At 67.6% G+C, this 115,064-nt stretch carries 103 protein-coding genes (1 of these 103 running past the window's edge); 34 read left to right on the top strand and 69 right to left on the bottom strand.

What is annotated here, in order from left to right:
- The 7 genes from DKG74_RS15340 to DKG74_RS15310 all read left to right on the top strand — a co-directional run.
- Positions 1–1,380, top strand: the 3' portion of a protein-coding gene (locus DKG74_RS15340; protein ID WP_165837715.1) for a circularly permuted type 2 ATP-grasp protein. Its footprint begins 1,209 nt before the window's first position; only the last 1,380 of its 2,589 coding nucleotides appear in the window; its start codon lies beyond the left edge, outside the window; it ends in the stop codon at positions 1,378–1,380.
- A complete protein-coding gene (locus DKG74_RS15335; RefSeq protein WP_109907053.1) occupies positions 1,377–2,273 on the top strand; it encodes a transglutaminase family protein in 897 nt (298 codons plus the stop codon). The genes DKG74_RS15340 and DKG74_RS15335 overlap by 4 nt, the downstream gene beginning before the upstream one ends.
- Before the next feature lie 77 nt (positions 2,274–2,350).
- Positions 2,351–3,790 carry a circularly permuted type 2 ATP-grasp protein gene (locus DKG74_RS15330; RefSeq protein ID WP_109907052.1) on the top strand — a complete coding sequence of 480 codons (1,440 nt, stop codon included), beginning with the start codon at positions 2,351–2,353 and terminating at the stop codon, positions 3,788–3,790.
- Positions 3,783–4,757, top strand: a complete 975-nt coding sequence (locus DKG74_RS15325; protein WP_109907051.1) for an alpha-E domain-containing protein — start codon at positions 3,783–3,785, stop codon at positions 4,755–4,757. The genes DKG74_RS15330 and DKG74_RS15325 overlap by 8 nt, the downstream gene beginning before the upstream one ends.
- Positions 4,758–4,973: 216 nt before the next feature.
- Entirely contained in the window at positions 4,974–6,848 is a 1,875-nt protein-coding gene (locus DKG74_RS15320; RefSeq protein ID WP_109907050.1) for a calcium-binding protein, read from the top strand.
- Positions 6,849–6,919: 71 nt separating this feature from the next.
- Positions 6,920–7,429, top strand: coding sequence for an invasion associated locus B family protein (locus DKG74_RS15315; RefSeq protein ID WP_109907049.1), 510 nt, complete (start codon positions 6,920–6,922; stop codon positions 7,427–7,429).
- 179 nt (positions 7,430–7,608) lie between these two features.
- Positions 7,609–9,666, top strand: a complete 2,058-nt coding sequence (locus DKG74_RS15310) for a calcium-binding protein (protein WP_109907048.1) — start codon at positions 7,609–7,611, stop codon at positions 9,664–9,666.
- Between the two features lie 15 nt (positions 9,667–9,681).
- On the opposite strand, the gene DKG74_RS15305 is transcribed toward DKG74_RS15310, so the two are convergent.
- Both DKG74_RS15305 and DKG74_RS15300 read right to left on the bottom strand, forming a co-directional pair.
- Complete coding sequence (locus DKG74_RS15305; protein WP_109907047.1) at positions 9,682–13,818, bottom strand: translocation/assembly module TamB domain-containing protein; 4,137 nt, start codon at positions 13,816–13,818, stop codon at positions 9,682–9,684.
- Between the two features lie 19 nt (positions 13,819–13,837).
- On the bottom strand, positions 13,838–15,640 hold the full coding sequence (locus DKG74_RS15300; protein ID WP_165837714.1) for an autotransporter assembly complex protein TamA: 1,803 nt from the start codon (positions 15,638–15,640) through the stop codon (positions 13,838–13,840).
- 20 nt (positions 15,641–15,660) lie between these two features.
- On the opposite strand from DKG74_RS15300, the gene DKG74_RS15295 reads away from it, so the two are divergent.
- Both DKG74_RS15295 and DKG74_RS15290 read left to right on the top strand, forming a co-directional pair.
- Complete coding sequence (locus tag DKG74_RS15295) at positions 15,661–16,740, top strand: quinone-dependent dihydroorotate dehydrogenase (RefSeq protein WP_109907045.1); 1,080 nt, start codon at positions 15,661–15,663, stop codon at positions 16,738–16,740.
- Between the two features lie 223 nt (positions 16,741–16,963).
- Positions 16,964–17,488, top strand: a complete 525-nt coding sequence (locus DKG74_RS15290) for a hypothetical protein (RefSeq protein WP_133251607.1) — start codon at positions 16,964–16,966, stop codon at positions 17,486–17,488.
- 4 nt (positions 17,489–17,492) lie between these two features.
- Here DKG74_RS15290 and DKG74_RS15285 read toward each other — a convergent pair whose 3' ends face one another.
- From DKG74_RS15285 to ffh, 15 genes are all read right to left on the bottom strand, one after another.
- Positions 17,493–18,671, bottom strand: a complete 1,179-nt coding sequence (locus DKG74_RS15285) for a branched-chain amino acid ABC transporter substrate-binding protein (protein WP_109907043.1) — start codon at positions 18,669–18,671, stop codon at positions 17,493–17,495.
- A gap of 146 nt (positions 18,672–18,817) precedes the next feature.
- The gene (locus DKG74_RS15280; protein WP_109907042.1) at positions 18,818–19,936 is read right to left on the bottom strand and encodes a branched-chain amino acid ABC transporter substrate-binding protein; all 1,119 of its coding nucleotides are present in this window, start codon (positions 19,934–19,936) and stop codon (positions 18,818–18,820) included.
- 121 nt (positions 19,937–20,057) lie between these two features.
- The gene (locus DKG74_RS15275; protein WP_109907041.1) at positions 20,058–20,405 is read right to left on the bottom strand and encodes a DUF6867 family protein; all 348 of its coding nucleotides are present in this window, start codon (positions 20,403–20,405) and stop codon (positions 20,058–20,060) included.
- A gap of 5 nt (positions 20,406–20,410) precedes the next feature.
- A complete protein-coding gene (locus DKG74_RS15270; RefSeq protein WP_165837718.1) occupies positions 20,411–21,121 on the bottom strand; it encodes an ABC transporter ATP-binding protein in 711 nt (236 codons plus the stop codon).
- A 139-nt stretch (positions 21,122–21,260) separates the two neighbouring features.
- Positions 21,261–22,082, bottom strand: coding sequence for an ABC transporter ATP-binding protein (locus DKG74_RS15265; protein WP_109907039.1), 822 nt, complete (start codon positions 22,080–22,082; stop codon positions 21,261–21,263).
- Positions 22,079–23,545, bottom strand: a complete 1,467-nt coding sequence (livM, locus tag DKG74_RS15260) for a high-affinity branched-chain amino acid ABC transporter permease LivM (protein ID WP_109907038.1) — start codon at positions 23,543–23,545, stop codon at positions 22,079–22,081. Before livM ends, DKG74_RS15265 begins: the two co-directional genes overlap by 4 nt.
- A 2-nt stretch (positions 23,546–23,547) precedes the next feature.
- Positions 23,548–24,471, bottom strand: a complete 924-nt coding sequence (locus DKG74_RS15255) for an ABC transporter permease subunit (protein WP_109907037.1) — start codon at positions 24,469–24,471, stop codon at positions 23,548–23,550.
- 285 nt (positions 24,472–24,756) lie between these two features.
- Positions 24,757–25,869, bottom strand: a complete 1,113-nt coding sequence (leuB, locus tag DKG74_RS15250; RefSeq protein WP_109907123.1) for a 3-isopropylmalate dehydrogenase — start codon at positions 25,867–25,869, stop codon at positions 24,757–24,759.
- A gap of 87 nt (positions 25,870–25,956) precedes the next feature.
- A complete protein-coding gene (leuD, locus tag DKG74_RS15245) occupies positions 25,957–26,562 on the bottom strand; it encodes a 3-isopropylmalate dehydratase small subunit (protein ID WP_109907036.1) in 606 nt (201 codons plus the stop codon).
- Between the two features lie 18 nt (positions 26,563–26,580).
- Positions 26,581–27,984: a 3-isopropylmalate dehydratase large subunit gene (gene leuC / locus DKG74_RS15240; protein WP_109907035.1), complete on the bottom strand. Its 1,404-nt coding sequence runs from the start codon at positions 27,982–27,984 to the stop codon at positions 26,581–26,583.
- A 140-nt stretch (positions 27,985–28,124) separates the two neighbouring features.
- Positions 28,125–28,511, bottom strand: a complete 387-nt coding sequence (gene rplS / locus DKG74_RS15235) for a 50S ribosomal protein L19 (RefSeq protein ID WP_109907034.1) — start codon at positions 28,509–28,511, stop codon at positions 28,125–28,127.
- A 5-nt stretch (positions 28,512–28,516) separates the two neighbouring features.
- On the bottom strand, positions 28,517–29,278 hold the full coding sequence (trmD, locus tag DKG74_RS15230) for a tRNA (guanosine(37)-N1)-methyltransferase TrmD (protein WP_109907033.1): 762 nt from the start codon (positions 29,276–29,278) through the stop codon (positions 28,517–28,519).
- On the bottom strand, positions 29,275–29,892 hold the full coding sequence (rimM, locus tag DKG74_RS15225) for a ribosome maturation factor RimM (protein WP_109907032.1): 618 nt from the start codon (positions 29,890–29,892) through the stop codon (positions 29,275–29,277). Before rimM ends, trmD begins: the two co-directional genes overlap by 4 nt.
- A 29-nt stretch (positions 29,893–29,921) precedes the next feature.
- Positions 29,922–30,278: a 30S ribosomal protein S16 gene (rpsP, locus tag DKG74_RS15220; RefSeq protein WP_109907031.1), complete on the bottom strand. Its 357-nt coding sequence runs from the start codon at positions 30,276–30,278 to the stop codon at positions 29,922–29,924.
- Between the two features lie 45 nt (positions 30,279–30,323).
- Entirely contained in the window at positions 30,324–31,745 is a 1,422-nt protein-coding gene (gene ffh / locus DKG74_RS15215) for a signal recognition particle protein (protein ID WP_109907030.1), read from the bottom strand.
- Positions 31,746–32,235: 490 nt separating this feature from the next.
- Between ffh and DKG74_RS15210 the strand changes: the two genes are divergently transcribed.
- Together DKG74_RS15210 and DKG74_RS15205 are read left to right on the top strand one after the other, a co-directional pair.
- Complete coding sequence (locus DKG74_RS15210) at positions 32,236–32,667, top strand: PRC-barrel domain-containing protein (protein WP_133251606.1); 432 nt, start codon at positions 32,236–32,238, stop codon at positions 32,665–32,667.
- Positions 32,668–32,708: 41 nt separating this feature from the next.
- Positions 32,709–32,909 (top strand): CsbD family protein, encoded by a 201-nt coding sequence (locus tag DKG74_RS15205; RefSeq protein WP_109907028.1) that lies wholly within the window; start codon positions 32,709–32,711, stop codon positions 32,907–32,909.
- A gap of 69 nt (positions 32,910–32,978) precedes the next feature.
- On the opposite strand, the gene DKG74_RS15200 is transcribed toward DKG74_RS15205, so the two are convergent.
- Positions 32,979–34,229 carry an oxygenase MpaB family protein gene (locus tag DKG74_RS15200; RefSeq protein WP_109907027.1) on the bottom strand — a complete coding sequence of 417 codons (1,251 nt, stop codon included), beginning with the start codon at positions 34,227–34,229 and terminating at the stop codon, positions 32,979–32,981.
- Between the two features lie 115 nt (positions 34,230–34,344).
- Here DKG74_RS15200 and DKG74_RS22075 point away from each other — a divergent pair, with 115 nt between their 5' ends.
- A complete protein-coding gene (locus tag DKG74_RS22075) occupies positions 34,345–34,920 on the top strand; it encodes a TetR/AcrR family transcriptional regulator (RefSeq protein WP_109907026.1) in 576 nt (191 codons plus the stop codon).
- On the opposite strand, the gene DKG74_RS15190 is transcribed toward DKG74_RS22075, so the two are convergent.
- Positions 34,921–36,018 carry an alpha/beta hydrolase gene (locus DKG74_RS15190; RefSeq protein ID WP_133251605.1) on the bottom strand — a complete coding sequence of 366 codons (1,098 nt, stop codon included), beginning with the start codon at positions 36,016–36,018 and terminating at the stop codon, positions 34,921–34,923. It abuts the gene before it with no gap.
- Positions 36,019–36,205: 187 nt separating this feature from the next.
- The gene (locus DKG74_RS15185; protein WP_109907122.1) at positions 36,206–36,970 is read right to left on the bottom strand and encodes an SDR family oxidoreductase; all 765 of its coding nucleotides are present in this window, start codon (positions 36,968–36,970) and stop codon (positions 36,206–36,208) included.
- Positions 36,971–37,093: 123 nt separating this feature from the next.
- Between DKG74_RS15185 and DKG74_RS15180 the strand changes: the two genes are divergently transcribed.
- Positions 37,094–38,023, top strand: coding sequence for a LysR family transcriptional regulator (locus DKG74_RS15180; protein WP_109907024.1), 930 nt, complete (start codon positions 37,094–37,096; stop codon positions 38,021–38,023).
- 52 nt (positions 38,024–38,075) lie between these two features.
- On the opposite strand, the gene DKG74_RS15175 is transcribed toward DKG74_RS15180, so the two are convergent.
- From DKG74_RS15175 to DKG74_RS15140, 8 genes are all read right to left on the bottom strand, one after another.
- On the bottom strand, positions 38,076–39,104 hold the full coding sequence (locus tag DKG74_RS15175) for an aspartate-semialdehyde dehydrogenase (protein WP_109907023.1): 1,029 nt from the start codon (positions 39,102–39,104) through the stop codon (positions 38,076–38,078).
- A 142-nt stretch (positions 39,105–39,246) separates the two neighbouring features.
- Positions 39,247–39,753: a diguanylate cyclase domain-containing protein gene (locus DKG74_RS15170; protein WP_109907022.1), complete on the bottom strand. Its 507-nt coding sequence runs from the start codon at positions 39,751–39,753 to the stop codon at positions 39,247–39,249.
- Positions 39,754–39,864: 111 nt separating this feature from the next.
- On the bottom strand, positions 39,865–41,616 hold the full coding sequence (locus tag DKG74_RS15165) for a heparinase II/III family protein (protein ID WP_165837713.1): 1,752 nt from the start codon (positions 41,614–41,616) through the stop codon (positions 39,865–39,867).
- A gap of 30 nt (positions 41,617–41,646) precedes the next feature.
- Positions 41,647–42,312 (bottom strand): ribulose-phosphate 3-epimerase, encoded by a 666-nt coding sequence (gene rpe / locus DKG74_RS15160; protein WP_109907020.1) that lies wholly within the window; start codon positions 42,310–42,312, stop codon positions 41,647–41,649.
- Between the two features lie 39 nt (positions 42,313–42,351).
- Positions 42,352–43,704, bottom strand: a complete 1,353-nt coding sequence (locus DKG74_RS15155; RefSeq protein WP_109907019.1) for an RsmB/NOP family class I SAM-dependent RNA methyltransferase — start codon at positions 43,702–43,704, stop codon at positions 42,352–42,354.
- A complete protein-coding gene (htpX, locus tag DKG74_RS15150) occupies positions 43,701–44,576 on the bottom strand; it encodes a zinc metalloprotease HtpX (RefSeq protein WP_109907018.1) in 876 nt (291 codons plus the stop codon). Before htpX ends, DKG74_RS15155 begins: the two co-directional genes overlap by 4 nt.
- An 83-nt stretch (positions 44,577–44,659) precedes the next feature.
- A complete protein-coding gene (locus DKG74_RS15145) occupies positions 44,660–45,529 on the bottom strand; it encodes a prephenate dehydratase (RefSeq protein WP_109907017.1) in 870 nt (289 codons plus the stop codon).
- The gene (locus tag DKG74_RS15140) at positions 45,530–46,270 is read right to left on the bottom strand and encodes a 3-deoxy-manno-octulosonate cytidylyltransferase (RefSeq protein ID WP_109907016.1); all 741 of its coding nucleotides are present in this window, start codon (positions 46,268–46,270) and stop codon (positions 45,530–45,532) included.
- Between the two features lie 208 nt (positions 46,271–46,478).
- On the opposite strand from DKG74_RS15140, the gene DKG74_RS15135 reads away from it, so the two are divergent.
- From DKG74_RS15135 to otnI, 7 genes are read left to right on the top strand one after another with little or no spacing between them, the layout of a single operon-like run.
- Positions 46,479–47,030, top strand: coding sequence for a c-type cytochrome (locus DKG74_RS15135; protein WP_109907015.1), 552 nt, complete (start codon positions 46,479–46,481; stop codon positions 47,028–47,030).
- A 28-nt stretch (positions 47,031–47,058) separates the two neighbouring features.
- Positions 47,059–48,885 carry an extracellular solute-binding protein gene (locus DKG74_RS15130; protein WP_109907014.1) on the top strand — a complete coding sequence of 609 codons (1,827 nt, stop codon included), beginning with the start codon at positions 47,059–47,061 and terminating at the stop codon, positions 48,883–48,885.
- Positions 48,886–48,924: 39 nt separating this feature from the next.
- Positions 48,925–50,748, top strand: coding sequence for an extracellular solute-binding protein (locus DKG74_RS15125; RefSeq protein ID WP_109907013.1), 1,824 nt, complete (start codon positions 48,925–48,927; stop codon positions 50,746–50,748).
- Complete coding sequence (locus DKG74_RS15120; protein ID WP_109907012.1) at positions 50,748–51,845, top strand: microcin C ABC transporter permease YejB; 1,098 nt, start codon at positions 50,748–50,750, stop codon at positions 51,843–51,845. Before DKG74_RS15125 ends, DKG74_RS15120 begins: the two co-directional genes overlap by 1 nt.
- 1 nt (position 51,846) lies before the next feature.
- Entirely contained in the window at positions 51,847–52,881 is a 1,035-nt protein-coding gene (locus DKG74_RS15115; RefSeq protein ID WP_109907011.1) for an ABC transporter permease, read from the top strand.
- Complete coding sequence (locus DKG74_RS15110; protein ID WP_109907010.1) at positions 52,878–54,479, top strand: ABC transporter ATP-binding protein; 1,602 nt, start codon at positions 52,878–52,880, stop codon at positions 54,477–54,479. The genes DKG74_RS15115 and DKG74_RS15110 overlap by 4 nt, the downstream gene beginning before the upstream one ends.
- Positions 54,480–54,484: 5 nt before the next feature.
- The gene (gene otnI / locus DKG74_RS15105) at positions 54,485–55,294 is read left to right on the top strand and encodes a 2-oxo-tetronate isomerase (RefSeq protein WP_109907009.1); all 810 of its coding nucleotides are present in this window, start codon (positions 54,485–54,487) and stop codon (positions 55,292–55,294) included.
- A 60-nt stretch (positions 55,295–55,354) separates the two neighbouring features.
- Here otnI and DKG74_RS15100 read toward each other — a convergent pair whose 3' ends face one another.
- The 3 genes from DKG74_RS15100 to DKG74_RS15090 form a co-directional block, all read right to left on the bottom strand.
- Entirely contained in the window at positions 55,355–55,891 is a 537-nt protein-coding gene (locus tag DKG74_RS15100; RefSeq protein ID WP_279340884.1) for a DUF3833 domain-containing protein, read from the bottom strand.
- A gap of 65 nt (positions 55,892–55,956) precedes the next feature.
- Positions 55,957–56,826 (bottom strand): C40 family peptidase, encoded by an 870-nt coding sequence (locus DKG74_RS15095; protein WP_109907007.1) that lies wholly within the window; start codon positions 56,824–56,826, stop codon positions 55,957–55,959.
- Entirely contained in the window at positions 56,823–58,238 is a 1,416-nt protein-coding gene (locus tag DKG74_RS15090) for a leucyl aminopeptidase family protein (RefSeq protein ID WP_109907006.1), read from the bottom strand. The genes DKG74_RS15095 and DKG74_RS15090 overlap by 4 nt, the downstream gene beginning before the upstream one ends.
- A gap of 86 nt (positions 58,239–58,324) precedes the next feature.
- On the opposite strand from DKG74_RS15090, the gene DKG74_RS15085 reads away from it, so the two are divergent.
- Complete coding sequence (locus DKG74_RS15085) at positions 58,325–58,975, top strand: glutathione S-transferase family protein (RefSeq protein ID WP_109907005.1); 651 nt, start codon at positions 58,325–58,327, stop codon at positions 58,973–58,975.
- Positions 58,976–58,981: 6 nt separating this feature from the next.
- On the opposite strand, the gene DKG74_RS15080 is transcribed toward DKG74_RS15085, so the two are convergent.
- Complete coding sequence (locus DKG74_RS15080) at positions 58,982–59,602, bottom strand: class I SAM-dependent methyltransferase (RefSeq protein ID WP_109907004.1); 621 nt, start codon at positions 59,600–59,602, stop codon at positions 58,982–58,984.
- A 7-nt stretch (positions 59,603–59,609) separates the two neighbouring features.
- Positions 59,610–59,996, bottom strand: coding sequence for a DUF2794 domain-containing protein (locus tag DKG74_RS15075; protein ID WP_109907003.1), 387 nt, complete (start codon positions 59,994–59,996; stop codon positions 59,610–59,612).
- A 178-nt stretch (positions 59,997–60,174) separates the two neighbouring features.
- On the opposite strand from DKG74_RS15075, the gene DKG74_RS15070 reads away from it, so the two are divergent.
- Together DKG74_RS15070 and serA are read left to right on the top strand one after the other, a co-directional pair.
- Positions 60,175–61,338 (top strand): phosphoserine transaminase, encoded by a 1,164-nt coding sequence (locus DKG74_RS15070; protein WP_109907002.1) that lies wholly within the window; start codon positions 60,175–60,177, stop codon positions 61,336–61,338.
- A gap of 120 nt (positions 61,339–61,458) precedes the next feature.
- On the top strand, positions 61,459–63,039 hold the full coding sequence (serA, locus tag DKG74_RS15065) for a phosphoglycerate dehydrogenase (protein ID WP_109907001.1): 1,581 nt from the start codon (positions 61,459–61,461) through the stop codon (positions 63,037–63,039).
- A gap of 356 nt (positions 63,040–63,395) precedes the next feature.
- On the opposite strand, the gene zapA is transcribed toward serA, so the two are convergent.
- Positions 63,396–63,770 (bottom strand): cell division protein ZapA, encoded by a 375-nt coding sequence (gene zapA, locus DKG74_RS15060; RefSeq protein ID WP_165837712.1) that lies wholly within the window; start codon positions 63,768–63,770, stop codon positions 63,396–63,398.
- A gap of 8 nt (positions 63,771–63,778) precedes the next feature.
- Positions 63,779–64,288 carry a hypothetical protein gene (locus tag DKG74_RS15055; RefSeq protein ID WP_109906999.1) on the bottom strand — a complete coding sequence of 170 codons (510 nt, stop codon included), beginning with the start codon at positions 64,286–64,288 and terminating at the stop codon, positions 63,779–63,781.
- A gap of 295 nt (positions 64,289–64,583) precedes the next feature.
- Between DKG74_RS15055 and tkt the strand changes: the two genes are divergently transcribed.
- The 5 genes from tkt (at position 64,584) to thiE (ending at position 70,570) form a co-directional block, all read left to right on the top strand.
- Positions 64,584–66,548, top strand: a complete 1,965-nt coding sequence (gene tkt / locus DKG74_RS15050) for a transketolase (protein ID WP_341475862.1) — start codon at positions 64,584–64,586, stop codon at positions 66,546–66,548.
- A gap of 20 nt (positions 66,549–66,568) precedes the next feature.
- The gene (gene gap, locus DKG74_RS15045) at positions 66,569–67,576 is read left to right on the top strand and encodes a type I glyceraldehyde-3-phosphate dehydrogenase (RefSeq protein WP_109906997.1); all 1,008 of its coding nucleotides are present in this window, start codon (positions 66,569–66,571) and stop codon (positions 67,574–67,576) included.
- A gap of 11 nt (positions 67,577–67,587) precedes the next feature.
- Positions 67,588–68,826 (top strand): phosphoglycerate kinase, encoded by a 1,239-nt coding sequence (locus DKG74_RS15040; protein WP_109906996.1) that lies wholly within the window; start codon positions 67,588–67,590, stop codon positions 68,824–68,826.
- Between the two features lie 138 nt (positions 68,827–68,964).
- Entirely contained in the window at positions 68,965–69,897 is a 933-nt protein-coding gene (locus DKG74_RS15035) for a class I fructose-bisphosphate aldolase (RefSeq protein ID WP_109906995.1), read from the top strand.
- Position 69,898: 1 nt separating this feature from the next.
- Positions 69,899–70,570 carry a thiamine phosphate synthase gene (thiE, locus tag DKG74_RS15030; protein WP_109906994.1) on the top strand — a complete coding sequence of 224 codons (672 nt, stop codon included), beginning with the start codon at positions 69,899–69,901 and terminating at the stop codon, positions 70,568–70,570.
- Here the strand turns inward: thiE and DKG74_RS15025 are convergent.
- The 12 genes from DKG74_RS15025 to DKG74_RS14970 form a co-directional block, all read right to left on the bottom strand.
- Positions 70,564–71,106 carry an NUDIX hydrolase gene (locus tag DKG74_RS15025; protein ID WP_109906993.1) on the bottom strand — a complete coding sequence of 181 codons (543 nt, stop codon included), beginning with the start codon at positions 71,104–71,106 and terminating at the stop codon, positions 70,564–70,566. The genes thiE and DKG74_RS15025 overlap by 7 nt on opposite strands.
- Before the next feature lie 41 nt (positions 71,107–71,147).
- Positions 71,148–71,408, bottom strand: coding sequence for a hypothetical protein (locus DKG74_RS15020; protein ID WP_109906992.1), 261 nt, complete (start codon positions 71,406–71,408; stop codon positions 71,148–71,150).
- 31 nt (positions 71,409–71,439) lie between these two features.
- Entirely contained in the window at positions 71,440–72,543 is a 1,104-nt protein-coding gene (gene ccmI / locus DKG74_RS15015; protein ID WP_109906991.1) for a c-type cytochrome biogenesis protein CcmI, read from the bottom strand.
- Positions 72,540–73,115 (bottom strand): cytochrome c-type biogenesis protein, encoded by a 576-nt coding sequence (locus DKG74_RS15010; RefSeq protein ID WP_109906990.1) that lies wholly within the window; start codon positions 73,113–73,115, stop codon positions 72,540–72,542. Before DKG74_RS15010 ends, ccmI begins: the two co-directional genes overlap by 4 nt.
- Positions 73,112–73,657: a DsbE family thiol:disulfide interchange protein gene (locus tag DKG74_RS15005; protein ID WP_109906989.1), complete on the bottom strand. Its 546-nt coding sequence runs from the start codon at positions 73,655–73,657 to the stop codon at positions 73,112–73,114. Before DKG74_RS15005 ends, DKG74_RS15010 begins: the two co-directional genes overlap by 4 nt.
- A 9-nt stretch (positions 73,658–73,666) precedes the next feature.
- A complete protein-coding gene (locus DKG74_RS15000) occupies positions 73,667–75,631 on the bottom strand; it encodes a heme lyase CcmF/NrfE family subunit (protein ID WP_109906988.1) in 1,965 nt (654 codons plus the stop codon).
- The gene (gene ccmE, locus DKG74_RS14995) at positions 75,628–76,119 is read right to left on the bottom strand and encodes a cytochrome c maturation protein CcmE (RefSeq protein WP_109906987.1); all 492 of its coding nucleotides are present in this window, start codon (positions 76,117–76,119) and stop codon (positions 75,628–75,630) included. Before ccmE ends, DKG74_RS15000 begins: the two co-directional genes overlap by 4 nt.
- Positions 76,116–76,310 carry a heme exporter protein CcmD gene (gene ccmD, locus DKG74_RS14990; protein ID WP_109906986.1) on the bottom strand — a complete coding sequence of 65 codons (195 nt, stop codon included), beginning with the start codon at positions 76,308–76,310 and terminating at the stop codon, positions 76,116–76,118. Before ccmD ends, ccmE begins: the two co-directional genes overlap by 4 nt.
- Before the next feature lie 5 nt (positions 76,311–76,315).
- Positions 76,316–77,041: a heme ABC transporter permease gene (locus DKG74_RS14985; protein WP_109907121.1), complete on the bottom strand. Its 726-nt coding sequence runs from the start codon at positions 77,039–77,041 to the stop codon at positions 76,316–76,318.
- Between the two features lie 54 nt (positions 77,042–77,095).
- Positions 77,096–77,761, bottom strand: a complete 666-nt coding sequence (gene ccmB, locus DKG74_RS14980) for a heme exporter protein CcmB (RefSeq protein WP_109906985.1) — start codon at positions 77,759–77,761, stop codon at positions 77,096–77,098.
- Between the two features lie 91 nt (positions 77,762–77,852).
- Entirely contained in the window at positions 77,853–78,464 is a 612-nt protein-coding gene (gene ccmA, locus DKG74_RS14975; protein WP_109906984.1) for a heme ABC exporter ATP-binding protein CcmA, read from the bottom strand.
- Positions 78,465–78,470: 6 nt separating this feature from the next.
- A complete protein-coding gene (locus tag DKG74_RS14970; protein WP_109906983.1) occupies positions 78,471–79,235 on the bottom strand; it encodes a crotonase/enoyl-CoA hydratase family protein in 765 nt (254 codons plus the stop codon).
- A gap of 219 nt (positions 79,236–79,454) precedes the next feature.
- Between DKG74_RS14970 and acnA the strand changes: the two genes are divergently transcribed.
- Positions 79,455–82,166 (top strand): aconitate hydratase AcnA, encoded by a 2,712-nt coding sequence (gene acnA / locus DKG74_RS14965; protein WP_109906982.1) that lies wholly within the window; start codon positions 79,455–79,457, stop codon positions 82,164–82,166.
- Between the two features lie 94 nt (positions 82,167–82,260).
- Here the strand turns inward: acnA and DKG74_RS14960 are convergent, their stop codons facing one another.
- The 12 genes from DKG74_RS14960 to DKG74_RS14905 form a co-directional block, all read right to left on the bottom strand.
- Positions 82,261–83,637, bottom strand: coding sequence for a DUF1329 domain-containing protein (locus tag DKG74_RS14960; RefSeq protein WP_109906981.1), 1,377 nt, complete (start codon positions 83,635–83,637; stop codon positions 82,261–82,263).
- Between the two features lie 5 nt (positions 83,638–83,642).
- Positions 83,643–84,908 (bottom strand): hypothetical protein, encoded by a 1,266-nt coding sequence (locus DKG74_RS14955; RefSeq protein WP_109906980.1) that lies wholly within the window; start codon positions 84,906–84,908, stop codon positions 83,643–83,645.
- 105 nt (positions 84,909–85,013) lie between these two features.
- Positions 85,014–86,912: a DUF1302 family protein gene (locus DKG74_RS14950; RefSeq protein ID WP_109906979.1), complete on the bottom strand. Its 1,899-nt coding sequence runs from the start codon at positions 86,910–86,912 to the stop codon at positions 85,014–85,016.
- A gap of 40 nt (positions 86,913–86,952) precedes the next feature.
- Positions 86,953–87,909: a sialidase family protein gene (locus DKG74_RS14945; RefSeq protein WP_109906978.1), complete on the bottom strand. Its 957-nt coding sequence runs from the start codon at positions 87,907–87,909 to the stop codon at positions 86,953–86,955.
- A gap of 12 nt (positions 87,910–87,921) precedes the next feature.
- Positions 87,922–89,307, bottom strand: coding sequence for a DUF1329 domain-containing protein (locus tag DKG74_RS14940; RefSeq protein ID WP_109906977.1), 1,386 nt, complete (start codon positions 89,305–89,307; stop codon positions 87,922–87,924).
- Positions 89,308–89,349: 42 nt separating this feature from the next.
- Positions 89,350–91,749, bottom strand: coding sequence for an efflux RND transporter permease subunit (locus DKG74_RS14935; RefSeq protein WP_207779374.1), 2,400 nt, complete (start codon positions 91,747–91,749; stop codon positions 89,350–89,352).
- Between the two features lie 76 nt (positions 91,750–91,825).
- On the bottom strand, positions 91,826–92,245 hold the full coding sequence (locus DKG74_RS14930) for a hypothetical protein (RefSeq protein ID WP_109906975.1): 420 nt from the start codon (positions 92,243–92,245) through the stop codon (positions 91,826–91,828).
- A gap of 3 nt (positions 92,246–92,248) precedes the next feature.
- Complete coding sequence (locus DKG74_RS14925; protein ID WP_207779373.1) at positions 92,249–92,659, bottom strand: nuclear transport factor 2 family protein; 411 nt, start codon at positions 92,657–92,659, stop codon at positions 92,249–92,251.
- Positions 92,660–92,682: 23 nt separating this feature from the next.
- Complete coding sequence (locus DKG74_RS14920; RefSeq protein WP_109906974.1) at positions 92,683–93,573, bottom strand: enoyl-CoA hydratase-related protein; 891 nt, start codon at positions 93,571–93,573, stop codon at positions 92,683–92,685.
- Positions 93,570–95,021 (bottom strand): aldehyde dehydrogenase family protein, encoded by a 1,452-nt coding sequence (locus tag DKG74_RS14915; RefSeq protein ID WP_109906973.1) that lies wholly within the window; start codon positions 95,019–95,021, stop codon positions 93,570–93,572. The genes DKG74_RS14920 and DKG74_RS14915 overlap by 4 nt, the downstream gene beginning before the upstream one ends.
- A gap of 249 nt (positions 95,022–95,270) precedes the next feature.
- Complete coding sequence (locus DKG74_RS14910) at positions 95,271–95,594, bottom strand: 2Fe-2S iron-sulfur cluster-binding protein (protein WP_109906972.1); 324 nt, start codon at positions 95,592–95,594, stop codon at positions 95,271–95,273.
- A gap of 95 nt (positions 95,595–95,689) precedes the next feature.
- Positions 95,690–96,949, bottom strand: coding sequence for a cytochrome P450 (locus DKG74_RS14905; protein WP_165837710.1), 1,260 nt, complete (start codon positions 96,947–96,949; stop codon positions 95,690–95,692).
- A 122-nt stretch (positions 96,950–97,071) separates the two neighbouring features.
- On the opposite strand from DKG74_RS14905, the gene DKG74_RS14900 reads away from it, so the two are divergent.
- Both DKG74_RS14900 and DKG74_RS14895 read left to right on the top strand, forming a co-directional pair.
- Positions 97,072–98,664 carry a long-chain-fatty-acid--CoA ligase gene (locus DKG74_RS14900; RefSeq protein ID WP_109906971.1) on the top strand — a complete coding sequence of 531 codons (1,593 nt, stop codon included), beginning with the start codon at positions 97,072–97,074 and terminating at the stop codon, positions 98,662–98,664.
- 165 nt (positions 98,665–98,829) lie between these two features.
- On the top strand, positions 98,830–99,342 hold the full coding sequence (locus tag DKG74_RS14895) for a winged helix DNA-binding protein (RefSeq protein ID WP_109906970.1): 513 nt from the start codon (positions 98,830–98,832) through the stop codon (positions 99,340–99,342).
- A gap of 70 nt (positions 99,343–99,412) precedes the next feature.
- Here DKG74_RS14895 and DKG74_RS14890 read toward each other — a convergent pair whose 3' ends face one another.
- The gene (locus DKG74_RS14890; protein WP_109907119.1) at positions 99,413–100,402 is read right to left on the bottom strand and encodes an aldo/keto reductase; all 990 of its coding nucleotides are present in this window, start codon (positions 100,400–100,402) and stop codon (positions 99,413–99,415) included.
- Positions 100,403–100,478: 76 nt separating this feature from the next.
- On the opposite strand from DKG74_RS14890, the gene DKG74_RS14885 reads away from it, so the two are divergent.
- Together DKG74_RS14885 and DKG74_RS14880 are read left to right on the top strand one after the other, a co-directional pair.
- Entirely contained in the window at positions 100,479–101,420 is a 942-nt protein-coding gene (locus DKG74_RS14885; RefSeq protein ID WP_243404144.1) for a LysR family transcriptional regulator, read from the top strand.
- A gap of 88 nt (positions 101,421–101,508) precedes the next feature.
- Positions 101,509–102,888, top strand: a complete 1,380-nt coding sequence (locus DKG74_RS14880) for a tetratricopeptide repeat protein (RefSeq protein WP_109906968.1) — start codon at positions 101,509–101,511, stop codon at positions 102,886–102,888.
- 142 nt (positions 102,889–103,030) lie between these two features.
- Here DKG74_RS14880 and DKG74_RS14875 read toward each other — a convergent pair whose 3' ends face one another.
- From DKG74_RS14875 to DKG74_RS14840, 8 genes are all read right to left on the bottom strand, one after another.
- Positions 103,031–104,404 carry an efflux transporter outer membrane subunit gene (locus DKG74_RS14875; protein WP_109906967.1) on the bottom strand — a complete coding sequence of 458 codons (1,374 nt, stop codon included), beginning with the start codon at positions 104,402–104,404 and terminating at the stop codon, positions 103,031–103,033.
- Between the two features lie 10 nt (positions 104,405–104,414).
- A complete protein-coding gene (locus tag DKG74_RS14870; protein ID WP_109906966.1) occupies positions 104,415–106,367 on the bottom strand; it encodes a MacB family efflux pump subunit in 1,953 nt (650 codons plus the stop codon).
- Entirely contained in the window at positions 106,364–107,641 is a 1,278-nt protein-coding gene (locus DKG74_RS14865; RefSeq protein ID WP_109906965.1) for an efflux RND transporter periplasmic adaptor subunit, read from the bottom strand. The genes DKG74_RS14870 and DKG74_RS14865 overlap by 4 nt, the downstream gene beginning before the upstream one ends.
- Before the next feature lie 89 nt (positions 107,642–107,730).
- Positions 107,731–108,537: an energy transducer TonB gene (locus DKG74_RS14860; RefSeq protein WP_109906964.1), complete on the bottom strand. Its 807-nt coding sequence runs from the start codon at positions 108,535–108,537 to the stop codon at positions 107,731–107,733.
- Between the two features lies 1 nt (position 108,538).
- Positions 108,539–108,985 (bottom strand): ExbD/TolR family protein, encoded by a 447-nt coding sequence (locus tag DKG74_RS14855; RefSeq protein ID WP_109906963.1) that lies wholly within the window; start codon positions 108,983–108,985, stop codon positions 108,539–108,541.
- 24 nt (positions 108,986–109,009) lie between these two features.
- On the bottom strand, positions 109,010–109,783 hold the full coding sequence (locus DKG74_RS14850; RefSeq protein ID WP_109906962.1) for a MotA/TolQ/ExbB proton channel family protein: 774 nt from the start codon (positions 109,781–109,783) through the stop codon (positions 109,010–109,012).
- A 124-nt stretch (positions 109,784–109,907) separates the two neighbouring features.
- A complete protein-coding gene (locus DKG74_RS14845; RefSeq protein WP_109906961.1) occupies positions 109,908–110,591 on the bottom strand; it encodes a Fe2+-dependent dioxygenase in 684 nt (227 codons plus the stop codon).
- A gap of 71 nt (positions 110,592–110,662) precedes the next feature.
- Positions 110,663–112,936 (bottom strand): TonB-dependent receptor, encoded by a 2,274-nt coding sequence (locus tag DKG74_RS14840; protein WP_109906960.1) that lies wholly within the window; start codon positions 112,934–112,936, stop codon positions 110,663–110,665.
- Positions 112,937–113,229: 293 nt separating this feature from the next.
- On the opposite strand from DKG74_RS14840, the gene DKG74_RS14835 reads away from it, so the two are divergent.
- Positions 113,230–114,396 carry a PepSY-associated TM helix domain-containing protein gene (locus DKG74_RS14835; protein ID WP_165837709.1) on the top strand — a complete coding sequence of 389 codons (1,167 nt, stop codon included), beginning with the start codon at positions 113,230–113,232 and terminating at the stop codon, positions 114,394–114,396.
- 40 nt (positions 114,397–114,436) lie between these two features.
- Here the strand turns inward: DKG74_RS14835 and DKG74_RS21825 are convergent.
- Positions 114,437–115,064 (bottom strand): hypothetical protein (locus DKG74_RS21825; protein WP_207779372.1); only part of this gene is annotated, 628 nt, incomplete at its 5' end.

The raw sequence follows: 115,064 nt of genomic DNA, 5'->3' as shown, positions 1-115,064 counted from the left end.
TTCCCCAAGATCGGCGTGACGCCGCCGGCCGATACCGACGGCTGGGCCGGTCACCTCGACGACCATCCTTACGATGCCATCGGTCAGGCCCCGGTGCGCCTGTCGACCGCGCCCTGTTTCACGGCCGAGGGGGCAAGACCGCAGCCAGTCGCCATGCGCGCCTTCCTGACGGCGACGGAGCGGGGCTTTTCGGTCATGCCGGGCGCGCTCGTGCGCATCGCGCCGACGCCGGACCGGCCGATCCTGCGCCTGCAACAGGGCGGCCTGTCCAAGGACGCCTGGGTGCTGTCCTCCGCCCCGGTCGAGCAGTTCAGCCTGCTGCGCCCGCCCGATACCACGGTCGAGGTGCGGCGCCAGGGCAATAATCTGCCCAGCCGTGTCGCCGACGATCTCTACTGGGTCGGCCGCTATGCCGAGCGGGCCGAATTCGGCGTCCGCGCGCTCCGCGCGCTCGTGCAGCGCCTGACCGACGGCGGCGGGCAGGCGGCGCAGGAAGAAATCGGCCCCGGCGCCACCTTCCTCGCCAAATTCGGCGAGATCACGCCGAAACTGGCCGAGCTGGCGGTGACCGACCGGGCGCGTTTCGATGCCGGCCTGCTGCCGCATCTGACCGACGAAACCCGCTCCAGCGGCTTCGCCGCCATGGTCCGCCGGCTGAACATGAACACCGGCATGGTGCGCGACCGCCTGTCGGTCGACATGACCCGGGTGCTCTTGAACCTGCACGGCCAGATCACCGATATCGGCAGGGCAACACCGGGCGACTATGTCGGCCTGCTCGACTGTTTCGATTCGATCGTCGCCTCGATGGCCGCGCTGTCGGGCCTTGGCATGGAAAACATGACGCGGGGTCAGGCCTGGCGCTTCATGGACCTCGGCCGTCGGGTGGAGCGGGCGCTGTGCTCGGTCGAGCTGGCGCGGGAGCTGATTGTCGGCGGGCCTGGCGGCGCCGGCCGCGCGCTCGACCTCGCGCTCGAGATCGCCGACAGTTTCATGACCTATCGCGCCCGCTATTTCACCGCGGCGCAATTCGCCCCCGTGCTCGACCTCCTGCTGCTCGACGAGGCCAATCCGCGCTCGCTCGCGCGGCAGATGTGGGCGCTCGCCGACCATGTCGAGAATCTGCCGCGCGAACGGGGTGCCTTCGGCTCCGGCGCGGCGCGCCTGCTGGCGCAGACCGCCCTCGCGGAGCTGCGCGCCGCCGAGATCATGCGCCTCGCCGGGACCGGCGCGGGCGGACGCCACGTCGAGCTGGAAGCCCTGCTCGATGCCGTGAACGTGACCCTGCCCGAGTTGTCGGACATCATCTCGCAGACCTATTTCAGCCATGCGCTGGCGGTGCGCCCGGGCGGGCCGATCCGCACGGTGACCAAGCCATGATCCGCTACGAGGCGCGCCACAACACGGTCTACGACTACGGCGAGCCGGTCACCCTCGCCCATCACCTCGCCCATCTGAAGCCGCGCGACAGCAGCCGTCAGCGCGTGCTGCGCCACGAGCTGCGCGTCATTCCCGAACCCTCGACCTGGAACGAACGGCAGGACGCCTTCGAGAATCCGATCGTGCAATTCGCCGTCGAGGAACCGCACACCAAGCTGATCGTCGAATCCCTGATCGAGATCGAGATCGAAGGCGAGGCCGCGCCCGATCCCGCCTCCGCCCCGGCCTGGGATGCCCTGCGCGCCCGGCTCGACGCCGCCGCGCCGGACACGCTTTCCGCCTATGCCTTCCGGCAGGATTCGACCCTGATCGAGGTCGACCGCGAGTTCGCCGAATTCGCCGCCCCCGACTTCCCGCCCGGTCGTCCCGCGATCGAGGCGTTGCTGGCCTTCAATGCCCGCATCCACCGCGATTTCGCCTTCGATCCGCAGGCGACGACGGTGACCACGCCGCCGTCCGAGGTCCTGCGCGTGAAACGGGGCGTGTGTCAGGACTTCGCCCATCTGATGATCGCCTGCCTGCGCTCCATCGGCCTGCCCGCGCGATACGTCAGCGGTTACCTGCGCACCACGCCGCCGCCCGGCCGGCCCCGCCTCGTCGGCTCGGACCAGTCGCACGCCTGGGTTGCCGTCTGGATCGGCCCCGACCGCTGGCTGGAACTGGACCCGACCAACGACTGCATCCCCGGCCTCGACCACATCATCCTCGCCTGCGGCCGGGATTATGACGATGTCGCCCCCTTGCGCGGCATCATCATCGGGGGCGGCCCGCACCGGCTTCAGGTCGGGGTCGACGTGGTTCCGCTTAAAAACAGTGCACCTCCCAAGGTCTGATACGCTGCTGCCGATTTTTGATGCGGCGCATCGAATTAGTTTGCTAGGCTCGACTCACCGTTGAAGCGAGGACTTGGATGAGCGGCGTTCTGTCCCGATACGATCAAGGTCCATTCTATTGCGAGATCATGGGGCAGTCCGGCACGCCCCCGGTGGACCACACCACAGCCATCCGTGAGCGTCTGGCCCAGCTCGATCTCGATGCCCTGCAGCGACGGGCCGAAGACGCCGAGCGGGAGCTTTACAACCTCGGCATCACCTTCACCGTCTATTCCGACAAGGATGCCATCGACCGCATCCTGCCCTTCGACGTCATTCCGCGCATCCTGAGCCGCGACGACTGGGCCCATCTGGAAGCCGGCGTCATCCAGCGCGTCACCGCGATCAACCTGTTCCTGGCCGACGTCTACGGCCCGCAACATGCCCTGAAGGATGGCATCATCCCGGCCGAGCTGGTGCTGAACAACAGCAACTACCGGCCGGAGATGATCGGGGTGAAGATCCCCCACGGCGCCTATGCCAATATCTGCGGCATCGACGTGGTACGCGACGACAAGGGCAAGTTCATGGTCCTCGAGGACAATGCCCGTACCCCGTCGGGCGTGTCCTATGTGCTCGAGAACCGCAACATGATGTTGCGCGCCTTCCCGGATCTGACCACCGACATCTCGATCCTGCCCGTCGACAATTACGGCCCCAAGCTGCAGGAAGCGATGGTCGAGATCGCCCCGCCCGAGGCGGTCGACCCGCAGGTCGTGCTGCTCTCGCCCGGTGCCTATAATTCCGCCTATTTCGAGCATATCTTCCTTGCCCGCGAGATGGGCGTGCCCCTGGTCGAGGGCCGCGATCTCGTGGTCGAGAACGACCGGGTCTACATGAAGACCACCGGCGGCCTTGAGCGGGTGCACACGATCTACCGCCGCCTGAACGATGACTTCCTCGATCCCGAGGTGTTCCGCCCGGAATCGACGCTGGGTGTCGCCGGGCTGATGCGGGCGGTTCGGGCCGGCAATGTCGCCCTGGCGAATTCCGTCGGCACCGGCGTCGCCGACGACAAGGCGGTCTATGCCTATATGCCGCGGCTGATCAAATACTACCTGCAGCAGGAACCGATCCTCGACAATGTGCTGACCCACATCTGCCGGGAACCGGATGCCCTCGCCTATACGCTCGACAATCTCGACAAGCTTGTCGTGAAGCCGGTCGCCGAATCCGGCGGCTATGGCATCACCGTCGGGCCCAAGGCGTCGAAGGAAGAGCTGGAGGCCTGCCGCGCCAATCTGCTGGCGGACCCCGCCAATTACATCAGCCAGCCGACGATCCAGCTCTCGGTCTGTCCGACCCTGGTCGAAGGCGAGGTCGAGCCGCGCCACGTCGACCTGCGGCCCTTCGCCATCACCGGAAAATCCACCTGGGTTCTGCCCGGCGGTCTCACCCGGGTCGCGCTGCGTCGCGGCTCGCTTGTCGTCAACTCCAGCCAGGGAGGCGGGTCGAAAGACACGTGGGTGCTTGGCTAGACTTCTTGCCCGTTTCGCCGAAGACATGTTCTGGCTTGCCCGCTCCATGGAGCGGGCCGAGAACCTGGCGCGTATTCTCGACGTCAACGAGACTTTCAGCCGCGACGCCCGCGGATCGCAAAACTGGCTGTCGATCGTCAATCTTCATGCCGATGCCGAACCCTTCTTCAAGAAGTATCAGGCCGCGACCGCGAACAACGTCATTCACTATTACCTTCTCGATCCCGAGAACCACAGTTCGATCTCGTCCTGCATCAAGGCCGCGCGCGACAATGCCCGCACCCTGCGGCCATTGATCTCGACCGAACTCTGGACCCAGCTGAACATGTTCCACAGCTGGATCAGGACGCTGACGCCGGCCGATGTCGGCCGCGCCGACCTGTCGCGCGTCTGCTCGAAGATCAAGGAAGGCTGCCAGACTCACACCGGCATCCTCGAAGGCACGCTCTATCGCGACGAGGGCTGGTATTTCTACCAGCTCGGCAAGCTGATCGAACGCGCCGACCAGGGCACCCGCCTGCTCGACATCAAGTACCACCTGCTGCTGCCCGGCGCGACGGAGGTGGGCTCGCCCCTCGATGTCTCGCAGTGGAACGCCCTGCTGCGCTCGGCCGCCGGCTATCACGCCTATCGCCGGGTTCAGCCGCGCGGCATGAGCCCGGGCTCGGTCGCCGGCTTCCTGATCTTCAACAATGCCTTCCCACGCTCGACCGCGGTCTGCATCGCCTCGATCGACGAGATCGTGGTGCGCCTGCGCCAGCGTTACGGCCTGCGCGCCGGCAACCGCACGCTGGAAATCCTCGATGGTATCCGGGGCACCCTCGCCAACCGCTCGATCGAGATGGTGCTGGGCGGTGGCCTGCACGAATTCCTCGACTGGGTGCAGCTGCAGCTGATCGCCATCACCGACGACCTCGGCCGGTCCTTCTTCGGACATGCCGTGGCCGAACAGAGCCAGGTCGCCTGACCGGCCCCCGCTGCGCCGCCGCCCAGGCGGCGCAGCAAGCCCCCCCGACACAGCAGCGTTGCCCCTGTTCAGCGGGCAGTGTGACGGCCGTCATTTCATGAAGGGCACGAACGTGCCATCTTCCCCTTGCTGGTGCCATCCGGATCAGGGGATCGGATCGAAGGCGAATGGCCAGCTGTCCGGCCGCCGCGACGAACGACCGGCCGAGGAGGGGTTATGACCGTGTTTCGGGGCACCACGGGTGCCGATGTGCTTGTGGGCAACAACGGTGTCAACGACGCCTTTCGCTTCAAGATCGCTGAATTGCAGGCCGGGGATGTCGCCACGGGCGGCGACGGCGGCACGGACAGGCTGGATCTGCTGGACGGCGGCGCCGTGGACTTCAACGTCGTGGGCGCCGGCATCTCCGGGATCGAGGCGCTCACCCTCGCCAGCGCCGGCAACCAGATCACCCTGGTCGAAGACATCACCAACACGGGCGTGCTGACCGTCACCGGCCGCAATGGCCACGATGTCATCGACGCGTCGGGCTTCAGCGCGGCCACCCGCCTCGACGCCACGCTCGGCGCCGGCAACGATGTCGCCCGCGGCGGCGCCGGCGACGATATCTTCCGGATCGACCCGGCGCAGCTCACCGGCGCTGACGCGATCTATGGCGGCACCGGCACCGATACCCTGGCCTTCACCAGCGCGGCGCATTTCGGCGCGCCCGGCGGGCTTGATGCGCTGCAGGGTATCGAGCGCATACAGCTCTACAGCGCGGTCGGGGCCGCCAACGAATTGACCCTGACCGACGACGACATCATGACCTCCGACACCGGAATCATCACGGTCGTCGGCGGCGCGGGCAACGACACCGTGACCGCCCAGTCCGCCCTGCCCGTGATCTTCGAGGCCGGCAAGGGCACCGACAGTTTCTTCGGCAGCGAAGGCGACGATATCGTCCGCATCGTCGAGAGCATCGCCACCGATGGCTCGGAACAGTTCAGCGGCAACGGCGGCACGGACACCCTGGCGCTGGTCAAGGCCGGCCACTACCAGATCCTGCTGGACGACACCGCGCATGAGGCAGGCGAGGACCCGGCGATCGCCATCGAAGGCTTCGAGGTGATCCATCTCGCCACCGGGGGCATCACGCTGGAACTCGATTCCCTGTTCGGCGTCGATACCGTGAGCATCATTGGCTCCGACGGCAACGATACCATCGACCTGCGTGTGGAATCGCCGAACTGGGACGACAGCGCCTCCTTCGACATCGAGATCGGGGCCGGTGTCGATCGCGTCGACACGGGTTATTACGATGGCTTCCAGGGCTTAGGCGGTCCGGCCCCCCGGCCCGTGCCGGAAATCGTCGTCAAGGCGCAGGCCGCCTATCTGACCGACGCCGATCAGGTCGTCCACCACGGCTACCTCGATTTCCAGAACTACTGGAACGTGACCGCGGTACAGATCACAACGGGCGGCACCATCGGCGGCATCGCCGGCCTGAGCGATGTCGAGACCCTTTACTTCAGCGACCTCGGCAACACGCTGACGGTGAACGACGCCGATATCGACGGCGTGAAACACATCGTCGGCGGCGACGGCAAGGACCGGCTCGAGGGCGGATCCGTGACCGCCGCCCAGTCGATCGTGGCCGATCTTGGCGCGGGCGACGACGTTGCCCGGGGCGGCGCGGGCAGCGACACGTTGCGCGGCGGCGACGGCGTCGACACCCTGCGGGGCGGCGGCGGCGCCGATCTTGTCTTCGGCGACGCCGGCAACGACACGCTGGTCGGCGAAGCGGGCGACGACATCCTGACCGGCGGGCTCGGCAATGACCGCTTGCTCGGTGGGGCCGGGGCCGATGTCTTCGTCGCCACCGTAGGCGGCGGCAGGGACACCGCGGATTTCGAAGATGGCCTCGACCGTATCGACGTCCGCGATTTCGGTTACCACAACCTGGCCGAATTCCAGGCCGACGGCAGCTCCATCGTCGCCGTCAGCGGCGGCGCATCGACCGAAGTCCGCTTCGGTGGCGGGGAGGTCATGGTTCTGTCCAACACCGCATCCCCGCTCGTGACCGGCGCCGACTTCATCTTCGTCGCCTGAACCGCGCATCGCTTTCTCCGGCGGCCATTGCTACCATGGCTGCCGGGGAACAACGGGGGGGACAAGACGTCATGCGCTTCATTTCCATCATCGCCGCACTCGTCCTGGCGGCCTCGCCGGCTTTCGCGGGCAAGCGGATCGACGAATATGTCTCCGGTTACTGGACGACCTACGCCTATCAGAACGACAATGGCAGCTTCGGCCATTGCGGCATGGAAACCTCATTCGACGACGGCATGGTGCTGTCGATCCTGCTGGCCGACCAGGGCGTGATCGTCGCCTTCTGGCACCCGAAATGGCAGCTGAAGGTCGGCACCACCACGGCGATGCAGATGCAGATCGACCGCCGCTACGACAATTTCGCCGGTGTCACCATGGACGATCCGCAGGGCATGGTCTCCGCCCTGGGCTACGACGCCCAGTTCTGGACGGCCTTCAAGGCCGGCAGCACCATGTATCTCTCGATGGCCGACGGCCGCTCCTGGACCGTGAACCTGAAGGGCTCCAGCAAGGCGACCAAGGCGCTGACCGTCTGTTTCGACCTTTACGCGCCGAACGGCCGCAAGGGCATGTTCAAGTAGATTCCGTCGTCAGCAACCTTCTGCACTCGCACTGAAAATTTCTGGCGATGCCGCCAAGGCGGTTTCAATTCACTCTACGTCCGGCCAATGGCCGGGCATAGAGTACCCCCGTGGGGTTGACGCAAATCTGCTGAATTTTGCGCATTCCGGTGGCCGTGCCGCCGGATGAGGGGGGAACCATGGCCACTTTCCGCGGCACCACCGGCGTCGACTCCTTTCTGGGCAAGGCGGGAGTCGCCGATATCTTCCAGTTCAAGGTCGCCGAGCTGCAGGCGGGCGACAATGCCGCCGGTGGCAACGGTGCCGGCAGCGACCGTTTGAGCCTGCTCGACGGCGGCCTTGTCGACCTGACCGCCGTCGGCGCCGGATTGTCCGGCATCGAGACGATCGCTCTTTCAGCCTCCGGCAACCATCTGATCCTGATCGAGGACATGCTGGTGGGCGGCGTCGTCTCGATAACCAGCGGCGTCGGCGACGACACCGTCGACGCCTCGGCCTTTTCCAAGGCAGGCCGCATCAGCGTGACCTTCGGACAGGGCAACGACACGATGCTGGGCGGCGCGGGCAGCGACCTCTTCCGCGTCGACCCCGGCAACCTGACCGCGGCCGACACGATCAGCGGCGGCCTCGGCACCGACAATCTCAGCTTCACGAGCGCCGCCAATATCGCTGACAGTGGCGTTTTCGTCGGCGTCACAGGCATCGACAAGTTACAACTCGCGGCTGGCGCCGCTATAACGAATGTCGTTACCATTTCTCAGGCTCTGGTGGACAATTCCGATGCCGGTAGCCTGCTCATCCTCGGCGGGGCCGGGAACGACACGGTCCACGCCGAAGACGTGCTGGGCATCACCTTCGATCCGGGAACCGGCAGCGATACGCTGATCGCCGACTGGGCCGTTCTCAGACTGGCGGCCAACTCGCTTTCCAACGACGATCATTTCAAGGTCGGTGGCGGTTACATCGAACTGACGGCAGCCGACAACTACTCGATCCAGCTGGACAGTTCGGGCGACCCCGATGCGGACCAGATTTCGGGTTTCGGCGAAGTCCATATGCTGACAGGGGGAACCCGGCTGTCCCTGAGTTCCTTCCTCGGGTCGACCATGGCCATTGTCGGTAGCAAGGGCAACGACATCATCGACACCACGATCCAGTCGCTGGCCTTCGAGTTCACCTCCTCCTATTCCATCACGCTCGGCGCGGGCGACGACACGGTGGATACGGGCTATACACCGCAAGGCGCCGTCTTCGGCAATCCGCCGGGCACGCCGAGCTACGCGATCGTCATCACGGTCGGGGCATCCCAGCTGACCGATGCCGATCACATCACCCATCATTCGCTGGCCGGCATCGGCTGGGATTACGGCGTGGTCCAGATCAATACCGGCGGCAAGATCGGCGGCGTCGCCGGGTTGAGTGGCATCACCGACCTGCGCTTCAGCGGCATCGGCAACTCCCTGACGTTGACCGACACTTCCGCCGCCGGCTTCGACTGGGTCAAGGGCGGCAGCGGCGACGACAAGCTGGACGGGCGCGCCGTCACCGCGGCCCACGACCTTGCGGCCGATCTTGGCGGTGGCGACGACAGCGCCTGGGGCGGGGCCGGCAACGATGTCCTGATCGGCGGCAATGGCGACGATGCGCTGCGCGGCCTCGCCGGGGACGACAGCCTGACCGGCGGGAACGGTGCCGACCTGATGGTCGGCGGCATCGGAAACGACACCTATACGATCGACGCGGCGGACGATGTCATCGAGCGCGACGGGGAAGGCACGGATACGATCCTGGCCGTCTTCACCTATACACTCGCCATCCATTTCGAGAACCTGACCCTGACCGGCAATACAGCGATCAACGGCACCGGCAACGCCGCCGGCAACCTCATCGTGGGCAATGGCGCGGCAAACGTGCTCTACGGCCTCGACGGCAACGACACCCTGAAAGGCGGTGCCGGCGATGACCAGCTGTTCAGCGGCAACGGCTTCGACAAGTTCGCCTTCGCTCCCGGTGGCGGCCACGATACCGCCGACTATGACGACGCCTACGATTACATGGATGTCTCGGCCTACGGTTACCATAATTTCGCCGAGTTTCAGGCGGGCGGCGGCACGATCAGTGCCGTCAACGGCAATGCCGACACCAAGGTGCAGTTCAACACGGCCGGCGACTCTGCGATCCTGATCGGAACCACATCGGATCACATCAACACGAGCGATTTCATCTTCGCGGCCTGAGCGGGACGGTCGGCCTCAATAGTCGAATTTGTAATTGAGGCCGACCGCCGAATTATTGTCCTGGCCGACATTGCCCTCGACCGTCACGCGGGGGTAAACCTCGACCTCGATATTGACCGAGCCGGAGTTGGGCGCGAGGCCCTGCTCGAAGCCGAGATAGACACCTTCGGCGATGTAACGCCCGGCCGACAGGCTGCTGCCGGCGAGGGCCCCGCCCGACGTGGTGTCTGCATTGTCGTCCGAGCCGATCTCCAGCCGGTCGAGGCCGAGGCTGTCCCTGATCTTGCCGACGAAATCGCCGCCGCCCTGTCCCGACAGCTCGAGCGCGGTCTGGCCAAGACGCACCGCCTGACTGGCGGTCAGGTTGGAGACGGAACGGCCGAACAGCACCCGGCTCAGCACTTCGTCGTTGGGCAGCGCCGGTTCGGACGAGAGCTGGATCTTCAGCGCGGTGGCCGGCCCGGTCACCGAAACCTTGGCCGTCACATCATCGGCCGGCGCGGTCGCCACGATATTCAGCTGCGGCGCGGCGCCGAGGCCCGACGGGAAGGTGAGCGAGCCTTCAGAAATCGCGAAGGGCCGACCGGCGAGCGTGAAGGTACCGCGCACCACCTCGAAACCGCCCGACAGGTCGGGCGCGCTCAGCGCCCCCGTGACCTTCAATGTGCCACGCCATTCGGAATCGAGGCCGCGGCCGCGCACGAAGAATTGCCCCGGCGCGTTGATCGCGAGATCGAGGCTGCCGACCCGGGGCGGCGGCGCATCCTTGTCCGGCGGCGGGGCGAGCGGTGTCGGTGGGGCACCAGGCGCCGACGGATCGCGCACCTCGACCACGGCGACCGAAGGCGGCACCTTGGCCGAGATTTCGACATTGCCCTGGCGGATGGTCACCGTGCCCTTCACCTCGGGCGCGGTCGCGGTGCCGGCGAGCGCGATATCGACATCGCCCTGCGTCGTCGCGAGATCGAGGCGGGTGAAGCGCAGGGAGCGCGCCGTCACCTGACCGTCGATGGCGAAATCGCCATCCGCCAGCTGGCGGGCGCTGCCGCTGCCGGCGAGGGTGCCGCCCTCGCCATCCGAGCCCTTCAGCGATTCAATGGTCGCGCTCGTCCCCGTGAAGGCGACGGCAAGAGCAAGGTCGCGCAGCTCGAACCCTGACAGGCCATTGGTCACCCGGCCCTTTTCCAGGGTCAGGCGGCCGACGGGCTCCGGCGCGGCAGGCGTGCCCTTCACCGTGGCATCGACCGCGAGCCGGCCGGCGATGCGATTGTCGCCCAGCGGCAGCAGGGGCGCGAGCCGTCGCAGGTTCGCCTCGATCCGCACCGCGAGGTCGAGCGCCCCCTTCTGATCCGGCAGCGGAATGCCGCCGTCGATCCGCACCGGCACTGTGCCGCTGGCCTTGATCGTCGCCTCGCGGATGCCGGTCACGGCAAGATCGACATCGGCGCGCCGCCCCTGCCAGGCGATGCTGGCGTCGACATCGGGGCGTGGCATATCCGCCGCGGCGACATCGACAAGACCGGCCGGGGGCGTCAGCCCCTTCGCCGACAGGCTGAGACGTCCCCGGTTGCCGGAAATATCCAGCGCGGCATCGAGCGTGCCGCCGGGCAGGCTGCCCTCGGGCAGGAGGGCGGCGATATCGGCGAAATCGAAACCGGTCAGCTTCAGCTTGCCCGAAGGGGTGGCGCCAATGGCAACATCGCCCGACAAACGCGCCTTGCCAAAGGCGAGATCGAGCCCCTTGGCCGAGGTCTCGGCGCCGAGGGAGACCAGCAGGGGCTTCTGCAGGCGGAATTCGGTCTCGGCCAGCGAGCCGGCCAGGCGGCGGGCCGTGATGCGCGGCGTATCGCCATTCTCGAAGCGGCCTTCGAGGTCGAGCGAGAGAGGCGCCGGCACCCCGCCCCGCGCCGTCGCGGTAAAGGCGACATCGGCGAAGGAGGCAAGCTCGGCCTTGGCGCTGAAGCGTTCGATGGTGGCGGTGCCGCTGGCAAGGCCCGTGGCCTCGACCGTGGCGCGGCCCTTGCCGGCGCCGAGGACATCGTCGAGCGCGGCCTTGAGGTCGAGACGGGCGAGCGCCGCGCCCGCGGCCTTCACGTCGCGCAATTCCGCCGTCACCTCCGCGCCCTGCCCGGCGCCGCGCGGTGCCAGTGCCAGGTCGATCCGCGCGCTGCCGGCCAGCGGCATCCCGGCCAGCGCCGAGAGGCTGGCGAGTTTCGGCACGACGGCCTTCACATGCCCACTGGCGAGGCCATTGTCGCTGGCATAGGCGACGTCACCGGCCAGATCGACGCCCAGCACCTGCCCGGTCAGGGCGGAGACCCTGGCGGTCACGCCGTCGAAGGACAGATCGGCGCCGATCCGCGCCGGATAGCTGCCGCCGGTCTCGACCTCCAGCCGGCCGGCGGAGGTGCCGGCGGCATCGGGCACTGCCTTGAGGGCAAGGTGGGGATCGCCGAAGGCGACACCCCCGGCCGACACCTCCGTGCCCTTCAGGGCGATGTCGAGCAGCGGCTTCATCACCGGCCCTTCGGCCGTGCCGGCGAGATCGACACTGCCCGCAAGCCCCGGAACGCCCAGCCGGCCGAGGTCTTCGGCCTTGCCCGTGATCGCGGCCGACAGGGTCTCCGCCGCCGGATCGAAACTGCCCTTCGCTTGCAGGCTGGCCGCCGCCGCCTCGGCCGTGAAACGCTCCAGCGTGATGGGTCCACCGCCCGTGTAGCGCCCGGCCAGCGAGATCTTGGGCGCCGGGCCGAGCAGACGGGGCAACTCGGCCTCGCCCGCGATGGCCTCGCCCGCGACGTCGGCGGTAAAGCCCATGTCGAGCGGGTCGAGCCGCCCTTCCGCCGTGACCGACAGCGTACCGGCGCCGGCAAGGCCTGCTTCGGGCAGTTGCGCGAGGTCCGCCAGGCGAGCGGATGCCGCCGCCTTCAGGGCGGCGAAACCGTCGCTTAAACTCGCCTTGCCGTCCACTTCGGCGCCCGGCGCGACGACATGCAGGCGGCTGACATCGGCGCTGCCGACCGAGAGATCGGCGACGCCTTCAAGCTCGACCACGGCTGGTCGAAGCGCGGGCGGGACCGAGGCGAGTTCGGGCAGCGGAACATCCGGGGCGACGTCGATCCGCGCAGACAGCGTGGCATCGCTGCCACCGGCCAGCCGGCCCTTGGCCTCCAGTCCGAGCCCCCGCAGCGCGAGCGCGAGACGCGAGACGTCCACCGTCTCCCCCGAAACCGCCAGGGCGAGGTCGATGCCGATGCCGCCTTCGGTCAGGCCGGCATAAGCGGCGGGCACCAGCGGCCCGGGCAGGGCCTTGCCCTTGAGGTCGGCGACGATGGCCGCGCCATCGCGGGCGAGATGCAGGCGCCCGTCCAGCCGGGCGCCAAGGGCGGCCAGCCGCAGATCGGCCTCGAAACCGGTCAGCGGCCCCTGCCCGGTCAGGGCGAATTTCAGCGGCTCGTCCCCCGGCAGACCGGCGATCCGCGCGATGGGGCCATGGGCCGGTTCATCCAGCCGGACGTCGAGAGCGAGGTGATCGCCCTGCGGCTCGTGGCGGAGATCAAGGGTGAGGCGCGTCGAGTCCGCGCCTTCGACCGGCAGCAACGACAGGCTGGCCCCGGCGACGCCGTCGCCATCGACCCCCAGCCGCCCGGCGAGGGCGAAGCGCGCCTCCGCCCCGGCGAGGGCGGCACCGAGCACGATCTCCGGCACCGACAGGCGGTCGAGGGCAAGGCCGGCCGGCAGGCGCGGCAGCGAGAAGTCGGTCGTCGGCTCGGCGGGCGCGGGCGGCTCGGCCCCGGCGGCGGGCAGGCGCTCGAGCACGAGGCGGCTCGCGGAAACGGTCTCGACATGGATGCGGCCGCCGATCAGGGCGAAGGGGTCGATGGCAACACGGGCATCCTCGACCGTGAGCCACGTCCCCGCGGGATCGGAGAGTTCGATCCGCGCCAGCCGCGGCCCGAAGGGCAGCCCGCCCGACAGGCCCTCCAGCCGGATCGTCATATCCGGGGTCGAGACCTGTTCGGAGATGAAGGCGGCCAGCCGGCTCTGCACCGCCGGCACCTGCAGCGCGGCAACGCCAAGGCCGATCAGCGCCAGCGGCGTGCCAAGGCCGATGCCGGTCCATTTCAGGGTCCGGGACAGTGAAGGTTTCATGGTGTTCCTCCCTCCCGGCTCAGAAGGCCTGCCCGATGGAAATATAGATCTGGATGATATCGTCGCTGTTGCGCTTGCCCATGATCGGCGTCGCGACGTCGAGGCGCAGCGGCCCGATGGGCGAGCGGTAGCGCAGGCCAAGCCCGGCGCCCATGAAGAGATCGGCGCCGAAATCGGGAATACTGTCCTCGAACACGCTGCCGAAATCGACAAAGGGCACGATGCCGATGGTCTCGGTCACCCGCCAGCGCATCTCGACCGCGCCGGTCAGCAGGGATTTGCCACCGAGGGGACTGCTGTGATCGTCGAGCGGGCCGGCCGCCTGATAGGCGAAGCCGCGCACGGAATCGCCGCCGCCGGCATAAAACCGCTTGTTCGCCGGCAGGGAATAGGTCGAGCCGCCGATGGTCGCGCCGATGCCGCCGCGCAAGGCAAGGACGTAATCCTCGGCATCATCGAGCGGCAGATAGGTCGCGGCGCTGGCCTGGCCGATCAGGAAGGTGCCGGCCGTTCCGGCCAGATCGTAATAGGGCGTCAGCGAGAAGGTCAGGCGATGCCCTCGCGTCGGGTCGAGCACATCGTTCGACGTGTCCCGCCGCGCGACCACGGGAAAGCCGACCAGAGTGTAATCCTCGGTGGTGAGGCCGTCGTCGATATGGCTCTGCTCGAACAGGGCACCGCCGGAGAAGAACCATTGCGGCGAATAGCGCCATTCGAGACCGCCGCCGACCGAGAAGGCGTCGAGATCATAGGCGTCCAGTTCCTCGCGGTCGGCCTTGGCCTCGAACACGAGATCGACATCGCGCCATTCAAAGTCCGGCTTCTTCGCCTTGGCGTCGAGACTGTAACCAGACTGGGCGACATCGGCGGTAATGCGCAGGGTCTCGCGCCCGCCCAGCAGATTGCGATGTTCCCAGAACGCCCGCGCGCCCGGGCCATCGCTGGTCGAATAGCGCAGACCGCCGCCGATGGTGCGCGGCTTCGATTCGGTCACGCGGATCAGCATGGGCGCCGCCCCGTCCGGGCCCGGCTGGCCCGTGGTGATGCCGACCGTGCCGAACAGGCCGGTGGCGACGAAGGCACGGCGCGTTTCCTCGATCTGGTCGATATTCACCTCATCGCCTTCGCGCCAGCGCAGCAGGGCGCGCGCGGCCTTGTCCTTCAGCCGTTCCAATCCCTCGAAGCTCGTGGCGCCGAAACTGGCGCGGGGACCATAGTCGATGCTCCAGGCGATATTCACCTGCCGCCCAGCGCGGTCGAGCACGGCATCCCGGTGCACGACCTTGGCAAAGGGCCGACCCCGGCGCCCGAGATTGGCGATGATCGCCGCCTCGGCATCGAGCACGGCCTGCGCCTCATAGGGCTGCCCCGCCTTGAGGGCGAGGCTGCCCGGCGGGGGGGCCAGCGCGGCGCCCAGCGGCACGCCGCCCGGATCGACGATGGAGAGGGCACCAACGGCATAACGCTGCCCCGGCGTTACGCGGATGGCGACGGGAACCGGCTTCTGCTCCTCGTTGACGCTGGTGTCGAGGGTGGCATCGAACCAGCCATAGGCGTTGAGCACGAGGCGGATGCGGTCGAGATCGCCCCGAATGCGGTTGCGCAGCGCGGTCAGGCTGGGCGGCGGCTTGTCCTTCAGGGTGGTGAGTTCGCTCGTCTCCTCGACGAGGCCACGGGTGGTATCGTCGGGCAGGCCGCTCAGCTCGACGCGATAGTCGGTCGCGGCACGCGCGACACCGGCGCCGAGCGCCAGCATCACCGCCAGCCCCAGCCCCAGCGCAAGACGCGCCCGCGCAGACCCCGCTTCAAAGCCGCGCCGCATTCCGTTAGCGTCCATCCACCATGACCCGTACCTCCACCACGACGCCCGTCGGCTGGTATCGCCTAGTATGGCCGATCATTCGCCGATTCGACCCTGAAACCGCCCATGGCATCGCCCTGCGCTTGCTGGCCTGCGGAATCATGCCGCCCGTTGGTGGCGAGAATCCGGCAAGCCTCGCCATCCGGGCGATGGGTCTTGCCTTCGCCAATCCGGTCGGCCTCGCCGCCGGCTTCGACAAGAACGCGGTGGCGGCGCGGCACCTGCCCCGGCTCGGCTTCGGTTTCGGCGAGGTCGGCGGCGTCACGCCCCGACCGCAGGTCGGCAATCCCCGGCCCCGCCTGTTCCGGCTGGACGGCGATTTCGGCGCGATCAACCGCATGGGCTTCAACAACGAGGGGGAAGCGGCGGTTGCCCTGCGCGTGCGCACCGCCCGGCAGCCGGGCTTTCCGCTCGGCGTCAACCTCGCCAGCAACAGCGATTCTGAAGCCCCGGCGGAGGATTTCGTCCGTCTGGTGCAAGGTTTCGCCCCCATTGCCGATTATCTGACCGTCGACGTCTCCTGTCCCAACACCAAGAACGGACGCATGTTCCAGGATCCGGTGCGGTTGGACGACCTGCTGCAGCGCCTGCTGGCCGCGCGCGGCGGTCACAGGACACCGATGCTGGTCAAGCTCGCCTCCGACCTGTCGGAAGCGGAAGCCCTCGCCATCGCCGAGGTCACGATGCGCCACGGCCTCGCTGGCCTCGTCGTCGCCAATACGAGCGCGCTGCGCCCCGAATCGCTGACCTCACCCCATAAGGGCGAGCGCGGCGGCCTGTCCGGCCGGCCGATCTACGGCGCCTCCACCGCCCTGCTCGCCGCCATTCGCCGCGCCGTCGGCAAGGATGCGACGCTGGTCGGCGTCGGCGGTATTTTCTCGGGCGAGGATGCCTACGGCAAGATCAGGGCCGGCGCCAACCTGCTGCAGCTCTATACCGCCATGGTGTTCCGCGGCCCCGCCGTCGTCGGCGCCATCAAGCGCGAACTGACCGCCCTGCTCGCCCGCGACGGCTTTGCCAGCGTCGCCGATGCCGTCGGGGACGGCAGCGCATTGACCTGAACCCATCCGTCGGACACCCTCAACGCGAGATTGTGGTTGGGGGTGTTCCATGCGGTTCGGATCGTTGGCGCCATGCGTTGCCCTCCTCATGGGCCTCGTGGCCTGTCAGACGGCACCGGTCCCGCCGGATGTCGCCGTTGCGCCCTCGGCGGAAGTTGCACCGCCGACGGAACGGGCCAAGCGGCCGGCGCCCGCCCCCGCAGACGCCGCGCTGCTGCAATCCATGATCGACGCGGCCGAAGATGGCGACAGGGCCTTCCTGGTCGAGGCTGGCCGCTACGTCAGGCATATCCAGAGCGGGATGCTGTGTACCCTCGACAGGGCTTCACTTTTCACCCTCACCCGTCTCCTCGTGTTCCCGACGGAATCTGTCGGCGATGACGTCGGCTGCGACCACACGCTGCCCGACGGCAAGCTGACGGTCTTCGCAACCCGAAAGCACGGTCTGTCGCTCGATGACTATGTCGCCGGCACGGTGAACTCCATGCTCCGCATGTTCCCGCAGGCCAAGCCTCGCGATACCATCGCCCTTCGGCACAAGGACCTTAACCCGCCACGGGCCGCAAGCTTCGACGTCACATTGGACGGAAGGCCCTATGTGACGACCGCGTGGATCGCCGAAGAAGGGGATTGGTTCGTCACCGTCCGCTCCACCTATCCCGCCGAAGCGGGAAATCTGATGGAAATGCAGTCCGCAGCGGCGATCATGCCCGCCAGCCTGTCCATTCGGGCGGCGGAAGGGCGCTGATCCCTCACATCGCCTTGAGTTCGCCGCCCTTCCAGACGTAGTAGACGACGCCCGGCTTGGCGATATCGCCCTTGGCATCGAACGCGAGTTCGCCAAGAACCGTGGTGAAGCGGTTCACGCGGATCGTGGCGGCGAGGCGCTTGCCGTCGATGGCGGCGGTCGGATCGGGCTTCACCACCGGGCCGAGGGCGGCGGTCAGCACCTCGGTCGCGGCGAAGGCATTGAGGACATAGCCCGACGGGTCCTTGCCCTGGTCGAGCAGTTTCTCCACCGCCTTGGCGGCGGCGGGATTGTCCAGCGGATTGCGGGCGAAGGTGACGATGGCGCCATCCGCCGCCTTGGCCCCCGCCGCCTTGACGAATTCGGGGCTGGCCAGCGCATCGGCGCCGATGATCGAGGCGGTGATGCCGGCATCGCGCAGGGCCTTGACGAGGCCACCCGCCCGCCCGGGCGCCGCCGCGATGAAGACGACGCCGACACCGGCCGATTTCAGCTTGGCCGCGGCCTGTTTCGCCGAAAGCTCGGGCCCGACGACGAGATCGGCCGCCGCCTCCGGCAGCTCGAGCCTGGCGATGGCGGCCTTGAACACCGAGACGACCTGCTGGCCATAGAGCGTGCCGTCGCGCACGACGCCGAGCTTCTTCTTGGCCATGGTCTGCTTGACGAGGGCTGCGGCGATCAGGCCCTGATAATCGTCGCGCCAGACGGTGCGGAACACGGTGCCGCCGGCATTGTCGGTCAGGCGCGGATCGGTCGAGGCCGGGGTGACCATCACCACCTGGGCGGGGCCATAGACGGCGGCCGCCGCTTCGCTGGCGCCGGAGCAGAAATGGCCGATCACCGCGACGACGCCGCTGCCCACGAAATCGGCGGCGACGCTGGCCGCCTGGGCGGGATCGCAGGCGTCGTCCTTCACGTCGAGCACGATCTTGCGGCCGGCGATGCCGCCATTGGCGTTGACCATCTGCACCGCGAATTCGACGCCGGTCTTCAGCTGCTCGCCAAAGGCGGCCTGATCGCCGGACAGCGGCGCGGCGAGGCCGATGCGGATGTCGGGCAGGCTGACGGCGGCGACCGGCGGCGGGGCGGCGGCCTCGTCGCGCCGGGCATTGTGCATCCAGAACCAGGCCACGGCGGCGCCAAAGGCGATGACCGCCACCAAACCCAGTACCAGCTTGCGCATGACCGCCCCCTTGCCTGTCCCTCGTCCGGCGACGCTAAGGTTCGCGTCGATTCGGTGCAACCGTCACTGCACCCGAAGCCGGCCCGAGGCAAGGAAAAAGGGCCCGGCCGTCGCCGGCCGGGCCCCTTCGATCGCTGCCGGAAGAGTTACTTCTTCTCGGCGTACTGGCCCTTCGACCATTCGTACATGACGTATTCCGGGTTCTTCACGTCGCCCTTGGCATCGAAGCCGAGGGTGCCGAGAACCGTCGGGAACGAGCCGGCGCGGATCGCCGCGGCGACCTTCGCCGTGTCGGTGCCGCCCGCCGCCTTCACCGCCTCGGCCCAGACCTGGATCGCGGCATAGGTGTAGAGGGTGTAACCCTCGGGGTCGTAGCCGATCTTCTTGAACTCGTCGACGACCTTGGCCGCCTCGGGCTTCAGGCGCGGGTCGGGCGCGAAGGTGAAGAGGAAGCCTTCGCCGGCATCGCCGGTGATCGACCACAGTTCATTGGTGTTCTGCGCATCGCCCGAGATGAAGGTGGCCTTCAGGCCCTGTTCGGCCGCCTGACGGATGATCAGGCCGCTCTCGGTGTGGTAGCCGCCGATATAGACGACTTCGATGCCTTCGGCCTTCAGCTTGGAGACGAGGGCCGAGAAGTCCTTGTCGCCCTGGGTATAGGCTTCGTAGACGGCCGGCGGGGTGCCGAGGCCTTCAAGACCCTTCTTGGTCTCGTCGGCCAGGCCCTTGCCGTAGGCCGACTTGTCGTGCAGGACGGCGACCTTCTTGCCCTTGAAATGGGTGTCGATGTATTTCGCCGCGGTCGCGCCCTGGTAGTCGTCACGGCCGCAGGTGCGGAACACATTGGTCCAGCCCTTGGTCGCCGCTTCGTCGGTGAAGACCGGGTTGGTCGAGGCCGGCGACATCTGCAGCACGTTGTTCTCGTTGTAGACCGCCGAAGCCGGGATCGACGACGAGGAGCAGAAGTGACCGGCGACGAAGACGACGCCCTTGTTCACGAGATCGTTGGCAACCGCCACCGCCTGCTTCGGGTCGCAGGCATCGTCGCCGACTTCGAGCTTCAGCTTTTCGCCGTTGATGCCGCCCGCGGCGTTGATGTCGGCGATCGCCTGTTCGGCACCGCGCTTCATCTGCTCGCCGAAAGCCGCGTACTGGCCGGTCATCGGACCCGCGGTCGCGATGGTGATATCGGCGTGGGCAACGCCCGCGAAGCCGAGACCGGCCAGCAGGGCGACGGCGGCAAGCCCGGATTTGAGCTGCTTCATGCGATCCTCCGAAAAGTCCCCCGACGTGCTTCGGTCCGACATGGCGCCGAGTGGCACGCCGCGAGGCAAGAGCCTAGACACAACGGCAGGGCCCGCGCAACGGGCCGATGCCGCCCAACACTCATTCCGGCGCCTTGGCGCGCCAGCCGAAAGGTCCCGCCTGTTCGTAGAGCCAGGGGTACTGCCGCACCATCTTGGCCACGAGGGTCAGCCGATGCCCGAGAAGGGCATAGGCCGCCAGGATGAGACCATCCAGGACATAGCCCTGCAGGGACCAGAGGTGACCCGAGAACAGGCCCCAGTGCAGGAAGCGATCGAAAATGGCGACGCCGAAACCGGCCAGCGCCGCCATCCAGGCGGGGCGCCAGCCTTCGGCGATACCCTGCCCGGCGAGGAAGCTGCACAGGCCGAACAGGCAGAGCGTGAGGCCGATGAAGGGGCCGAGGGTGGTATCGAAGATGGCTTCCATGGCGCTCAATGCCCCCCTTCGAGATAGGCCGCGCGCACTTCCTCGTTGCCCAGCAATTCGGCCGAGGTGCCGCTCATCTGCACCCGCCCGCCCGCGAGGACATAGGCGCGGTGTGCCAGCTTCAGGGCGTGGAAGGCGTTCTGCTCGACAAGGAAGACGGTCATGCCCTGTTCGGCGTTGATCTCGCGGATCACCTGGAAGATCTGGCGCACGATGATCGGCGCGAGGCCGAGCGACGGCTCGTCGAGGAGAAGGAGGCGCGGCCGGCTCATCAGCGCGCGGGCGATCGCCAGCATCTGCTGCTCCCCGCCCGAGAGCGTGCCGCCGCGCTGGCCCTGCCGCTCCTTGAGGCGCGGGAACATGCGGAAGGCGCGGTCGAGGTCCTCGTCGAAGAAGGCGGGATCGGTGACGACCGCGCCCATCTTCAGGTTCTCCATCACCGTCATGCGCGGGAAGATGCGCCGCCCCTCCGGGCTCTGCGCGATGCCGAGGCGCATGATCTGATGGGTGGCCAGGCCGGTGATGTCCCGCCCCTCGAAGGTGATGCGGCCGGCCGTGGGCCGGGGCTTGCCGCACATCGACATGAGCAGCGTCGACTTGCCGGCGCCATTGGCCCCGATCAGGGTGACGATCTCGCCCTCGTTGATCTCGACGTCGACACCGCGCAGGGCCTCGATCGCGCCGTAAGCGGCGTGCAGGCCCTCGATCTTCAGCAGGGGGGCGCTCATGCGGCACCTCCGAAAAACCTGGCGTCATCCCGGCGCAGGCCGGGATCTTGCGACTGGGGGGCACCGATGCCAACGCCCGCGAGGTCCCGGCCTGCGCCGGGACGACGAATGAGGGGGGTGGGGGCGCTCATGCCACGGCCCCTTCCGCTTCGTCGTCCTCGCCGAGATAGGCGCGGATGACGTCCGGGTTGGCCTTGATCTGGGCCGGCGTGCCCTCGGCGATCTTGCGGCCGTAGTCGAGCACAACGATGTGATCCGAGATTTCCATGACGACGCTCATGTCGTGCTCGATGAGAAGAAGGCCGACGCCGTAATCGTTGCGGATCATCAGCAGGAGCGCGTTGAGTTCCGCCGATTCGCGCGGGTTGAGGCCCGCCGCCGGCTCGTCGAGGCAAAGCAGCGCGGGGTCGGTGCACATGGCGCGGGCGATTTCCAGCCGGCGCTGGTCGCCGTAGGGCAGCGAGCCGGCGGGTTCGTCCGCCCGGGCGATGAGACCGGTGCGGTTCAGCCAGAAGCGCGCCTTCTCCACCGCCTCGGCCTCGGCCTTGCGGAAGCTGGGCCAGCCGGCGAGGCCGAGCAGGCTGTAACCGCTGGCGCGCATCAGGCGGTTGTGCTGCGCGACCATCAGGTTCTCGAGCACCGACATGCCGGTGAAGAGGCGGATATTCTGGAAGGTGCGCGCGACGCCCGCGGTCTTGGTGATGCGGAAATCGTCCAGCCGTTCCAGCAGGAAAGACTGGTCGCTGCCCGGCCGGGTCAGGGTCAGGCGGCCCACCGTCGGCTTGTAGAAGCCGGTCAGGCAGTTGAAGACCGTGGTCTTGCCCGCGCCATTCGGCCCGATGACCGCGGTGATATGACCGGCCTGGGCCTCGAAGGAGACATCGTTGATGGCGGTCAGGCCGCCGAAGCGCATGGTCAGATGCTCGACCGTCAGCAGGGGGCGGCTCATGGGCGAACTCCCTTGCCGCTGTTGATGAGAATGGTCGGGTCGCGATGCGACAGGAGCCCGCGCGGCCGCCAGATCATGATCAGCACCATGCCGAGGCCGAACACCAGCATCCGGTATTCGGCAAGGCCGCGAAACGCTTCGGTCAGGCCGATGACCAGGATCGCGGCGAGGGCGACGCCGAGCTGGCTGCCCATGCCGCCGAGGACGACGATGGCGAGGATCATCGCGGATTCGAGGAAGGTGAAACTCTCGGGCGAGACGAAGCTCTGGGTCGTCGCGAAGAAGGAGCCGGCGAAACCCGCGAACATGGCGCCGATGGCGAAGGCCGTCAGCTTGGTGTTGGTCGGATTGATGCCAAGGGCCCGACAGGCGATTTCATCCTCGCGCAGGGCTTCCCAGGCGCGGCCGACCGGCAGGCGCCGGATGCGGATGGTGAAGACATTGACGACGAGGGCGAGCACCAGGATCAGGTAGAAGAAGAAGATCGAGCGGTGCAGCGGCGAGAAGTCGAGGCCGAAGAGCTGGTGGAACGGCACCACGCCCTCGGGCGCGTTGCGGACGAAGGGATGGCCGAAGAAGGTCAGGCGCGGGATGGAGCCGATGCCGTTCGGCCCGCCGGAAAAATTGGTCCAGTTGAGGAGGACGATGCGGATGATCTCGCCGAAGCCCAGGGTGACGATGGCGAGGTAATCGCCGCGCAGGCGCAGGACCGGAAAGCCCAGCAGCACGCCGAAGGAGGCGGCGAACAGGCCCGAAAGCGGCAGCGCGCCCCAGAAGCCGAAGCCATGATCCTTGGACAGCAGGGCATAGGTATAGGCGCCGACGGCGTAGAAGGCGACATAGCCAAGGTCGAGCAGCCCGGCGAGACCGATCACGATGTTCAGGCCCCAGGCCAGCATCATGTAGGTGAGGACGCGGATCGCCGTATCGAGAATATAGGAATTGGCGAAGGGCATCATCGGCAGCAGCACCGCCGCGGCCAGCAGCAGGAAGCCGAGCCCCCGGGTGAACAGCCGGCGCAGACGGTCGGCCTTTTCCTCGTCGGTCTCGGTCGCGAGGGCCGCCTTGCTCTGGCGATGGGCGCCATACTGGCCGGCGAGCCCACGGATGACCAGGGCGGCCCCGGCGGCGATGGCGAGCACGCCGAGCAGGTCGGTCGGCCAGGGCAGCAGGAAGCCGGCGGCGGCCAGACCGGCGGCGATGCCATAGGACGGCAGGCGCAGGCCCCGGTCCGACAGGGCGAGGCCCAGCCGTCCGAAGAAGACGATGACGATGCCGACCGCGACTTCGGCGAAACGGGCATCGACGGTCAGCGAGCCGCCCCGGTCGACGGTCTGCAGGCCGACGATGGGGCCCGCCAGCGCCATGGCGACGAGGGCGACGAGGGCGGCATCCTTCAGCGCCGCCTGGAACGGCGTCGCGGGGGCGGGGCGGGTGGCGGCGTTCAGGTCGGCGACGGCCATGTTCACACCTTCTCGATCTCGGGCCGGCCAAGGAGGCCGGAGGGACGGAAGATCAGAACGAGGACGAGGATGGCGAAGACCGCGACATCCTTGTATTCGACCGAGAAATAGGCCGACCACAGCGCCTCGATCAGGCCGATCAGCAAGCCGCCGAGCACCGCGCCCGGCAGCGAGCCGATGCCGCCCAGCACCGCCGCGGTGAAGGCTTTAACCCCGGCGAGGAAGCCGATGTAGAAGTCGATCACGCCGTAATAGAGCGTGACCATCATGCCGGCGACGGCGGCGAGCGCGGCGCCCATGACGAAGGTCATGGCGATGGTGCGGTCGACGTCGACCCCGATCAGCGAGGCCATGGTGCGATCCTGCTCGCAGGCGCGCTGGGCCCGGCCGAGGGGCGTCTGGGTGATCAGATAGGTGAAGCCGATCATGAGCGCGATGGTCAGCACCACGATGAAGATCTGCAGGTAGGACAGGGTGACGGCAAAGCCGCCTTCGCTCGTCAGCAGCTCGAAGCCGCCGCGGATCACCGGGGCGATCGGCTTCGGCCGGGCGCCCTGCGCCAGCTGGACGTAGTTCTGCAGGAAGATGGAAACGCCGATGGCCGAGATCAGCGGCGCGAGGCGGAACGAGCCGCGCAAGGGACGATAGGCGATCCGCTCGATCGCCCAGCCGTAGAGCGCGGTGATCGCCATGGCGAGGATGAGCACGATCAGGAGGGCGAGCGGCACCCAGGTCACCCCGATCAGCCCCATGACGATGATGCCGATCAGCGACAGGAAGGCGCCGACCATATAGACCTCGCCATGGGCGAAGTTGATCATGCCGATGATGCCGTAGACCATCGTGTAGCCGATGGCGACGAGAGCGTAGACCGCGCCGAGCGTGAGGCCGTTGATCAGCTGCTGAATGAGATAGGCCGTGTCCATGCTCAGCCTCCCGTCTTCAGGCTATGTCGCATACGCGAACAGGAATGACGGAAGAGACGACGGGCCCCGCCCGCCTCTGCGCTGATGCTCAAAACACGACCCCCAGCCTTTTGGCCCTGTCAGAAACCGTAACCTCCCTTTCCGGCCTCCGCAATGCGGGTCGAACATTGAATCGAGACATTCCGCCGCGCGGGCGGCGCCGGTCTTCGACCAAAGGCTAAGATATGCGGCCAAAAGAAAACCCCGGCCGGATCGCGCCGGCCGGGGTCTTTCGCGAAACGAGGATCAGGCCGCGAGCTTGTCGAGGGCGCGGACGATAGATTCGCCCATGACGCCGGTCGAGACCTTGGCCATGCCGGGCTGCATGATGTCGCCGGTGCGCAGGCCGCCGGCCAGCACATTCTCGACCGCCTTCTCGATCAGCGCGGCTTCCTCGCCGAGATCGAAGGAATAGCGCAGGGCCATGGCGAAGGACAGGATGGTGGCGATGGGATTGGCCAGGTCCTTGCCCGCGATGTCAGGGGCGGAACCATGGACCGGCTCGTACATCGCCTTGCGTTTGCCGTTGGCGTCGGCCGCGCCGAGCGAGGCCGAAGGCAGCATCCCGAGCGAGCCGGTGAGCATGGCCGCGCAGTCGGACAGGATGTCGCCGAACAGGTTGTCGGTCACGATCACGTCGAACTGCTTGGGGTTACGCACCAGCTGCATCGCGCAGTTGTCGGCGTACATGTGCGACAGCTCGACCTTGGGGAACTCGGTGTCGTGGATATGGGTGACTTCCTCGCGCCACAGGATGCCCGATTCCATCACGTTCGCCTTCTCGGACGAAGTGACCTTGTTGTTCCGCTTGGTCGCGATGTCGAAGGCGACGCGGGCGACGCGGCGGATTTCCTCGGTCGTGTAGACCTGGGTGTTCACGCCCCGGCGGCTGCCGTCGGGCAGGGTCTCGATGCCGCGCGGCGTGCCGAAATAGACGCCGCCCGTCAGTTCGCGCACGATCATGATGTCGAGGCCGCGCACCACGTCGGGCTTCAGGGTCGAGGCTTCGACCAGGGCATCGAAGCACATGGCCGGGCGCAGGTTGGCGAACAGGCCGAGGTCTTTCCGCAGGCGCAGCAGCCCGCGCTCCGGCTTCACCTCGAAGGGCAGGTTGTCCCACTTCGGGCCGCCGACGGCGCCGAGCAGCACCGCATCGGCCTCGAGCGCGATCTTCATGGTCTCGTCGGTGATCGGCTTGCCATAGGCGTCGATGGACGAGCCGCCGACCAGGGCTTCCTCGATCGCGAAGTCGATGCCGCGCTTCTTCGACAGCCAGTCGATGACCCGGCGGACTTCCCGCATGACTTCGATGCCGATGCCGTCGCCCGGCAGGATCAGGAGCTTGCCCTTGGTGGCCATGTTCATTTCCTCGGATGGATGGAAGAGTGGCGGCATCCGCCATCGCCCGGGCTCGCGGCCCGGGCGGCACGAGACGTCAGCCCGGGCTCAGAGCCAGGGCTGGGAGATTTTCTGCTGGGCCTCGAAGGCGTCGATCTTCGGCTTCTTGACGAGGGTGAGGCCGATATCGTCGAGGCCGTTGATCAGGCAATGCTTGCGGAACGGATCGACGTCGAAGGTGATCTTGCCGCCGTCGGGGCCGGTGATTTCCTGCTTTTCCAGATCGACGGTGACAACGGCGTTGGCGCCGCGCTTGGCGTCATCCATCAGGAGATCGACCTGTTCCTGCGGCAGGACGATCGGCAGAATGCCGTTCTTGAAGCAGTTGTTATAGAAGATGTCGGCGAAGCTGGGCGCGATGACGCAGCGGATGCCGAAATCGAGGATCGCCCAGGGCGCGTGCTCGCGGCTGGAGCCGCAGCCGAAATTGGCACCGGCGACCAGGATTTCCGCCTTGCGCCAGGCCGGCTGGTTCAGCACGAAATCGGGCTTCTCGGCGCCATTGTCGTCGTAACGCATCTCGGCGAACAGATTGACGCCAAGACCGGTGCGCTTGATCGTCTTCAGGAACTGCTTCGGGATGATCATATCGGTGTCGATATTGATCAGCGGCAGCGGGGCGGCGATGCCCGTGAGCTTCTTGAAGGGCTGCATGATGTTACCTCCTCGGGCTCAGAGCTTGCGGATGTCGGCCAGATGGCCGGTGACTGCCGCCGCGACCGCCATGGCCGGGCTGACCAGATGGGTGCGGCCGCCGCGGCCCTGACGCCCCTCGAAATTGCGGTTCGAGGTCGAGGCGCAGCGCTCGCCCGGCTCCAGCCGGTCGGCATTCATCGCGAGGCACATGGAACAGCCCGGCTCGCGCCATTCGAAACCCGCCTCGACGAAAATCTTGTCGAGACCTTCAGCTTCCGCCTGTTCCTTGACGAGGCCGGAACCCGGCACGACCATGGCGCCGACATGGGCCGCGACCTTGCGGCCCTTGGCGACGGCGGCGGCGGCACGCAGATCCTCGATCCGGCCATTGGTGCAGGAGCCGATGAAGACGCGGTCGATCTTCACCTCTTCGAGCGGCGTGCCGGGGGTGAGGCCCATATAGGCGAGGGAGCGCTCGATCGCGACCCGCTTGCCCTCGTCGGCGACATCGGCCGGGTTCGGCACCTTGGCCGTGATCGGCAGCACGTCCTCGGGGCTGGTGCCCCAGGTCACCTGCGGCACGATATCGGCGGCGGCGAGCACGATTTCCTTGTCGAACACCGCGCCCTCGTCGGTCGTCAGCGTCTTCCAGTAGGAAACCGCCTGCTCGAAACCGCCGGCCTTGGGCGCGCGCGGCTTGCCGGCGACATAGGCGAAGGTGATCTCGTCCGGGGCGATCAGGCCGGCGCGGCCGCCCGCCTCGATCGTCATGTTGCAGACGGTCATGCGGCCTTCCATCGACAGGCCACGGATGGCCGAGCCGGCGAATTCGACGACGTAACCCGTCGCGCCCGCGGTGCCGATCTTGCCGATGATGGCGAGGACGATGTCCTTGGCGGTCACACCCGGACCGAGGTCGCCGTCGACCGTGATCCGCATGTTCTTCGAACGCTTCTGGATCAGGGTCTGGGTCGCCAGCACATGCTCGACTTCCGAGGTGCCGATGCCGAAGGCGAGCGAGCCGAAGGCGCCATGGGTCGCCGTGTGGCTGTCGCCGCAGACGATGGTCATGCCCGGCAGGGTCAGGCCCTGTTCCGGCCCGACGATATGCACGATGCCCTGGCGGATGTCGTGCATCCCGAGGTATTCGACGCCGAATTCCTTGCAGTTCGCCTCGAGGGTCGAGACCTGCAGGGCGGATTCGGGATCGGAAATCCCTTTCGAGCGATCGGTCGTCGGCACGTTATGATCGGGCACCGCCAGAGTCGCCTCGGGGCGATGGACCTTGCGGCCGGTCATGCGCAGGCCCTCGAAGGCCTGGGGGCTCGTCACCTCGTGCACGAGGTGCCGGTCGATGTAGAGGAGGCCGGTGCCGTCCTCGGCCATTTCAACCAGATGGCTGTCCCAGATCTTGTCGTAGAGCGTGCGCGGACCTGACATTCTTCCGTTCCTCGAGCCGTGTTACGGCCTTCATTCACATGGCGCTCATTCGCATGGCGCCGACCTGCCGACCGACGCCCGAAGTCCGGCGACCACGGGGGTCGCCGGACCGGCGAAAGGACGGACGGTAATGCCCGAAGTTACTGGGCCTTGGCGCCTTCGCGGCGGTCGACCTTCTCGACGATACGGGCCGACTTGCCGCGACGATCGCGCAGGTAGTAGAGCTTCGAGCGACGGACCTTGCCGCGACGCACGACCTCGATCGAGTCGAGACGCGGGGAGAAGAGCGGGAACACGCGCTCGACGCCTTCGCCGTAGGAAATCTTGCGCACGGTGAAGGAAGCGTTGGCGCCCTTGTTGTTACGGGCGATGACGACGCCTTCGAAGGCCTGGATACGCTCGCGCGTGCCTTCGACAACCTTCACGTTGACCTTCACGGTATCGCCGGGACGGAAGGCGGGAATGGTCTTGCCTTCAGTGACCGCAGCGATCTGCTCGGCCTCGAGCTGGTCGATGATGTTGGTCATGGGGATCAGTCCTTTCGAGAAACAGATATGGGGTTCGTATCGGTCGGCCGCATCCCCCCGCCCTGCCGGGCGAGATAGCGCGACCAGAGGTCGGGGCGGCGTTCGCGGGTCAGGCGTTCGGCCTGTTCGCGGCGCCAGGAACGGATGCGGCCGTGATGACCCGACAGGAGCACGTCCGGCACCTGCCGGCCCTCCCATTCGGTCGGCCGCGTGTAATGCGGATATTCGAGGAGATCGCCGGTGAAGCTCTCCTCGGCCAGGGTCTCGGCCGCGCCCATCACGCCGGGGATCAGGCGGACGACCGCGTCGATCAGACAGAGCGCCGCCGGCTCGCCGCCGGACAGCACGAAATCGCCGATCGAGACTTCCTCGAGACCGCGACCGTCGATCACCCGCTGGTCGACACCCTCGAAGCGGCCGCACAGCAGGATGACACCCGGCCCCTCGGCCAGCGCGCGCACCCGCTCCTGGTCGAGCGGCCGGCCGCGCGGCGAGAGATAGAGCGCCGGCGCCGCCGGCAATCCGGCCTTGGCGGCGTCGATCGCCCGCGCGATCACGTCGGGCTTCATCACCATGCCGGGGCCGCCGCCCGCGGGCGTGTCGTCCACCATGTGGTGACGGTCGGTCGCGAAGCCCCGGATGTCCGAAGCCTCGAGCCGCCACAGACCATTCGCCAGCGCCCGTCCGGCCAGGGAATGGCCGAGGGGCCCCGGGAACATCTCGGGGAACAGGGTCAGCACGCTGGCGGTCCAGGGGGCGCCGGTCATGACACCTCTCCCGTCTCGTCAGATGCCGGCGCGTCAGACTCTTCCGCGCCGGTATCGGCCCAGCCTTCCGGCGGATGGGCGACCAGCCGGCCGGCGGCGATGTCGACCACCGGCACGATCTCGCGGGTGAAGGCGAGAAAGGCGGAACCGCCGCCCGGGAAGGCGACCTCGATCATGTCGCCCGCGCCGAAGTCCTGGATCGTGGCGACTGTGCCGAGCAACTCGCCCGCGCCGTCGACGACGGGCAGGCCGAGCAGATCGGCGTGGTAGAACTCATCCTCGTCTTCCGTCGCCGGCAGGGCTTCACGCGGGACATAAAGCCGGCGGCCGCGCAGGGCTTCCGCCGCATTGCGGTCGGCCACCCCTTCGATGCGGGCGACGACGGCCTGACCCTGAACGCGCAGGGGCTGCAGCACGAGGCGCGCGCCCCGGTCGGTCAGCACCGGGCCATAAGCCCCGACGTCGAGGGGATCGCTGGTGAAGGATTTCACCTTCACCTCGCCCCTGATGCCATGGGCGCCGGCGATGGCCCCGACGCAGACATGCGCGCGCTCGTCCACCGCGGAGGTTTCCGCGGTGCCGGTGCTCGGCCTTGTCTTGCCCGGGGCGATCATGACGGGAAGGTCCTGCGGTCTTTTAGAGCTTACGCCTCGGCGGCGGCGGCGGCGGCTTCGGCCGCGGCCTTGGCGCGTTCCTGCGCCTTCGCCTTCGGGGCGGACTTCTTCGGGCTCTCGACGATCGCCGGGGCCGGGATCAGACCCTTGTAGCCAAGGAACTTGGCGACGCGCTCGGTCGGCTGGGCGCCCTGGGCGAGCCAGTACTTCACGCGCTCTTCGTTCAGGGTCAGGCGCTCGGCGTGGTCCTGCGGCACCAGCGGATTGTAGGTGCCGAGACGCTCGATGAAGCGACCGTCGCGGGGCGAGCGGCTGTTGGCGACCACGATGCGGTAGTAGGGACGCTTCTTGGCACCGCCGCGCGACAGGCGAATGGAAACGGACATATGAGGTTCCTTCTCTCGTCTATTCGATAGGTTGGTTCTGTAGGATCACTTGAAGCCGCCGGGCGGGAATCCCCCGCCGGGGCCACCGAAACCGCCGGGGGGCATGCCGCCGCCACCGCCGAAGAGGGCGCCGAGACCGCCGCGCATGAGGCCCTTCTTGCCGAGCTTGGCCATGCGCTTCATCATGTCGGCCATCTGCTGATGCTGCTTCAGCAGCTTGTTCACATCCTGCACCGAGGTGCCGGAACCCTTGGCGATGCGGACCTTGCGCTTCGCCTGGATGATCTGGGGATTCTTGCGCTCCTTCGGCGTCATCGAGGAAATGATCGCTTCCTGGCGCTTGATCGCCTTGTCGTCGATATTGGCCTTGGCCAGCTGGTCCTTCATCTTGGCGACGCCGGGCAGCATCGCCAACATGCCCTGCATCCCGCCCATCTTGCGCATCTGGCGCAGCTGGTTGGCGAGATCGTCCAGATCGAACGTCCCCTTCGCCAGCTTGGCCGCCATCTTCTCGGCTTCCTGCTGGTCGATGGTCTCCGCCGCCTTCTCGACCAGGGAGACGATGTCGCCCATGCCGAGGATGCGGTTGGCGATACGGTCGGCGTGGAAGACCTCGAGGGCGTCGATCTTTTCGCCAAGGCCCATCAGCTTCAGCGGAACGCCAGTGACGGCGCGCATCGACAGGGCCGCGCCGCCGCGGCCGTCGCCGTCGACGCGGGTGAGCGCGATGCCGGTCAGGCCGATACGGTCGTGGAACTGCTTGGCGACGGTGACCGCGTCCTGGCCGGTCAGGCTGTCGGCGACCAGCATGACTTCATGCGGGTTCGTCTCGCGCTTGACTGCCTCGATCTCCTGCATCAGCGCTTCGTCGATGTGCAGGCGGCCGGCGGTGTCGAGGATGACGACGTCGAAGCCCTGGAGACGGGCGGCGGTCAGGGCACGCTTGGCGATGTCGACCGGGCTCTGGCCGGCGATGATCGGCAGGGTGGCGACACCCGCCTGCTCGCCGAGGACCTTCAGCTGCTCCTGCGCGGCCGGGCGGCGCACGTCGAGCGAGGCCATCAGGACTTTCTTCTTGTCCCGGTTGGTCAGGCGATAGGCGATCTTGGCGGTGGTCGTGGTCTTGCCCGAGCCCTGCAGGCCGACCATCATGATCGGCACCGGCGGCACGGCGTTCAGGTCGATGTCGGTGGCGCCGTCCGCGCCGCCCAGCACTTCGACCAGATGGTCGTGCACGATCTTGATGACCATCTGGCCCGGGGTGACCGAGCGGACGACATCCTGACCGATCGCCTTTTCCTTGACGGCGGCGACGAAGTCCTTGACCACGGGCAGGGCGACGTCGGCCTCGAGCAGGGCGAGGCGGACTTCGCGCATCGCCTCGGCGACGTCGGAATCGGTCAGCGCGCCCTTTTTGGTCAGGCGACCGAAGACATCGGAAAGACGATCGGAAAGGCTCTCAAACATGCGCTGACCAGCTGTCCTCTGCACAAACACCAAGGGCGCCGGCGGGCGAACATTCGCTGACCGGCGGACGCCCGTAGGCGCGACGAAACACGAAACTTCGTCGAAGATGCGGGAACATGATCGAAAGCGCGCCTCTTGTCAAATCGAGTCCGCGCATCGCCCGATTTCCGGCGGCCGCGATGTCGAGGCGGCGGCACCCCCGGGGTCCGGCAAGCATTCGCACCCCGGCATGAATTGCGTCGAGAACAAGGCCCCGATATCGCGCCTTATTCTGGCCTGATTTCACCAACAATTCGATTTTCGGTCAAATCCCTGCCGCAGGGAACCTTTCGTCCATTCCCCGATTTACTTATCCGTGGGCAGCACAATGCCCCACATCATCATCCGGCGCCCGAACAATTCATCACGGGGCCGACGTGAACGGCGCGCCCTCATGCGCGTCCAGACACGACCGCACTCCTGCGGTCGATGAATGACGAAGGAGAATGCCATGAACAAGACCCTGACCGCCGTCGCCCTGACCGCCATTCTGGCCGGCGCGACCGTGCCCGCCCTCGCCCAGGAAGGCACCATGTCGCCGCCGCGCGCGACCAGCGAGGCGCCCCTCGCCGCCCCGGCGGGCGAGACCGCGGCCCCCGCGGCGTCCGCCACCGACATCCGGGCCGGCGCGCTGATCGGCGCCGACGTCACCAATGCCGCGGGCGAGGACGTGGGTGAAGTGACCGATCTCGTGATCGGCAGCGACAACAAGGTCAGCACGGCCATCGTCTCGGTCGGCGGCTTCCTCGGTGTCGGCGACAAGCTGGTCGCCATCGCGCTCGCCGATCTGACGGTGACGCCGGACGAGGACGGCGCGCTGACGGTGAAGGTCGCGGCCTCGAAGGATCAGCTGAAGGCGATGCCCGAAGTCGTCCTGAACTGACCCCAGCCCGCAACCGATCCGCCACCGAAAGGAGTGACGCCATGAATTGGGACACCGTGAAAGGCAACTGGAAGCACACCAAAGGTCTGATCAAGGAGAAGTGGGGCGAACTCACCGACGACGACCTGACCCGGGCCGAAGGCCGCAAGGACCAGCTGATCGGCCGCATCCAGGAGCGTTATGGCCGGACCCGCGAGGCGGCCGAACGCGAGGTCGATCACTGGCTGAAGTCCCTCCACTGAGTGCCGGCTCGGTCAGGAGGGGGAAGGCCGCCGCCCGGCAAGGGGCGGCGGCCTTCCGCTTTCCGGAGATCAGAGGACCCGGCTGCGCCCTTCGAGCGGGCTGCCCTCGCCGGTCTCGAAGGGGGCCTTGCGGCTCTTGAAGGCGCGGGCAATCTGGGCTTCCAGCTGCCGCAGCCGAAGGCTGGCGAAACCCTTGCGCGCGGGGCCAATGCGGCGCAGGCCGTTGGCCGCCACGATGGCGGGGCGCATCAGCTTCGGCAGAACACGCCAGCCGGTGTCCGGCAGGCCGAGGGTATCGGCCGCCGCCCGGCCGATGATATGGCGCGAGACCCCGGCATAGGCCGCGGCATCGAGATCGGCCAGCCAGCGCCCCCAAGGCTGGGGCAGGCCGGCCAGCGCCTCCCGCCCGGCGCCGAGCAGCGCGACCGACAGCGCCCGGCTGTCGTCGTCGGCATCGGGCTGGGAACGGACGAGCAGGCTGAACAGCGCCGAGGCCTGGGCATAGGAATCCGGCAGCAGGTCTTCCTCCACCCCCATGATATAGCCGACATAGCGCCAGAGATGGACGATCCCCTCCTTTTCCTGCGCCGTCAGCTGGACGCCGAGGTCGATCAGCGGCCCGACCATGCCGAGGGAAAAGGCGAGCGCGGTCGCCGACATGTCCGCCTGGTTGACCGGCAGGCCCCAGTCGTCCGCCCGCCAGCGCGGATCGCGGCTGACCGACCGGCGCACCATGGCGTGCATCACCCGCACCCGCACGGCCGAGGCGAAGCCGGCGGAATGGCGCCCGACGGTGCCCGAGGCGAAGATGTCGACGGCGAATTTGCCCGTCTCCTCCAGCCGCTTGTAGGCGCGGTCGCCCAGCGCCCCGGTCATCATCAGCACCCGGGCGATGGCGCTCGAGCAATAACCGACCATGAGCGTGCCCGAGCCGAGGGCATAGCGCAGCAAGGGCCCAACCGAAAGCGCGGCCTGACAGCCAAGGCGCAGCAGATCGTCCCGCACCCAGTCCGGCCGGCGGTCGATCTGGGCGAAGAAGGCGGCAAGGGCCGGCGCGGGCGCCTCGATCCGCTCGATGCCCTCGGTCAGGGCCTGGTCGAACAGGCGCCAGCCCCTGCCCTTTTCCGCCGCCATCCACTCGACCAGGGCATCGGCCTCGGCATCGCCCCGGGAGAGGCCGGCGCGAACCGCCGCCCGGCGTAAAGGGTCGGCGGAAGGCGCGCCGAAATGCCGGGTCAGATGCAGCGTCCAGGGCGCCGGATCGTGGTCCGGATCGCGCCAGCGCGTCGGTGTCGCGGGGATATCAGCCTTGCCGGTCATATTGTTTTGCCTCCCGATTTTCTCCCATTGTATATGAGCAATTATTCACATCTACTTATATGCGCCGCCCCCTTGACGAAAGCCCGCCGCCTTGAGCCAAGCCCCTGATCTTGCGATGAAAAAGCAGCCTGCCCAGGGCCGCTCGCAGGCCACGGTGGAGGCGGTGCTGACGGCGACGGCTCAGCTTCTGGCCGAAAGCGGCTATGCCGCGCTGACGACGAACCACATCGCCGAGCGGGCGGGCGTCAGCATCGGCTCGATCTATCAGTATTTTCCGGGCAAGGAGGCCATCGTCGCCCTCGTGGTCGAACACACGGTGGCGGAGATTCTGGCCGATTTCGGCCGGGGCCTGCTGGGCCATGCCATCGGACCGGCGCGCATCGCCGAAGTGCTTTACGACACGATCGACCGCCGCGCCGGCCTGCTGCGCGCGCTGAACTACGAAGTGCCCTTCCTGCGTGACGTGCCGGCGGTCGGCACCATGCGCGGCCGCCTGCTCGCCCTCGCCGGCCGCATCTACAGCGACCAGCTGGGCGATGGCGGTTTCCGCCACCCGGAAGCCGCCGCCTTCCAGCTGACGGCGATGATGCAGGCGGCGGTGCTGGATTCCATCCTCGCGCCGCCGCCGGGCATGACCCGGCGTCAGGCCATCGACACCCTCGCCGAAATCATCGCCCGTCTATCGGCCTGATCAGACCGAATGCGGCACCATCACCGCGCGCGGCCGCGCCGGGGCCGTCAGGGTGTGACCGGACCACAGCGCCCGGTGCAGGGAAGCGATGGCCTGGTCCAGCGCCTGACGGGCGCGCAGCACGGTGCCGGTGAAGGTCAGGAAGCCATGCAGCATGTCGGGGTGGTCGTGGATTTCTACCGGCACGCCGGCATCGCGCAGCCTGGCCGCGTAATCCATGCCCTCGTCATAGAGCGGGTCGAAGCCGGCGACGACGACGGTCGCCGGGGCGAGCCCGTCGAAACGCGCGGCATTGATCGGCATGACGTGATGCAACTCGTCGTCGCTCAGGCCCCCCGCCGTATGGGCGCGGAACCAGTCGGTCAGCTTTTTTTCAAGGATGAAGCCCTTGGCATAGAGCTGGGCGGAACGGGTGTTCATGCGCCCGTCCGTCGCCGGATAGATCAGCAGCTGGTGGCAGGGCGCCTGCACGTCTGCATCCCGTGCCATCTGCGCGACCATGGCCGACAAAAGACCGCCGGCCGAATCCCCGGCGACCGCCATGCGGCGCGTGTCGATGCCCATCTGCTTGCCGTGGGACAGGAGGTAGCGCCAGACCGCGCCCGCGTCGATCACCGCCGCCGGCATCGGATGTTCCGGGGCCAGCCGGTAATCGACCGACAACACGGCGCAGCGCGCCTTGTCGGCGATATGGCGGCAGGTACTGTCATAGCCCGCGACATCGCCGAGCACGAAGCCGCCGCCATGGAAATAGACCGTGAGCGGCAGCGGCGTCGACAGGCCGGGCGGCACGAACAGTCGCGCCCGCACCAGGCCGAGTTCGCCCGGGATCGCCAGTTCCTCGATCAGGGCCATGCGCTTGGGCGCGACGGCGAAATTGCGCATCGCCATGCGATACATGCCGCGCGACTGTTCGACCGGCATCCGGTGCACGGGAAACAGCTTGCGCTGGATGGCGGCGAAAGCCTGGAGTTGCGGGTGCAGGCGCTTGCCCTCGATGACCGCGGGCCGGATGTTGGTGACCTGCGCCAGCACCGGGGCGGAGACCTGGGACAGGCCGCCGAGGGCAAGACGCTGAAGGTTGGCTGCGAGACTCATGATCGAACCGTTTCCCTCCACCGGCCCCGGCGACGGCCGGGGCCCGCGATGCGCCGAAGGGGCGACACCGCCGATGACGACAGCGTCACCTTGTCACACCTTCCAAAGGATTAACGGTCGCGGTCAAGAGTCCTTTCATCGCAACTGAAGAAAATTCAGCTTGCCCGCCGGGCGACGGCCCCCCGCCTCAGGCCCTTGTGATCGACACGCCGCCGTCGACGAGGGACGCCGTTCCGGTGACGAAACTCGAATCATCGGAGGCAAGATAGAGCACCGAACGCGCGAGTTCCTCGGGCTTTGCCACCCGTTTCAGGGCGTGCAGACTGCCGATGAAGGCTTGCTTGTCGGCGGTATCGTTCATGCCGCGATACATGTCGGTATCGACGGCACCGGGCAGGATCGCATTCACGCGAATGTTCCCCGGGCCGAATTCGGCCGCCAGCGCCTGGGTGAGGCCGATCAGGCCGGACTTGCTGGCGGCATAGGCGGCGACGCCCGGGAACGACAAACTGTAGCCGATGAAGGTGGAGGTGAAGATCACCGAACCCCCGCCCCCCTTCACCATCTCCGCGATCTGGTGCTTGGCGCCCAGGAAGGATGCCGTCAGGTTGACCGCCAGCGCCTCGCTGAAGCCCGCTTCGGAAACCGCCGTGCTCGGCCCGCCTTCACCGAGGATGCCGGCATTGTTGAACGCGATGTCGAGGCGGCCGAAATGCTGGACGGCGGTGGCGACCAGCGCCGCCTGATAGGCTTCGTCGCGCACGTCGCCGGCCAGTGCCACCGCCTCGCCGCCCGCCGCCCGGATGTCGCCGACCAGCGTGTCGAGTTCGGCCTGACGGCGGGCGCCGACAACAAGCTTGGCTCCTTCTGCGGCGAAGAGCCGGGCGGTCGCCCGGCCGATGCCGGCGCTGGCCCCGGTAATGATCGCGACTTTGTTGGCTAGGCGGTTCATGTCCATCTCCTGAAGTTTGCCGGGACGGCGGAGCCGCCCCCTGTCGATGGGCAGAAGATGGCGCTAGGCCTTCGTTCGGAATAGTGAGCAGATATTGGAACTTAAATCCGGGAATTCCGAACGATGATTCGATTGGAAGGGCTGAACGCCTTCGTCGCCGTGGTCGAGGGCGGCTCGATCAGCGAGGCGGCGCGGCGCCTGCGGCTGTCGAAATCCGTGGTCAGCGAAAGACTGGCCGAACTCGAAAAGGCCCTGGGCGGAACCCTGCTGCGACGAACCACCCGCAAGCTGACCCTGACCGACGACGGCACCGCCCTGCTCGAGCGGGCCCGCCGGGTCATGCGCGAAATCGACGAGGCCAAGTCCGACATGGCGGAGCGGCGCGGCACCCTCGCCGGGCCGGTGCGGATCGCGGCGCCGGTCACCTTCGGGCGGATGCATCTTGGCCCCGCGCTCTATCCTTTCCTGGCGCGCCACCCGGACCTCGAGCTGACGCTCGACATGGACGACCGCCGGGTCGACCCGCTGGCGGGCGGCTATGACGCCATCATCCGCAACGGGGCCATCGCCGATACACGACTGGTCGCCTGGGTCCTGGCGCCGAGCCGGCGCTTTCTGGTCGCCGCCCCGGACTATCTGCGGCGCCATGGCGTGCCAAGCACCCTCGCCCAGCTCGAGGAGCACCGGGGCATTCTCTACACCCACCGGGGCGTCGCCGACTGGCGGTTCGAGACCCCGGATGGGGCCATGACGATCCGGCCGCGCCCCGCCCTGATCGTCAACAACGGCGACATGATGCGCGATTCAGCCCTTGCGGGTCTCGGCATCGCCTTGCTGCCCAGTTTCATCGCCGGGCCCGATATCGCCGCCGGCCGCCTGGTCGCCATCGACGTCGGCCATCGGCCGGAAGCCGAATTCATCCACATGGCCCATCCGGAAGGCCGAAATCCCTCGGCCAAGCTGCGAGCCCTCGCCGAACATCTGCGGGCGGCCTTCGGCGACCTGCCCTATTGGGAAAGGGATCTGCCGGGCGTCGGCGCGGGGCAGGCCTGAAACGAAAAAGGCCCCCGGCTCGCGCCGGGGGCCTCAAATCGTCCGTTCAGGCTCAGGCCGCCTTCTTCAGGTGGCGCGCGATCAGGATTTCCGCGATCTGCACGGCGTTCAGCGCCGCGCCCTTGCGCAGATTGTCCGAGACGCACCACAGGGCGAGGCCCTTGCCGTCCGGCACGGTCGGATCGCGGCGGATGCGCGAGACGAAGGTGGCGTAATCGCCCACGCATTCGAGCGGGGTGATATAGCCGCCGTCCTCATGACGGTCGACGACCATCAGGCCCGGCGCCTCGCGCAGGATTTCCCGCGCCTGATCGACGGTGATCGGGTTTTCGAACTCGATGTTCACCGATTCCGAATGGCCGACGAAGACCGGCACGCGCACGCAGGTCGCGACCAGATTGATGTCGGGATCGAGGATTTTCCGCGTCTCCGCGGTCATCTTCCACTCTTCCTTGGTGAAACCGTCGTCCATGAAGACGTCGATATGCGGGATCACGTTGAAGGCGATCTGCTTGGGGAACTTCTTCGGCTCGACCGTGTCGTTCACATAGAGCGCCTTGGTCTGGTTGAAGAGCTCGTCCATGCCCTTGTTGCCGGCGCCCGAGACCGACTGATAGGTCGAGACGACGACGCGGCGGATCTTCGCGAAGTCATGCAGCGGCTTCAGCGCGACGACGAGCTGCGCGGTCGAGCAGTTCGGATTGGCGATGATGTTCTTCTTGGCATAGCCCGCCAGCGCGCCCGCGTTCACTTCCGGCACGACCAGGGGAACGCCCGGCTCCATGCGGAAATGCGAGGAATTGTCGATCACGACCGCGCCGGCCGCCGCCACCTTCGGCGCCCATTTGGCCGAGACGGAGCCGCCGGCCGAGAACAGTGCGATGTCGGTGCCGCGGAAATCGTAATCCTCGAGGGATTTGACCTTCAGGGTAGTCTCGCCGTAGGAAACCTCGGTGCCGATGGATTTGGGCGACGCGAGCGCCACCACCTCGTCAGCGGGAAACTGACGTTCGGCAAGGATGTTCAACATTTCGCGGCCGACCTGCCCGGTCGCGCCGACGACGGCGACTTTCCAACCCATCGTGGTCAAGTCCTTAAAGATCGTGAGGTAATCGCACAGCCGGACGGCCCGCCCGGAGATGCGACCGCGCACAATACGGCAAAGCGCGCCGGCCGCAAGCCTCGATGCGCACACATCAGGGCCGCGTTGTCGCAGGGCCGGATCAGACTTCCGGCGAAAGCCCGCTGACCGACATCAGACCGCCCCGCATCATGATGGCGATACGGTTGCCGCCCTGGCCGACGGCATAGGACAGGGCCGACCCCGCCCTGGCATAGATGTCGAGGGCACTGTCATGCCGGCCCTCGAAGCCGGCGATGCCGAAGGACAGGGCCATGGCCGGATCCGGCAGGGCCTGTCCCGGCGCCGGCCGTTCCTGCGCCCAGCGCCAGATCCTCTCGGCGATGAGGCGGCCGACCTCGACCGGGCTTTCAGGCGCGAGCACGCAATAGCGTGAATCGCCCAGCTTGGCGACCGTATCCGACGGTCGCAGGATGGCCGCGACGGCGTCCACGGGTTCGCCATTGGCATAACCGGCGACAAGCCCGTGATAATCGAAACGAATGAGCGACAGTGACCGGTAATAGCGAGAGCAGCGATCGACTTCGGCGATCAGTCGCAGCCCGAGGGCTTCATGGTCCAGCGCAATATTGGGTCCGCGAACGAGCATGTGGACGCACAATTTTCCACCAATATGGAAGCATTTTCCCCAATATCGGTTTCAACCCCGCGAACGTCAATTGCCCAATACGCATGGGAGCGCCGCGACGCAGCAAAAATCTCAGGCCTTGGCGTCGAGCCGTTTGAGCCCCCAGCGCAGCACCACGCGCCCGGCGTCGAGCGAACCGCCGACCACCATCTGCTCGGCGCGGCGAGGCGGCCCGGGATTGGCGATGGAAACCGATTCCTCGAGCGCGAGATGACCGCCGAGGGCGCGGAATTGCCAGCCATCGCCGCCGGGCGTGCGCAGCAGGATGCCCGTGCCGTCACCGGTCAGGCTGGCGCGAACATCGGGGGCGAGGTGGAAACGCAAGGCGAAGGCGAGGCTGCGCCCCGGCGTCCGTCCGCGCGGCTCGATCCGGTCTTCGCCCCGGATTTCGCCGCCTTCGGGATCGAGCCACAGTGCCCGCCGATGCACGAGACCGAGGCGGGGGCCATAGCCCGAATGGCTGGCCTCGATCCAGACCTGGCCGTCCGCCTCGTTGCGGGTCGCGGTGGTGACCATGGCGGGCAGGCTCGGCCGCAGGCCGATGTCGAAATCGGCGACCGAGACCCAGGCATTCTGGTCGTCGAGGGTCAGGGTCGAATGGGCAGCGGTGGAGCGGCCGACCCGCTGCCAGTTCTCGTCGAGGCCGGGCGCGGCGCCGCAGGAGACGATCAGCCGGTCGCGGCCGGAACTCATCTCGAAGGCGAGCGGCGCCGTATGGGCCTCGGCGGCGTGGCCCGGCGGCGGCGGCGCGCCCACATCCACGATCAGCGCGAAACGCCGCCCCTCGACCCGTTCGTAGCCGATATGCGGCAGGCGGCCGGGCGCCTTGCCGCGTGGCGCGGCCAGCGCCAGCACCTGTTCGATCCGGGCGATATCGCCCGGCCGGCCGCCATTGAAGCTGGCCAGCCGGCCATCGCCGAGGCGGAAGAAGCGCAGGGCCGGCGCCAGCCGGTCGAGGGCGCGGGTAAAGGCCACGCTCGGCATCTGGCCGGCGGCGGCCAGCGCCTCGCGCATCCGCACCAGGGCTTCGAGCACGGCGAGATGATCGCTCGGATTGCGGCTGGGCAGGCCGCCGTCGGGCAGGACAAGGCCGGAGAGCGCATCGTCGAGCCGGCGCAGCGACCGCGCCAGCGGCCGGCCCCATTGCCCCAGGGCAAGATTGCCGAGGGCGAGGCCAACCAGCGCCACCACCTTGCCCGGCCCCGGCGCCATGCCCTTGTCGGTCCGGCCGAGGTAGCGCAGATGGCGCACCAGGGATTCGAGCAGCGCCTCGCGCAAGGGCAGATCGGCGCCGTCGAGCAACAGCGGCAGATGGCTGACCCAGGCCATGACCCGGCGTCCGGCAAGGTCCGGTCGCCACCAATGGGCATCGAAGCGGCCGTAGCGTTTCAGCCAGCCGTCCAGCAGCATCCGGGCCTGACGGCCGGCAGCATCGCCGCCTGCGGCCGAGAAATGGCGCAGCCAGTGGAAATCGTGCAGCGCCTCCTGCCACTCCGCGCTGGCACCGCCCAGGGTCCAGGGGGTCTGATGCGGCGACAGCAGCAATTGCCCGGCGAAGCGATAACGCCCCTGGAACAGGGCATTCGCCTCGTCGACCGAACCGGGAAAGGGATCGGGCTGAACATTGAGGGCGACCGCCGACGGTGCCCGGCCGAGGGTCGCGACCGACAGGCGCGAGCCCGCCAGTTTCAGGCGCAGCCGGCGCAGGGCGGCCCCGGCCTTGGCGCGCAGGACTGTACGCTTGGTCCAGGCGGGCGGCAGGCCCGGCAGGGTCGCATGGGTGGTCGGCCCGACCGCTTCGGTTCTGGGGTCAGGTGCTTCCATGCCCGCAGCCCCGGTCGCCATCACGGGGCCCTACGCGCCGCCGCGCAGTTTTTCGATGTTGGCGGCATAGGCGGCGGGGCCGCCGGTGAAGCTGGCGGTTCCGGCCACCAGGACGTCCGCGCCTGCCGCGATGGCAAGGGGCGCCGTCTCGAGATTGATGCCGCCGTCGACTTCGAGGTCGATGGTCCGGCCGGTGCCGTCGATCAGCTTGCGCAGGGCCCGGATCTTGTCGAGCTGGCTGGTGATGAAGGACTGGCCGCCGAAGCCCGGATTCACCGACATGACGAGGATGAGGTCGACCATGTCGATCACCGTCTCGACCGCGCTGATGGGCGTCGCCGGGTTGAGCACGACGCCGGCTTTCACGCCATGCGACTTGATCGTCTGCAGGGTGCGGTGCAGGTGCGGCCCGGCCTCCGGATGCAGGGAGATGATGTCGGCGCCCGCCTTGGCGAAGCCTTCGATGAAGGGATCGACCGGCGAGATCATCAGATGGACGTCGAACGGCTTTTTCGTGTGGGGGCGCAGGGCCGCGACCACCGACGGGCCGATGGTGATATTGGGCACGAAATGCCCGTCCATCACGTCGACATGGATATAGTCGGCACCCGCCGCATCCATGGCGCGAATCTCCTCGCCCAGGCGCGCGAAATCGGCCGAGAGAATCGACGGGGCTATGCGAATCGTCTGCTGCATCTTCTGCTCGTAACAGCTATGGGCCGGGTTGCCAACCGGTCAGACGCGGGTCAGGCGACTGACGAAGAAACCGTCGATGCCGCCCGCCTCGGGCCAATGGCTGGGCAGGGTGCGAAGATCGCCGGCAGGCGTGATCGCCGTCTCGAGGCCCGGCACTTCCGCAGGGGAAATCGGCACGCGGCGCAGGGGCGCGCCCGCGGCCAGCAGGGCCTCGATCGCCTCCGGGCCCTCGCGCGGCTCGATCGAACAGGTACAGAAGACCAGCGTGCCGCCGGGCGCCAGCATCTGCACCGCCGCGCGCAAGAGGCGCAGCTGGACCCGGCCCAATTCGCGGATTTCCTCGGGTGTGCGGTGCAGGGCGATATCGGGATTGCGGCGCAGGGTGCCGGTCGCGGAACAGGGCGCGTCGAGGAGGACGAAGGGCACTTTCTCCGCCGGCTGCCAGGCGGCGACATCGGCCACCACCGTTTCCGCTTCCAGCTTCAGGCGGGTCAGATTCTCGCGCAGGCGATTGATGCGCCCGCGCGCCTGATCGACCGCGGTCACCAGGGCGCCCAGTGCCGCCAGCTGGGCGGTCTTACCGCCGGGCGCGGCGCAGAGATCGACGACCGCGCTGCCCGGCGCCGGGTTCAGCAGGCGGGCCGGCAGGGCGGCGGCGGCGTCCTGCACCCACCAGGCGCCTTCGGCGAAGCCCGGCAGATCGGCGATGCGCCCCGCGCCCGTCAGGCGAAGGGAGCCGGTGGGCAGCACGGCGGCGCCGAGGCGGGCAGCCCAGTCGCCGGCATCGAGCCCGGGTTTCAGCGTAAGGTCGAGGGGCGGTTCCACCTGATGGGCGGCGGCGATCGCAGCGGCGGCCTCCGCGCCGTAAGCCTTCACCCAGCCCTCGAACAGCCAGTCGGGGGTCGAGGCGCGGCCCCGGTCGACCTGCGCCAGCAGACCGGCCTTTTCCCGCTCCATCCGGCGCAGCACGGCATTGGCGAGGCCCTTCAGCTTGGAGAGCTTGCCGTCGACCAGTTCGACCGTGGCGCCGACGGCGGCATGGGCCGGCACGTCGAGGATCAGCAGTTGCGCGGCGCCCAGCGCCAGAATCGCCCGCAGCCGGTCCGGCAGATGGCTGCCCGGGCGGTCGAGGCAGCGGTCGAGAACCGCCAGCAGGAAACCCCAGGAGCGCACGGCGGCGGCGGCGAGGGCATGGGCGAAGGCGCGGTCGCGCGGCGCCAGCCTGTCGAGGGCGCCAGCCTGATCGACCGCATCGTCCAGCGGCTGGCCCCGGGCGATCACCGCCTCGATCAGGCCGAGAGCGGCGAAACGCGCGGCGAGGCCGGCATGGGCGGCGTTCGCGGCCGAATGTTCGCTACCGGCCGCGTTCGCGGCGGATGATTCAGTCGTCAACTCCAGGGCCCCGTCTGCCCCTTCTCGATCGCCATGCGGCGCAGGCGCTCGATCCGGTTTTCCATCCGCGGATGGGTGGTGAAGAGTCCATCCATAGCACGGCCATGCAGCGGGTTGACGATAAAGAGATGGGCGGTCGCGGGATGCGCCTCGGCCGCCCGGTTCTCCACCCGCTCCGCCCCGGCCGACAGCCGGGCAAGGGCCGACGCCAGCCACAGCGGCCGGCCACAGATTTCCGCGCCGATGCGGTCGGCCTCGTATTCGCGGCTGCGCGAGATGGCGAATTGCACCAGCGCGGCCGCCAGCGGCGCGAACAGCGCGACGAGGAGACCGCCGATGGCGCCCATGCCGTTGTCCCGTTCGTCGTCGGACCGGGACATGCCGAAGAACATGGCGAAATTGGCCAACATGCCGATGGCGCCGGCGATGGTCGCCGTGATCGTCATGGTCAGCGTGTCGCGGTTCTTCACATGGGCGAGTTCATGGGCCATCACCCCCGCGACCTCTTCCTCGCTGAGAAGCTCAAGCAGGCCGGTGGTCGCGGCGACGGCGGCATGTTGCGGATCACGTCCGGTGGCGAAGGCGTTGGGCTGCGGATTGTCGATGACATAGACCCGGGGCATGGGCAGGCCGGCGTTGTCGGCCAGCCGACCGACGATGGCGTGAAGGCGTGCCGCCTCCCCGGCGCCAACCTCGCGCGCGCCATACATCGACAGCACCATCTTGTCGGAATTCCAGTAGGCGAAGGCATTCATGCCGAGCGCCAGCAGGAAGGCGATGACAAGGCCACTCTGTCCGCCGACCAGCCAGCCGACGGCAAGGAAAAGGCCGGTCATCGCGGCAAGAAGAAGGGCGGTACGCGCGTAGCCCAAGGCAGACTCCCTTTCAGGAACAGGGGCGGTTTCGGATGACCCTCATGTGGGTTCCCGCCCCGCTCCGATCAAGCGTCAGGACGTCAGACGCCGCCTTCCCGCTTCCTGAAGGGATGGGCCGGATAGCTGCCGAGAATCTTCACGTCGGTCGAGAAGAAGGCCAGTTCCTCGAAGGCGAGGCGGACCGAGCGGTCGGCCGGATGGCCTTCGATATCGGCATAGAACTGGGTCGCCGTGAAGCTGCCGCCGATCTGATAGGACTCGAGCTTCGTCATGTTGATGCCATTGGTGGCGAAGCCGCCCATCGCCTTGTAGAGCGCGGCCGGCACGTTGCGCACCCGGAACACGAAGGTGGTGATGGTCGGCGCGCCCGGCGGCGGATCGTCCCGCTCGCGCGAGAGGATGATGAAGCGCGTGGTGTTATGCGCCGCGTCCTCGATATTGGCGGCGACCGTGTCGAGACCATAGATATCGGCGGCGAGGCTGGAGGCGATGGCGGCGACGGTCGGGTCATTCCAGGTCGCGACATCGCGCGCGGCGCCCGCGGTATCGTCGTGCACAACCGGCGTCAGGTGATGTTCCAGCCAGAATTTGCGGCATTGGGCCAGCGCCATCTGATGGCTGTGCACCGTCTTCAGCCCGGCCAGGGTCGCGCCCCGGGGTGCCAGCAGCTGGTGGCGGATGCGCAGGAAATATTCGCCGACGATATAGAGATTGGCCCCCGGCAGCAGCTGGTGGATGTCGGCGACGCGGCCGGCCAGCGTGTTCTCGATCGGGATGACGCCGTAATCCGCCCGGCCGTCCTTGATCGCGCTCAGCGCCTCGTCGAAGGTCGGACAGGGCAGCGGCACCGCCTGCGGGAACAGCTCGCGCAGCGCCTGGTGGGAAAAGGCGGCGGGCGCGCCCTGATAGGCGACGACCGAATTACCGACGCGCGCGGGATCGTAAGTCATTCAACGCTGGCCTTCGATGATGGCGCGGGCCCGCGCCAGGTCTTCCGGCGTATCGACGCCGAGGGGCACCGTGTCGACGGCGACGACGTCGATGCGCATCCCGGCCTCAAGCGCGCGCAGCTGTTCCAGCTTCTCGCGCTGCTCGAGCGGCGAGGGCGGCAGGCCGACGAATCGGGCCAGCGCCGGCCGGCGATAGGCATAAAGACCGATGTGGTGGAAATGGGGGCCGGCGCCATAAGGCGCGGTCGCCCGGGTGAAATAGAGCGCGCGGCCGATGCCGGAATCGCCCGCCCAGGCGACGACGGCCTTCACCACATTGGGATTGGTGCGCTCTTCCTCGACGCGGATTTCCGCGGCGAGGGTGGCGATGTCGACGGCCGAATCGGCTAGCGGGCGGAGGGCGGCGCGAATCACGGCGGGGTCGATGGTCGGCAGATCGCCCTGCACATTGACGACGATGTCGGCCTTGCCCTCGGGATCGGCGCGCTTCAGCGCCTCGAAGATGCGGTCGGAGCCGGACGGATGCGCGGGATCGGTCAGCACGGCGACGCCGCCCGCCGCCTCGACCGCGGCGACGATCTCGGCTTCGGCGGCGGCGACGACCACGGGGCCGACCTCGGCCTCCATCGCCCGGCGCCAGACCTGGACGATCATGGGCACGCCGTCGATGAGGCTGAGCGGCTTGCCCGGCAGGCGGGTCGACGCCATGCGGGCGGGGATGACGACGATGGAGGAATTCATGTCTCTGGCCGGTTACTTCGCGCGGGCAAGCCGCTATTGGCAAGGCGCCGGGCCTGCGGCAACATGACACGGCGAACATCGCGCGTCTTGCCGTCAGTTTCCGAAGCGATCGCGCGACCTTATACGGGTTGCGCCTTTTGCTTGGAAGCGGCTAATCTCCGCGCGCCTGTCGGGGCACGTCTGTCCCGGACGGAGGGGACGAGGGCACATGGATTCCTTCGAGATCAACAAGATTGCTGGTGCCGTTCTTGGCGGCGTGCTGGCGCTTCTGATTATCAGTAATGTCGGTGACGCCCTGGTGTCGCCGAAGCACCTGGAAAAGCCGGTCTACGTCGTCGAAGGCGTGGAGACGGAAGGTGGTGGCGGCGGTGAAGCCGTGGCGGCCGCGGCGGAAACGCCGCAGGATCCGCCGATCGAGCAGCTGCTCGCCACGGCTTCGGCCGAGAATGGCCAGAAGCAGTTCGCGAAATGCGCCTCGTGCCATTCGATCGACAAGGGCGGCGCCGCCAAGGTCGGCCCGAATCTCTGGGGCATCGTCGGCAACAAGCACGCGCATATGGAAGGCTTCGCCTATTCCGACGCGATGAAGGCCAAGCCCGGCATGTGGGAATATTCGGCGCTGTACGAATTCCTGCGCAGCCCCAAGGACTATGTCCCGGGCACCAAGATGGGCTTCGCCGGCTTGAAGAAGCCGCAGGACCGTGCCGACCTGATCGCCTATCTGCGCGCCCAGGCCGATTCGCCGGTGCCGCTGCCCTGATCGGGCTCCTGACCGGCGGGAGGCGTCGATGATTTCGCGTCGCCACCTGCTGGCCACCCTCGGGATGGCCCCCTTCGCGGGGGCCTTTTCGTTGCCTCGGGCGTGGGCGCAGGCCGCCGGCCTGCACGGCATCGCCATGCATGGCGACCTGAAATACCCGCCCGGCTTTCCGCGCTTCGATTTCGTGCGTGCCGATGCCCCCAAGGGCGGCGAATTGCGCCAGGGCGTGCTCGGCAGTTTCGATTCGCTGAACCCCTTCATCGTGCTGGGCGATCCCGCCGCCGGCAGCGGCTCGATCTACGACACGCTGACGCTGCAGGCGCAGGACGAGCCTTTCTCGGAATACGGCCTGCTGGCGGAAGCCATCGAGGTCGCGCCGGACCGTTCCTTCGTCGCCTACGAGCTTCGCAAGGAAGCGCGTTTCCACGACGGCACGCCGGTCACCGCCGACGATGTCGTCTTCAGCTTCGAGACACTGAAGACCAAGGGCCACCCCTTCTATCGCAGCTATTACGCCAATGTCGCCAAGGTCGAGACCGCGGGCACGACCGGCGTGCGCTTCACCTTCGATACGACCGGCAATCGCGAATTGCCGCTGATCATGGGCCAGCTCGCCGTGCTGCCCCGGCATTACTGGGAAGGGCGGGATTTCACCCGGCCCTCGCTCGACGTGCCGCTGGGCAATGGCCCTTACCGCATCGGCACGGTCGAGGCGGGGCGCAGCCTGACCCTCGAGCGGGTGGCGGATTACTGGGGCGCGGCGCTGAACGTCAACGTCGGCCGCAACAATTTCGCGCGCCTGCGCTACGACTATTTCCGCGACGAGACCGCCAATCTCGAGGCCTTCAAGGCCGGCGCCCTCGACGTCCGGATCGAGCGCGTGGCCCGGGTCTGGGCCACCGCCTATGATTTTCCGGCGGTGCGCGACGGCAAGGTGCTGAAGCTGGAATTGCCGGACGAGACCCCGGCCGGGATGCAGGCTTTCGTCCTGAACACCCGCAAGCCCCTGCTGCGCGATGCCCGGGTGCGCCGCGCCCTCGGCCTCGCCTTCGATTTCGAATGGTCGAACAAGGCGCTGTTCTACGGCGCCTATACGCGGACCCAATCCTTCTTCGCCAATTCCGAACTGGCGGCGAGCGGCGAACCCGGCCCGGCCGAACTGGCCCTGCTGGAGCCGTTCCGCGACCGCCTGCCGCCGGAAGTCTTCGGCCCGGCCTGGACCGCGCCGGTCAGCGACGGCTCAGGCCAGGACCGCAAGCTGCTGGTCGAGGCGAAGAAACTGCTGGCCGAGGCCGGCGGCAAGGTCGTCGACAAGAAGCTGGTGGCGCCGGACGGCACGCCCTTTACCCTCGAATTCCTGATGGACGACGTCACCTTCGAGCGGGTGACGACACCCTTCATCGCCAATCTCGGCCTCCTGGGCATCACCGCGGCGATTCGCACCGTCGATCCGCCGCAATATGTCGACCGGGTGAACAATTTCGATTTCGATATCGTCGTCGGCACCTTCCCCCAGTCCCTGTCGCCCGGCAACGAGCAGCGGGAATTCTGGGGCAGCCTCGCCGCCGACGAAAAGGGCAGCCGCAATCTGATCGGCATCAAGGACCCCGTCGTCGACGCCCTGATCGACAAGGTGATCTTCGCCGAAGACCGCGCCGCCCTGGTCGCCGCCTGCCGCGCCCTCGACCGGGTGCTGTGCTGGGGCTATTTCGTCGTGCCGCAATGGCACATCACCGTCGACCGCATCGCCGTCTGGGACCGCTTCGGCCGGCCGGAAACCAAGCCCCGCTATGCCGCCGGCTTCCCCGACACCTGGTGGTACGACGACGCGAAAGCCGCGGCCCTGAAGGGATAGGCTTCCCTGCGGGCGGTTGATTGCTATCATCCCGGCGACATGCTTAGCCCGATCCTTCGCCTGGCCCGCGCCGCGGCCCTGCTTCTGGTTGCCGCCGGCCCCGCGCTGGCCGATCCAAGGCCCGCCTTTTCGCCGTTCGGGGACGTGAAATACGCTCCCGATTTCGGGCATTTCGACTATGTCGACCCGCAGGCACCCAAGGGCGGGCGGCTCAACCTGTCCGCCCTCGGCACCTTCGATTCGCTCAATCCCTATATCGTGCGCGGCGTCGCCGTGCAGGGCACCGAGCTGACCACCGACAGCCTGATGGTGGCGAGCAGCGACGAGCCCGATTCGTTCTATGGCCTGCTGGCCGAGAGCATCGACGTCACCGCCGATTTCTCCACCGTCACCTTCCGCCTGCGTGGGCAAGCGCGTTTCGCCGACGAAAGCCCGGTCACCTCGGCCGACGTCGCCGCGACCTGGCAGGCCCTGCGCGACAAGGGCGATCCCAGCTGGCGCCAGCGCCTGTCCGACATCGCCGCCATCGAGACGCCGGACCCGGCGACGGTGATCGTGCGTTTCGCGGCGAAGAACCTGCGCACCCTGCCCATCGCCATCGCCACCATGCCGGTGCTGCCCGCCGCCTTTCTCTCGGCCCACGATCTCGACCAGCCGGGGCTGGAGCCCCTGCCCGGCTCCGGCCCCTACCGCGTCGCGAAGGTCGAGGCCGGGCGCAGCATCGCCTTCGAGCGGCGGGACGATTACTGGGCGCGCGACCTGAACGTGAATCGGGGCCGCTATAACTTCGACCGCATCTCGATCGACTATTACCGCGACCGCGACATCGACTTCGAGGCCTTCAAGGCCGGCGCCTCGGACTTCCGCGAGGAATTCACCTCGCGCCTGTGGGCGACCGGCTATGCCGGCCCCGCCTTCGACAAGGGCTTCATCAAGCGCGGCGAAGTGGCGGACGAGCGGCCGACCGGCATCCAGGCCTTCTTCCTGAACCTGCGGCGCGAGAAATTCCAGGATGTGCGGGTGCGCCGGGCCATCGGCCTCGCCTTCGATTTCGAATGGTCGAACAAGGCGCTGTTCTATGGCGCCTATTCGCGCATGGCCTCGATCTTCGAGAATTCGGTGCTGGCCGCCCACGGCTGGCCGAGTTCGGCCGAACTCGCCATCCTCGAGATGTATCGGGGTCACATCCCGGACGCGGTCTTCGGCGGCCCCTATGCCCCCGCCGCGACCGACGGCAGCGGCAATATCCGCGACCGGCTGAAGGCGGCGCGCGACCTGCTGGCCGCGGCGGGCTGGACCGTCAGCGACGGCAAGCTGGTGAACGCGGCGGGCGAGCCCTTCGAGATCGAAGTGCTGAGCGACGAGCCGGTGATGGCGCGCATCTTCCAGCCCTTCGTGCAGAATCTGCAACGCCTCGGCTTCACCGCCCGCTACCGCGAGGTCGACCAGACCTCCTACCAACTGCGCCGGCAGAATTTCGATTACGACGTGATCTCCCAGCGTTTCGCCCTCGGCGCCACGCCGACCACGGAACTGCGCGACCTCTGGGGCTCGGCCAATGCCGACGCGCCGGGCAGCCTGAACCTGTCCGGGATCAAGGACCCGGTGGTCGACATGCTGATCGAGCGCATGGTCGGCGCCGAAAGCCGGCCCGACTACATGACCGCGGCCCATGCCCTCGACCGGGTGGTGATGTGGAACGACTACATCATCCCGCAATGGTACAAGAGCAATCGCACCATCGCCTGGTGGGACCGTTTCGGCCGGCCGGCCACCGCGCCCGTCTACGACCTCGGCGTGGTCGACACCTGGTGGTTCGACCCCGCGCGCAGCGCCGCCATCGACGCCGGGGTAACCCCCTGATGGGCATCTATCTGCTGCGCCGCCTGCTGCTGATCGTGCCGACGCTGTTCGGCATCATGCTGATCAATTTCATGGTCATCCAGCTCGCCCCCGGCGGCCCGCTGGAACAGGTCATGGCGCGTTACACCTCGTCCGACAGCGCCCTGCAGGGCCGCCTGTCCTCGGGCGGGGCGGAGACGCTGGGCGGCGGGGGCGCGGGTGGCGGGGGCGACAGCCGCTATCGCGGCGCGCGCGGCCTCGATCCCCAGTTCATCAAGGAGCTGGAGGTCCAGTTCGGTTACGACAAGTCGCTGGGCGAGCGTTTCGTGAAGATGGCGGGCGACTACCTGCGCTTCGACCTCGGCACCAGTTTCTTCCAGGCCCGGCCGGTGATCGACCTTGTGCTCGACAAGCTGCCGGTGTCGATTTCCCTCGGCCTGTGGACCACCCTCCTCGTCTATTTCATCTCGATCCCACTCGGCATCGCCAAGGCGGTGCGGGACGGCAGCCGTTTCGACGTCTGGACCTCGGGCGCCATCGTGCTCGGCTATGCCGTGCCATCCTTCCTCGTCGCCGTGCTGCTCATCGTCTTTTTCGCCGGCGGCAGCTTCTGGTCGATCTTTCCCTTGCGCGGCCTCGTCTCGGACAATTTCCACGATCTTGGCCTGTGGCAGAAGATCGGCGACTACGCCTGGCACATGGCGCTGCCCGTGCTGTCCATGGTGATCGGCGGCTTCGCCACCCTGACCCTGCTGACCAAGAATTCCTTCCTCGACGAGATCAACAAGCAATATGTCGTGACCGCCCGGGCCAAGGGCCTCGGCGAGGGGCGCATCCTCTACCGGCATGTCTTTCGCAACGCCATGCTGATCGTCATCGCCGGCTTTCCCGCCGCCTTCATCGGCATCCTCTTCACCTCGTCGCTGCTGACCGAGGTGATCTTCTCCCTCGACGGGCTGGGGCTGCTCGGCTTTCAGGCGGCGGAGAAGCGGGATTATCCGATCATCTTCGGCACGCTCTATCTGTTCTCGCTGATCGGGCTGCTGACCAGCATCGTCTCCGATTTCACCTATACGCTGGTCGACCCCCGCATCGACTTCGAGCGGCGCGAGAGCTGACATGGCCGGCCGCGCCCTCACCCCCCTCACCCTCCGCCGGCTGAAGCGGTTCCGCGCCAACCGGCGGGGTTTCTGGTCCTTGTGGATTTTCCTCAGCCTGTTCGGCCTCAGCCTGTTCGCCGAATTCATCGCCAACGACCGGCCGCTCTATATCCAGATGGAAGGGAAATCCTATTTCCCGACCCTGGTCGATTACACCGAGACCGAACTGGGCGGCGATTTCGAGACCTCAGCCGATTACACCGCGCCCTTCCTGCGCGAGCTTTTCGCCGAGAAGGGCGCCACGGTGATCTGGCCCCTGATCCCCTTCTCGTGGGACACGGTGGTGCGCGAGGTCGCGCCCTATCCGGCGCCGCCCTCCGCCCTCAACTGGCTCGGCACCGACAACGACGGCCACGACATCGCGGCGACGCTGATCTATGGCTTTCGCATCTCGATCCTGTTCGGCCTTGCCCTCACCGTCGCCTCCAGCATCGTCGGCGTGCTCGCCGGCCTCGCGCAGGGTTTCCTGGGCGGGCTGACCGATCTTCTGATGCAGCGTTTCATCGAAATCTGGTCGGGGATGCCGGTCCTTTACCTCCTCATCATCCTGTCGGCGGTGATCGAGCCCAGCTTCTTCTGGCTGCTCGGCATCATGCTGCTGTTCTCGTGGATGGAACTGGTCGGTCTCGTCCGGGCCGAGGCCCTGCGGGCGCGCAATTTCGATTATGTGCGGGCGGCGCGGGCCCTGGGCCTGACCAATATCCGCATCATGCTCCGCCATGTCCTGCCCAACACGCTGGTCGCGACCGTGACCATGCTGCCCTTCGTCATGAACGGCTCCATCGCCACCCTGACCTCCCTCGATTACCTGCGTTTCGGCCTGCAGCAATCGGCGCCGTCCCTCGGCAAGCTGCTGTCACAGGCCAAGGATCTCGCGGTGCAGGCGCCGTGGATACCGCTGTCGGCCTTCTGCACCGTCGCCCTGCTGCTTTCCCTGCTCGTCTTCATCGGCGAGGCGACGCGCGACGCCTTCGATCCGAGGCGGGGACCATGAGCGCGCCCCTGCTCGCGATCCGCGATCTCGTCGCCCGCTTCAGGACCGAGGCCGGCCCGCGCGACGTCGTCCGGGGTGTCAGCCTGACCGTCGATGCCGGCGAGATCGTCGCCCTCGTCGGTGAAAGCGGCTCGGGCAAATCGGTCACCGCGCTGTCGGTCCTGCAACTGCTGCCGAAGGGACAGGGCAGCAATCCGCAGGGCTCCATCCGCCTCGACGGCCACGAGATGATCGGGGCCGACGACGAGACCCTGCGCGCCCTGCGCGGCGGTGTCGCCGCCATGATCTTTCAGGAACCGATGACGGCGCTGAACCCGCTGCACCGGATCGGCCGCCAGATCGAGGAAGTGCTGAGCCTGCACACCGCGCTCGACGCCGCCGGCCGCCGTACCCGGGTCGGCGAATTGCTGCGCGAAGTGGGATTGGATGCCCTCGCCGACCGGCTGGACGCCTTTCCGCACGAACTCTCGGGCGGGCAGCGCCAGCGGGTGATGATCGCCATGGCGCTGGCCGGCGATCCGAAACTGCTGATCGCCGACGAGCCGACCACCGCCCTCGACGTCACGGTCGAATCGAAGATCCTCGACCTGTTGCAGGACCTCGTGCGCCGCCGGGGTCTCGGCCTTCTGCTGATCACCCATAATCTCGCCATCGTGCGCCGCCACGCCAGCCGCGTCGCGGTGATGCACGAAGGCCTGCTGGTCGAGGAAGCGCCGACCGCGACGATCTTCGAGCACCCGCGTCATCCCTATACCCGCCATCTGATCGAGGCGGAGCCGAAGGGCCGCCCGGCGCCGGTGCCGGCGGATGCGCCCGAGGTGCTGTCGGCGCAGGACATCCGCGTCGCCTTCGCCCTGAAGCGCGGGCTGTTCGGGGGCACCTTGAGCGAGCTTGTCGCCGTCGACGGCGCCAGCCTGTCGGTGCGCCGGGGCGAGACCCTGGCCATCGTCGGCGAGAGCGGCTCGGGCAAGTCCACCCTCGGCTTCGCCCTCCTGCGCCTCATCCGCTCCACGGGACGAGTCGTGTTCCTCGGCGAGGATTTGCGCCGGCTCTCGGGCGCCGCCCTGCGGGCCCGGCGGAAGTGCTTCCAGATCGTGTTCCAGGACCCCTACGGCAGCCTCAGCCCGCGCATGACCATCGGCGAGGTGGTGGGCGAAGGCCTCGCCGCCCATGGTCTCGCGCACGATAGCGGGGCGCGACGCGCGAGGGTACAGGAGGCCCTGGCCGAAGTCGGCCTCGACCCCGAGATGATCGACCGTTTCCCCCACGAATTCTCGGGCGGGCAGCGTCAGCGGGTGGCGATCGCCCGGGCCCTCGCGCTCGATCCCGATCTCGTCGTGCTGGACGAGCCGACCTCCGCCCTCGACCGTTCGATTCAGGGCCAGATCGTCGACCTGCTGCGCGGCCTGCAGGAAAAGCGGGGCTTCGCCTATCTGTTCATTTCCCACGACCTGAAGGTGGTCCGGGCCATGAGCCATCGCATGATCGTGATGCGCGCCGGCCGCATCGTCGAGACCGGCGCGGTCGATGACGTGATCGCCGCCCCGCGCGAAGCCTATACCAAGGCGTTGATCGACGCCGCCCTGCTGAACCGCTGACGGCCATGCCGCGCTTCGCCGCCAACCTCAGCCTGATGTTCGGCGAATGGTCCTTCCTCGACCGTTTCGCGGCGGCGGCCGATGCCGGCTTCCCGGCGGTCGAATTCCTCTTCCCTTACGACCATGCGCCGGAGGCGATCGCCGACCGCCTGGCGCGCAACGGCCTCGAACTCGCGCTGTTCAACCTGCCGCCGGGCGACTGGGCGGCGGGGGAGCGCGGCCTCGCCGCCCTGCCGGATCGGTTCGACGATCTGAAGGCCGGCATCGAGCGGGCGATCCCCTACGCCGAGGCAACCGGGGCGCGCCGCCTGCATCTGATGGCCGGCCTCGCCGACCGGGGCGCGGCGGAGGCCCGGGCCGCCTATCGCCGCGCCGTCCTTCACGCCGCCGAAATGCTGGACGCCCGGGGTATCGAGCTGCTGATCGAGCCGATCAACCGGCGATCCATGCCGGGTTACTTCCTCGACGATTTCGCCTTCGCCGAAGACCTGATCCGCGACCTCGCCCAGCCGAACCTGCGGCTGCAGTTCGACATCTATCACCGCCAGATCCTGCATGGCGACGTGACCATGGCCCTGCGCCGCCTGCTGCCGCTGATCGGCCATGTCCAGGTCGCCAGCGTCCCCTCCCGCCACGAGCCGGACGGGGAGGAGTTGAACCACCCCTTCCTGTTCGACGAACTGGATCGCATGGGTTACACCGGCTTCGTCGGCTGCGAATATGTCCCGCGCGCGGGCACGCTGGCCGGCCTCGGCTGGCTACGGCGCTCAGACCTGTCCCATCTCGTCGTCCCGGCGAAGGCCGGGACCTTGTAACGATCAAGGCGCCTTTGCCTGTTAAAGATCCCGGCCTTCGCCGGGATGACGAGTTCAAGGTTACACGCCTGCGGGCTTCGAGAAAAACAGTGTGATCTCCCCGATCTCGATGCCAAAGCGCGTCACTTTCGCGCGGTTGACGATGACGTCGCCCGGCTGGAGATAGAGCCAGTCGTCGAAGGCGACCCGCCAGGTGCCGTCGCCGACCTTCAGGTCGAAATCATAGCGCCAGTTCAGGGCATTGCCCGCCGCCTGCCCCCGCGCGATGCCGACAACGCCGTCGGCCTTGCCTTCATAGCGGCCGTCGTCGCCCGGGCGGATGGTCCAGACCCGCCGTTCCGTCTCGCCGTCGCTGTAGAGGAAGTTTTCCTCGAGGGTCAGCAGCTGCCCGTCGAAGGTGCCGGTGATGTCGACGGTGAACTGGCGCCGCAGGGTGCCGAAGCGGTCCTCGAAAATGCCCCAGGCGCTGGTCTTGCCGGCGAAATAGCGCTCGATGCGCAATTCCGGCGTCTTGCCCTCGAAATCCTCGACATTCATGCCGCCGCAGCCGCCCAGCGCGAAGGCCAGCGCCATGCCGCACAGTCTGCCCAGTCCCATCGCCGTGTCTCCCCATTGCGTATGGGAGATACGGCGCAGGGTCTCGTCCGGTTCAGTTCAGCGTGTCAGTTCCCAGGGCGCCGGATTGCGCGCAGGGCGGGCACGCCCGGCGCAAGGCCTCGTTCCTGCCGGACCCGGTCTTCGAGGGCGGCGCGGGGCTCGACGGTGACGGCCATGACCGCCGCCGTGGCATGAACCACGCTGCCGTCGCCCCGGGCGAGGGCGACATGGCCCGGATAACACAGGATATCGCCCCGGCGGATGTCGCCTTCCGCGACCGGGCTGCCGAATCCGGCCTGAAGATCGCTGTCGCGCGGCGCGGCGATGCCGGCGCGGGCGCAGGCGATCTGGACCAGGCCGGAACAGTCGATGCCCTCCGCCGTCCGTCCGCCCCAGAGATAGGGCGTGCCGAGGAAACTTTCCGCCGTCGCGACGATATCGGGAACCGTCGCGACGAGCGGCGCCGCATGGGCGGCGAAGACGAAGCGGCCGCAGGACAGACGCCGCCAGCGCCCGTCCGCGCTCGCCCCTTCGACCGCGAGACGGGCGCCCATGGACAGGGCGATCACCGCCGGCCGTTTCAGGTCGGGCGCGGGATAGAGATGGGTGCGCGGCACGGCGACGACATGGGTGGCAAGCGGCGCCGGCCCCCGCGTCAACGCCGCCCGGGGCACGTAGCCGACATAACCGTCGGTGCCGAGCTGACCCCAGAGCCAGCCGTCCTTGCGGTCCTCATAGACCGTGAAATCCTCGCCATAGAGGACTTCTGTGTCGAGGCTGGCGGCGGCTTCCGGCCGGGGCCGCAGGGCGGCATGGGGCACGATCACATGGAACGCCTCGCCGGGCACGAAGCGCGCGGCCGCGACCTTGCCCTCGAGGAAGTCGGCGGCGAGGTCGTCGCGGGCCGGGGTCAGCCGGCGGTCGAAGCCGCTCATGCGCCGTAACGATCCGCGATCAGGGCATAAAGGGCGCGGATGGCATAGGCCTCCGCGCCGATGGGCCGGCCCGGTCCCGGCTTGGGTGCCCAGGCGAAGACGTCGAAATGCACCCAGGACGGGGTTTCGGTCACGAAACGCTTGAGGAACAGGGCCGCGGTCACCGCGCCGGCCATGCCGCCGTCCGAGACGTTGTTGAGGTCAGCGACCCGCGAATCCAGCCACTTGTCGTAGGGCGCCCACAGCGGCAGGCGCCAGACGGGATCGCGCTGGTCGAGCCCGGCATCGGTTATCGCCGCCGCCAGTTCGTCGTCGGGCGTGAACATCGCCGGCAGATCGGGGCCGAGGGCGACGCGGGCCGCCCCGGTCAATGTCGCCATGTCGATCAGCAGCTCTGGCCGCTCCTCGTCCGCCTCGGCCAGGGCATCGGCCAGGATCAGGCGGCCCTCGGCGTCGGTATCGCCGATCTCGACGGTGAGGCCCTTGCGCGAATTCAGCACGTCGCCCGGGCGCATGGCATTGCCCGAGACGGAGTTTTCCACGGCGGGGATCAGCACGCGCAGGCGCACCGGCAGACCGGCGTCCATGATCATATGGGCAAGGCCGAGGACATGGGCGGCGCCGCCCATGTCCTTCTTCATCAGGGCCATGTAGCTGCCGGTCTTGAGGTTCAGCCCGCCCGTGTCGAAGCAGACGCCCTTGCCGACGAGGGTGACGCGCGGCAGGCCGGCCTCGCCCCAGGTCAGGTCGATGAGGCGCGGGCTGCGCTCCGAGGCGCGGCCGACGGCATGGACCATGGGATAGCCGGCCTCGATCAGATCGTCGCCGACGATGATGTTCACGCGGGCATCATGCGCCGTCGCGACCCGGACGGCCGCCTCGGCGAGTTCGGCCGGGCCGAGGTCCGAGGCCGGGGTATTGACCAGATCGCGGATCAGGAACACCGCCTCGGCCGTGCGCCGCACCTGGTCGAGATCGGCGCCGACGGGGGGCACAAGGAGGGGCGCCGGCTTGCCGTCGTCATCCTTGTAGCGGCGGAAGGCGTAGCGGCCCATGACCCAGCCCAGCGTCGCCGCCGTCGCCTCGATGGGGCCGAGCGGTGTCGCGATCTCGTAAGTGCCCGGCGGCAGGGCGGCGGACAGGGCGCCGAAGCCATAGGGCTCGTTCTCGAAGGCGCCGCCGGTGCCAAACAGCACGAGGCCGAGGCTGCCATCCGCCGCCGGCACCAGAAGATGACTGCCCGGCTTGCCGTCGAAGCCGGTCGCGCGGGCGAAGCGCAGCGCCGCAGGCGGCACCTTGTCGACGAGGCCGTCCAGCCCGCCCTTGACGATGCAATGAATGGGCACCGCCTGTTCGCGACTGGCGATCAGGGGCAGCGGCAGGGCGAGCGTTGCGGGAATGATTTCGGACATGGCAGCTTCGTTACGGATGCTCTTGCGGAACGACTCGGGGTCGGGTTGCCTTGCGCGAGCTTAACCCAGCCTTCGGAGCCTTGCCCATGGCCCAGCACCAAAAGCCTGTCCTCGTCATCGGCGACAAGAATTATTCGTCGTGGTCCATGCGGCCGTGGATCGCCATGACTGCGGGCGGCATCGACTTCGAGGAAACCCACGTCAAGCTGCGCACCGAGGAAACCAAGGCGACCATCCTGCGCCATTCGCCCAGCGGCACGGTGCCGGCGCTGAAACTCGGCGACGTGGTCGTGCCCGAGTCGCTGGCGATCTGCGAATGGGCGGCGGAGAACTCGAAGACCGGGCCGCTGCTGCCGGTCGATTCCGTGGCGCGGGCGGCATGTCGGGCGGCTTCGGCCGAAATGCACTCGGGCTTCGCGACTTTACGCAAGGAATGCCCGATGGATATTCTGGCGCGCGAGACCTGCCACCCGATTTCCGACGCCTGCCGCAGCGACATCGCCCGCATCGAAGCCCTGTGGGAGAATTGCCGGCACCATTTCGGCGCCGGCGGCCCCTATCTGTTCGGCCATTTCACCATCGCCGACGCGATGTTCGCGCCGGTGGTCAGCCGCTTCATCACCTATGGCGTGCACCTGCTGCCCGAGTCGGCGGATTATGTCGCCGCCGCCTCGCACCACCCGGCCTATCAGGCCTGGGTCGCGGGCGCCAAGCTGCAGGTCGAAACCGGCATCTGAACCCGGTCAGGCCGGGATCGCCGAGCCCCAGTAATTGAAGGCGGCGATCTTCGGCGTGCCCGGCAGATACATGCTTTCCAGCCGGCGGACGGCGAAGCCGCCGGCCTTCAGCAAGTCGGGGATCGGCCGGTGCAGGTTGCAGCCGCCGAAGCAGCGCTTCCACACCGGGTTCACCCGGTCCTGCCAGCGCAGGACGCGGACATCCGGCGCCTCGCCATGCTCGCAGAACAGCAGCTCCCCTTCGGGCTTCAGCACGCGGCGCATCCCCTGTAGCGCGGCCACCGGGTCGGGAATGGTGCACAGGCTGTAGGTGACGACGACCGTGTCGACCGACGCGTCGGGCAGCGGGATGCGCTCGCCCGGCAGGCCGATGAATTCGACCGGAAAGCCAAGCTTGCTCGCCTTGCGGCCGGCGATCTTCCAGGATTCTTCCGACGGGTCGAGACCGATCAGCCGCTCGACCTTGGCGGCGTCGTAGTGCGGCAGGTTGTGCCCTGTACCGATGCCGATTTCGAGCACGACGCCCTTCGCCTGGGGCACGACCTTGCGGCGCTGATGGGTAAAGGGGCCAAGGCCGCAGGCGAAATTGATCAGCCGCGGCACGACGTGCCGTTCGTAAAGGCTCATGGACGACTTACTCCCCTTCGACGATCTTGAGCAGTTTCCTCTCGAGGACCGCCAGGACATTCGCGAGGTCTGCGCCCCGCTTCATGACCCGTCCGCCCGCCGCGATCACCGAATAGGCCCCTTGTTTCCGCGCCAGCGCGGGCCTCTTCTCGATCCGGTAGAGCGGCTGTTCCGACGTGCGCCTGTGCACGGCGAAAACCGCGACCTCGACCCCATCGGCCATGGCATAGTCGCGCCATTCACCGGCCGCGACCATCCGGCCGTAGAGCCCCAGGATCATGTCGAGTTCGCGCCTGGAAAAGAACACCCTTTTAGGGGGGGAATGGCTTGCGGCATCCGCCGCGCCGGCCTTGCCGGACGCGCCGGGCGCGAGCACGATCACGCCCTGATCCATGCGCCGCCGTCTCCCTCTCGTAACGCTTTCGTCATCTTGAGCGCAGCACATGGGGGCTACAAGGAAAAAGGCAGCCGCGCGAAAAACGCCGATTGACTTGGCGCGCCTCGCGGATATTTTCGCCGACGGGTCACGTCCCCCCACCGGGACGCTGCTTATCTGGAAGGATAAGTCAAAGATGACAAAGCCTGCTACTCGTCCCGCCTCGCCCCTGTTCTCCTCGGGCCCCTGCGCCAAGCGCCCCGGCTGGACCACCGCCGCCCTCGATGACGCCCTCGTCGGCCGTTCGCACCGCTCCAAGCCCGGCAAGGCCAAGCTGCTGAAGGCGATCGAGGACACCCGCCGCATCCTGAAGGTGCCGGCCGATTACAAGATCGGCATCGTGCCCGCCTCGGATACCGGTGCGGTCGAAATGGCGCTGTGGTCGATGCTCGGCCCGAAGCCCATCGACATGCTGGCCTGGGAAAGCTTCGGCTCCGGCTGGATCAACGACGTCGTCAAGCAGTTGAAGCTGAAGGACGTGCGCAAGATCGAATCCGGCTACGGCGAGCTTCCCGATCTGTCCCAGGTCGACAAGACCCACGACGTGGTCTTCACCTGGAACGGCACCACCTCGGGCGTGCGCGTGCCGAACGGCGACTGGATCGCCGACGACCGCGAAGGCGTCACCATCTGCGACGCGACCTCGGCCGCCTTCGCCATGGACCTGCCCTGGTCGAAGCTCGACGTCACCACCTTCTCCTGGCAGAAGGTGCTGGGCGGCGAAGCGGCGCACGGCATGATCATCCTCTCGCCCCGCGCGGTCGAGCGGCTGACCACCTATTCCCCGCCCTGGCCGATGCCGAAGATTTTCCGCATGACCTCCGGCGGCAAGCTGTCGGACGGCATCTTCAAGGGCGAGACGATCAACACCCCGTCGATGCTCTGCGTCGAGGATTACCTCGATGCCCTGGCCTGGGCCGATTCGGTCGGCGGGCTGGACGGCTTGATCGCCCGCTCCGAGAAGAACCTCGGCGTGCTGGAAGCCTGGGTCGCCACGTCGGCCTGGGCCGGCTTCCTCGCCGAGGACAAGACGATCCGGTCCTGCACCTCGGTCTGCTTCAAGGTCGTCGATCCCTGGGCGCTCGCCCTCGACGCCGACGGTCAGGCCGCCCTCGCCAAGAAGCTCGCCGACCTTCTCGACAAGGAAGGCGTCGCCTATGACATCGGCGCCTATCGCGACGCCCCCTCGGGCCTGCGCATCTGGGCCGGCGCCACGGTCGAGGCCTCCGACCTCGAAGCCCTGCTGCCTTGGCTCGACTGGGCCTATGCCGAAGTGAAGGCCCAGCTCTCGGCCGCCTGAACGTGAACCGGCGCCCCGGCGAAAGCCGGGGTGCGTCACCCCCGCGTTTCTTTCCCGACTCCCCACGAGATCCCGGCCTTCGCCGGGATGACGCTCGCGGTCAAACCTTAAGGTGCCCCCATGCCCAAGGTCCTCATTTCCGACGAACTCAGCCCCGCCGCCGCCCAGATCTTCCGCGATCGCGGCGTCGAAGTGGACATCAAGACCGGCCTCAAGAAGGACGAGCTGATCGCCATCATCGGCCAGTACGACGGCCTCGCCATCCGCTCCGCCACCAAGGTGACGGCGGACGTTCTGGCGGCCGCGACCAACCTGAAAGTGGTCGGCCGCGCCGGTATCGGCGTCGACAATGTCGATATTCCGGCGGCGACCGCGCGCGGCGTCGTCGTCATGAACACGCCCTTCGGCAATTCGATCACCACGGCGGAACACGCCATCGCCATGATGTTCGCGGTCGCCCGCGACATTCCGGCCGCCAGCGCCTCGACCCACGCCGGCAAGTGGGAAAAGAACCGCTTCATGGGCGTCGAGCTCTACGCCAAGACCCTCGGCCTGATCGGTGCCGGCAACATCGGCTCGATCGTCGCGGATCGCGCGCAAGGGTTGAAGATGCAGGTCGTCGCCTATGACCCGTATCTGACGCCGGAACGCGCGCTCGAGATGGGCGTGACCAAGGTCGAGCTGGACGAGCTGTTCGCCCGCGCCGACTTCATCACCCTGCACACCCCGCTGACCGACGGCACCCGCAACATCATCAACGCGGCCTCCATCGCCAAGATGAAGGACGGCGTGCGCATCATCAATTGCGCCCGCGGCGGCCTGATCGTCGAGGAAGACCTGCTGGCGGCGCTGAATGCCGGCAAGGTCGCCGGGGCCGCCCTCGACGTCTTCGCGGTCGAGCCGGCCAAGGAAAACATCCTGTTCGGCCACGAGAAAGTGGTTTGCACCCCGCATCTCGGCGCCTCGACCACGGAAGCGCAGGAGAATGTCGCCCTGCAGGTCGCCGAACAGATGTCGGCCTATCTGATCGACGGCGCCGTCTCCAACGCCCTGAACATGCCCTCGGTCACCGCCGAGGAAGCGCCGCGCCTGCGCCCCTACATGAAGCTGGCGGCCCAGCTCGGCTCCTTCGCCGGCAAGCTGTCGGCCGAGGTCGGCATCCGCAAGGTGACGATCGAATACGAGGGCGCCGCCACCAAGCTGAACACCCGTCCGCTGACCGCGATCGCGCTGCAGGGCCTGCTCGGGCCCCTGATGCCGTCGGTCAACATGGTGAACGCGCCCGTGGTGGCCAAGGAACGCAACATCGCCGTCGCCGACACCAAGCTGGAAGCGCCGAGCAACTACCAGACCCTGATGCGCATCACGGTCGAGATGGACGGCAAGACCCGTTCGGTCGCCGGCACCCTGTTCGCCGACGCCCATCCGCGCATCGTCTCGATCAAGGGCATCACGGTCGAGGCGGAAGTGACGCCGCACATGCTCTATGTCACCAACGAGGACAAGCCGGGCTTCATCGGCGCCCTCGGCTCGATCCTCGGCGAGGCCGGCCTCAACATCGCCACCTTCAACCTCGGCCGCCGCACCGCGGGCGAGGAGGCGATCTGCCTCGTCGCCGTCGACGAAGCGATCCCGCAGTCGGTGGTCGACAAGGTCCGCGCCATCCCGCAGGTCAAGCAGGCCCAGGCCCTCGACTTCTGATCGAGGCCTCTTCGGGTTCCAGCGCCCTCCCGCCCCGGCGGGAGGGCGTTTTGCTGTCCGCTCCTCACTTGTCGTGATTTCGGCGGAGGCCTGCATCGCGGGTGTCGAGATCATGCCGGGAGACGTCGTTTCCGACGACGTCAGGGCATGATCATGGCGCCCGCTCCCCGTGCCGCGAGGTCAGCGGGAAATGGCCACGATCAATAGCTCAAAGGGGGGAACACCCGCAGGTGCTGATCGGTCCGGCCTTCGGGCGACCCGTGGACCGGGAAGCCCCCGATCTGCCGCCCGTGACACCGCCGCTCACACCGTTGGCGCACGGGATTCTTGGGCCGGAAACGGCGCCGGCCTCGCCCTCAGACCGGCTCGAAGCGGGCGACCAGCTGTTCCACCCGGGCCGCGGCTTTTTCCAGCCCCTGGGCCGCGCGGGTCTCGTAGGAGGAGACGCGGCTGCTGTGTTCGTGGTGCAGGCGGGAGATTTCGTTCCGCAGCTGCTCGACCTCGGCCTGCAGGGCCTCGATCTCGTTCAGGCGGTCCGACAGGTCGTCGGCGGCGAGCAGGCCGGCGAGCAGCAGGACCTGCGCCTCCGCGACCTGGGTATTGGCGGGAATGCCAAGGGATTCGACCTTGGCCTGCAGATATTCGGCGAGGTCGCTGATCTTGGCTTCGTCGCCCGGGGCACAGGACACGCGATAGTCGCGGCCGTTCACCCGCACCTTCATCTGCCGCATGGGCATCCTCACTCGGCAATGGCGCGGTCGAGCCGCCCGATGGTCTGGTCGATCCGCTTGGCGGCGGCTTCATTGGCGGACTCGAGACGGAACAGATCGGCCTGACGCTGCGCCCCCAGCTTCTCGGCCTGGGCGAGGGCGGCCTTCAGTTCGGCCATTTCCTTGCGCACGTCGTCCAGCTCGTTCAGGGCCTCTTCGGCGAAGGCTTCGGCATCGCGCAGGCGGCGTTCCAGATCGGCGTCGAGGGTCGGGGCGACGGCGGGGGCCGGCTCCCTGTCCTTCAGCGCCGAATTCTCGACCGCGAGTTCGGCGATGCGCGCCTCGAGCTGACGATTGTCCGACCGCGCGTCCTCGAGGGCCTGGGCCAGTTCGTCGACATCGCGGTTCAGCCGATCGTATTCGTCGACCAAGGTGGCGTGAACCGTCGGATCGACCGCCGACGGCAGGGTGCCGGTTGCCGCCTCCAGGCGATCGAGGGCGACGGCAAGTCTTGCTTCGGCGGCGGCCAGACGGTCCATGGGCGACCTCAAATCAATATGTGCGAAGGGCTACGCACGAATCATCCCATAGAATGTGCCGGCTTCGAATCCCGGTCAATTGCCGCAGGGGCGAAAACGCTTGATTTGGCGCCATGTCATGGCCCGTCGGCCCCCATGACGGTTGACAGTCGCGCGCCCGTCTGTAATGCAACGCCGCGATCCGTCATCGCGCGCGCGGGGCACGGAATTTCGCGAATTTCGCAAGTAATCGGGCGATTTCCCCATGAAAGAGACCAGCAGCACCCTTCAGACGTCGGCGCCGACCAAGAGGGACATGGCCAACGCCATCCGCGCCCTGGCGATGGATGCGGTCGAGGCGGCGAAGTCGGGCCATCCGGGTATGCCGATGGGCATGGCCGACGCGGCGACGGCGCTCTTCACCGATCATCTGCGCTACGACCCCAAGACCCCCGGCTGGCCCGACCGCGACCGTTTCGTGCTGTCCGCCGGCCACGGCTCGATGCTGCTCTATGCCCTGCTCTATCTGACCGGCTATCCGGACATCGACCTCGACGAGATCAAGAAGTTCCGCCAGCTCGGCGCGCGCACCGCCGGCCATCCGGAATACGGCCACGCCGACGGCATCGAGACGACGACCGGCCCGCTCGGCCAGGGCATCGCCAATGCGGTCGGCATGGCGATGGCGGAGGCCCACCTGCGCGCCCGCTATGGCGACGCGCTGATGAACCATTTCACCTATGTCATCGCCGGCGACGGCTGCCTGATGGAAGGCATCTCGCAGGAGGCGATCTCCCTCGCCGGGCACCTGAAGCTGAACAAGCTGATCGTGCTGTGGGACGACAACAAGATCACCATCGACGGCTCGACCGACATCTCGACCTCCGAGAATATCCCGCTGCGTTTCCAGGCGGCGGGCTGGGCGGTCGACGCGGTCGACGGCCATGATGCCGCCGCGGTCTCCGCCGCCATCGCCAGGGCCAAGCTGTCGGCGGACAAGCCGACCATGATCGCCTGCCGGACCACCATCGGCTTCGGCGCGCCGACCAAGGCCGGCAAGTCCTCGGCCCATGGCAGCCCGCTCGGCGCCGCCGAGATCGAGGGCGCGCGCAAGGCGCTGGGCTGGCCCTATGGCCCGTTCGAAATTCCGGACGCGATCCTGTCCGCCTGGCGGGACGCCGCCACCGCCCGCGCCGCCGAAGGCAAGGCCTGGGGCGACCGTTTCCTGGCCGCGCCCAAGGATGTGCAGGAAGAGTTCGAGAATGCCTTCTCCGGCTTCGTGCCCGGCGCCCTGATCGGCGAGATCAATGCCTTCAAGGCCAAGATTTCCGAGGGCAAGCCGTCGGTCGCCACCCGCAAGTCGTCGGAAATGGCGCTCGAGGTCGTGAACACGGTGGTGACGACCACCATCGGCGGCTCGGCCGATCTGACCGGCTCCAACAACACGCTGACCAAGGGCCTCGGCACCTTCTCGCCGACGTCCTACGAAGGGCGCTATGTCTATTGGGGCGTGCGCGAGCACGGCATGGCGGCGGCCATGAACGGCATGGCGCTGCATGGCGGCGTCATCCCCTATGGCGGCACCTTCCTCGCCTTCGCCGACTATTGCCGGCCCTCGATCCGCCTCGCCGCCCTGATGGGCATCCGTTCGATCTTCGTCATGACCCATGACTCGATCGGCCTCGGCGAGGACGGCCCGACCCACCAGCCGGTCGAACAGATCGCCTCGCTGCGTGCCATCCCCGGCGTCAACGTGTTCCGCCCCTGCGACACGGTCGAGACGGCGGAAGCCTGGATGATCGCGGTCGGCTCGCAGGAGACGCCGTCGCTGCTCGCCCTGTCGCGCCAGAACCTGCCGACCCTGCGCACCGCTCACACCGACGTGAACCTGACCGCGAAGGGCGCCTACGAACTGCTGCCGGCGACCGGCGGCGTTGCCCAGGTCAGCCTGTTCTCCTCGGGCTCCGAGGTCGAAATCGCGGTCAAGGCGCGCGACATTCTGGCGCAGGAGGGGATCCGCGCCCGGGTGGTTTCCGTGCCCTGCATGGAGCTGTTCGCCGCACAGGATCAGGCCTATCAGGAAACCGTGGTGGGCAACGCGCCCTGCGTCGGCGTCGAGGCAGGCATCGCGATGGGTTGGGAACCGATCCTGGGGGTACCGACTTACTTCGTCGGCATGGACGGGTTTGGGGCCTCTGCGCCCGCGACTGACCTTTACAAGCATTTTGGCATTACCGCGGAAGCGGTCGTCGAAGCGGCCAAGGCCGCCATCGGCAATTGATCTGCTGACAGGAGGATTGAATGACGGTTCGGGTAGCGATCAACGGGTTCGGGCGTATCGGCCGCAATGTTCTGCGCGCCATCGCCGAGTCCGGCCGCAAAGACGTCGAAGTCGTCGCCATCAACGACCTCGGCCCGGTCGAGACCAATGCGCATCTGCTGCGCTTCGACTCGGTGCACGGCCGCTTCCCGGGCCAGGTCGCGGTCGAGGGTGAGTTCATCGTCGTCGACGGCAAGAAGATCAAGGTGACGGCCGTCCGCAATCCGGCCGAGCTGCCGCACGCCGAACTCGGCGTCGACATCGCCATGGAATGCACCGGCATCTTCACCTCGAAGGACAAGGCCTCGGCCCATCTGACCGCGGGCGCCAAGCGCGTCCTCGTCTCGGCCCCGGCCGACAACGCCGACCTGACCGTCGTCTACGGCGTCAACCACGGTGCCCTGAAGGCCGACCACCTCGTGGTCTCCAACGCCTCCTGCACCACCAACTGCCTCGCCCCCGTGGCCAAGGTCCTGAACGACGCCATCGGCATCGACAAGGGCTTCATGACCACGATCCACAGCTACACCAACGACCAGCCGTCGCTCGACCAGATGCACAAGGATCTGTATCGCGCCCGCGCCGCCGCCCTGTCCATGATCCCGACCTCGACCGGCGCCGCCAAGGCCGTCGGCCTCGTGCTGCCGGAGCTGAAGGGCAAGCTGGACGGCGTCTCGGTCCGCGTGCCGACCCCGAACGTCTCGGTCGTCGACCTGAAGTTCGTCGCCAAGCGCGCGACCACGGTCGAGGAAGTGAACAATGCCATCATCGCGGCCGCCGACGGCCCGCTGAAGGGCGTGCTCGCCTATACCGCCGCCCCGAACGTCTCGATCGACTTCAACCACGATCCGGCGTCCTCGACCTTCGCGCTCGACCAGACCAAGGTCATGGACGGCACCCTCGTCCGCATCCTGACCTGGTACGACAACGAATGGGGCTTCTCGAACCGCATGAGCGACACCGCCGTCGCCATGGCGAAGCTGATCTGAGGAGCTGGCCGATGAGCGCGCAAACCGCCAAAGCCGACGTGCCTGCCGTCTCGGCGGGGAGCCGCTTCCTCGGCATCGACGATCTCGGCGACCTTCACGGTCGCCGGGTTCTGCTGCGGGTCGACCTCAACGCCCCGATGAAGGACGGCGTGGTCACCGATCTGACCCGCCTGCAGGCCAATGCGGTCACCATCAAGGCGCTGGCGGCCAAGGGCGCCAAGGTCATCGTGCTCTCGCACTTCGGCCGGCCCAAGGGCTGGGACGCCTCGCAGAGCCTGCGCCCCGTCGCCGACGCCCTGCCGGTGATCATCGGAATGCCGGTCGCCTTCGCCGCCGACTGCGTCGGCCCCGTGGCCAAGGCCGCGGTCGACGCCATGGCGCCGGGCGCCGTGCTCGTCCTCGAGAACACCCGCTTCCACGCGGGCGAGGAAAAGAACGATCCCGAGTTCACGAAGCAGCTCGCCGCGCTCGGCGAATTCTATGTGAACGACGCCTTCTCCTGCGCCCACCGCGCCCATGCCTCGACCGCCGGCCTCGCCGACCTGCTGCCCCATGCCGCCGGCATCTGGATGAAGAAGGAACTCGACGCGCTCGAGGCCGCCCTCGGCAATCCGGCCCATCCGGTGGTCGCCGTCGTTGGCGGCGCCAAGGTCTCGTCCAAGCTCGACGTGATCGGCAATCTGGTCGGCAAGGTCGACTATCTGGTGATCGGTGGCGGCATGGCCAACACCTTCCTGTTCGCGGAAGGCAAGGCGATCGGCAAGAGCCTCGCCGAACGCGACATGGCCGATACCGCCCGCGCCATCATCGCCAAGGCCAAGGCCGCCGGCACCGAAGTCGTGCTGCCGGTCGACGGCGTCGTCGCCCGCGAGTTCAAGGCCTATGCCCCCTGCGAGACCGTCTCGGTCGACGCGGTGCCGGACGATGCCATGATCCTCGATGTCGGCACCCAGTCGGTCGCCCTCGTCTCGGAAATCTTCGAGAAGGCGAAGACCGTGGTCTGGAACGGCCCCTTCGGCGCCTTCGAGCTGGAGCCCTTCGACATCGCGACGACGGCGACGGCGCGCAAGGTCTCGCGCCTGACCCGGGCCGGCCAGCTGCTGTCGGTCGCCGGTGGCGGCGACACGGTCGCCGCGCTGAACCACGCGGGCGCGGCCGAAGGCTTCTCCTTCGTCTCGACGGCGGGCGGTGCCTTCCTCGAATGGCTCGAGGGCAAGGACCTGCCGGGCGTGAAGGCCCTCGCGAAGTAGCAAGAAAAACGGCGGCCGGCGGGAACGAAACTTCCGCCGGCCGCTTCCTTTTCCGATGCGCTGCAGCATGGACGACTCTTCCGCACCTTGCTACAAGCGCGCCCATTCAACTCGAGCCGTCCATCATTGGGGGACCAAATGTCGAAGATCACCAAGAAGGTGAAGGATATCCTTTCGCACTACGAAAGCGACAACCCGGGCACCAAGACCAATCTCGCCCGCATTCTTGGCGCCGGCCGCCTCGGTGGCACCGGCAAGCTGATCATCCTGCCGGTCGACCAGGGCTTCGAGCATGGCCCCGCGCGCAGCTTCGCGCCGAACCCCGCGGCCTATGACCCGCATTACCATTTCCAGATCGCCATCGACGCCGGCCTGTCGGCCTATGCCTCGGTGCTCGGGATGCTGGAAGCCGGCGCCGATACCTTCGCCGGCCAGATCCCGACCATCCTGAAGGTCAATTCGTCCAACTCGCTGTCGCGCGCCAAGGAAGCCCCGGACCAGGCGGTGACCGCGACCGTGCAGGACGCGATCCGGCTCGGCTGCTCGGCCATCGGCTTCACCATGTATCCCGGCTCGGACCAGATGTTCGACCAGATGGAAGAGCTGCGCGAGCTGACCGCCGAAGCCAAGGCCTGCGGCCTCGCCGTCGTCGTGTGGTCCTATCCGCGCGGTGGCAACCTGTCGAAGGAAGGTGAACTGGCGCTCGACGTCGGCGCCTATGCCGCCCACATGGCCGCCCTGACCGGCGCCCATATCATCAAGGTGAAGCTCCCCTCCGATTTCATCGAGCAGGGCGAGGCCAAGAAGGTCTACGACAAGCATCCGGTGCCGACGGCGACCCTCGCCGACCGCGTCCGTCACGTCACCCAGGCCTGCTTCAACGGCAAGCGCATCGTCGTCTTCTCGGGCGGCGCGGCGAAGTCGGAAGATTCGGTCTATGACGACGCCCGCGCGATCCGCGACGGCGGCGGCAACGGCTCGATCATCGGCCGCAACACCTTCCAGCGCTCGCGCGAAGATGCGCTCGCCATGCTGGACAAGCTGGTCCGCATCTACAAGGGCCAGGAATAACATGGCGGCGGCAGGAAAGCCGGTGCAGGACGATCCCAAGGCTCCCTGCCGCCTCTATCTGATCACGCCGCCCGTCTTCGAGACCAAGGCCTTCAGCGAGGTGCTGAAGGCCGCCCTCGGCGCGGGCGACGTCGCCTGCGTCCAGCTGCGGCTGAAGGATGTGACCGACGATCACATCATGCGCACCGCCGATGCGCTGATGCCCCTCGCGCAGCGGGCGGGTGCCGCCTTCATCCTGAACGACCGGCCGGACCTCGCCCAGGCGCTGGGCGCCGACGGCGTCCATGTCGGCCAGGACGACATGCCTTATGCCGAGGCGCGCCGCCTCGTCGGGCCCGATGCCATCGTCGGCGTCACCTGCCATGACAGCCGCCACCTCGCCATGGAAGCGGGCGAGGCCGGGGCCGACTATGTCGCCTTCGGCGCCTTCTTCCCGACCGCGACCAAGGACGCGAAGAGCCGCGCCCCGCTCGAACTGGTCAGCTGGTGGTCCGAAATGATGACCGTGCCGCAGGTCGCCATCGGCGGCATCACGACCGCGAACTGCACGCCGCTGGTCAGCGCGGGGGCCGACTTCCTCGCCGTTTCAGCCGGTGTCTGGCAGCACGCCGAAGGCCCGGCCGCCGCCGTCGCCGCCTTCAACCGCATCTTCGACGATATCGCCCGTCAATAGGGCAGCGGTGCCCGTCCGTCCTGCCCGGGCGGATTGACGAAGGGCGGAAAAGCCGCCTGCCCCTCGACCGCGCGCCAGTGGTGCAGCGCCCAATGGACCGAGGGAAAGGCGATCTCGTCCCACGGAATCTCGTCCCAGGCAAAGAGCCGGACCTCGAGGCTTTCCGGCCCCGCCGCGAATTCGGGCCGCGCCAGCGCCGCGCGGTGGATCATCTGGACCTGCGAGATGCGCGGGATGGAATAGACCGCCAGCAGGGCGTCGATGGCGATATCGGCGCAGGCCTCTTCCCGCGCCTCGCGCGCGGCACCTTCGGCGACCGACTCGCCTTCCTCCATGAAGCCCGCCGGAATGGTCCAGAAGCCGCGCCTCGGCTCGATCGCGCGGCGGGCCAGCAGGAAACGGCCGTCGTGGGTGACGACGGCGCCGACGACGATCTTGGGGTTCACGTAATTGACGAAACCGCAGGTCCGGCAGACGTCGCGTTCGCGGTCGTCGCCTTCGGGAATCGTCGCATGGAAATCGGGGCCGGCTGTCATGCCGGGATTGTCGCGGCCGGGCCGCAGCGGGGCAAGCCCCGTCAGACGGTCAGGTCGATCAGACGGCCAAGGCCGGGTTGCAGCGGCCGGGGATTGGTGCCCGGTGCCTCGCGCCGCGGGCTGGTGCCGCCCTGCGTCTCGCCGCCGACGCGGATATCGACGCCGGTGGACAGGCGCGTCGCCGCTTCCGCCGTCTGGGTCGGCACACCTTCGGCCCTGGTGGCCGGCGCGCGCACACCCGAGCCGCCCTGCGAGAGGGAAGCAAGGGCGGTCAGAATGGCGGGACTCGGCTTGATATCCATGGTCTTGGTTTACCCCGGTGGGTCTTAACGCTCACTTAACGGGAAGTTTCGCCCGCGCAGCGGCCAGCCCCTCGCCGATCGCCGGATCGTCCGGCTTCAGGGCGGCGGCTTTCTCCCAGGCGGCGACCGCTTCCGGTGCCTTGCCAAGGACATCATAAGCCCGCGCCAGCCGCAACCAGCCATCGAGATCGTCCGGCTGTTCCTTCAGGCGCTCGGCGAGGCGTGTCACCATGCCCTCGATCATCGACTGACGCTCTTCGGGGCTCATGGCCTGCGCGGCGGCGGCATCCGCGGCCGTCGGGCCGGGGGCCGCGGGCGCCGCATCCGGCACCGGCGCCCCGGCGGCGCGCAGGCCCGCCGTCACGGCATCGCGAATGGGATCGTCGGGCGCGGCATCCTTCAGGATCGCCTGCCAGTCCGCGACCGCCCCTGCCGTGTCGCCCCCGGCGAATTTGGCATAGGCGCCAAAATGGCGGGCGGCGGTATTGCCGGGCTGGAGGGTCAGCGCCTGGTCGATCAGGGCCTTCGCCTCCGGTCCGACCGCGCCATTCGCGGCGGCGATGCGCAGTTCGGCCGCGCCGAGACGGGCGTCGACGGAATCGGGGATCAGACCGATCACCTTCTCGTAAGCCTCGGCCGCCTCGACCAGCTTGCCTTCCGCCGCCCGGGCCCGGGCCAGCAGCACCCAGCCGCGCGGATCGTCCGGCACCGCCTTCATGCGGGCTTCGAGGGCGTCGATCAGGCGGCGCGTCTCGTCCTCCTGGCCCTGCGCGGTCACCCGCTCGGCCAGCGGCCGGTCGACGAGGCCGGGCACGCCAAGCCTTTCGTAAAGCAGCGCCGCCGCCGCCGGCACGCCGAGCGCGACCGCGAGGGCGAGCACCAGCGACGGCCGGCCGGACAGTTTGCGCGCCTCGCCGACGCGCAGCAGGCGGCGCTCGATCTCCAGCTTGGCGGTTTCGGCATCGGCGGCGGACATCTGGCCGGCGCCGGCCTCCGCCGCCAGTTCGGCCAGCTGGGCGCGGTACACGGCGCGTTCCGCCGCGGCGGTATCGGGGCCGGCGCCGGTGCGCATCAGCGGGCGCAGCAGAAGGATGGCGACCGCGGCCGCCAGCAGCCCGAAGGCGACGAACATCATGCCGGGTCCTCGTCCTTCAGCAGTCTGTCGAGCCGCGCGCGCTCCTCCGCCGTCAGGGCCTCAGCTTCCGGCACGGTCGCAGGATGCCGGCGGCGCCACAGGATGACGCCGACCCCGGTCAGCAGCAGCGCGGCAGGCCCGAACCACAGGGCATAGGTCGCCGGCTCGAAGGGCGGGCGCATCAGCACCCATTCGCCATAGCGGTCGACCAGATATTTCTGGATCGCCGCCTCGTCTTCGCCGGCCGCGAGGCGCTCGCGCACGATGTGGCGCAGGTCCGCGGCGAGCGGCGCGTTGGAATCCTCGATCGACTGGTTCTGGCAGACGAGGCAGCGCAGACCCCGCGCGATGTCGCGCGCCTTCGCCTCCATCGCCGGGTCGGCCATGGGCTCGTCCACCCCAATGGCGAGGGCGGGCACCGCCGACAAGAACAGCACGGTCGCCAGCGCCAGCGCGCGCCACCCCCGCGCGTCATCCCGGCGAAGGCCGGGATCTCGGGCCGACAGGGGCACCCTGCCGGCGAAAGGCCCCGGCCTGCGCCGGGGCGACGAGAGACGAAGAAGGAACTTCATTTCAGCAGCTTCTCGGCCCGGGGCAGCAATTCGCCGCGGATCACCGTCTCGTCGAGGGGACCGACGTGCTTCCACACGATCTCGCCCCCGGGCGAAACCAGATAGGTCTCGGGCACACCGTAGACGCCCCAGTCGATGGCAACCCGGCCGGTCACATCGGCGCCGATCAGCGCGTAAGGATTGCCGAGTTCGCCGAGGAAGGCGCGGGTCGCCTCGATCTTGTCCTTGTAGGCGATGCCGACGAGGCGGATCTTCGGCACCTTGGCGAGGGCGGTGAGCATCGGATGCTCGATCCGGCAGGGCGCGCACCAGGAGGCGAAGACATTGACGATGGTCACCGTGCCGCTGCGCAGATCCGCGCTGGCGAGGCCCGGCGCGCCGTCCTCGAGACCGGGCAGGGTAAATTCGGGCACCGGCTTGCCGATCAGGACCGAGGGCAATTCGCCCGGATCCTTGCCCAGCCGGTCGTAGAAAAAGCCGGAGAGGCCGATGACCACGGCGAGCGGCAGGGCCGCCAGCAGGAAGCGATATTTTCCGTTCATGGCCCTGTCCTATTCCGCCGGCTGGGCCTGCGCCACGGCGCGCCGCACCGGAGCACCGACCCGCAGGCGCCGGTCGCTGAGCGAGACGAAGCCGCCGAAGGCCATCATGATGCCGCCGGCCCAGATCCACATGACGAAGGGCTTCCAGTAGATGCGGGTGGCGTAACCCGCCCCGGTCTTCTCGCCGACGACGACATAGAGATCGCCGACAATCGTCGAATGGATCGCCGCCTCGGTGGTTTCCATGGGCGGAGCGCGGAACTTCCGCGTCTCGGGCAGCATGGTGCCCACGCCTTCGACCTCGAAGCGGCCGCGGGTCGCGGTGTAGTTCGGGCCCGGCACATCCTCGACCCCGCGGAAGGTCAGGCGGTAGCCGGCGATCTCGACCGTGTCGTCGACCTTCATGACGCCGAGGTGATCCTGGGCGAAGCCGGTCGCGGCGGCGATGCCGATCACGGAAACCGCCATGCCGAAATGAGCCAGCGTCATGCCGATGGCGCCGCGCGGCAGCCCGAACAGGCGGCGCAGCGCCCCCATCGGGCCGAGCTTCATCAACTGCACCCGCTGGGCGAATTCGATGAGCACCGCGCCGCCGAGGTAGAAGGCGAGCACGAAGCCGACCACGGCAAGCACCGGCGCATCGGTCGTCGCCAGCACGATGGCGATACCGCCGAGCACGGCCAGCGCCGCGGCCAGCTTCACCTTGGCGAGGGTGCTCGTCAGGCTGCCGCGCTTCCACGGCAGCAGCGGCCCGATGCCGAGCGCGAGGATCAGCGGCACCATGATCGGCATGAAGGTCAGGTTGTAATAGGGCGGCCCGACCGTGACCTTGGCCCCGGTCAGCTCATCGAGGATCAGCGGATAGAGCGTGCCGCAGAGCACGGTCGCCGTCGCCACCGCGAGGAGAAGATTGTTGAGGACCAGCGAGCCTTCGCGCGAGACGGTCTGGAACAACCCGCCCGGCTTCAGCGCCGGCGCGCGGATGGCATAGAGCGTCAGCGCGCCGCCGGTCACCGCCAGCAGGAAGACGAGGATGAAGAAGCCCCGCGTCGGGTCGGAGGCGAAGGCATGGACCGAGGTCAGCACGCCCGAGCGGACGAGGAACGTGCCGAGCAGCGAGAGCGAGAAGGCGAGAATGGCGAGGAGGATGGTCCAGCTCTTCAGCGTGTCGCGCTTCTCGACCACGATCGCCGAATGCAGCAGCGCGGTCGCCGCCAGCCAGGGCATGAGCGAGGCATTCTCGACCGGATCCCAGAACCAGAAGCCGCCCCAGCCCAATTCGTAATAGGCCCAGTAGGAACCGCCGCTGATGCCGATGGTCAGCATCGACCAGGCCGCCAGCGTCCAGGGCCGCACCCAGCGCGCCCAGGACGGCGGCACCCGCCCTTCGATCAGGGCGGCGACCGCGAAAGAGAAGGCGATCGAGATGCCGACATAGCCCGCGTAAAGGAAGGGCGGATGGAAGGCGAGGCCCGGGTCCTGCAGGATCGGGTTGAGGCCGTTGCCCTCGAGCGGCGCGGGATCGAGCCGGGCGAAGGGATTGGAGGTGAAGATCATGAAGGCGAGGAAGCCGACGCCGACCAGCCCCTGGACCGCCAGCGCCCGCGCCCGGAAGCCATCGGGCAGGTTGCGCCCGAACAAGGCGACCATCGCCCCGAACAGCGTGAGCATCAGCGCCCAGAGCAGCAGCGAGCCCTCGTGATTGCCCCAGACGCCGGTCACCTTGTAGAGCATCGGCTTCTGCGAATGGCTGTTGGTGGCGACATTCACCAGCGAGAAGTCGGACGTTACATAGGCATGAACGAGGGCGGCGAAGGCCCCGGCGACCAGCAGGAACTGCAGGACGGCGGCGGTATCGGCCAGCTTCATCGACGGCCCGTGACCGCGCGCGGCGCCCACCATCGGCACGATGCCCTGCGCGAGCGCGACGACGAAGGCGAGGATCAGGGCGAAATGCCCGAGTTCGGCGATCATGGCGTCTTCCCCCCTTCGGTGCCGGGATGGGGCCCGGCGGGCAACGGGTCGCCTTCCTTCCAGCGGCCGGACGCCTTCAGCGCCTCGACCACTTCCTTCGGCATATAGGTCTCGTCGTGCTTGGCGAGGACTTCGGCGGCGAGCACGCTGCCGTCCTGCTGGCGGTTGCCTTCGGCGACCACACCCTGCCCCTCGCGGAACAGCGCGGGCAGGATGCCGTGATAGGTGACGGGCACGCTGGTCGTCAGATCGGTAACGCGGAATTCGACGGTCTTGCCGTCTTCGCTGCGCTTGACCGTGCCCTGCTCGACGAGGCCGCCGATGCGGATGCGCTGGCTGGGCGGCGGTGCCTTGGCGACGACCTCGGTCGGCGACAGAAAGAACACCAGCTGGTCGCCCAGGGAATAGAGAATGAGGCCGGCGGCGGCGCCAAGGCAGGCGAGACCGGCGATGGCGATGGTCAGGCGGCGGCGTTTGCGCGGGGTCATGCGGCTTTTCCCGGCCGGGCGCGACGCGCCGGCCTCGATTGTTCGAGCAGCTCCAGCTGGCGCTGCGCCTTGCGCAAGGCGCGGCGGCTGGCGACGGCGAGGCCGATCATCACGGCGAAGGTCAGGGCGAAGGACGGCCAGACGAAACCGGCATAGCCGCCCATGGCGAGGAAGGTGGCGACGGCATCCATGGCGTTCAGGCTTCCCGCGCGGCGAGGCCGAGGGTGAGCGCCCGCACCCGCCGGCCGATCAGCTCCGCCTTCATCCGCCACAAGAGGACGGTGACGAAATAGAGCTGGAAGGCGATGGCGTTGACCAGCAGCGGCCACAGGATCGACGGGTCGATGGTCGGCCCGTCGAGCCGCATCACCGAAGAGGGCTGATGCAGGGTCGACCACCAGTCGACCGAGAATTTCACGATCGGCACATTGACCGCGCCGACGAGGGCGAGAATGGCCGCTGCCTTCGAGGCCCGCTCCGGCTCGTCGATGGCCGACCACAGGGCGATATAGCCGACATAGAGGAAGAACAGCACCAGCATCGAGGTCAGGCGCGCGTCCCATACCCACCAGGTGCCCCACATCGGCTGGCCCCAGAGCGAGCCCGTGACGAGGGCGACGAGGCAGAAGCCGGCGCCGAGCGGCGCCGCCGCCTTGGCCGCGACATCGGCCAGCGGATGTTTCCAGACGAGGCCGACGAAACTCGCGATGGCCATGAAGGAATAACCGAACATGGCGAGCCAGGCCGCAGGCACATGAACGAACATGATGCGCACCGTGTCGCCCTGCTGATAATCCGCCGGGGCATAGCCCAGGCCCCAGACGGTGCCGGCGATGAAGGCAAGCACGGTCAGCCCGCCGAGCCAGGGCAGCAGCCGGTCGGCGAGGCGCAGGAAGCGGGTCGGGTTGGCGAGGCGCGTCAACATGATGATGTCTTATCCTTGACCGCCCCGCCCGACAATATGATCCAAATCATCCTAAAGCACAGCAAGGCGAAGTGCCGCAGCCGCGCCGAGGGTGCCGACCGGCAGGCTGACCAGCAGCACGGCGCCGAGCAGGGCCAGCGACGGCCCGGTATCGAGGCCGAGGGCGGCGAGATCGACCGCCCCCGCCCCGAAGATCAGCACGGGAACATAAAGCGGCAGGATCAGCACCGCGATCAGGATGCCGGCCCGCCGCACGCCGACGGTCAGCCCCGCCCCGACCGCGCCGATCAGCGACAGGGTCGGCGTGCCGAGCAGCAGCGTCTTGACCAGCATCACGATGCCGACGGGATCGAGTCCGAGCAGCAGTCCAAGCAGCGGCGAGACGAGGACCAGCGGCAAGCCGGTCGACAGCCAATGGGCAAGGCATTTCGCCAGCACGACCACGGACGACGGCGTCCCGCCGACCAGCAGCAGGTCGAGACTGCCGTCCTCGAGATCGGCCTGGAACAGCCGGTCGAGGGAGAGCAGCGTCGCCAGCAACGCGCCGATCCAGATTACCGCCGGCGCCACCCGCGCCAGCTCCGCCCGCTCCGGCCCGGAGGCGAGGGGGAACAGCGTCGCCGCGATGACGAAGAAACCGATGACGAGCCCGACCGAGCCGCCCTGCGCGAAGGCAAGGCGCAGGTCGCGCCGCAGCAGGGCGAGGAAGGCACTCATCGCGGCACCTCGACGGAGACCCCAGCCCCCTCTCCGCCCTTCAGGGGGGCGAGGGCCGGGGTGAGGTGGGGGCTTGCCACGCAATACGACATCATGCCGCCTTCTCCAGAACGAAGGTCCGGGCGTTGGGCAGCGACAGACCGTCATGGGTGGCGACGACGACCATGCCGCCCGCGGCGCGATGATCCCAGATCATGCCGGCGAGCAGATCGACCGAGGCAGCGTCGAGGCTGACCGTCGGCTCGTCGAGCAGCCAGAGCGGCCGGGGGGCGAGGGCAAGGCGGGCAAGACCGAGACGGCGTTTCTGCCCCGCCGACATGACACCCGCCGGCAACATGCCGAGGGCGCCAAGGCCGAGGCGGTCGAGCGCGTCGTCGACGGCCTCGACCGGCGTGCCCTCGAAGCGGGCCCAGAAGGCGAGATTGTCGAAGGCCGTGAGCGCGAGCTTCAGCGCATCGCCATGGCCGGCGTAACGCAGCCGGCGTCCGTGAGCCTCGCGGTCATCGGCGATGGCTGCGCCGTCCCAGGTCACGCGGCCGACGGTCGGCGACAGCAGACCGGCGAGGATGCGCAGCAGCGTCGATTTGCCGGCGCCGTTCGGCCCGCGCAACACGACCGCCTCGCCCGGCTCGACCGCGAGGTCGATGTCGGTGAAGACCGCCCGCTCGCCCCGGATGATGCCGAGGCCCGTGGTCGCCAGCATGATCGCTCAGTCGACCTTGGCGCCGCCGCGGCCCGCGCCTTCGACGAAACGCTTCGCGCGACTGGCGGCCTCGTCGAGAACGCTGGTGCCGATATAGAATTCGTTCTGCAGCGCGCTGTCGAGCGAGAGCGTCCATTGCTCGTAGGCGGAACGCCGGTCGGCCTTCATGCAGTCCTGCGGGAACGCGGCGATCTCGGCCGCCAGCGCCTCCGCCGCCGCGCGCGCCGTGCCGGTCGGAACGACACGGTTGACGAGGCCCATCGACAGCGCCTCGGCGGCGCCGACGGCGCGGCCGGTCAGGATGAGATCCATGGCCCGGCCGAAGCCGATGACGCGCGGCAGGCGCACCGTGCCGCCGTCGATCAGCGGCACGCCGAATCGGCGGCAGAACACGCCGAGGATCGCATCGTCTTCCGCGATCCGCATGTCGGCCCAGAGCGCGAGTTCGAGACCGCCCGCGACCGCATGTCCCGAAATCGCCGCGATCACCGGCTTCGACAGATCGAGACGGGTCGGCCCCATCGGCCCGTCGCCGTCGGGCTCGACCCGGTTCATGTTCTCGCCGGTCGCGAAGGCTTTCAGATCGGCGCCTGCGCAGAAGGTGCCGTGATCGCCCCAAAGCACGGCGACGCGCGCCTCTTCGTCGGCATCGAAGGCGCGGAAGGCATCGGCCAGGGCTTCCGCCGTCGGACGGTCGACGGCGTTTCGCGCATGAGGGCGCGACAGGATGATCGTCGTCACCGGACCCTTGGTCTCGACATGCACGGCCATGGTCGGGCTCCTTCCAGCAGGTCAATTCGCGCGCATCATAGGCACGCGCGGCCGCCTAGCCAGAAAAATCGCGCGGATCAAGGGGCCACGACCATCGTCGGGACTTCACGAGCGCGCATCGTCTCACTATGCTCGCAACCGATCCACGAGGCTGATCGCAGCCGCGGTCCTCATGCCCTTCGTGTCGTCGCCTGAATTGTTCATTCATGGAGTCGCTCCGTGCCCTCGCTCGACAGCCTGAAGACCCGCAAAAAACTGACCGTAGGCAAATCCTCCTACGACTACTTCAGCCTCAAGGCTGCCGAGAAGGAACTGGGCGACCTGTCCCTTCTGCCCGTCTCCCTGAAGGTCCTGCTCGAGAACCTCCTGCGCAACGAGAACGGCACCACCGTCACCGTCGACGACATCAAGGCCGTCGCCCAGTGGCTGAAGGACAAGAAGTCCGACCGCGAGATCGCCTTCCGCCCGGCGCGCGTCCTGATGCAGGACTTCACCGGCGTTCCCGCCGTGGTCGACCTCGCCGCGATGCGCGACGCCATGGCCTCGATGGGCGGCGACCCGAACAAGATCAACCCGCTCTCGCCCGTCGACCTCGTCATCGACCATTCGGTGATCGTCGACGAGTTCGGCTCCAAGGCCGCCTTCAAGGACAATGTGAAGCTGGAATACGAACGTAACGCCGAGCGTTACGGCTTCCTGCGCTGGGGCCAGCAGGCGTTCAACAACTTCCGCGTCGTGCCCCCGGGCACCGGCATCTGCCACCAGGTGAACCTCGAATATCTGGCGCAGACCGTGTGGACGGCCAAGGAAGGCCGCGTCAACGTCGCCTATCCCGACACGCTGGTCGGCACCGACAGCCACACCACCATGGTGAACGGCCTCGCGGTTCTCGGCTGGGGCGTCGGCGGCATCGAGGCGGAAGCCGCGATGCTGGGCCAGCCCATCTCGATGCTGATCCCCGAAGTCGTCGGCTTCAAGCTGAAGGGCAAGCTGAAGGAAGGCACCACCGCGACCGACCTCGTGCTGACCGTGACCCAGATGCTGCGCAAGCATGGCGTCGTCGGCAAGTTCGTCGAATTCTACGGCCCGGGCCTCGACCAGCTCTCGCTCGCCGACCGCGCGACCATCGCCAACATGGCGCCGGAATATGGCGCGACCTGCGGCTTCTTCCCGATCGACGCCGAGACCATCAACTTCCTGAAGTCGACCGGCCGCAAGCCGGGCCGCGTCGCCCTGGTCGAGGAATATGCCAAGGCCAACGGCCTGTGGCGTACCGCGCGCAGCAAGGACCCGGTGTTCTCCTCGACCCTCGAACTCGACATCTCGTCGGTCGAGCCGTCGCTGGCCGGCCCGCGCCGTCCGCAGGACCGCGTGCCCCTGTCGGGCATCGCCGAGAACTTCATGGCCGAACTGGTGAAGCCGAAGCCCGGCTTCGACAAGGCGGGCAAGGAAAGCCAGCCGGTCAAGGTCGCCAGCGGCAAGTATGAAGTCGACCACGGCCATGTCACCATCGCCGCCATCACCTCCTGCACCAATACCTCGAACCCGAGCGTGATGCTGGGCGCCGGCCTGCTGGCGCAGAAGGCCGTGGCCCTCGGCCTCAAGGTGAAGCCCTGGGTGAAGACCTCGCTCGCGCCCGGCTCCAAGGTCGTGACCGATTACCTGGCCAAGGCCGGCGTCGACAAGGCGCTGGACAAGCTCGGCTTCAACCTGGTCGGCTATGGCTGCACCACCTGCATCGGCAACTCGGGCCCTCTCCCTGAGGAAGTCGCCGACGCGGTGACCAAGGGCGATCTCGTCGCCGGTGCCGTCATCTCCGGCAACCGCAACTTCGAGGGCCGCGTCAATCCGCTGGTGAAGGCCAACTATCTCGGCTCGCCGATGCTGGTCGTCGCCTATGCCATCGCCGGCTCGCTGAAGATCGACCTGACCAAGGATCCGATCGGCACGGGCAAGGGCGGCAAGCCGGTCTACCTCAAGGACATCTGGCCGACCAACGAGGAAATCACCGAGACGGTGCGCAAATGCGTGACCGCCAGCCAGTTCCGCGCCCAGTACAAGGACGTGTTCGGCGGCGACACCAACTGGAAGAAGGTCAAGACCACGGAATCCCAGACCTATGCCTGGGACAACAAGTCGACCTACATCCAGAACCCGCCCTATTTCGACAAGATGCCCGCGACCCCGAAGGCCGTTTCCGAGGTCACCGGCGCCCGCATCCTGGCGATCTTCGCGGACTCGATCACGACCGACCACATCTCGCCCGCCGGCAACATCAAGAAGGACAGCCCGGCCGGCAAGTATCTGGTGAAGAACAAGGTCGACCAGGCCGACTTCAACCAGTACGGCGCCCGCCGCGGCAACCACGAAGTCATGATGCGCGGCACCTTCGCCAACATCCGCATCAAGAACGAACTGGTCCCCGGCACCGAAGGCGGCGTGACCAAGTATTTCGGCAAGCCGGGCGAGACCATCGCCGAGCCGAAGACCGAAGCCATCTACGACGCCTCGATGAAGTATCAGAAGGCCGGCGTGCCCCTGATCGTCGTCGCCGGCAAGGAATATGGCACCGGCTCGTCGCGCGACTGGGCGGCGAAGGGCACCAACCTGCTCGGCGTCAAGGCCGTGATCGCCGAGAGCTTCGAGCGCATCCACCGCTCGAATCTGGTCGGCATGGGCGTGTTGCCGCTCGTGTTCAAGGACGGCGCCGACCGCAAGTCGATCGGCTTCGAGGGCACGGACGTGATCGACCTCGTCGGTTTCGCCGAGAATCTGACCCCGCGCATGGACGTGACCTGCCGCATCACCAAGGCGGATGGCACCGTGAAGGAAATCCCCCTCCTCCTCCGCATCGACACGGTGGATGAGGTTGGCTACTTCAAGAACGGCGGCATCCTGCAGTATGTGCTGCGCGGCCTGCTCGCCGCCTGATCGCGCGGGCATCCGACTGAAAGAAGGCCGGGGTGGCGACGCCCCGGCCTTTTTTTTCGTGCGAGATGCCCCCAGCGGGGAGGCGGACGCCGCCCTAGCGTCCGCGGCGTTGCATCGCCCCTTGAGTCAGATAGAGGTCGTAGATTTCCGGGTCGTTCACCCGCATGACATCGCCGCCCGAGAGCCGCGCCACCTGCTCGATCCGCGTCATGCGCCCGGTCTGCACATTGAAGGCATGGACATGGGTCCACGACCAATAGGGCCGCGCCCCGTCCATCACCCGGTCCTTGCCGTCGTCATAAAGTGAATAGGCCCCGTCGAAGGAGCGGAAGAGCTGCCCCCGCCGGTCATAGCTGACCATGGTGATGGGCAGCATGGTGCGCAGGTCGAAGCGCACCTGTTTCTTCGAGACCGGCGCGCGCGGAAACATCACCGGTTCGGCCTCGACCGTGATCGCCTGAGGGACCAGCTCGACCACCGTATCGTAGAAGGTGAGGCCACGCGGCCCGCCATGGGTCGGCTTTTCCCAATTGGCGTGTTGCCCGGACCAATTGCCCGACAGCGCGGCAAGCGCCGGCCCGGTGCCGACCACCCGGTAGTTCCCCCAGGTCAGATAGGGATCGCCCGCCGCCCAGGCATCCGACAGATAGAGGTCGGAGCCTGGCAGCATGGGCTCGAAGCGCTGGTTGGTCGGATAGCGGCGGATTCGCTTGAAGCTGGGCACATAACCGAAGAGGTCCGGGAACTTCCGCTGGTCGTAGGGCCATACATTGAGGAACGAGCCGCCCCGCACGTCGTCCGGTGCGGTGAAGAAAATGGCCTGGTAGCGCAGCTTGTCTTCCTGGCCGGGCAGATAGGGCCGGGGATCCATGGTGACGCGGGCGACCGGCGACATTTCGGCCCAGGCCGCCTCGTAGCGGTAATCGACGGCGCCGCCGACACCGATGTCGCATTCCCTGATGGCATAGACCGAGGCGTCGTGACGGCCCCAGCTCAGGGTCTGGCCGGCAAAGGCCTGCAGCCCGTCCGTGCTCGCCGGAAAGGGGTGACCGCCGCTCCAGGGCCTGCCCTCGTCCGTGACGATGTTGCCGTCGGCATCGAAGCGGGCCTTGCCCTTGTTGCGGAATGTCGCCTCGAGATAGTCCCAGGGGCCGAGGCGCATGATGTCCGAGGTCACCGGGGCGAGGCGCAGGCGCCGGCCCATCTCGCGGATCTGCCGGACCTGCACGGGATCGAGCAGATCGCGCACCAGGTCGACATTGTCGGCCGTGATGTCCTGCCCGGCGGCGAGCTTGCCGCCGGTATAGGCCTCGATCGAGCGCAGCTCCTCGGGATAGGCCGCGGCAGCGTCCCCGGCCGCCGCCAGCACCGGCCAGAGCGGCGCCAGCAGACCGGCGGAGAAGGCGCCGCGCGCCGCCTGCCCGAGGAAGTGGCGCCGGGAATAGGTTCGGTCGTAACGCCGGATGTGCATGGCGGTCAGGGCAGGAGCGAGGGCATCGGCACATCGCCCAGGATGCCGCCCAGCAGATTGCCGAGCGTGCCCCCGGTCAGGTTGTCGAACAACCCGGACAGCACGGCCGGATCGGTCAGCCCGCCAAGCAGATTGGGCGCGAGGCCGGTCAGGAGCTGTTGGGGCTTCAGGCTGCCCAGCAGGACAGGCACACCCTCGGCCGGCAACAGGCCGAGAAGATCGCCCGCCAGCGGAACCCCGGCGAGCGCGCCCGCCCCGGTCGGCAGATCGCCGACCCGGAGCGTCTCGGGAGACAGAATTTCCACCAGGCTGCCCACGAGATCGCCCACCACCGGAAGGGAATCGACGGGCGTGCCGGTGCTGCCAGCCGGCAGGATGCCGCCCAGCAGGCCTCCCAGTGGCGCCTGGTCCTGATCGGTCGCGAAAATGTCGCCCAGGAGCCCGGGCATGGCTTCACCCGCCATGCCCCGGGCGGCGGGCGCCACCACCGCCGGCATGTCGCCCAGCGCCGTGCCGGCATTCAGCGCGCCGGCGGTCCGGCCGATGAGCCGCGCCCCCGTGATCGCGGGGGCAGCAAGCAGGAAATTCGGTCGTCCACCCTGACGATGGCGCGCCAGCAGCGAGGTCGCCCCGTCACCCCCGCCCAGGTAGAGCCGCAAGCCGACAAGCCCGAGCGCGCCCGCATTGTCGAAGGCGCCCGAAGCATAGAGAGCGAGGCCGGTCTGCGGCAACGCCAGATACTCGAGCTCCGCGTCCGCGGCAACGTCCTTGTCCTCGCCATAGCCGACACCGATCCCGAAGCGGAAATCGTCAGCCGCGTAATAGGAGAAGCCGGCGCGAGCGACCGGCCCCCGGGCGATGTCACCCCATTGGTAACCCAGCACGCCTTCGAGCGTGACCTTGTCGATGTAATATTCGCCGATCGCCGAGACCGAATATTGCGACGTGCCATCGACCGAAAAGCCCGATGCCGCGACACCGATCAGGTGACTTGCCGGATCGCGCAGATAGATCTGCGCCGCCCCGCCCCAGTAATCCTTCTCGTTCGCCGCATAACCGGCGATGCCGTCGACCTGCAGGCCGAGGCGCCCCAGCGGCAGGGTGACGCTGGCGCCACCGCCCGCAGCCGAGCCGTGCTCGTCGCCGCCGCCGAAGCCATCGAGCGTGAAACTGGCGCCGTTCACGGCGACCGGCGCATCCTGGCCATAGGCCATCATGGCGACGGAGAGCGCGCCGATACCCGCCGCAAGGCCGATGCCGATCCTTCTCATCCCTCTTGTCCTCTCTTGTCGCTTCGCCCAGGCAAAAAAATGGGGGAGGCGCGGGAGCCGTGGCGGTCCGCCCCTCCCCCAGTCGAGCCGGGGGGAAGCCGGCTTTCAGAATTGATAGGTGACGCGCAGCGCCAGTTCGTCGGCGAAGTCGAGGGTCGAGACGGCATTGCGATTGTCGTCGCGCCCCGCGATCACGGTGGCGTGGATATCGACCTGCCACTTGTCGTCTGGCTTCCAGCGCACGCCGGGCTGGATGTACCAGCCCCCCCGCACGTCATAGAGCACGGCCCATTCGAAACGCCATTCGAGGGACGGCGAGGGCTGGAAGCCGGCGAAGGCGACCGCCTGGTAATTCTCGATCCCGCCGTGCAGGCCGGTCGCGTCGCCACCATAGCCGTCGAGACTGCGACCGAAGAGATCACTCGCCGACTTGTAGATATATTGCGCGACCAGATAGGCGGCGGGAAAATCCTCGCTCCAGCGGTACCATTTCTCGACCACGGCGGCGAAGGCCCATTCGTCCTTGATCTGGAACGTCTTGGTCAGGGACGGCGCCGTGAACACCTTGTCCGGCGTATAGGTCATCTCGACACGGGTGATGAGCTGCTCGAAGAAGGAACCGGGCTCGCCCTCGAAGACATAGTTGGCGCTGGCACCGAAGACGTTCTCGTAGGGGAACACGCGCTCGATATGGCCGCGCAGCCCGCCCGAGAGCCAGAAGAACGTATCGAGTTCCCCGGCCGCCAGCGAGGGGCTGTTGCCGACGTTGTAGGCGGTCAGCGCGCCGGTCGCGGGCTGGAAATCGTCGACCGCCGAATTGAGTGCCTGAACGCCATCGAGGCGGACAGAACCGGCGTAATCGAACCATTCCTCCTGACTTTTCACGCCGCGGGCCTGATCGACCTCGAACGGCGTCTCGGCCAATGTCTTGCCGGAGCCGGGCAGCAGCGGAATATCCGCCGATTGGCCAGACTTGGTCCAGCGGATGGCGCCGTCCGGATTGTGCCGCGAAACCGCGATGAACTGCAGGCCGAGGGGACCGAGCTGACCGCGGACGCGACCGCCGACATTCCACAGGTTGTCGGCGTAACCGTCGTAGCGATCATGCAGGGTGAACTGATCGGGGATGATATTGTAGGGCGACGACGGGTTGGGATAGATCGTCGGCTCGAACTTCTGGATGAAACCTTCCACTTCCCAGTCGGGCGATATCTGATAGGAGGCGCGCAGACCGAAGCCCGGCACCCGCTTGTCGGAATATTCCTCGAGCCCGGGATCCATGATCAGATGGCGGCGCAGGTCGAGGCCGTTGGGCACGTCGAGCACGCGGAAGAACACTGCCTCGCCCCAGGCGATCTGCTGGTTGCCCAGCCGGGCGAAGAACGGCCCGTTCACATAGTTGATGGTCGCGTTGGGGAAGTCGACCATGAAGTTCTTCTGGGCGTATTCGAAAGGCGTCCCTCCGCCGCCTTCCCGCATCTGGGTCTGGAAGAAATTGACGTCGGAAACGTCCTTGTAGGGATTCCAGTCATAGACGGCACGCAACGTCGCCGAGGCGCTCCAGTTCGCGTCGATGGCCGCGTTCATGTTCACTTCGAGCCGGCTGATCATCAGGTTCAGATCGTTGCTCGTGGTGCGCACGTCGCGATAGCCGGTCGGCGGCAAGGTCACAGCAGAGCCGAAGAGCGGGCTGGTCAGGTCGTTCAGCACCGGCAGCGATGCCGCGGACAGGACGCGGTTGACCGCCGCCAGCGCCCCGAGGTCGATGCCCAGCGGCTTCAGCGGCACTTCCTTGCCGTTGAAGGGATCGCCCGACTGGTTGTTCGGGTTCTCCTTGTCCGACAGCTTGATCGCCATCTGATGCTGGATGAATCCCGATACGGTGAAGTCGATGCCGAAGGCCGGCATCACCAGGCCGCACAGCGCGCCGCCGCCCAACATGCCGACCACCAGCCGCGTCTCCGACCGCCGTCCGGCCGCCTTCCTGACCTTGCCCTTGCTCATTCCAGCCCCCTCTGTTTCCGCCGCTTCGTCGCGGCCGTTGTCACTGACCGTCCGCCGACAGGCGCACGATCCGTCCATCGTTACCCGCGACCAGCCAGCGGCCGCCGCCCAGGCTGACCACCGGCTGATACCAGCCGGTGGCGACATCGCCCGGCGTTACCGACGTGAAGCGATCGGCCGCGTCACTGCCGACCAGCATCCCGCGAAGCCCGGTCACCACGACCGACCCCTCGCGCGAGCGACCGACGCCGAGCAGATTGGTCGCCGTGCCGCTGGGCACCACCCGCCAGCTCGCGCCGCCATCGGTGGTGCGCAGCACGCGGCCGTTCTGCCCGACCGCGTAACCCACGCCGTCCTCGGACAGGTTGACGTCGAACAGCGATGCCTTGCCGCCATGGACCACCGACCAGCTCGCGCCGCGATCGGTCGAACGCAGCACGGTCTCGAACTCCCCGACCACGGTGATGGTGCCATCCACCGCCACGGCGACGCCGTAGAGATGGGGCTGGAATCCCTCGCCGTTCGTGGCCGACCAGTCGAAGGCGACCGGCGCCCAGGTCTGACCACTGTCGGTCGAGACCAGCATCGTGCCGAAGGCGCCGACCGCGACGGCAAGGCCGGCCGCGTTCAGGTCGACCGCGAAGAGCCGGGCATCGGTCACCGGCTTCACCGCGGACCAGCTTCCGCCAACGGCGCGGAAGGTCGTGCCCCGCTGGCCGACGATCAGGCCGACGCCATGCTTCAGGCGGCAGCCGAACAGCGCGGCATCGGTCGCGATCGCGGGCTCCGGGCGCCAGGTGGCGCCCTTGTCCGTGCTGGCGAAGACCAGGTTGGGAGCGCCCACGGCGAGCATGGAATCGCCATCCGCGGCAAGGCAGAACATGGCTTCGTGCGCCGTTCCCTGAAGCACCGGCGAGAATTCGCCGGTGCCGCCGGCGGCGGCCGGGGAGACCCCGGCCAGGATGGCCAGAAGGCCGAGGGCTTGTGCCGTCTTCATCGCACCGCTCCCTCAGGTCGAACCCAGGCGACGGATCGCCTGGATCGTCAGGTAACGCTCGTAGAGACTTCCCTGATTCCATTCGCACTTGTAACCGCCCGGAATTTCCTGCGCGAGATAGAAGCGGCTCATGCGGTTTGCCTGGATGTCATGGCACATCACGGACTGCACCGACCACACGACCTCGCCGTTCCCGTCCTTGACCGAGAGATCGCCGCGCTCGAACCGGCCGAAGGCGGCATCGACCGTCTTCCACAGCTCGCCACGCCGGTCGTAGGTATTGCAGCCGACCGACATCATGTTGCGGACGTCGACATAGGTGCGCCGCTTGCCCACAGGTGCGCGGGGGTAACCTGTCGGCTCGCTCTCGATCACCAGGACTTCCGGGATGAATTCGACCTGATATTCATAGAAGGTGAGGCCCTTGGGCCCGCCGTGCACCGGCGGCTCCCAGTTCGGCTGATCGCCGTGCCAGTTCCCGCCCGTGACACCGAGATGGGGCTTGGTCTCGACGATCTTGTAATTGCCCCAGGTCAGCATGGGATCGCCAGCGTGCCAGGCGTCGGACAGGAACAGCGTGATGCCGGGCACCAGCGGCTCGAACCGCTGGTTGGTCGGGAAGCGGCGTTCGCGCTTGAAGGCCGGCAGGTAACCGAACAGATCCGGGAACTTGGTCTGGTCATAGAACCAGTTCGACAGGAAGGACGTGCCCTTGACGTCGTTCGGCGACGTGAAGAAGACCGACTGGAAGCGCAGCATGTCCTCGAAGCCGCCGTCGACATAGGGTTTGCCCGTGTCGTTCACGCGGCCGCTGACATTCTCTTCCGCCCAGCAGAAATCGTACTGATAGGCGACATTGCCGGACGGCGTGATGTCCCAGTCGCGCACGGCATAGAAGGCCTGATCGTTGCGCCCCCAGGACAGCGTGAGATTGGCATAGACCTCGACCCCGGTCTTGGCGTTGGGGAAGGGATTGCCGCCGATCCAGCGCTTGCCGTCCTCGGTCACCACATTGCCGCTGGCGTCGAACTTCGCCTTGCCGGCGTTGCGCACCGTCGCTTCGAGATACTTCGTGTTGTAAAGCTTGGTGACGTCCCGCGTGGTCGGCGCGACCTTGATCCGGCGCCCCATCTCCTTGATCTGCTTGTAGGAGATGGGATCGAGCAGGTCCTTCACCAGGTCGACGTTGGAGGCATCGACGATGTCGCCCTCCTTCACCTTGCCCTTGGTATAGGCGTCGAGCGAGCGCAGTTCCTCGGGATAGGCCTTGGCGGTGTCCTGGGCATTGGCGATCAGCGGCCAGAGCGGCTGAAGGACGCCGGCAGCGGCGATACCCTTGGCGGTACGTTCCATGAACTGGCGCCGGCTGTAGCCCGCGTCGTATTTTCTGATATGCATGATGTTTCTCCCTGAGGCTGTGTTATGGGGTGACCGCGGGGATCACCGGGCGGCGAGGACGCGAAGTTCTGTGTCGTCGGTGATATAGGCGGAGAGATCGACCCCCTCGCCCACGATCAGATCGTCGCGCTTGACGAAGGAAGGCTTCACCAGCCAGACGAGGAGCGGCACCACGATCAGCGCGATCACCATGTTGATCAGCATGACCATGACGAGGAGCAGACCCATGTCGGCGAGGAACTTCAGCTCGGAGAGGAAGTACCAGGGCAGGATGCCGAGCAGCATGATCGAGGCGGTGAAGAAGATCGCCTTGCCGGTGGTCGCCACCGAGGCGAGGATCGACGCGCCATAATCCTTGTGGCCCTGATATTCCTCGCAGATCCGGCTGAGCAGATAGATGCCGTAATCAATGCCGACACCAATGCCAATCGCCGTGATGGGAAGGCTGTTCACGTCGAGCCCGAGCCCCATGGCGACCATCACCGCGGTCAGGAAGAAATTCGACAGGTTGACGGGCACGAGCAGCAGGATGCCTGCCGTTACAGATTTGTAGGCAAGGGCGCAGGAGATGAACATCGCCAGGTTCAGCAGGCCCAGGATGATCCAGTGGTAGTGCTCGACCGCATCGTTGACCGATTGCTGCAGGGCGATGGAGCCGGTCGCCAGGCGAACCCGGAAATCCGGATGATCGGCGCCGACCAGGTCGACGGCGGCGCGCGCCTGCTCGATCGCGCGGTCGACCGTCTCCTGAGTGTTGTCCTTGTACCAGAGCGAGATCGTGGCGTTCTGCTGCTCGAAGTCGGTTACATGAAGGAAGGCTTTGGGACTTGTGCCGAACATCAGGGCCGAGACCGCGGCCCCGACCGAGGCATCGTCACGCTCGAGCGGGAGCCACTTCGGATTGCCGCCGGAGAACAGGCGGTTCGCCTCGGGCAGATAGTCGGCGAAGGACAGGGTGGCGACCGGTGGGTTCGGCTGCTTCTCGAGGAAATACTCGATCCGTGCCATGGTTTCGATCGTATGGGCCTGGCGCGCCACCCGGTTCGGATTGGTCGGATTCTTCGCCTCCAGCACGATCTCCAGCCGGTTGAGACCGGGGAATTGTTCGTTGATGCGGGCGACGGCGACGTTGAATTCCGATTCCGAGTAGAGAAGATTGCTCCCCTCGACCGGATTGCCAATCTTCACATTCAGATTCTGGTAGATGCAGAAGGCGGAAACCAGCAGGACCGCGATCGTGGTGTAGCGGGCGCGCCCGCCGAAGGTCCAGGTGGAGAGGCCGCGCAACATGTTGCGGATCAGCACGTGAACGCCATGGTCGCCGGCCCGGCCGGTGATCTTCAGGATGTTGCGCGGTGCCGGCAGCCACGAAAGCAGCAACGGGGTCAGGAAGACATTCGCCGGCACCAGCATGAACGCCCAGAAGCCGCAGAATATCGCCAGACGTTCCATCACGGGAATGGGGGCGACCGCGATCAGGCAGAGGCCGATGGCATCGGTGACGATACCGAGGGTGCCGGGCACCATCATGACGCCCAGCGAAATCTCCGCCGCCTTGCGCCGGTCCTTCACATGGTGCAGCACCTCGCAATAACGCTCGATGAACTGCACGCAGTGACTGAACGAGCGCGCGACATGAAGCAGCGGCACGACCATGATCAGCGGCTCGATCGGCAGGCCCAGCCAGCCGACGAAGCCGAAGCCCCAGATGGCGGCCACGGCGCTGGCGGCCAGCGGCACCAGCACACCGATCACGTTCCGCATGTAAACGACGAGCGAGAGCACCAGCGCGGCCAGGGTGATGGCGAAGATCCACAGCATCTGGTGCTGGTAGTGATAGACCCAGCCGGTCAGGGCCGGCTGGCCCGCCATATAGACCTCGTGATCGGCGTCACGCTCGCGCTCGACGAGCGTCTGCATGTAGTCGAAGACCCGGCCGTAATCGAGCAGGCGCTCGATGAAGGTCACCGTGATGATGGTCGCCGACTGGTCCTGGGAGATCAGGAAAGCCCGGGCGCTGGGCGACATCTCCACCCGGCGGCGGAATTCGTCGACGTCGGCCTGGTCGCGGGGCGGGTGGTCGCCCATGATCGGCTGCACGTCGATGCCTTCGGGCGTCGCTTCGGCATAGCGCGCCTTTTCCGTCGTGATCGAGAGCACCTGGTCATGATCGACGGCAGGCGCCAGATCGACATCCCGCGTGATGTTCCAGATCTTGTTCAGGGTCTCGATGTTGTAGATGTCGCCCTGCTTGCGCTTGACCATCAGGGTGATGGTCAACGGATTGCCGAAATTCGGATGATCCTTGAAGGTCTGGACATAGGGGTGATCGGCCGGCAGCAGGTCCGAGAAGATGGTGCGCAGCTCGACGTTGCGCAGGCCGAGGGCGAAGAAGATGGTCAGGGCGATGGCCACGCCGAAGGTGGCCAGGCGGTTCGCCATGACCCAGCGGGCAATTCGGAAAGGCGTGTTCTGCACTGCTTCGGACCTTTGTCTCGAGATCGTTGGAATGCCGCGGTCAGGACTGCCGCGCCGCCAGGGCAAGGCGGATGCAGGCGATGGCGTCGGCCACGAGCGCCACGGCGAAGATCGGTGCCGCGCCCCGGGCAAGGCCCGCGGCGATCAGGACAACCGCCACCGCCTTGGCCATCCCGGCCAGGGGCCAGGCGACCCCGCCGGGATCGCGCAGGCGGAGCAGCGCCGAAAGCACGGCGAAGAAGCCGAGGAGGTTGAGCAAAAGGCCGCCGGTCGGGCCGAGCAGCGGCGCATCCGCGGCAAAGCCGAGGGCGCCGTTCAGCTGGAACCAGAGACCGAGATAGGCCTCGGCGAGGCCGGGCACGGCGAAGGGACCGAGCACGACGAGATCGGCCAGCGCCACCTCGCGCAGCACGGCCGCGCGGCGTTCGCCGGTACCGAGGGAGCGAGCCGCCGAGGCCATCGCTCAGGCCGCCTTCTGCGTGGAGAAGGCGGCGACGGCGACCGCCGTGTTCATGAAATCGCGGAAGCGCAGCCATTTGCCGTCCGCCACCGTGATGACATGGACGAAATCACTGTCGATGCGGCCGCCCGTCGCCCGCGCCGTCAGGTTCAGGTGGCCGGTGACCACCACCTTGTCGGCCTCGCAGATGAATTCCTCGGCGTCGAACTGATGGATGTCGACCGAGGCAAGCACCGTTTCGAAGAAGCGGCGCGCCTCTTCCACCCCGGCATAGAAACCGGCATAGGGGATCACCGAGGGACCATAGAATTCGATCCGGACCTCGTCGTGCATCAGGGCCAGAATGGCGTCGACGTCGCCGGCACCGAAGGCGGTGAAAACGGCTTTGGTTACATCTATCGGCTTAAGGGTCATGGTTTCCTCCTCTTCTTGTGATTTCAGGGCTTCTCGTCCCGGAACAGCCAGTCGGCCGGACGGGGATTGAGCTGGCCATAGACGGCGGGGGCACGCTCGCGCCGGGCAACGACCGAACGGTGAACGTCCTCGGTCACGAACATGCCGGCGTTCCAGGCCGCGCTGAGGCCAAGGCCTGCGGCGACACCGTGATCGCGGGCGAACAGCAGGCCGGCCTTGATGCCGGCGACGGCCAGCGGCGATTTGGCCGCGATGCGCGCCGCGAGGTCGCGCGCGGCCCCGGCGAGCGCCCCATGATCGGGAAGCACCGCGCTGACCAGGCCGTGGTGCAGTGCTTCCGCCGCCGGCAGGGCGCGGCCGGTCAGCGCGACGTCCGCGGCGACGCCGGCCGGCACCAGCAACTGCAGGCGTTGCAGCGTGCCCATGTCGGGGGCAAGCCCCATGTCGACTTCCGCGGCCTGGAAATAGGCATCGGCACTGCACAGCCTGAAGGTCGCGGCGCAGACGAGATCGAGCGCCGCGCCGATGCAACCGCCCTGCACCGCGGCGATCACCGGAAACCTCACCTGTTCCAGGCTGGCGACCGCGTCCTGCAGGTCGAGCACGACGTGGCGCAGGGTCTCGCTGAACCGTCCGGCGTCCATGGTCGCGGGCCGCTCGCTGCAGCGGAAGAAGTCATAGGCCATGCCGGCGCTGAAGTGCGGCCCGGCGGCCTCGATGATGGCGGCCCGGATATCACCGCCAGCGTCGAGGTCGCGCAGGGCGCGGCCGAGATCGCGCCAGAAGGGCCAGGTCAGGCCGTTCCGGAACTCCGGCCGGTCGAGCCGGAGGACGGCGATGCCCTTGTCCTCGACGGTGAGGCCGAAACCCTCGTAGCGCCGCTCGAGGCCGGCATCTTTCTCCACGTGGCTCATTTTCGGATCGCCAGGTCGAGCAGGCGGCTGCGCCGCGGGCCGAAGGGCGGACGCACCAGGGCGCTCGTGTCGAGGAAGGTCTGGCGGTAGACCGCCTTGGGCACCGAGAAGCGGCGGAAGCCGTCGATGCCGTGATAGGCGCCCATGCCGCTGGCACCAGCACCGCCGAAGGGCAGATCCTCGACCGTGTAGTGCATGATGACGTCACCGATCACCAGGGCGCCGGAGACTGTCTCACGCGTCAGGCGGTCGATCTCGCCCCTGTCGCGCCCGAAGTAATAGAGGGCGAGCGGACGGGGCCGCTCCCGGATCGCCTCTACCGCGGCCTCGAAACCGGCGGTGGACCGGACCACGATCAGGGGGCCGAAAATCTCTTCCGCCATCACGCGGGCGTCGGCCGGCGGGTCGACCACGAGGGTGATCGGCATCCGCCGGCCTTCCGGCAGCGGCGCCTGCCCCGGCGCCGTGACGATCGCCGCCCCCCGACGTGCCGCGTCGGCGAGATAGGCGGCGAGCCGGTCGTAATGGTTCTGGTTGACGATCGCCGAGACATCGGCCCCACCCGCCCCTTCGGGCGCGAGACGGGCGATTTCGGCGGTCAGGGCGGCGACCAGCGCATCCCGCTGCCCGGCGGCGACCAGGATGTAATCGGGGGCGAGGCAGACCTGGCCCATGTTCAGCATCTTGCCGCCGACGATGCGCCGCGCCGCCATGGCGAGATCGGCGCCCGTGCCGATCACCACCGGCGACTTGCCACCGAGTTCGAGCGTGACAGGCACCAGATTTTCCGCCGCGGCCCGCATGACGAGACGCGCCACCTCGCCCCCGCCGGTATAGATCAGATGGTCGAAGGGCAGGCGGCAGAAGGCCTCGGCGACGGCGCGTCCGCCGGTCGCCATCGCGATTTCGTCGGCATCGAAACGCCCGGCCACCAGCTCGGCGAGCAGCTCCGCGGTCGCAGGCGTGTGTTCCGAGGGCTTCAGCAGGGCGCGGTTGCCGGCGGCGAGAATACCGGCGAGCGGCGCGAGCAGCAGATTGACCGGAAAATTCCAGGGCCCAACCACGCCGACCACGCCAACCGGCTGATGGAAAACCCGGCCGCGGGCGCCGAGCAGGGCAAGATGCAGCGGCAGGCGGCGGCGCTCGGGCCGCATCCAGCGGTTCACATGGGAACGGGCGTGTTTCAACGCCTCGACCGTGGTGAAAATCTCGGCGATCATGGTCTGATGCCAGGACCGATGGCCATAGTCGGCGGCGATGGCCGCCGCGATGCGCTCGCGCTCGTCGACCAGCATGGCGATGCAGCGGTTGAGCCGGTCGATCCGGCGGCGCGCTGTCGGATAGGGTTCGGCCGCCGCCCCGGCCTGCAGCCGGGCAAGACGAAGGCGCAATTCTTCGGCAGGGCCGGCACCAGGCATGGCGCCGCCCTCGACCTGGATGACGGTCATCGGGCACTTCCGATCGCGACGGGGAATCCCGTTCGTAATTTATGTGATTACAATGGCGGGCGCGGCCCGGCCTGGCGGTATCCGGGCTTCAGCCGGAATTTCCCTGTGCGTTCATGATCCCTCCCAGATCGCCCGTCTTGTTGTTATCGCCCGGTTTGTTGTTTGGGCTTGGTCCAATACTGCACAAAGGCAACAATTTCCGTCAAACACTATTTGGAAATTGAGAAAGTCTAATCGCCCCAGTCTGGATCAATCCTGGGGGACCGTGACCACCAGACGGTCCAACTCCGGCGCCAGACGGATCTGGCAGGCGAGCCTGGTACCGGGCGGGTTGTCGTCGAAGAAGAACAGAAGATCAGCCTCGAGGCCCCCGGCGTCGCCGACCAGTCGGCGCTGCGCCTCGTCCTCGACAACGACGCGGCAGGTACCGCAGGAGCAGGCGCCGCCGCATTCTCCGAGGATGCCGCGGACGTCGCCGGCGCGGCCGACCTCCATCAGGGTCTGGCCGCTGGCGGCGGTGAAATGACGGCGCTCCCCATCCTTCTGGACGAAGGTGACAGTGATTTCGGACATGACGAATCCCATTTCGCCGGCCCCCACGGCGCCGGCGTCTCTTCGGCAAAGGGCCCCGGACGGATCCGGGGCCAGAAGTTCCGGCGATCAGGCGCTTACGGCGCCTTGCGGTGGAAGGCGATCGGATTGCTCTCCGGCCCATGGTTGAGCAGGCTGACACCCTGCCAGCGCAGCGTGCCGGCGCGCTTCAGCGCCGTGTAGCGATCGAGCAGTTCGAGCACCGTCATCTCGGCCTCGAGCCGCGCCAGGGGCGCCCCCAGGCAACGATGGATGCCGTGGCCGAAGCTCATGTGCTGATTGCCATTCGGCCGGTCGAGGCGGAAGCGATAGGGCTCGGGGAAGACGCTGGCATCGTAGTTCGCCGCGCCGAAAAAGCAGGCGACCCAGTCGCCACGGCGGATCTTGGCGTGGCCGATTTCGACGTCGCGCGTCGCCACCCGGAACAGGCGCTGGGGCGGGCCGTGGAAGCGCAGCGTCTCTTCGTAGACCGCGGTGAATTTGCCGCGATCGGCCTGCAGCGCAGGCCAAACCGCCGGTTCGTCGGCCAGCACGGCGAAGAGATTGCCGAGCAGGAAGCTCGTCGTCTCGGCCCCCGCCACCGTGGCCGTCACGCAGAAACGGATGATTTCGTCCTCATCGAGGCGCTCGCCGTCGACCTCGGTTTCGATGAAGGAATTGAGCAGGTCGCCGGGCGAACGCTCGCCCCGCGCGCGGGCCTCGATCTGGGCCCGCACATGGCCCGTGTAGAATTCCCAGACTTCGGTATTGCAGCGCTGGCGCTCCTCCGCCGAGAGGTCGGCCGAGAGCATGAAGGCGGTCGCCCAGCGCCGGATGTCCCGGTCGCGCGATTGCGGCACCCCCATGACAAGGGCGATCACCCGCGCCGGCAGCAAGGCGCAGTAATCGGCCATCACGTCGACCGGCGTACCTTCGGGCCGGCTGTCGAAGAAGCCGGCCATGGTATCCCGCACCAGCTCGCGCACGGCCGGGCCAAGAGCCTGGACCGCCGCCGGCGAGAAAGCCTTGGCCGCGATCTTGCGCAACCTCGTGTGTTCCGGCCGGTCATGGTTCACCAGCATCAGCGTGGGCGCGCTCGACTGTTCCTGGAGGCCATCGCGAGAGGAGAAGGCTTCGTGATCGAAGGCGACGCGCGAGACATCGGCGTGGGACAGCACGACCCAGGACGGTTCAGGCTGATCGACCCCCGGCACGGTGCCGGGCGGGAAGTCGCGATAACCGAAAAGCGGAGCGGCCCCGCGCAGTTCGTCGTAATAGGGATAGGGATTGCGCACCACTTCCGGGCTGTTCAGCCGGTCGACGGTGAAGATCTTCGCGAGCGCTTCGCCCATGGTCATTTTTATCACTTTCTTGTCGACATTATTTCCTCTGGCAATAATATGCCGGCCGGTGGCGGGCTCGTCAATCGGCAAAATCGCCACCCGCCGCCCCCGGCTCCCCCGAAGAAAGGAAGCGGCACATGCGCGGCCAGATGATGGATTTCCCCCTGACCATTGCCTCGATCCTGGAACATGCCGCGTCATGTAACCCGGACCAGGAAATCGTCTCGGTCGAGGCCGACGGCAGCCGCAGCCGGCATACTGTCGCGGCCTTCGCCGAGATCGCGTCGCGGACGGCGAGTCTGCTGCTCGATCTCGGCGTGACGCCGGGAACCCGGGTCGCCACCCTCGCCTGGAACAATTGGCGTCACCTCGCGCTCTATTACGCCATCCCGGGCATCGGCGCTGTGTGCCACACCATCAACCCGCGCCTCGATCGGCAGACGATCGCCCGGATCGCCGCCGAGGCGGAGGACCGGGTGCTGTTCTTCGAGCCCGAGTTCCTGCCGCTCGCGCGTATGCTGCGGGCGGAAGTGCCAGCCATCGCCGGCTTCGTCATGCTGGACGCGGGCGATGACGCCGCCGTCGAGGACTGGCCGGACCTCCTCCACTTCGACGCTTCCGTCGCCGCCCGGGCGCCGCTGCCCGCCTGGCCCAGGGTCGAGGAGGATGCGGCCTCGGGCCTCTGCTACACCTCGGGAACGACGGGCGATCCCAAGGGCGTGCTCTACAGCCACCGCTCGACCGTGCTTCACGCGCTCGTCTGCGGCCTGCCGGCCTATCTCGGTCTCGGCGCGGCCGACAGCGTGGTGCCGGTCGTGCCCATGTTCCATGTCAATGCCTGGGGCCTGCCCTATCTCTGCCTGCTCGCCGGCGCGCGGCTGGTGTTGCCGCGCAACCGGCTGGACGGTGCCAGCCTGACCACCCTCTTCGCCGAGGAAGGCGTCACCGTCGCGGTCGGCGTGCCCACGGTCTGGCAGGGCCTGGCCGAATACCTGCGAACGAGCGGGCGGCGGCTGCCCGCGCTGCGCCGTCTGATGATCGGCGGCGCCGCGCTGCCCCGTGCCCTGCTCGCCTATTTCGAGGACGAGCACGGCATCGACATGGTGCAGGGCTGGGGCATGACGGAGACCAGCCCGGTCTGCACCATCGGCAATCTGAACCCCGCCGAAGCCGCCCTGCCGGCCGACCGGCGCCAGGCCCTGAAACTGAGCCAGGGCCGTCCGCTCTACGGCGTTCGCCTCGCGCTCGCCCGGGGGGACGAGGCCCCGGGTCTCGCCGAGGGCGAGCTTCTGGTGCGCGGCGCCTGGATCGCAGCCGGTTACTACCGGCGCCCGGTCGCCGACTTCCAGCGCCGCTGGCTCGCCACCGGCGACATCGCCCGGATCGAGCCCGGCTACCGCCTGCGCCTGACCGACCGGGCCAAGGATCTGATCAAATCGGGTGGCGAATGGATCAGCGCCGCCGCGCTCGAGGAACTCGCCTGCGAACTCGATTTCGTCCAGACCGCGGCGGCCATCGCGGTGCCCGACCCGACCTGGGGTGAACGGCCCCTGCTGATTGTCTGCCCCAGAGCCGGCGCCACCCCCGACGCCGAGGCGCTGCGCAGCCACCTCGGGCGCAGCCTGGCCCGGTGGCAGGTGCCGGAGCGGATCGAATTCACGGATACATTGCCGCTCGGCGCCACGGGCAAGGTGCTCAAGGCCGAGCTTCGCCGCCGCTACGCGGCCTGACCGGCCAAAAGCTTTCTTGGCAACAATATTTTCCGAGGTTACCGTTGGAACGACTTGCTCGCTCTCCCCGCCGCCGATGCCGTCTCGCACCGCCGCTCCGACCCTGGTGGTACCAGGTGCCGTCGGCGGGAGACGGATGAGCGGTCAAACGAAAGTTCCGCTTGAATGTCGAAGTATAATTTAGATAGCCCGATCACACGTCAGAACGCTGCCCTCAATTTCCTGAAACTGTTCTTTCCCTATCACTATACGGTCGGCATGGCGGTCGAGAAAAACCTGTCCGGCGGCATCCTCGACCGCCATCAGACCGTGATCATGTGGCTGATTCATTCCAAGGGCGAGGGCGGCCGCGTGCTGCGCCGCAAGGTGATCGAGCAGCTGATCGTGGAATGGTACGACCTGAGCAGCCCCGCCATCTCCAAGGCCCTGCGCAAGCTGAGCCAGCCCCCGCTCGGCTTCATCACCATCGAGGAGAGCAGCGAATCGGGGCGGGAAAAGGTGATCGGCCTGACCGAGGCCGGCGCCACCTTCATCCGCGAGATGATCGCCAGCGGCGAGACATTCATCAATGCGATCGTCGACCACCTGAGCGACGTCCAGATCCACATGGGCATGGAATTCATGTCGCGCGTCAGCGAAATCGTCGAAACCAAACTCATGAGCAACGACCAGGGCTGACCCCCCGGACGCAACGATCCTCGACGGATGACGGCGCGGCGACCGGCGAGCCGCGCCTTCGTCTGCCCCCTTACGGCCGCTTCACCGGCGGGGCCATGAAGGCGGGGGAGACCGGATCGGGGATGCAGCGGGCGAGGATGGCGTCGATTTCCGCCTTCGCCTCGGCATCGACGGTCCAGCCGTCGATATCGCCGACGGGATCGAGCTGGTCCGGCCGGCGCGCGCCCCAGAGGGCGATGGTCGGCCCCTGATCCAGCACCCAGCGAATGGCGAGGGACAGCACCGTCTTGCCCCAGCGCAGACGGGCCAAGGCGTCCAGTTCGGCGACGGCGTCGAGGTAATGGGCGAAGCGCGGTGCCTTGAACTTGGGATCGTTCTGGCGCAGGTCGTCGCCGGTGAAGGCCGTGTCCGCCTTGATCCGGCCGCTGAGCAGCCCGCGGCAGATCGCGCCATAGGACAGGACGGTAAGGCCCGTCTTCGCCGCATAGGGCAGGACATCCGCCTCGATCTCGCGCTCGAGCAGATTATAGGGCGGCTGCACCGCGTCGAGGGGGGCGACGGCACGGAATTCGTCCATCTGCGCCGGCGAATAATTGCTGACGCCGATGGAGCGGATCTTGCCCGCCGCCTTCAGGTCTTCCAGCACCCGCGCGGTTTCGTCGATCGGGGCTTCGAGGTCCGGCCAGTGAATCTGGTAGAGGTCGATGACATCGGTGCGCAGGCGGCGCAGCGAATCCTCGATCTCCAGGCGCAGGCGCTCGGGCCGCGAGTCGCGGAACACCTTGCCGTCCCTCCAGGCAAGGCCGGCCTTGGTCGCGATCTGCGCCTTCGCCCGGTAACCATCCATGGCGAGGGCCTTGCCCACGATGTCTTCCGAGGTACCGAAGCCATAGACCGGCGCGGTATCGACCAGGGTCACGCCCCGGTCGATGGCGCTGTGGATGGTGGCGATGGATTCGGACTCGTCCGTGCCGCCCCACATCCAGCCGCCGATCGCCCAGGTGCCGAGGCCGATGCGGGACGTCATCACGCCCGACTTGCCGATACCGATCTGTTCCATGCCCATGCCCCATCGAAAAAGCCACAACGGTCCAACGATGGCGCCCGCCCCGCAATCTTTCCAACAGAAATAAACGATGGTATTCATCGCTATAACAGATGAATTGGCCCTGCCCATGGAACTTCGCCAGCTTCAGCATTTCATCGCCGTCGCCGAGGAGGAGCAATTCACCCGCGCGGCCCGGCGAGTGAACATCGTGCAATCCGCCCTCTCGACCTCCATCCGCCAGCTCGAGGCGGAACTGGGCGCGCCGCTGTTCATCCGCAACACGCGGCAGGTGCGCCTGACCGCGGCGGGCCGGGTGCTGCTGGACAAGGCGCGGGTGGTGATCGAGGCGGCACGGGATGCGCGCGAGGCCGTCGCGGCGGTGCAGGGCCTGCGCCAGGGCACGCTCGCCATCGGCGCGGTGCAGGCGCTGCCGGCCTTTCTCGACCTGCCCAGCCTGCTGGCGCGGTTCCACCGCCTGCACCCGGGGATCGAGGTGCGCCTGTGCCAGGGCGATGCCGGCCATCTGATCGAAAAGATCAGGGACGACCGGCTGGACCTCGCCATCCTGCCCTTGTGCGATCCGCCGCCCGATATCGCCACCCGCCTGATCGCCTGCGAGGATCTGGTGCTGGCGACCGCGCCGGGCCATCCGCTCGCCGGGCGGGACGCCCTGCCGCTGGAGGCCCTGCGCGGCCAGCCTTTCGTCGATTTCGCCCCGGCCTGGGGCACGCGGCGGCTGATCGACCGCAGCTTCGCCGACGCCGGGCTGGAGAGACATATCGCCTTTGAGGTGAGCGACCTCGAAACCCTGCTGGAGCTGGTGGCGCGCGGTCTCGGCATCGCGCTGATCCCCGAGGCCATCGCCCGGGCCCGCCGGCCCGCCCTCGCCGTCAGCGTATTGGCCGGCCCGGAAATGTGCTGGGAACTGGTGGTCGCCCATGCCGAACCGAACCAGTATCCGCCCTCTCCCGCCGCGGCGACCTTCCTCGATCTCCTCGCCGAGGCGGGCGGCCTGACCGAAGCCGCCTGAGACCCTGCGGCAGCCTGCGGCAAAGGCGGTGCTTGCTTGTGCAATGCACCTGTCCCCAAACTGTCACCGACAAGAAGGGGAGGAGCCCATGCTCAAGGACGCGCGCGGCAACGACGTGACCACCGACAACCCCGTGGCGGTTTCCGCCATCAACCGCATGTGCGACCAGTGGCTGGGCTACGGTCAGGGCGCCAGCGCCATCTTCGAGGGCATCGCCGCCGACCCGCGCTGCGCCCTCGCCCAGACCCTGGGCGCCGTGCTGAACCTCTTTCACGAATCCGCCGCCGGCACGCGCGCCGCCCAGCCTTTCCTGCAAAAGGCCCGTCAGGCGGTGAACAAGGCAACCAAGCGCGAGCAGCTGTGGCTCTTCGCGGTCGAGGCCTGGGCCAAGGGCGATACCGACCTCGCCATCCGGCTGCATCTCGACATCGCCGCCCAATGGCCGCGCGACCTCGCCAGTGTGAAACTCTGCCAGTATCACCAGGCCAATCAGGGCGACGCGGCGGGGATGCTGGCCATCGTCGATGGCGTGCTGCCGGCCAATCGCGACGATCCCTATATCCACGGCATGAGGGCGGTCGCCCTGCATGAATGCGGCCGGGCGCGCGATGCCGAGATCGCCGGGCGCTATGCGGTCGAGCTGCGCCGGCGCGAGCCCTTCGCCCATCACGCCGTCGCCGACGTGCTCGCCGCCGAAGGCCGGCTGGACGAGGGCATCGAATGGCTGGAAGACCTGGCCGAGACCTGGGACGACTGCAATTCCGCCATGCTGACCCTTAACTGGTCACACCTCGCGCAGATGTATCTCGACCGGGACGATGGCGCCGCCGCGCTCGCCCTCCATGACCAGCGCATCTGGGGCGCCTGGAAGGATTGCGCGCAGGACCAGATCAATGCCGCCGCCCTTTTGTGGCGGCTGGAACTCGCCGGCATCGACGTCGGCGCGCGCTGGCGCGACCTTGCCCGCCATGTCGCGCGGCGCGAGGCCGACCATATCGAACCCTTCCACGACCTGCATTACCTGATGGCGCTGCTGCGCGGCGGTCAGGACGGGCAGGCCAAGCGCCTGCTGCTGGCCATGGAAGCGGCCGCGGCCAAGGCCAAGCGCCACCGCCGCGCCGCGTGGACCGAAGTCGCGCTGCCGCTGGCGCGCGGTCTTGCCGCCCATGCCGCGGGCGATCACGGCGAGGCGGCGACCCAGATCGGCACCGCCCTGCCCCGCATCGGCCTGATCGGTGGCAGCCGGGCGCAGCGCGATCTCTTCGTCCAGACCTATATCGACGCGGTGCTGAAATCGGGCCATGTGCGCGATCTGGCGCCGCTTCTGGCGGAGCGGGCGCGGCGCCGTCCGACCGTCGCCCGGCATTTCCGCGACCTTGCCCGCCTCGCCCGGATCGAGGGGGCGATTCCCCGCGCCGTCGATGCCGAACACCGGGCGGAAGCCCTCGCCCGCAGCTACGCCGTCTGAACGGGAAAAAACGCCTCGTCGCCCCGGCGAAGGCCGGGGCCATGCCACGAGAGAGGCCCCGTGACGGTCCAAGATGCCGGCTTCGCCGGCATGATGAAAGAGGGCATTTGCCGGCCTTCGCCGGCATGACGAAAGTGGGAACTTAACCCGGGCCGGCCTGCCAGCCGCCGCCGAGGGCGCGGTAGAGACCGACGAGCGCCGTCAGGCGGGACAGCTTGATCTGCGCCGCCTGATCCTCGGCGGCATAGAGCGACTGCTGGGCCGAGAGTACGGTGAGCAGTTCGGCCGCCCCGGCGCGGTACTGGATCTGCGCGAGTTCGAGGGCGCGGCGGGCCTGGGCCACCACCTCGTCCTGAAGGAGGCCCTGCCGGCCAAGGGCATCGACGGCACCCAAGGCCACCTCGGCATCGCCGAAGGCGGCGCGGACGGCGGCGCGATAGGCTTCCACCAGTTCGAGCTTCTGCGCCTCGGCGAGATCCTGCTGGGCGGCGAGGCGGCCGCCATCGAAGATCGTCTGCAGGATCGAGGCGCCAAGGCCATAGGTCGCCGAGGAGAGGTCGAACAGATCACCGAAAGCCGCGCCCTGAAGCGCCATGGAGGCATTCAGCGTCACCTGCGGGAAGAAGGCGGCGCGGGCCGCCGCGATATCGGCATCGGCGGCGACGAGCCGGCTTTCCGCCTGGCTCAAATCCGGCCGGCGCGTCAGGAGATCGGCCGGCAGGCCGGCGAACACGGCGGGCAGCTTCACCGGGGCGAGGCTGCTGCCCGTCACGGTGAAGCCGGTCGCGCCCCGGCCGAGCAGCAGGGCAAGGGTGGCGCGCGCCTCCCGCTCGCTCTGTTCCAGCGGCGGCAGGGCGGCGCGGCGCTGGGCGACCACGGTGCGCTGCTGGGCGAGGTCCAGTTCGCCGGCCGCGCCCGCCCCCACCTTGGCGGTGACGAGGGCGAGGACATCCTCGGCGATCGAAAGGTTCTGCCGCGCGACCGCCAGCCGGTCGCGCAAGGACAGGATCTGCAGATAGCTGGTCGCGACCGAGGCGGAAACAGTCAGCGCCACGGTCTCGCGGTCGAAGCGGCTGGCGGCGAGATTGGCGGCGGAAGCGCCGCGCGATGCCGCGTTGGCACCCCAGAAATCGACCTCGTAGGAGGCGCCGAGGCTGGTGCTGTAACCGTCAATCCAGGCATTGTCGCCCTCCCCCCGCCGGGCGTCACCATTGGCGGAGAGGGAGAGCGAGGGCCACAGGCTGCTGCCGGCGATGCGCGCTTGCGCCTCGGCCTGCAGGATGCGGGCGGCGGCCTGGGCCAGGTCCGGGTTGTTCGCCCGCGCCTCGGCCATCAGGCGGTCGAGTTCCGGACTGCCGAAGCCGCGCCACCAGTCGGCATCGGGCCATTGGCCGGCGCCCGGCCCCGCCGCCTCGAAGGCGGGCGGAATATCGGCTATGCGCGGCGGCGCCTCGGGCGTGAAGCCGCAGCCGGCGAGCAGCAATGCGAGGGCGGAAGACAGAAGGCGGCGATCCATCGGGCGGCCCCTATTCGCTGGCGAGGGCGACCACCGGATCGAGCCGGGCGGCCTTGTGGGCGGGGGCGAAACCGAAGACGAGGCCGACCAGCGCGGCGCAGCCGAAGGCCAGCGCGATGACGGCGCCCGAGAATTCGATCGGCACATTGAAGGCGCTGATGACAAGGGCGGTGCCGATGCCGCCGGCGACGCCGATCACCCCGCCGAGGCCGGAAACCACCACGGCTTCGGTCATGAACTGCTGCATGATGTCCCGTGTGCGGGCGCCGGTCGCCATGCGGATGCCGATTTCCCGCGTCCGCTCGGTCACCGAGACCAGCATGATGTTCATCACGCCAATGCCGCCGACCAGCAGCGAGATGGCGGCGATGGAGCCGAGCAGCACGGTCATCGTGTCACCCGTGGCCGAGGCGGCCTCGACCACCGAGGCCATGTTGCGCACGCGGAAATCCTCCTGCCCGCGATGCCGCTCGACGAGAAGGCGGGTCACCTCCGCCTCGGTCTCGTCGATGCGGGCGACATCCTCGACCGCGACGGTGATGGAGCGGAGGTTACGCGCCCCGAACAGGCGCAGCTGGCCAGTCTGTAGCGGCACGAAGGCGGCATCGTCCTGATCCGAGCCGTTGGACGAAGCGCCCTTGACCGCGAGCACGCCGATCACCTGGAACGGCACGTTGTTAAAGAGGACGAAGCGCCCCACCGGGTCTTCGCCATCGGGAAACAGGTTATCGGCCACGGTCTTGCCGAGGACGGCGACGGTGGCATAGGCCTTGCCGTCGGCGGCGGTGAAGAAACTGCCCCGCTCCACCGGCCAGTCGCGGGTCAGCGGCAGGGCCTCGGAGGTGCCGGTGACCGCCGTCTGATAGTCGCGGTTGCCAGAGCGCAGGGTGACGTTCGACTGCAATTCGGGCAGCGCCGCCATCACGTTGTCGAGGGTGCCGATGGCGTCCGCGTCTTCCTCGACCAGGGTCGCGACCTGGCCGCCGACGCCGCGCTGGGACGGCGGCGCCGGACGGATCAGCAGGAGATTGGTGCCCATGGCGCTGATCTGGTCGAGCACGGCGCGCGTCGCCCCCTGCCCCACCGCCAGCATGGCGACGACCGAGCCGACACCGATGACGATGCCAAGGAGGGTGAGCGCGGTCCTGAAGATATTGGCGCGCAAGGACCGCACCGCCATCTTCATGGCTTCGCCGAAGGCGGCGAGCAGGCGGCCGGCGCTGTCGTCGTCCCGGGTCAGCTCGACCGGGGCGGCGGCCTCGCGCTCGCGCTTCCGGGTGTCGGCGGTGATCAGCCCGTCGCGGATTTCGATCACCCGGTCGGCATGGGCGGCGACGTCCGGGTCGTGGGTGATCACGATCACCGTGTGGCCCTGACGGGCGAGATCGGCGAGCAGCGCCATGACTTCGGTGCCGCTGCGGCTGTCGAGGGCGCCGGTCGGCTCGTCGGCGAGGATGACCTTGCCGCCGTTCATCAGGGCCCGCGCGATGGAGACGCGCTGCTGCTGCCCGCCCGACAGCTGGCTGGGGCGGTGAGACAGCCGCTCGCCGAGGCCGAGGCTGGAGAGGAGCCGGCGCGAGCGTTCGTGGCGCGCGGCGGGGGCAAGGCCGGCATAGATCGCCGGCACCTCGACATTTTCCGCCGCCGTCGCGGTACCGATCAGGTGATAGCTCTGGAACACGAAGCCGAAGGCTTCGCGCCGCGCCCAGGCCAGTTCGTCCCGGTCGAAACCCGAGACGTCGCGCCCGGCGAAGAGATATTGCCCCGAGGTCGGCCGGTCGAGGCAGCCGATCAGGTTCATCAGCGTCGACTTGCCCGAGCCCGAGGCGCCCATGATGGCGACGAATTCGCCGCTGGCGATCGACAGGCTGACGCCGCGCAGCACTTCGACTGCGACCTCGCCCCCGCCCGAGACATAGGTCTTGCGGATGTCGCGCAGCTCGACGACCGGCGCCCCGGTCATCGGAAGCCGCCCGGGGGCCGCGTGCCGGCACCAAGACCGCCCAGCGGATTGGCGCCGCCGCCATTGGCCGGGCTGCGCTGGGCCGCGGCGCTGCGCTCGCCGATCACGACGGCCTCGCCCGGCTGGAGCCCGTCCAGCACTTCGCCCGACAGGCGGTTGGCGACGCCGACGCGCACCCGGCGGTCGACGGGCACGCCGTCCTCGCCCATCACCTGCACGCGATAGGGTTTGCCAGGCTTGCCGGGCGCATCCTCCGGCGGGCGGGCCTCGCCCTGCTGGCCGAGGCGCTGACGCTGACCGGGGGGCTTGAGCGCGGCGACGGGCACGGTGATCACATCGCGCGCTTCGGCGATCACGAAGAAGACCTGCGCGCTCATCTGCGTCATCAGCTGGCCGTCGGCATTGTCGGCGTCGAACAGCGCGTTGTAGAGCACGACGTTGTTCACCACCTCGGGCGTCGGCAGCACCTGTTTCAGGGTGCCGGTCCAGCGCTTGGCACCACCGCCCAGCGTGGTGAAATAGGCCTTCATGCCAACCTTCAGGCGCGAGACATCGGCTTCGGACACCTGGGTTTCCACCGTCATCACGGAAAGATCGGCGATCTGCAGGATGATCGGCGCCGACTGGTTGGCGTTCAGGGTCTGGCCCCGCCGCGCCGTGATCGACGTGACCGTGCCGGTCATCGGGGCGTAGATCTTGGTGTAGCCGAGATTGGCCTGATCGCCCTTGAGGGTCGATTCCGTCTGCAGGATCTGGGCCTTGATCTGGTCGATCTGGGCATTGGCCGACTTGAGGCCGGCCTCCGCCGATTGCAGGGCCTCCTCGGTCGTCGCCTTCTGCGCCCACAGCCGGCGCTGGCGGTCGCGCTGCTGGGTCGCCAGCACCGCCTGCGCCTCGCGGTCGGCCAGTTGCGCCTTGAGGGCGAGCAGCTGGGCCTCGTCGGCGGCGACGCGGGACTGATAGACCGTGGGGTCGATTTCGGCCAGCAGCTGGCCTTGCGTCACGTGATCGCCGATCTCGACATGGATCTGGCGCAGCTGACCGGAAACCTGGGTGCCGACATCGACATAGTCGCGCGGTTGCAGGTTACCGAGGGCGGATACCGTATCCTCGATATCGCCGCGTCCGGCCTCGGCGGTCAGATAGGTGACAGCGGGCGCGCTTTCGCGGCCGAGGAACCACCAGCCGGCGCCCCCGGCGAGGACGAGGGCGGCGAGAACATAGGGCCAGCGGCGCCGGGCAGGCGAACGGGGCGTCGTCGGTCGGTCGGTCATCGGGAAATCTGCTGGCCTCGCGGAATCATCCGCTCTTCAACGTGCAATGCCGGCCGATCCTGTCCGGTTCCGGCGATTGGATTTTCCGCTCAACGCAGGTTGAAAGCGATGGGCACGGTGAATTCCATCGTCTCGCCCGGCACGTCGTCCGGCATGGCCGGGAAGGGTTCGGCTCGGCGGATGGTTTCCATGGCGGCTTCGTCGATGCCGTCGTGCGGGCTTCCCCGTTCGATCCGGCAATCCACCACCTGGCCATCCCGCGTCAGGCGGAAGCGGACGACCGGCGTGCCCTGCAGCCCGCGCCGACGCAGCCGGTCGGGGAAGCGCTTGTGACGCTCGATCCAGGCACTGACCAGAGCCTTGAAATCGGCCTTCGCCCCCGGATTGCCACCGCCCGCCACGGCCGCGGTGCCCGCGGCGGCGACCGCCGCCACCGCGCGCGGCGGGGCCGCCGTCGTCACGGTCTCCGCGGCCGGGGCCGGGGCCTCGACTTTTTCCTTCTGGGGCGCGGGTTTCTTCGGCCGCTCCGCCCGCTCGCGCGGCTTCGGCTTTTCGGGCTTCGGCGGCTCGGGCTTCTGCTCGGCCGCGACGGCGACCACCGGCTCGACCGCCTGCACCGCCTCCGTCATCACCGGCAGGACATCGGGCGGCGTTTCCACCACCTCGGGCTCGGGCGGTGTCACCTCCGCTGCTTCGACCGGCGTCACCTCGGTGGCGTCGACGGGCGCGACGCTGCTCGCCGCGGCCACGGCCATGGGCGGCAGCATCAGTTCGATGGTCGGCGGCGCGGCGAATTTCGCCCCGCTGTCCGGCCGTACCAGAAAGACGAGCCCGCCGATGGCCGCGAGATGGAGGCCGAGGGAAAGACCGAGGGACAGGTTGCGCAGGGTACTCATGTCACTGCGCGACCGGCGCCGTCTCCGCGATCATCGACAGCTTGGAGAAGCCGGCGGTCGAGACGACGCCCATGACTTCCATCAGCCGGCCATAATTGATCGAGCGGTCGCCCCGAACATAGACCACGCGATCCGGCGTTTCCTGCGCCATGATCTTCAGCCGGGCCAGCAGATCGAGGTCGGAGAAGCCCTCCTTCTCGATGAAGGTCTTGCCGGCGGCGTCGATCGAGACGACCAGCGGTTCCTGCGGCGGGGCGACCTTGGCCGCCGTCGTCTTCGGCAATTGCACGGGGACGCCGACCATCATCAGCGGCGCCGCGACCATGAAGATGATCAGCAGCACCAGCATGACGTCGACGAAGGGCGTCACATTGATTTCGGCGACGGGACGATAGAGGCTGCCGCCCTCGTCCCCTCCGCCCGCGCCCGGCAGCATTCCACCCGCCATGATGCTCGCTCTCCCGCCGTGCCGTTATTCGGCCGCGCGGCGCAGGTCGGCGACATGGCCCTTGGTCCGGCCGATCTGGCTGGCGAGGCGGGCGATGGCAGTCGACAGGCGCGCGCCGACCCGGCCGAGCTGGGTCGAGAAGGCATTATACCACATGACGGCGGGAATGGCGGCGACGAGGCCGATGGCGGTCGCGAACAGCGCCTCGGCGATGCCGGGCGCGACCACCGCGAGGCTGGTATCCTGCGAATTGGCGATCGCCGTGAAACTGTTCAGGATGCCCCAGACCGTGCCGAACAGGCCGATGAACGGCCCGGCCGAGCCGACGGTGGCGAGGAAGGGCAGGCCCTTTTCCAGCTCGCGCAGATTCTCCGTCACGGTCAGGCGCATGGCCTGTTCCGCCCGGCCCCGGCGCTCGTCCATCTCTTCGGCGGCGAGTTCGCGCCATTCGGTCAGACCGGCTTCGACCGCGAGTTTCGGCAGGCCGGCGAGATCGCCCGCGACGGCGGCGCCCTTCCGCGCGGCGACGCCGGCTTCGAGCCCCGCCACCTCGCGGCGCAGCCGGCGCAGGCGCAGCGATTTCTCGAGCGCGATCGCCCAGGTCGCGACCGACGCCAGCACCAGCAGGATCATCACCGCCTTGACGATGGGATCGGCCTGCAGGAACAGGCCGGCGATGGTCACGTCATGGGCCTGGACGGCGATTTCCGTCGCCAGCGCGTCGAGGCCGCCCGGCGCGGAGACGGTGGCCGGCACGGCATCGGAAAGGACAGTGGCGGGTGATGTGGTCGGGTCCATCGCTATACTCCAGCCCGGGCCGAACCCGGTGCCTCGCCAAACATGCGAATGATTTTCAGTAACAAATCTATAGTCAGGCCGGCGGTCATTCGCAATCGCGAAATATGGCCCCCGCCCCGACGCCCTACAATTCGGCCCAACGTCGCAGCAAATTGTGATAGCTCGCGACCAGGCTGCGGATCGAGGGATGGTCGTCCGGCAGTTCTGCGCGCAGGCGGCGGATGGCGACATCCATTTCGTAGAGCAGACGGCGCTGGCCGTCGTCGCGCACCATCGACTGGCTCCAGAAGAAGGAGGCCCAGCGGCTGCCCCGGGTCACCTCGGCCACCCGGTGCAGGCTGGTCGAGGGATAGAGCACCATGTGGCCCGCCGGCAGTTTCACCGCCTGCGTGCCATAGGTATCCTCGATGATCAGTTCGCCGCCGTCGTAGGTGTCGGGATCGGACAGGAACAGGGTCGACGAGACATCGGTCCTGATCCGCATGTTCGCCCCGGTCACCGGCCGGATCGCATTGTCGACATGATCGTCGAACTTCATGCCCGTGTCGTAGCGGTTGAACAGCGGTGGATAGACCCGCAGCGGCTGGGCCGCCGAGACGAATTCGGCGGAAGCGCCAAGCGCCCGCAGGATGCGGTCGCCGAGCTGGCGGGCGATGTCCGAATTTTCCGGGATCTGCAGGTTGTACTTGGCCTTGGCCGACTGTTCCCCCGCCGTCACCTTGCCGTCGACCCAGGGCGACGCCTCCAGCAGGCGCCGGATTTCGGCCACCTCGACCGGTTTCAGCACGTCGGGTATGGCGATCAGCATCGGACAAGTTCCATCAAGGGCGAAGGGCGGGCTCCGGAGAGCCCGCCCGACGATACACGAACCACGAAGGGTCAGAAGGTCGCGGTGGTCGAGAAGATGACCGTGCGGCCGGCGGCGGGAACAGCCCGGCCATTCTGGTACTGGGTGAAATTATCCTCGCGGTCGAAGAGGTTGTAACCGTTCGCCGCGATCGTCACACCGTCGCCAATCTCATAGGACACCAGGCCCTCGACGCTGAGGTAGTAAGGAATCTCGGTCTTGGTGTAGCTGTTCGTGGTCGTATTGTAGCTGTGAGCGGCCAGCACTTCACTTTGATACCGAACGCCGCCGCCGAAGGTGAGCCCGTCAATCACCTCGTAGGTGGTCCAGAGGGTCGCGGCGTGTTCCGGCACGTTCACGTAACGCTCGCCATCCATCATCTCATTGACCACTCGGTCGGCACCGGCCTTCAGATACTCGCTGTGGATATAGGTGTAACCTGCCTGCACCCCCCAGTTCGGCGTGATCTGACCCGACAGCGAGAGTTCGACGCCGCGGTTCCGGAAGGACTGGCCGCTCGCCGTGATGGTCACGCCGTCATCGGTCGAAGCATTGTCGCGCTCTGTCTGGAACACGGCCACCCCAAGGCCCAATCGCTCGTCGAGCAGACTGAATTTCGCTCCAACCTCGAAGGTTTCACTCGTGACGGGATCGAGGGCAGCAACTTGGCTGCTGCCGATGGGATTGGGCAGATTGGCGACGCCACTGGTTCCCGCCGCCGGCTCCGACGACCGCGCCCAGGAGAAATAATAGGTCTGATCCTTGCTCGGCTCCCAGATCAGGCTGGCCTTCGGATTGAGCAGGGATTCATCGGTGCTGAAGCTCTGCAGCACGTTGGTTGCGACAGTCAGGTTATCGTATTCGTTACTATAGTTGTCCCAGCGCAGGCCGCCCATGACGGAGAGCTCTGGCGTGATCCAGAACTGGTCGCTGGCGAAGAGCGCGACATTGGTGGCCTCGGATTCGCGGTCGTTCCCGCGAGTTGCCAGACCGAGGGCGGGCAGGTCGTATCGTTGCGGATCGGTCAGGGAAATATCGGGGCGCCCGGTGGTATGCCCGGTGTAGTTGACACGGTGCGAACTTTCATAGGACGCATCAAGCCCGAACACCGCCTGATTCTTGAAGCCGCCCAGAGCGAAGTCGATCACCCCGGTGGTGATGTTCTGCACACCCCAGTTGTCGAGATCATAGAAGGGCGTTCCACCGCCGGGCGCGATAATGGCCGAACCGGGGTTGGCACCATAGAAGGCGTCAACACAGGCCGTGCCGTTGCAACCCGGGACCGTCGTCAGGAATTCACGGGAGTAGACACCAACCCGCGTGTCGTTGGTGATGCGGAACCCTTCGTTGACCTGATGAGCCGCGCGGACCGTGACCACGTCGGCGGTCGTATCATCGTGATCCTGGTTCGAGCCGTACCAGTTGGAGCGGTCGACATCCGCCGGCTTCGAGACCGAAGACCCGACCGCCGTCTGCATGGTCGGGATGCCGTAGTCAGGCACCCGCTCCTCTTCCTGGTGGAAGTAGGAAACCGACAAGGTGGTATCGGTCCCGAGACCGAATGCGATGGAGGGCGCGAACCCCCAACGCGTTGCGCCCGGAACGTCCCGACCGACCAGATCAATGTCCGCATACATGAGGTTCAGGCGGAAAGCCGTCGTATCATCAATCTTGTAATTCGCATCGGCCGTCGTGCGCAGGTGGGGCCCGAGGCCGATCTCGCCGCGAAGCGTGACGAAATCGTCAAGCTTCGGCGTTTTCGAACTGGTATTGATCGCCCCGCCAAAGGTCCCCCGGCCGAAACTCTCACCCGAAGGGCCGATGAACACCTGGATATCCTCGGTGTTGAATGTGTCGCGGGTATAGACACCGAAATCGCGCAAACCGTCGGAGTAAATGTCATTCTTGGCGTCGAAGCCGCGAATGCGGAACTGGTCGCCATTCATGCCGCCATTGCCTTCGCCGACGGCGACGGTGATACCCGGAACATTACGAAGCGCCTGATCCAGTGTGCTGGTTCCCTGCTGCTTCAGTGTTTCCTCGCTGATGACATTGACAGTCTGCGGGGTGTCCTGGATCTCCTGCGGAAGCCGGTCAAGGTTCGTTGCGCGCTTCTGATTGTTGGCCGGCGCGGCGCCGGTCACGGTCACGGTCGGCAGGGTCTCGGCGGTCTGGCCGGCGCTGGCGGTCGCGGTCGCGGACCAGTCACCATCGGCCGTGACCAGCTCGCCGGCATAAGCCGGCGTCGCGGCGAGCACGGCCAGCATGGCCAGGTGGGAAACCCGCGGGCGGGAAAATTCGATCATGGAAAGCCCCTCATCAACCCTGCACGCAATGCAGATGCGAAGCGTTCTTATTTGCTGTGAGAGTGACTCGCAATATCACGAGCAAGAGCATTTTCTGATCAAAGGGATTTTCGGCGCAGGAAGCCGGGGCCTGCGCCGTTATCCGGGCGCCGTGGCATCACGTCGGCGCAAATTGTGGCGAAACCGCCACAATCGCCTTCACTGATCGCCGGCTTGACGGGGGGATTCCCGCAAACATTAATGCGATGCATTTTCATTATTATAACCAGTATCAGCTCACCGGACCGCAAACCATGACCGCCAAAACCCGTGGCCGCCTGCGCAAGCTCTGGCTCGACATCCATCTCTGGCTCGGGGTCGGCCTGTGCCTCCTGTCGGTGCCGGTCGGCATCACCGGCTCCGTCCTCGTCTGGCATGACCAGCTGGAAACCGTGACCGAGTCCCAGCGTTATGCCCTGACCGGCGACGCGCGCGGCCCGTCCCTCGCGACCTTCGCCGATAACGCCATGGAGCGCCTGGGCGATGGCGCGCGGATCACCCAGATCCGCCTGCCCGCCGAGACGGGGGAGCCGGTCGTCGTCGTCGCCCGCCCGGCCCGCGCCACCGGCCCGCGCGACACGGTCTCGGCCTGGATGGACCCGCCGACCGCCGCCGTCCTCGATGTCGGCCCCAGCACCAATGCCTTCATGCAGCTGATGCATAATTTTCACGGCAACCTGCTGGTGCCCCAGTTCTCGGGCCGGCAGATCGTCGGCTGGGTCGGCGTCGCGATGCTGATCCTCTCGCTTTCGGGCATCTATCTGTGGTGGCCGAAGCGGCTGTCGCTGGTGCGGGCGCTGGGCTGGCGCAAGGCCATGCGCCCCTCGGCCAATCTGCATCACCTGTTCGGCATCTGGATCGCGATCCCGCTGGCGATCCTGTCCTTCACCGGCATGTATATTTCCTTCCCGCAGACCACCCGGGCGATTGTCGGCACCTTCGCCGAAGTTTCGCCGCCGCGCGCCCGCCCGCCCGGCGGCCCGGGCGGGCCCGGCGGCGGCAATCTGCCACTGACCGAGACCCGCATGGGCCCCGATGCCGTGCTGCTCGCCGCCGTCCTCGCCGGGCCGGCCGGCGCCCTCGCCACCGGCATCACCCTGCCGACGGAACAGAGCCCCTCGTGGCGCGTCACCCTGGCGACCGATGGCGGCAACGCCACCGTCAGCGTCGAGGACGCCACGGGCGAGGCCAAGGCCAGCCTGCCGCCGCCGGTCAAATCGGGCGACGACCTCGGCCGGGTCATGCGCCGCCTGCATGACGGCATCGGTTACGGCATCGTGTGGCAGGCGGTGATCTTCGTCGGTGGTCTGCTGCCTGCGCTCTTCGCCGTCACGGGTATCATGATGTGGCTGCGCCGACGGAAAGCCAACAAGGCCCTCGCCGCCAAGCGCAAGGCGGCCCTCGCCGCTTCCGCCTCCTGACCGTTTCGCCCCCGGCCTGTCGCGACCGGGGGCGTTACCGTCAGAACTGGAGGGTGAGGGAGAACTCGACGTTGTCGGACTGCTGGGCGAAGCCGAGGACGCCCTGTTCGGGGTCGGCCTCGAAATGCGCGATCTCGATGCGCGGGCGGATGTTGTCGCCGAAGTAGTTGAAGTCGAAGCGCTGGCGCAGGGCCACCGCCTGGTTCTGGATGTCGTAGACGGCGAGCAGCTCGACCGGCAGCTTGCCGTCGTCGAAGGTGTGGGACAGCAGCAGGGTGCCGTAGTTCTGCACCTGATGCAGCTTGGCGCCATAGGCGGCATAGGGCGCCTGGAACAGCAGATCCTCGCCGTTCGGCGTGACGATGGTGAAGAGCTGGACCGAGGTAAAGACCGAGGTATCCTGCGTTTCCCAGAACGGCAGCCACAGGAAGTAATCGGCCCCGATCATGAAGGAGACCTGGTCCCGCTCGGCGACCCCGCGCGAGGGATCGACGATGAGGGCGGCGGTGCCCTCTTCCTTGGCGCCGAACATGGTGGTGGCGACGGCGCGGTTGAAGGGCTTGTCGAACTCGTAGGAGAATTCGGCGCGCAGCACCGGCGAGACTTCCTTGGGCCCCCATTGCAGCTCGGTCATGTCGCGGCTGTAACTGGCGCCGACCAGCTTGCGC

The organism is Zavarzinia aquatilis (genome assembly GCF_003173035.1).
Classification (GTDB): Bacteria; Pseudomonadota; Alphaproteobacteria; order Zavarziniales; family Zavarziniaceae; genus Zavarzinia; species Zavarzinia aquatilis.
The sequence above is the reverse complement of the archived record's forward strand: the minus strand, read 5'-3'. Positions and strand labels throughout refer to the sequence as shown.

Coding starts and splice junctions, on each gene's coding strand:
- DKG74_RS15335 (WP_109907053.1), top strand. CDS start 1,377: ATGATCCGCTACGAGGCGCGCCACAACACGGTCTACGACTACGGCGAG.
- DKG74_RS15330 (WP_109907052.1), top strand. CDS start 2,351: ATGAGCGGCGTTCTGTCCCGATACGATCAAGGTCCATTCTATTGCGAG.
- DKG74_RS15320 (WP_109907050.1), top strand. CDS start 4,974: ATGACCGTGTTTCGGGGCACCACGGGTGCCGATGTGCTTGTGGGCAAC.
- DKG74_RS15315 (WP_109907049.1), top strand. CDS start 6,920: ATGCGCTTCATTTCCATCATCGCCGCACTCGTCCTGGCGGCCTCGCCG.
- DKG74_RS15310 (WP_109907048.1), top strand. CDS start 7,609: ATGGCCACTTTCCGCGGCACCACCGGCGTCGACTCCTTTCTGGGCAAG.
- DKG74_RS15305 (WP_109907047.1), bottom strand. CDS start 13,818: ATGAAACCTTCACTGTCCCGGACCCTGAAATGGACCGGCATCGGCCTT.
- DKG74_RS15300 (WP_165837714.1), bottom strand. CDS start 15,640: ATGCGGCGCGGCTTTGAAGCGGGGTCTGCGCGGGCGCGTCTTGCGCTG.
- DKG74_RS15295 (WP_109907045.1), top strand. CDS start 15,661: ATGACCCGTACCTCCACCACGACGCCCGTCGGCTGGTATCGCCTAGTA.
- DKG74_RS15290 (WP_133251607.1), top strand. CDS start 16,964: ATGATCGACGCGGCCGAAGATGGCGACAGGGCCTTCCTGGTCGAGGCT.
- DKG74_RS15285 (WP_109907043.1), bottom strand. CDS start 18,671: ATGCGCAAGCTGGTACTGGGTTTGGTGGCGGTCATCGCCTTTGGCGCC.
- DKG74_RS15280 (WP_109907042.1), bottom strand. CDS start 19,936: ATGAAGCAGCTCAAATCCGGGCTTGCCGCCGTCGCCCTGCTGGCCGGT.
- DKG74_RS15275 (WP_109907041.1), bottom strand. CDS start 20,405: ATGGAAGCCATCTTCGATACCACCCTCGGCCCCTTCATCGGCCTCACG.
- DKG74_RS15265 (WP_109907039.1), bottom strand. CDS start 22,082: ATGAGCCGCCCCCTGCTGACGGTCGAGCATCTGACCATGCGCTTCGGC.
- livM (WP_109907038.1), bottom strand. CDS start 23,545: ATGGCCGTCGCCGACCTGAACGCCGCCACCCGCCCCGCCCCCGCGACG.
- DKG74_RS15255 (WP_109907037.1), bottom strand. CDS start 24,471: ATGGACACGGCCTATCTCATTCAGCAGCTGATCAACGGCCTCACGCTC.
- leuB (WP_109907123.1), bottom strand. CDS start 25,869: ATGGCCACCAAGGGCAAGCTCCTGATCCTGCCGGGCGACGGCATCGGC.
- leuD (WP_109907036.1), bottom strand. CDS start 26,562: ATGCAGCCCTTCAAGAAGCTCACGGGCATCGCCGCCCCGCTGCCGCTG.
- leuC (WP_109907035.1), bottom strand. CDS start 27,984: ATGTCAGGTCCGCGCACGCTCTACGACAAGATCTGGGACAGCCATCTG.
- rplS (WP_109907034.1), bottom strand. CDS start 28,511: ATGACCAACATCATCGACCAGCTCGAGGCCGAGCAGATCGCTGCGGTC.
- trmD (WP_109907033.1), bottom strand. CDS start 29,278: ATGACCGGCGCCCCCTGGACCGCCAGCGTGCTGACCCTGTTCCCCGAG.
- rimM (WP_109907032.1), bottom strand. CDS start 29,892: ATGATCGCCCCGGGCAAGACAAGGCCGAGCACCGGCACCGCGGAAACC.
- rpsP (WP_109907031.1), bottom strand. CDS start 30,278: ATGTCCGTTTCCATTCGCCTGTCGCGCGGCGGTGCCAAGAAGCGTCCC.
- ffh (WP_109907030.1), bottom strand. CDS start 31,745: ATGTTTGAGAGCCTTTCCGATCGTCTTTCCGATGTCTTCGGTCGCCTG.
- DKG74_RS15210 (WP_133251606.1), top strand. CDS start 32,236: ATGAACAAGACCCTGACCGCCGTCGCCCTGACCGCCATTCTGGCCGGC.
- DKG74_RS15205 (WP_109907028.1), top strand. CDS start 32,709: ATGAATTGGGACACCGTGAAAGGCAACTGGAAGCACACCAAAGGTCTG.
- DKG74_RS15200 (WP_109907027.1), bottom strand. CDS start 34,229: ATGACCGGCAAGGCTGATATCCCCGCGACACCGACGCGCTGGCGCGAT.
- DKG74_RS22075 (WP_109907026.1), top strand. CDS start 34,345: ATGAAAAAGCAGCCTGCCCAGGGCCGCTCGCAGGCCACGGTGGAGGCG.
- DKG74_RS15190 (WP_133251605.1), bottom strand. CDS start 36,018: ATGAGTCTCGCAGCCAACCTTCAGCGTCTTGCCCTCGGCGGCCTGTCC.
- DKG74_RS15185 (WP_109907122.1), bottom strand. CDS start 36,970: ATGAACCGCCTAGCCAACAAAGTCGCGATCATTACCGGGGCCAGCGCC.
- DKG74_RS15180 (WP_109907024.1), top strand. CDS start 37,094: ATGATTCGATTGGAAGGGCTGAACGCCTTCGTCGCCGTGGTCGAGGGC.
- DKG74_RS15175 (WP_109907023.1), bottom strand. CDS start 39,104: ATGGGTTGGAAAGTCGCCGTCGTCGGCGCGACCGGGCAGGTCGGCCGC.
- DKG74_RS15170 (WP_109907022.1), bottom strand. CDS start 39,753: ATGCTCGTTCGCGGACCCAATATTGCGCTGGACCATGAAGCCCTCGGG.
- DKG74_RS15165 (WP_165837713.1), bottom strand. CDS start 41,616: ATGGAAGCACCTGACCCCAGAACCGAAGCGGTCGGGCCGACCACCCAT.
- rpe (WP_109907020.1), bottom strand. CDS start 42,312: ATGCAGCAGACGATTCGCATAGCCCCGTCGATTCTCTCGGCCGATTTC.
- DKG74_RS15145 (WP_109907017.1), bottom strand. CDS start 45,529: ATGACTTACGATCCCGCGCGCGTCGGTAATTCGGTCGTCGCCTATCAG.
- DKG74_RS15140 (WP_109907016.1), bottom strand. CDS start 46,270: ATGAATTCCTCCATCGTCGTCATCCCCGCCCGCATGGCGTCGACCCGC.
- DKG74_RS15135 (WP_109907015.1), top strand. CDS start 46,479: ATGGATTCCTTCGAGATCAACAAGATTGCTGGTGCCGTTCTTGGCGGC.
- DKG74_RS15130 (WP_109907014.1), top strand. CDS start 47,059: ATGATTTCGCGTCGCCACCTGCTGGCCACCCTCGGGATGGCCCCCTTC.
- DKG74_RS15125 (WP_109907013.1), top strand. CDS start 48,925: ATGCTTAGCCCGATCCTTCGCCTGGCCCGCGCCGCGGCCCTGCTTCTG.
- DKG74_RS15120 (WP_109907012.1), top strand. CDS start 50,748: ATGGGCATCTATCTGCTGCGCCGCCTGCTGCTGATCGTGCCGACGCTG.
- DKG74_RS15115 (WP_109907011.1), top strand. CDS start 51,847: ATGGCCGGCCGCGCCCTCACCCCCCTCACCCTCCGCCGGCTGAAGCGG.
- DKG74_RS15110 (WP_109907010.1), top strand. CDS start 52,878: ATGAGCGCGCCCCTGCTCGCGATCCGCGATCTCGTCGCCCGCTTCAGG.
- otnI (WP_109907009.1), top strand. CDS start 54,485: ATGCCGCGCTTCGCCGCCAACCTCAGCCTGATGTTCGGCGAATGGTCC.
- DKG74_RS15100 (WP_279340884.1), bottom strand. CDS start 55,891: ATGGGACTGGGCAGACTGTGCGGCATGGCGCTGGCCTTCGCGCTGGGC.
- DKG74_RS15095 (WP_109907007.1), bottom strand. CDS start 56,826: ATGAGCGGCTTCGACCGCCGGCTGACCCCGGCCCGCGACGACCTCGCC.
- DKG74_RS15090 (WP_109907006.1), bottom strand. CDS start 58,238: ATGTCCGAAATCATTCCCGCAACGCTCGCCCTGCCGCTGCCCCTGATC.
- DKG74_RS15085 (WP_109907005.1), top strand. CDS start 58,325: ATGGCCCAGCACCAAAAGCCTGTCCTCGTCATCGGCGACAAGAATTAT.
- DKG74_RS15080 (WP_109907004.1), bottom strand. CDS start 59,602: ATGAGCCTTTACGAACGGCACGTCGTGCCGCGGCTGATCAATTTCGCC.
- DKG74_RS15075 (WP_109907003.1), bottom strand. CDS start 59,996: ATGGATCAGGGCGTGATCGTGCTCGCGCCCGGCGCGTCCGGCAAGGCC.
- DKG74_RS15070 (WP_109907002.1), top strand. CDS start 60,175: ATGACAAAGCCTGCTACTCGTCCCGCCTCGCCCCTGTTCTCCTCGGGC.
- serA (WP_109907001.1), top strand. CDS start 61,459: ATGCCCAAGGTCCTCATTTCCGACGAACTCAGCCCCGCCGCCGCCCAG.
- zapA (WP_165837712.1), bottom strand. CDS start 63,770: ATGCGGCAGATGAAGGTGCGGGTGAACGGCCGCGACTATCGCGTGTCC.
- DKG74_RS15055 (WP_109906999.1), bottom strand. CDS start 64,288: ATGGACCGTCTGGCCGCCGCCGAAGCAAGACTTGCCGTCGCCCTCGAT.
- tkt (WP_341475862.1), top strand. CDS start 64,584: ATGGCCAACGCCATCCGCGCCCTGGCGATGGATGCGGTCGAGGCGGCG.
- gap (WP_109906997.1), top strand. CDS start 66,569: ATGACGGTTCGGGTAGCGATCAACGGGTTCGGGCGTATCGGCCGCAAT.
- DKG74_RS15040 (WP_109906996.1), top strand. CDS start 67,588: ATGAGCGCGCAAACCGCCAAAGCCGACGTGCCTGCCGTCTCGGCGGGG.
- DKG74_RS15035 (WP_109906995.1), top strand. CDS start 68,965: ATGTCGAAGATCACCAAGAAGGTGAAGGATATCCTTTCGCACTACGAA.
- thiE (WP_109906994.1), top strand. CDS start 69,899: ATGGCGGCGGCAGGAAAGCCGGTGCAGGACGATCCCAAGGCTCCCTGC.
- DKG74_RS15025 (WP_109906993.1), bottom strand. CDS start 71,106: ATGACAGCCGGCCCCGATTTCCATGCGACGATTCCCGAAGGCGACGAC.
- DKG74_RS15020 (WP_109906992.1), bottom strand. CDS start 71,408: ATGGATATCAAGCCGAGTCCCGCCATTCTGACCGCCCTTGCTTCCCTC.
- ccmI (WP_109906991.1), bottom strand. CDS start 72,543: ATGATGTTCGTCGCCTTCGGGCTGCTGGCGGCCGCGGTCGCCATCCTT.
- DKG74_RS15010 (WP_109906990.1), bottom strand. CDS start 73,115: ATGAAGTTCCTTCTTCGTCTCTCGTCGCCCCGGCGCAGGCCGGGGCCT.
- DKG74_RS15005 (WP_109906989.1), bottom strand. CDS start 73,657: ATGAACGGAAAATATCGCTTCCTGCTGGCGGCCCTGCCGCTCGCCGTG.
- DKG74_RS15000 (WP_109906988.1), bottom strand. CDS start 75,631: ATGATCGCCGAACTCGGGCATTTCGCCCTGATCCTCGCCTTCGTCGTC.
- ccmE (WP_109906987.1), bottom strand. CDS start 76,119: ATGACCCCGCGCAAACGCCGCCGCCTGACCATCGCCATCGCCGGTCTC.
- ccmD (WP_109906986.1), bottom strand. CDS start 76,310: ATGGATGCCGTCGCCACCTTCCTCGCCATGGGCGGCTATGCCGGTTTC.
- ccmB (WP_109906985.1), bottom strand. CDS start 77,761: ATGAGTGCCTTCCTCGCCCTGCTGCGGCGCGACCTGCGCCTTGCCTTC.
- ccmA (WP_109906984.1), bottom strand. CDS start 78,464: ATGCTGGCGACCACGGGCCTCGGCATCATCCGGGGCGAGCGGGCGGTC.
- DKG74_RS14970 (WP_109906983.1), bottom strand. CDS start 79,235: ATGGCCGTGCATGTCGAGACCAAGGGTCCGGTGACGACGATCATCCTG.
- DKG74_RS14960 (WP_109906981.1), bottom strand. CDS start 83,637: ATGCACATCCGGCGTTACGACCGAACCTATTCCCGGCGCCACTTCCTC.
- DKG74_RS14955 (WP_109906980.1), bottom strand. CDS start 84,908: ATGAGAAGGATCGGCATCGGCCTTGCGGCGGGTATCGGCGCGCTCTCC.
- DKG74_RS14950 (WP_109906979.1), bottom strand. CDS start 86,912: ATGAGCAAGGGCAAGGTCAGGAAGGCGGCCGGACGGCGGTCGGAGACG.
- DKG74_RS14945 (WP_109906978.1), bottom strand. CDS start 87,909: ATGAAGACGGCACAAGCCCTCGGCCTTCTGGCCATCCTGGCCGGGGTC.
- DKG74_RS14940 (WP_109906977.1), bottom strand. CDS start 89,307: ATGCATATCAGAAAATACGACGCGGGCTACAGCCGGCGCCAGTTCATG.
- DKG74_RS14935 (WP_207779374.1), bottom strand. CDS start 91,749: ATGGCGAACCGCCTGGCCACCTTCGGCGTGGCCATCGCCCTGACCATC.
- DKG74_RS14930 (WP_109906975.1), bottom strand. CDS start 92,245: ATGGCCTCGGCGGCTCGCTCCCTCGGTACCGGCGAACGCCGCGCGGCC.
- DKG74_RS14925 (WP_207779373.1), bottom strand. CDS start 92,659: ATGACCCTTAAGCCGATAGATGTAACCAAAGCCGTTTTCACCGCCTTC.
- DKG74_RS14920 (WP_109906974.1), bottom strand. CDS start 93,573: ATGAGCCACGTGGAGAAAGATGCCGGCCTCGAGCGGCGCTACGAGGGT.
- DKG74_RS14915 (WP_109906973.1), bottom strand. CDS start 95,021: ATGACCGTCATCCAGGTCGAGGGCGGCGCCATGCCTGGTGCCGGCCCT.
- DKG74_RS14910 (WP_109906972.1), bottom strand. CDS start 95,594: ATGTCCGAAATCACTGTCACCTTCGTCCAGAAGGATGGGGAGCGCCGT.
- DKG74_RS14905 (WP_165837710.1), bottom strand. CDS start 96,949: ATGACCATGGGCGAAGCGCTCGCGAAGATCTTCACCGTCGACCGGCTG.
- DKG74_RS14900 (WP_109906971.1), top strand. CDS start 97,072: ATGCGCGGCCAGATGATGGATTTCCCCCTGACCATTGCCTCGATCCTG.
- DKG74_RS14895 (WP_109906970.1), top strand. CDS start 98,830: ATGTCGAAGTATAATTTAGATAGCCCGATCACACGTCAGAACGCTGCC.
- DKG74_RS14890 (WP_109907119.1), bottom strand. CDS start 100,402: ATGGAACAGATCGGTATCGGCAAGTCGGGCGTGATGACGTCCCGCATC.
- DKG74_RS14885 (WP_243404144.1), top strand. CDS start 100,479: ATGGTATTCATCGCTATAACAGATGAATTGGCCCTGCCCATGGAACTT.
- DKG74_RS14880 (WP_109906968.1), top strand. CDS start 101,509: ATGCTCAAGGACGCGCGCGGCAACGACGTGACCACCGACAACCCCGTG.
- DKG74_RS14875 (WP_109906967.1), bottom strand. CDS start 104,404: ATGGATCGCCGCCTTCTGTCTTCCGCCCTCGCATTGCTGCTCGCCGGC.
- DKG74_RS14870 (WP_109906966.1), bottom strand. CDS start 106,367: ATGACCGGGGCGCCGGTCGTCGAGCTGCGCGACATCCGCAAGACCTAT.
- DKG74_RS14865 (WP_109906965.1), bottom strand. CDS start 107,641: ATGACCGACCGACCGACGACGCCCCGTTCGCCTGCCCGGCGCCGCTGG.
- DKG74_RS14860 (WP_109906964.1), bottom strand. CDS start 108,537: ATGAGTACCCTGCGCAACCTGTCCCTCGGTCTTTCCCTCGGCCTCCAT.
- DKG74_RS14855 (WP_109906963.1), bottom strand. CDS start 108,985: ATGGCGGGTGGAATGCTGCCGGGCGCGGGCGGAGGGGACGAGGGCGGC.
- DKG74_RS14850 (WP_109906962.1), bottom strand. CDS start 109,783: ATGGACCCGACCACATCACCCGCCACTGTCCTTTCCGATGCCGTGCCG.
- DKG74_RS14845 (WP_109906961.1), bottom strand. CDS start 110,591: ATGCTGATCGCCATACCCGACGTGCTGAAACCGGTCGAGGTGGCCGAA.
- DKG74_RS14840 (WP_109906960.1), bottom strand. CDS start 112,936: ATGATCGAATTTTCCCGCCCGCGGGTTTCCCACCTGGCCATGCTGGCC.
- DKG74_RS14835 (WP_165837709.1), top strand. CDS start 113,230: ATGACCGCCAAAACCCGTGGCCGCCTGCGCAAGCTCTGGCTCGACATC.